Consider the following 111,992-nt stretch of genomic DNA (forward strand, 5'->3'; position numbering starts at 1 on the left):
ACGTGCTGACGGTGGTCGAGAACGAGCAGCGCGCTCGCGAAGTGGCCGAATATCGTCAGGAAAAGGCGACCGAGAAGCGCACCGCGCTTGCTCCGACCAGCTTCGATACGATGTTCAACAACCTTGCGGCCAATGTGATCGAGTTCCCCGTACTGGTGAAGGCCGACGTGCAGGGCAGCGTCGAGGCGATCACGACCGCGCTGCACAACCTCTCGAACGACGACATCAAGGTCCGCGTGTTGCATGCAGGCGTGGGCGCGATCACCGAGAGCGACGTAAGCCTGGCTTCGGCCTCGAATGCGCCGATCATCGGCTTCAACGTCCGCCCCAATGCCAAGGCACGCGAACTGGTGAAGCGCGACGGCGTGGAAATGAAATACTACGACGTCATCTATCACCTGACCGAGGAAATCGCGAAGGAAATGGCGGGCGAGCTGGGTCCGGAGCGGATCGAACACGTCGTCGGCCGTGCTGCCGTCAAGGAAGTGTTCCGCTCGGGCAAGAAGGACAAGGCCGCCGGCCTGCTGGTCGAGGAAGGCGCCATCCGCAAGGGGCTGCACGCACGCCTTACGCGCGAGGATGTCATCGTCTCGGCCACCACCATCGCCTCGCTGCGCCGGTTCAAGGACGACGTCGACGAAGTCCGCGCAGGCCTCGAATGCGGTGTGGTGCTTGCCGATACGAACGACATCAAGCCGGGCGACCAGCTCGAAGTCTTCGAAGTCGAGGAGCGTGAACGCACGCTGTGAGTGGGGACGTGACCAAGCACGCTCTCGGAGCCGCACATGCGGATCTCATGGGGGTGGAGTTCGATAATTTCGATGCGGAGCGTGAGGAAATCACGCTCCGCTTCACTGCACCCGACAGTTTCATCACCCCGCGCGGCAGCGTGCAGGGCGGACTTGTCGCGGGCTTTCTCGACGAGGTCATGGGCTGGGCGCATGTCTGGGCGACCGATCGTGCCGAAGCACCGCTCAACCTCGAAATCTCGATGAGCTTGCTCAAACCGGTGATGGCAGGGCCGCTGATCGGCAAGGGCCGCGTCGTGCGGCGCGGGCGCAAGGTGATCTTTCTCGAGGGCGAGCTGTTCGACGAGGCAGGCAAGCTGCTAGCCCGCGCGACCAGTACCGCCATTCCCACGCCGCGACCGACAGGAAACACGTGATGGCCAAGCACCAGCATTCCACGCCCGAACAGCAATCGGTTCGCGTACTCAAGGTGGGCGAACGCGTGCGGCATATCCTGTCCGAACTGCTCGCGCGCGGCGAGGCGCATGACGATGTGCTTTCAGCCAGCAATATCGCGGTCACCGAGGTCCGCATGACGCCCGACCTGCGCAATGCGAAAGCCTATGTGAAGCCTTTGTTGGGCGAGGACGAGACCGTGGTGCTCAAGGCGCTGCGGGGCAATACGGCCTTCTTCCAGAAAGAGGTCGCCCAGCGTCTCGGCCTCAAATTCGCGCCGCGGCTCAATTTCCAGCCCGACGAAAGCTTCGACGAAGCGGACCGGATCGAGAAGCTGCTGAGCGATCCCAAGGTCGTGCGCGACCTCGACGACGAGGACTGATCAGCCCGCTGATGCGGGCGGCGTCGCCGCGGTCGGCGCCTCCATGAACACCTCGGCACCCGGTCCTAGCGGCAGGTCGAGCACCACCCAGCCGATCGTCATGGCGAGACCCGCAAGCAGCAGGCCGACCGAATAAGGCAGCATGGTCGCGGCCAGACTGCCAAGCCCGAAGTCCTTCTGCCAGCGTTGGCAGAAGATCAGGATCAGCGGGAAATAGACCATCAGCGGGGTAATGATGTTGGTCGCCCCGTCGCCCACGCGATAGGCGGCGGTGGCCATTTCGGGCGTGATACCCAGCAGCATCAGCATCGGCACCAGCACGGGCGAAAGCAGCGCCCACTTGGCGCTGGCCGAGCCGACGAAGATGTTGAGCAGGGCCGAGACCACGATGATCGCGGCGAGCAGTGCCCAGGCGGGCAAACCGCTATTGCCAAGGAAATCGGCGCCGTTGACGGCCAGGATCAGGCCGAGATTCGACCAGGCGAACATGGCGACGAAATGCGCGGCCGCGAAGGCAAGGACGAGGTAGTAGGCGAGGTCTTCCATCGCCCCGGCCATCATCTTCACCAGCCCGCGGTGGTCTTCGATCGTGCCTGCCGCCTTGCCGTAGGCCCAGCCGGCGAGAAGGAACAGCAGGAAAAACCCGGCGACCAGGCTCTGATAAAACGGCGTCAGCCGGGCCTCGGGCGATGCTTCCTCGTCGATTAGCGGGGTGCCCGGGCCAAGCGTGAAGAACAGCCACAGCCCGACAACGAAAAGGGCGGCGAGACCGGCCCTGCGCAGCCCCTTGTGCTCGGCTTCGGTCAAAGCGCGGTCGCCATCGGCCACTTCGCCCTGTTGTTCGGGCGACACGGCATTGCCCGCCATTGCCGGGCTCCACTTACCCAGTCGCGGTTCGATGATCGTGTCGGTTACCCACCAGATGACCGGGAGGAAGACGAAGGTCATGGCGGCGATGAAATACCAATTGCCCGCGATATTGGCGGTGAAGTCGCCAAAGACGGTTTCGACCGCGGCTTCGGTAATCCCGAACAGCAGTGCATCGAGCTGGCCCGGCAGAAGGTTGGCCGAAAAGCCACCCGAGACGCCTGCGAAGGCTGCCGCGATGCCCGCAACCGGATGGCGGCCTGCGGCATGAAAAATGATGCCCGCCAGTGGGATCAGCACGACATAGGCAGCATCGGCCGCCAGATTGCCCATCATGCCGACCAGCGCAACGATCGGCGTCAGCAGGAATTTCGGCGCATTGCGCACGCCGGCGCGCATGGCGGTGCCGAACAGTCCGGCGCGCTCGGCCACACCGGCGCCCAGCATCACCACCAGCACGTATCCGAGCGGATGGAAATGGGTGAAGGTTGCAGGCATGTCGACCCACAGCCGCTGGATATTCTCCGCGCTCAGCAGGCTGACCGCGCTGATAATTGTCGCCGCGCCCGTATCGGGGTCGATCTCGGTGGGATGGGCTGCCGATAGTCCGGCAAGGCTGGCGAGCACGGAAATCACAACCAGGATCGCGATCAGCCAGAAGAACAGGAATACCGGGTCGGGCAGCTTGTTACCGCTTCGTTCGATCCAGCCGAGAATTCCGTTCTGTGCCCTACCAGCCGTTTCCGCCATCGTCATGTCCCTACTTGCTTTTTGGACGCAATCGCAGGCGCTACCATCGGTCGCCGCGTCTGTCGCCATGCTTAACGGTCCTTGTGGAGAAGTGCTGCCGGGCAGACTCGCCGGAGTGTGTGAAGAGCGCTAGCGACAGAGGCGATGGCGAAGCTCTATTTCTATTATGCGAGCATGAATGCGGGGAAGAGCAGTACCTTGCTGCAAGCCGCCTTCAATTACGGCGAGCGCGGTATGCGTGTCTCGCTGTGGACCGCCGCGCTCGATGATCGCCCGGGTTTCGGGGCGATCTCCAGCCGGATCGGGCTAGCAAGCGATGCGCATCGCTATGAAGGCGACACCGATATCGAAGCGCGCGTGCTGGCCGACCATGGGCAAGACCCGATCGCCTGCGTATTGGTGGATGAGGCACAGTTCCTGACGCCCGAGCAGGTGTGGCAATTGGCGCGTTTGGCCGACGATGCCGGGATTCCGGTGCTCTGCTATGGCTTGCGCACAGATTTCCAGGGTGAACTTTTTCCCGGCTCCGCCGTGTTGCTGGGCATTGCCGATGCGCTGGTGGAAATGAAGGCGGTGTGCGATTGCGGACGCAAGGCGACGATGAACTTGCGCGTCGATGCGAAGGGCAGGGCGGTAAGCGAAGGCGCGCAAACCGAAATCGGCGGAAACGACCGTTACGTCGCCATGTGTCGCAAGCATTTTCGCGAAGCGCTGGCGGGTTAGGCCCGCACTTCCTATCTAGCCCGCCATGACCGAAACGCTCCTGCTCGCGGTGATCCTGATCCCGTGCCTGATCATCGCCATCGTCTTCCACGAGGTCGCCCATGGCTGGACCGCGCTCGCATTGGGCGATCCGACGGCCAAGGAACAAAAGCGCCTCTCGCTCAATCCCATCCGCCATGTCGATCCCATCGGCACGCTGCTGGTGCCCGGCGCGCTCGCACTGTTCGGCGGGCCGATTTTCGGCTGGGCCAAGCCTGTGCCGGTACGCGGCGACCGGCTGCGCGACCCGCGCTTCGGCATGGTCGCGGTCGCGGCGGCTGGGCCGGGGACGAACCTGCTGCTCGCGTTTGTCGGCGCATTGCTTTTCGGCACGATTTCGGGGGCGATAATCGCATCGGGCGGTGTTCCGCCGGAATGGTTGCTGACGGCGGGCGGCATGTTCATTCTGATCAATGTCTTCCTCGCCCTGTTCAACCTGCTGCCGATACCGCCCTTTGATGGGTCGCATATCGTCGGCGGGCTGCTGCCAAGGCAATGGGCGAGCAACTGGCAGAAGCTGCAATCGCTCGGCATGTTGTTCTTCATCGTGTTGATCGCTGCGACCTGGGCGTTCCCGAATAGCGGGCTAATCGAGAATACGGTGCTGCCTCCCGTGCTGTGGTTGCAGGAACGCTATTTCGAGCTTGCCGAATGGGTCGCGCGCGGGATCGCGGGATGACCGGTGCGAAACCTGCTCCCCACGGTTGGTTGATTCTCGATAAGCCGCGCGGCCTTGGTTCGACGCAGGCCGTCTCCGCGGTCAAGCGCGTGCTGCGCCAGAGTGGCTATGCCAAAACCAAGGTTGGACATGGCGGCACGCTCGATCCACTGGCCGAAGGCGTATTGCCGATCGCTCTGGGCGAGGCGACCAAGCTGGCCGGGCGTATGCTCGACAGCGACAAGATTTACGCTTTCACTATTCAGTTCGGCGAGGAGACCGATACGCTCGACACCGAGGGCGAAACGATCGAGCGGAGCGATCACCGCCCTCCGATGGCGGCCATCGCGGCGGTGCTCGAACACTTCATCGGTGATATCGAGCAGGTCCCGCCCGCCTATTCGGCGGTAAAGATCGACGGGAAACGCGCCTATGACCGGGCGAGGGCGGGCGAAGAGGTCGCAATGAAGACCCGCTCGGTCACGATCCACTCGCTCAGCTTCGAGAGCGAGCGCGAGGACGCCGAATTGCGCTCCGCCTTTGCGACGACTGCGGGGCGGCCGGACCCTTACGATCCGCAGGCCCCGCTTGAGCTGGCCGACAGAGTCACACTGGTCGCGCATGTTTCCAAGGGGACGTATATCCGTTCGCTTGCACGGGATATCGCACGCGCGCTTGGAACGGTCGGCCACGTCACTTATCTAAGGCGCATCAAGGCTGGCCCGTTCCGCGAGGAACAGGCGATTTCACTGGACATGCTGGAGAAACAAGCTAAGGGCGCGGCCATCGAAAACCTTCTCCTGCCGCTAGAGGCGGGACTGGACGACATCCCGGTCCTTCCCCTCGATCCCGACAGCGCGCAGGCGGTCCGCCAGGGCCGGGTACTGTCGGAACTGCCCCACACCGACGGGCTCCACCTCGCCACGCTGCACGACGTGCCCGTGGCCCTGATGGAGCTCAGCGGAGGTACGGCCAAGGTCGTGCGGGGCTTCAATATCCCGGATGTCGCGGAGTAGAATACATGTCTGTTACCACCGAGCGTAAAGCTGAGATCATCAAGGACAATGCGCAGGCCAAGGGCGACACCGGTTCGCCGGAAGTTCAGGTCGCGATCCTGACCGAGCGCATTCGCAACCTGACCGAGCACTTCAAGTCCAACCACAAGGACAACCACTCGCGTCGCGGCCTCCTGATGATGGTCAACAAGCGCCGCAACCTGCTCGCCTATCTCAAGAAGACCGATGTCGAGCGGTACAATGCGCTGATCCAGAAGCTGGGTCTTCGCAAGTAAGAGTTTCTCGAAGGGGTGGCTCAGGCCGCCCCTTCGTTTATCCGGCCACTGCGCAATTCGGCGCGAGGTCGGCAAATGGAGGCAGAACAAGCCTCGAACCGGACCGGGACGGCATCCCGGCATTGTAGGCCCCGCACCGCAATAAGGCCGTGTGGGTTCATAAGGAAAATACATGTTCGACACGAAAACCGTATCGCTGGAGTGGGGCGGAAAGACCCTCACTCTGGAAACCGGCCGCATTGCCCGTCAGGCCGACGGCGCTGTTCTGGCCACCTATGGCGAAACCGTGGTGCTGTGCGCAGTCACCGCTGCCAAGAGTGTACGCGAAGGGCAGGACTTCTTCCCGCTCACCGTGCACTACCAGGAAAAATTCTCCGCTGCGGGCCGTATCCCGGGTGGCTTCTTCAAGCGCGAAGGCCGCGCGACGGAGAAGGAAACGCTGACCTCCCGCCTGATCGACCGCCCCGTGCGGCCGCTCTTCCCGGAAGGCTTCTACAACGAAATCAACGTCATTGCGCAGGTCCTGTCCTATGATGGCGAAACCGAACCCGATATCGTCGCGATGATTGCCGCTTCGGCCGCGCTGACCATTTCGGGCGTGCCCTTCATGGGGCCGATCGGCGCCGCGCGCGTTGGCTTCAAGAACGGCGAATACGTCCTCAACCCGAGCCTCGAAGACGCGCTCGGCGAAGACGGCCGTCTCGACCTCGTCGTCGCTGCCACGCAGGACGCGGTGATGATGGTCGAATCCGAAGCCAAGGAGCTGACCGAAGAGGAAATGCTCGGCGCCGTCATGTTCGCGCATGAGGAAAGCCGCAAGGTCATCGGTGCGATCATCGATCTGGCCGAGCAGGCTGCCAAGGATCCATGGGAAATCGACACTTCGGACGATACCAGCGCGATCAAGGAAAAACTGCGCGGCATCGTTGGCGACGACATCGCTGCCGCCTACAAGCTGACCGACAAGTCGGCCCGTTCGGACGCGCTCAACGCCGCACGCGAAAAGGCCAAGGAAGCTTTCGCCGAGGAAGAACCGCAGACGCAGATGGTTGCGGGCAAGGCGGTCAAGAAGCTGGAAGCGGAAATCGTTCGCGGCGCCATCCTCAAGGATGGCCAGCGGATCGACGGCCGCAAGCTCGACCAGGTTCGCCCGATCGAAGCGATGGTCGGCCTGCTTCCGCGCACGCACGGTTCGGCGCTGTTCACCCGCGGTGAAACGCAGGCGATCTGCACCACCACGCTGGGCACCAAGGATGCCGAGCAGATGATCGACGGGCTCGAAGGCCTGTCGTACAACAACTTCATGCTGCATTATAACTTCCCGCCCTATTCGGTCGGCGAAGTGGGTCGCTTCGGCTTCACCAGCCGCCGCGAAACCGGCCATGGCAAGCTCGCATGGCGCGCGCTGCACCCTGTGCTGCCCGATCATGAAGACTTCCCCTACACCATCCGCATCCTGTCGGACATCACCGAGTCCAACGGCTCGTCCTCGATGGCGACCGTCTGCGGTGGCTGTCTGTCGATGATGGACGCCGGCGTTCCGATCGAGCGCCCAGTGTCGGGTATCGCCATGGGCCTGATCCTCGAAGGCGACGAGTTCGCCGTCCTGTCGGACATCCTCGGTGACGAAGATCACCTTGGCGACATGGACTTCAAGGTCGCCGGTTCTGAAAACGGCATCACCTCGCTCCAGATGGACATCAAGGTTGCCGGCATCACGCAGGAAATCATGAAGACCGCGCTCGAACAGGCGAAGGCCGGCCGTGCGCACATCCTGGGTGAAATGTCGAAGGCCCTCACCGGTGCCCGCACCGAAGTGTCTAAGCATGCCCCGCGCATCGAGACCATGCAGATCGACAAGTCGAAGATCCGCGACGTCATCGGCACGGGCGGCAAGGTTATCCGCGAGATCGTGGCCGAAACCGGTGCCAAGGTCGACATCGACGACGAAGGCGTGATCAAGATCAGCTCTTCGAACGCCGACGAGATCGAAGCCGCGAAGAAGTGGATCGAAGGCATCGTCGAAGAGGCGGAAGTCGGCAAGATCTACAATGGCAAGGTCGTCAACATCGTCGATTTCGGCGCATTCGTGAACTTCATGGGCGGCAAGGACGGCCTCGTCCACGTCAGCGAGATGAAGAACGAGCGCGTCGAGAAGCCGACCGACGTTGTTTCCGAAGGCCAGGAAGTGAAGGTCAAGGTCCTCGAGATCGACCAGCGCGGCAAGGTCCGCCTGTCGATGCGCGTCGTCGACCAGGAAACCGGCGAAGAGCTGGAAGATACCCGCCCGCCGCGCGAACCGCGTGGTGACAAGGGTGGCCGTGGCCGTGGCGGCGATCGTCGCGGTGGCCGTGGCGGCCCGCGTCGCGATCGCGATGGCGGCGGCAAGAAGGACGGGGGCGGCGAAGCCCACGTACCCGACTTCCTGAAGGACTGATCCTTCGCTAGTCAGTAACGAAGGGGTCGCGGGTCCGCCTGCGGCCCCTTTGCTTTGGAGAATGCGTGATGTTGCCCCGCGAAACCCTGGCGACTGCCGACGTGCCCGATGGCGAGACGCTGACGCTCGTCAGCCACGGCCGCGATTTCATCATCATGCTCGGCCGCGACGAGCTGATGGGAACGCGCATGCAGTTTTCCGAAGAGCAGCTTGCGGTGCTGACGCTGGCAGAGCTGGACGCACCGAAACCCCGGGTGCTGATCGGCGGCTATGGCATGGGCTTCACCTTCCGCGCCGCGCTCGACAAGCTGCCCGAGGGCGGATCCGTCACCGTGGCGGAGATCGTGCCGGAGATCCTCGAATGGGCCGAGGGGCCGCTCGCCCACCTGACCGGCGAGAGCCTCTCCGACCCGCGCGGCAAGGTGGTCATCTGCGATGTCGCGGCGCTGATCGACGATGCCAATGACGGCACGACTGCAAAGTACGATGCGATCCTGCTCGATGTCGACAACGGTCCCGACGGGATCGTGCGCGATGCCAATTATCGCATCTACTCGAAGACCGGCCTGGCCAAGGCGCGCGATGCCTTGAGGCCGGGCGGTATCCTCGCGGTGTGGTCCGCCGCGCCCGACCACAAGTTCACTGTACGCCTCAAGGAAAGCGGCTTCGACGTGGAAGCGCGCGAAGTGCGCGCGCGACCCAACAATAAGGGGCCGCGCCACACGATCTGGTTCGCTCGCAAGCGTTAGGAAGCGTGGGTCAGGTCTTGATGCGGACCCGGCCCATGAAGTCCATCTTGCCGACCGGCACGCCCTTCATGCGAAGGATGTTGTAGGCGGTCGCACAGTGGAAATAGAAGTTTGGCTGGCTGAAGCTGAGGAGGAAATCCTCGGCGGTGAAGTCCATCCCGCGATCTTTGAATTCGAACCGCATCGGCTGGCCGATCCAGCCTTCCATCTCGTCTTCGCTGAGCGCCTTCATCACCTCGACCGCGCCGGCCAGCTTCGCGCGTAGCTCTTCGAAGGTCGACGGCGGCGGATTGAGGTCGGGCGAATAGACGCCCTTCCGCACGCCCTCGACCGAGCCTTGAGTATGCTCGGCGACACATTTCACCTGATAGGACCAGGGCAACATGTCCTCGAAAACGCGCGCGCCGATGAATTCGTCGTGTCCGCAATCATGTTCGCCGCACCACTTCTCGGCGGTATCGATCAGATGGTTCGCCGTGCCGAGCATTTGCAGGGCGCTGGGAACGTAAGCGGCGTGTAGCGACAGGGGCATGGTTCTCTCTTTCCCGTAGAAATGAAAAGGCCCGGCTGTCGTGTGACGGCCGGGCCTTTTTCGAATGTGTCAGCGAACGCGCGGACCGCCGAAGGGCAGCGGCGGAGGGGGGCGGCGCGCGCCGCGCGGGAGCTGCGCCTGATAGGCCCGTCCGCAATGCTCGACGCAATAGGGGAAGCCGGGGTTCACAGCTTCGCCGCAGAAATGGAAATCGGGTTCGCCTGGATGACCCATAGGCCAGCGGCAAACCTTGTCCGACAGGTCGAGCAGGCTGGTCTTGTCCGCGATCTCCGGGCTGGGCTTGGCCGGAACAAGGCGGCGCGGAGGGGCAGGGGGGATTGGTGCCTGCTGATCGCCCGGACCCTGACGCAGGAAGCCCCCGGGGCCGACCGAAACGATCTTCGGCAAGTCGCTTCCCTTGTTGGGCAGGGGCTGGGACGGAATCGCCGCATCTTGTTTCGGCGCCGGGGGCGTCGCAGGCTTGGCAGGCACTGCGGGAGCTGCCGGTTTCGCAGCAGGCTTCGCGGTTTTCTTGGCGGCTGGCTTGGGCGCCGACTTGGGCTTTGCGGGCGCCTTTTTCTTTTCATTCGCCTTTACCGGCGATGGCCGCGACTTGAGGCCGAGGCGGTGGGCCTTGCCGATCACCGCATTGCGGCTGACCCCGCCCAGTTCTTCGGCGATCTGGCTGGCGGTCGAGCCGCCCTCCCACATCTTCTTAAGCGTTGCGATCCGTTCGTCGGTCCAGCTCATTGCGCAGTCCTGTATCTCGTGTCTCGACGCCGCGGCTTGCATGCCGTGGCGCTTGGGCCTAGTCGCGCCTCCATGGTCGATCAAGCCCAGCCCGTATCGCCCGGGAGCGAAAACCCGGACGCCTCCTTCGTAGAGGGTAATGCCGGAGGGAAGGGCCGGTTTCCGCCGCGGGGACGCCCGGTGATCCGCGGGATCAACGGGATTGGCCTGTGGAGCCTCTATATGAAGGAGGTGCGGCGGTTTCTCAAGGTCCAGACGCAGACAATCTGGGCTCCGGCGATCACAACCCTGCTTTTTCTGGTCATCTTCTCGGTCGCGCTGGGGCGTGGCGGGCGGGAAGTGCTCGGCGTCAACTTCCCGACCTTCGTCGCGCCGGGGCTGATCGCTATGGCGATGATGCAGAACGCCTTCGCCAATTCGAGCTTCTCCCTGCTTTCCGGCAAGATCCAGGGGACGATCATCGATTTGTTGATGCCGCCCCTTTCGGAAGGCGAATTGATGGGGGGCATCATCGGCGCGGCGATGACGCGCGCGGTCGCGGTGGGCTTCGTCGTGGCGGGTGCGATGTTGCTTTATCCCGGTGTCAGCCTGGTGATGGCGCATCCCTGGGCGGTCATATGGTTCGGTCTCATGGGAGCGGTCATGCTCTCGCTGCTCGGCTTGTTCGCGTCGATATGGGCGGAAAAGTTCGATCATAACGCTGCGGTGACGAATTTTGTCATCGCGCCGCTGGCGATGCTGTCGGGCACCTTCTACATCATCGACCGTCTGGCTCCCGCATTCCAGACGGTGAGCCGCGCAAACCCGTTTTTCTATGTCATTTCGGGTTTTCGCTATGGCTTTCTGGGGCAGAGCGATATCGGCGATGGCCGGGCAGTTGCCATGGCTGCGCTGGGGTTGCTGGTGCTCAATACCTTGCTTGCGCTTGGGGCCTACAAGCTGTTGAAATCGGGCTGGAAGATCAAGAACTGAGCGCGCTGTTGCGCGATCAGTGGGTCATACTCCGCCGCATGCGGTAGCGGCCGTTTTCGAACTGTTCGAAATACTGGTGCACGTCCGGATGCGAAACGGGTCCCGAGACCGAGTCCGTCACGAGGTTCTGCTGGCTGACATAGGCAACGTAATCGCTTTCGTCGCTCTCCGCGAGCAGGTGATAGAAAGGCTGGTTGCGATCGGGCCGGATATCCTCCGGGATCGCCTCGTACCATTCGTCGCTATTGGCGAAGACCGGGTCGATATCGAAGATTACGCCGCGGAAATCGAATACGCGGTGTTTCACCACATCGCCAATGGCGAAGCGGCTTTTGACACGGCGCGGGGCAACGATGGTGCGACCGGCCTGAGCGGAAAAATATTGAGCGCGATCCATGAGAGGCAGGGATATGGGGTTCTTGCCGGTGCTTACAATGGGTTCGCGCAATCGATCCCCCGAATTCTGTAGAAAAGGGGCTTGGCAAGGCGGGGGCGCTCAGCTAATCGGCCCGCTCGCTTCGACCGGGGCCAAGTGCCCGCAAGCGCACCCGACAATGCGGAGAGGTGGCAGAGAGGTCGAATGCGCCGCACTCGAAATGCGGTATACGGGCAACCGTATCGTGGGTTCGAATCCCACCCTCTCCGCCATTGGATCGCAGCCCAGCCTATCGCTAAACGCGGACCTCGACGAGAGCGGCGGTTGCTTTCATCGCAGCGCCGTATCGCGCGCGCACACGACAGACAGCATGGATGATTTCACGAGACCGTGGTGGCGACGGCACCGCCTTGAGGCGTGGTTGGCGCGCCACAGTGGCTATTCGTCAGCCGCGCCCGCGATAGGATGAGACACCCTGATCCGGTAGCCACAGGCCGTCCGGAGGGGAGCCGCTTTGCCAGAAGACATCGATCGGGATCCCGCCACGCGGGTACCAATAGCCGCCGATGCGCAGCCAACGCGGCTGCATTTCGTCGAACAGGCGCTGGCCGATCCCGACCGTCACATCCTCGTGGAACCCGCAATGGTTGCGGAACGAGCCGAGAAACAGCTTGAGGCTCTTCGATTCCACGATCGTTTCGCCCGGCGCATAGTCGATCACCAGATGCGCGAAATCGGGCTGACCTGTCACCGGACAGAGCGAGGTGAACTCGGGCACGGCAAAGCGGACCATGTAGAGCTGGCCCGTGCGTGGATTGGGTACGTAATCGAGTTCCGCTTCGTCGGGCGAGGCGGGCAGCGCGGTATTGGCGCCGAGGAATTTGGGGGCAGGTGTGTCGCTCATGTCGCGCTCCTGCCGCGAACCGCCGCGCAGCGCAAGCCGGGGCTTGGAAGCCTGCCCTTCAGTACCTATTCAGCGCGGCTCTGCACTTTTGCGGCCCCTGATCCCACGAAACGACCTGCAATGGCCTTTCCCTTCCGTACCCTTCTTATCGCCGTGGCAGTGGTGCTGCCGGCTGCGGCACACGCGCAGTCGACCAACGAATTCTCGCTCGAACCGGCGCCCACACCTACCGCGACGCCGCAGGCGCAAGGCCCCGCCGATACGCGCAGCGGCGTGCAAATCGGGCCGCGGGTGGTCAACACGCCGACACCTGCGCCCTCGCCGACGCCGAGACCTACGCCCGAAGCTCCTCCGGTCGATGCCGCCGCGACGCGGGAGGTTCCAACCGCGCTGCCAGTGCCGCGCAATACCCCGCTACCCACGATCACACCGCGCGCGGTGGAAACCCGCGATGTGTCACCTCTTCCGGACCGCCCGGATGCGGCACCGGCAGCTCGCGAAGGAGCGGCTGCGACTCCGCTTGCGCGTCCCAGCGCGACACCGTCGACCGCGCCGGAACCCTTGCCGGAAGCCGAGGACACACACGCCGAAGAGAGATTGCCGTGGCGGCTGATTGCAGCGGCGGCGGCCTTGCTAGCGCTCCTTGGGGCCGGTTTCCTGTTCCACAAGCGCCGCAACGGAACAGTGGTGCACGATATCGAACGTCCGGTCGTTGCCCGCGCCAAGCCGACCGCCGCTGTTCCTCTGGCAGATGCGGTGCAGCTCCAGGTCGAAAGCGAAAAGCTGATTCGCAGCGCTGCCTTCGCCACGCTCAGATATCGCCTGACGCTGAGGAATCGAACCGATGCCCAACTGACCGATATCGCAGTCGGGATCGATCTGGTTTCGGCCCATGCCAATGCGGCGATGGAAGAGCAGGTCGCGATCGAGAGCACTGCGCTCGAGAAACGGCACGAGATTGCCCGTATCGCGCCTCGTCAGTTCGTCACGCTCGACGGCCAGGTACAGCTCCCGCTCGCCCAGGCGCATGTCATCCGGCAGGGTCGGCTTCCCCTGCTGGTGCCGCTGATGCGTGTGCGGGTGGACGGGTCGGGCGAGGGTGCCTTGCTGAAAACTTTCGTGGTCGGGCTCGGCTCGCCCGGTGGGGGGCGCCTGCAACCCATCCGGCTGGACGAAGGGCCGCGTACATACGGGCAAATTTCCCAGCGCGAGCTTGCCTAGCTCGACTTAGTCCCTTCCGGCGGCTAACCGGATGGTGATGGACAGTCTTGTTTCGACTCAATGGCTCGCTGACAATCTCGATACCGAAGATCTCGTCGTGGTGGATGCAACGATGCATTTGCCCGACAGTCCACGTAAGAGTTCGGTCGAATTCGTCGAAGGGCATGTGCCGGGCGCGCGTTTTCTCGATCTGGTGAGTTTTGTCGATACGGCCTCTTCAGTGCCCAAGGCCCTGCCGGACGCGCGGCAGTTCGCCGACCGGCTGAGCCAGATGGGAATAGAGCCCAGCAGCCGCGTGGTCCTGTATGATGACAGCCAGATCAGGACCGCCGCGCGAGCTTGGTTCATCTTGCGACTTTACGGCTTCGACCAGGTTGCGATTCTCGATGGTGGACTCGGAAAATGGAAAAGCGAAGGGCGCCCGCTCGAACAAGGCGCGGCATCGTCCGCGCAAAGCACTTATCCGGCGCCCCATGCGCTGCGTGCGGTTCGCTCCAAGACGGACATGCTCGCCAATTGCCGCTCGCGCGCCGAGCAGGTCGTGGATGCTCGCGATACCGCGCGTTTCGCGGGTGAGGATGGCAGCGGCTCAGAGGGTCATATTCCGGGGGCAGCGAACGTGCATTATCCCGCGCTTTTGGCTGCCGACGGAACCTATCGTTCCGCCGAGGAAATCCGATCGATCTTCGCTGCTGCGGGTATCGATCTCGACAGGCCGGTCGTCACCTCCTGCAATAGCGGGATGACCGCCTGCGTTCTTGCTTTCGGTCTGCATCTCGCGGGCAAGGACGACGTTTCCGTCTATGACGGTAGCTGGCTGGAATGGAGCGACGACCCAGATCTGCCCAAGGAAAAGGGGGCGGCGCGCTGATAATGGCGGATGAGGACGACAGCAGGTATCGCCCCGCGACACGCCTTGTCACAGGGGGGCGGTCGGGCAGCTTTTCCCGGGATGTGGTCAATCCGCCGATCTGGCGCGCAAGCACGCATCTTTACGCCGATTGCGCGGACCTCAGGGCTCGCAAGAGCAGCAATCAGGATGGTTCGTTCTTCTATGGCCGCCGCGGTGCGCCAACGCAGTGGGCCTTGTGCGAAGCGCTGACGGCGCTGGAGCCCGGAGCTGCGGGAACGGTGCTCTACCCCAGCGGTCTGGCTGCCCTCGCGGGGGCCCTCCTCGCGGTCCTGCGCAGTGGTGACGTTCTGCTGGTGGCCGATAATGCCTATGATCCCACGCGCAGTACCGCGATGGGGTTGCTCAAGACCTTCGGCGTCGAGCACCGCTTCTTCGACCCGCTCGATCTCGAAGCATATGAAGCGGCGTTCTGCGAACGGACCCGTGCGGTGATGCTGGAAGTGCCGGGCAGTCTGACGATGGAGGTCTGCGATATTCCCGCGCTGGCCCGTATCGCACGGGCCAAGGGGGCGGTGAGCCTGGTCGACAACACCTGGGCTACCGCGCTTGGTTTTGCCGCCCTTGGCCACGGTTGCGATATCGCAATTACCGCGCTGACCAAGCATGTGGGTGGGCATTCCGACGTGATGATGGGGGCGGCGAGTGCGGGTGAGCGCTGGTATCGCCGCTTGCGGCTCGGTGCGCAGCAGCTAGGCTTTGTCGTCTCGCCCGACGATGCGGCCTTGGTCCTGCGCGGATTGCGCACGATGGGCGTCAGGCTGGAGCGGCAAAGTGCCAGCGCGCTCGCCATTGCCGAATGGCTTGCGAGCCGGAAAGAGGTCGCGCATGTCCTTTCTCCGATGCTGTCCGGCACGCCGGGCCATGCCCTGTGGCAGCGCGATTTCACCGGAGGCTGCGGCCTGTTCAGTTTTGTCTTGAAAGGGCGCGACGATGCGGCGCGCTGCCGCCTTGTCGATCGGCTGGAGCTGTTCGGCATCGGCTATAGCTGGGGCGGGTTCGAAAGCTTGGCATTGCCGTTCGATGTCGAACCGGTGCGCAGCAAGATGCCGTGGCCGAAGCCGGGCTGGGGGGTTGAGGATCGTCATGCCATCCGTGTATCCATCGGGCTGGAAGATACCCATGATCTTATCGCCGATCTGGCCAATGGCTTTGCGGCACTGAACGAAGGATAGACGTGCAGGGCGAAACCCCACCGAGCGAGGACACCGCGGCGGAATTTGTTCCGGTCGAACAGGCGTGGAGCCTTGCCGAGCCGGCTCAGGAAGAAAGCGCGGTGGCCGCCGCCGAAGGCGCGAAAGAAGCGCTCAGTTCCAAAAGCGAAACGGTCGGTTCGGTCATCGATACGCTCGATGCGGTAGCCCTATCCTTCGGTACGTTCCGTATCTCGCTGTTCGACGTGCTGATCGTAAGCGCCGTTATCGCCGGTGTCCTTGTGTTTGCCTGGTTCGTCAGCAAGATGGCGCGCCGGATCGTGCGGCGGATGACCCGGCTGGACGAAACGCAGCAATTGCTGGTCGAAAAAATCGCCACGATCATCGTCTGGGCGGCAGCGTTCTTCCTCGGCATCGACCTGCTCGGGATAGACCTGACCGCGCTTGCAGTCTTTTCCGGGGCCTTCGGTCTTGCGATCGGTTTCGGCTTGCAGAAAACTTTCGGCAACCTGATCGCAGGGATCATTTTGCTGATGGATCGATCGATCAAGCCGGGTGACGTGATCGCCGTTACCGACATGGCGGGCAACGAAAGCTTCGGCCAAATCCGCAAGATCGGGATTCGCGCCGTATCGGTCACTACGCGCGACCAGAGAGAGTATCTGATCCCCAACGAAAACTTGATGATAAACCAGGTTGAAAACTGGTCCTATTCGTCGAAAAACGTGCGGATGCAGGTCCCCGTCGGCGTAAGCTACGATGCCGACATGAAGCTGGCCGAAGAGCTGATGCTCGAGGCGGCAAAGAGCTATGAGCGCGTACTCAAGGCGCCTCCGCCGACTGTGTGGATGACCGAATATGGCGACAGTTCGGTCAATTTTACGATTCACTGCTGGATCACCGATCCCGAAGATGGGGTGGGCAATGTACGCAGCGCCGTGCTGAAGAAGCTGTGGTGGCTGTTCAAGGAGCACGGAATAGAAATCCCCTTCCCGCAGCGCGATCTGCATATCCGGTCCAGCGATCAGTTCGACCGCCTGATCGAGATCATGGGGCAGCGCAGCGACACTCCCGAAGTTACGAAAGAATAGATTGCTGCGCGCACAGCGTCTGTTTCAAAATCTGGCCTTCCTTGTGGCACACGCATTCTGATTGGCGCCGGGCCGGGATACGCCGCATCTTGCGGGCATGGCAAAATCCGGAACCATTTATCTCGTTGGCGCGGGGCCGGGCGATCCCGACCTGCTGACGATCCGTGCTGCAAGGCTGATCGAGCGGGCACGTGTAATCGTCCATGACGGTCTCGTCGATCCCGCGATTCTGAATCTCGCCCGCGCGGATGCCGAACTGATTTCAGTGGCGAAGCGTCGGTCGCACCATACCCTCCCGCAGGAGGAGATCAGCGATTTGCTGGTGCGGATCGCGCGGTCGGGCGGGGATGTCGTCCGTTTGAAGGGCGGTGATCCATTCATTTTCGGGCGCGGCGGCGAGGAAGCCGAAGTCGCCCGTGCCGCTGGCGTTGCGGTCGAAGTCGTCCCCGGCATCAGCGCCGCCAATGGGGCGGCGGCGGCGGCGCAGATCGCGCTGACCCACCGTGATGCATCGAGCATCGTCAGCTTCGTGGCCGGCCAGTGCAAGGGCTTGAAGGACCAGGATTGGGCCGGGCTTGCCGGTAAGGGTCGCACGCTGGTGATCTATATGGGCGTGAAGACCGCCCCGCAGATTGCCGACAAGCTGATGGAAGACGGCCTGGCCCCCGATATGCCTGTGGCGGTGATCGAGAACGGCACCCGGCCCGAAATGCGGGTTCTGCGCGGGCTGCTGGCCGGTCTGCCCAACCTCGTCGAGCGTGAAGAGGTCGTCAGCCCGGCACTGATCGTGATCGGCGAAGTCACCGCACGCGACGATGCAACACTGGCCATGACCGCTCGGGAGGCCGCGCGATGAGGCTGCTGACCGGAAACGATCTCAAGACTGGCGCCGTCACATGGTGGACCGGCAGCGACTGGTCGATCCATATCGAGGACGCGGTCGATGTGACGGGGAGCGAAGACGAAATCGCCCGGAGCGAGGAGGCCGCGCGGCGGGTAAACGTGCCCTATGCGGTCGATGCCGAACTGCATGAGGGCAACCCCCGGCCTTCGCACATCAAGGAGCGCGTTCGCGCGCTCGGCCCCACCGTCCGCCCCGACCTGACCCTCAAGCCCGCCGATCCCGAAATCGGCAATTGGGTGATCTGATGTACGCATACGACCAATACGACCAGGCGATGGTCGACGCCCGCGTGGAAGAATTCCGTGATCAGGCGCGTCGCCGTCTCGAAGGGAAGCTGACCGAAGACCAGTTCAAGCCATTGCGGCTGATGAACGGCCTCTACCTGCAACTCCACGCCTATATGCTGCGTGTCGCCATCCCCTATGGCACGCTCGACAGCCGCCAGATGCATGCCCTGGCCGACATCGCCGATAAATACGATCGCGGTTACGGCCACTTCACGACGCGGCAGAATATCCAGTACAACTGGATCAAGCTGGAGGATGCGGCGGATATCCTGGCTGATCTGGCCAAGGTCGAGATGCATGCCATCCAGACCAGCGGCAACTGCATCCGCAATATCAGTTCGGACCATTTCGCCGGCGCTGCGGCCGACGAGATCGTCGATCCGCGACCCTATGCCGAACTGCTGCGCCAATGGTCCAGCTTCCACCCAGAATTCAGTTACCTGCCGCGCAAGTTCAAGATCGCTGTCATCGCCAGCGAGACCGATCGGGCAGCCATGCGGTTGCACGATATCGGCATCAACATCGTGAAAAACGATGCGGGCGAGCTGGGTGCGGCATTCTATGTCGGCGGCGGCATGGGCCGCACGCCGATGATCGCGCCCTGCATCAATCCCTTCGTGCCGCTCGACCAGCTCGTGACCTATGCCGAGGCGTGTCTGCGGGTCTACAACCGCTACGGTCGCCGCGACAACAAGTACAAGGCGCGGATCAAGATCCTCGTCCACGAACTGGGCGCGGAGGAATATACAAGGCAGGTGGAACAGGAGTTCGAACACCTTCTTGATCAGGGTGTGGAACCGCCGCTTGCCGAACTTGATCGGATCAGGACCTTCTTCGATGACCCGCTGTTCGACACTCGCGCTGCGTACGAAATCGATCGCAGCGATCCCGACTTCGCCCTGTGGGTCGATCGCAACACGGTTCCGCACAAGGCCGATGGCTATGTTTCGGCTGTGATCAGCTTGAAGCCAGTCGGCGGCATTCCCGGCGATGCCACCGCCGAACAGATGCGGCTGATGGCCGATCTGGCCAAGGATTACAGCTTCGACGAGCTGCGCGTCATGCACACGCAGAACATCGTCCTGCCGCATGTCCGCAAGGCCGACCTCCACGCGCTGTGGACCGCGCTAGAAGAGGCGGGTCTGGGCAGCCCCAATCTCGACACCGTCGAGGACATTATCGCCTGCCCCGGCCTCGACTATTGCAGCCTCGCCAATGCCCGCTCGATCCCGATCGCGCAGCGCATTTCAGAGCGTTTCGCCAAGACCGGCAAGACCGGTACTCTGGGCCAGCTGAAGCTCAAGATTTCGGGCTGCATCAATGCCTGCGGGCATCACCATGCTGGCCATATCGGTATCCTCGGCGTCGACCGGAAAGGCGTCGAGAATTATCAGCTCCTGCTTGGCGGGAGCGAGGCCGAGGATGTCAGCCTAGCCAAAATCACCGGCCCGGGTTTCGACGAACATGGCATCGTCGATGCGGTCGAAACCGTGACCACCGTCTACGAGAACGAGCGCCAGGACGGCGAACGTTTCGTGGACACTTACCGCCGCATCGGCATGAACCCCTTCAAGGAGGCGCTCTATGGCTGATACCCTGCGCTATCGCGACGATGAGCCCGTCGATCACCCGGCGGTTACCGTCGATTCCTTTCTGGACCAGTCGAATGCCACTGCCGTGAGGATCGAACCGGGCGACGATGCGCGCGCTCTGGTGCCGCATCTCGAAAGGCTGGCTCTCATCGAAGTGAACTTTCCCGCCTTCGGTGACGGGCGCGGATATTCCTCCGCCCGCATTCTGCGCGAAGCCGGATACGAGGGTGAGCTTCGCGCTGTCGGCGATGTTCTGGTCGACCAATTGGCCTATATGCGCCGGTGCGGTTTCGACGCCTTCGAACCGGACAAGCAATTCGATATGGACGATGTGGCAGCCGCGCTCGAAAGATGGCCCGGAGTTTACCAGCAGGCAGCGGACGATCGCACGCCGATCTGGTCCAAACGGCACGCATGAACGCAGTGCGCGCTATCGACCGCATCGATACCGGCCCCCGCTTCACCGAGCAGGATGCCATCCGCCTCAACCGGATGTTTCGCGGCACGGAGACGGAGGAATGGCTGCGCGCAGTGATCGAGGGCAGTCTGGTCGGCGATACGGCGGTGGTGTCGAGCTTCGGCGCGGAGAGCGCGGTGTTGCTGCATCTGATTGCGCAGGTCGATCCCACGGTGCCGGTGCTTTTCCTGGAGACGGGCAAGCATTTCCCCGAAACACTCGCCTATCGCGATGAGTTGACCGATCGTCTGGGCCTCAACCGGGTCGATCTATACCCCGAGATCGCGGATCTCGAGGCGCGCGACGAAAGCGGGCTGAGGTGGTCCTACGATCCCGATGGGTGCTGCGAATTGCGCAAGGTCAAGCCGTTGGAGACGGCTCTGGCGGGCTTCGATGCGAGCTTCACGGGGCGCAAAGCGTTCCAATCCGCCACCAGGGCCAACCTACCGCGCTTCGAAGTCGATTCGTCCGATGCGCAGGGTCGCCTGAAGATCAATCCGCTGATCGATTGGTCTTCAGAGGATATCGCTGCCTATTTCGAACGCCACGATCTGCCGCGCCATCCATTGGTCGAACGCGGCTTCCCCAGCATCGGCTGTTCACCCTGCACGCGCCAGGTTTCCGCAGGCGAAGACCCCCGCGCGGGCCGCTGGTCCGGCTGGGACAAGGTCGAATGCGGGATCCACAAGCCCGGCGAGGAACCGTTCCTGTAGGAGCGTGATGCGGGGAAGGTGGTGCCGGCTAGAGGAGTCGAACCCCTGACCTGATGATTACAAATCAACTGCTCTACCAACTGAGCTAAGCCGGCGACCGGGAACAGCGCCTTTCGGGCAATCCGGCGCGAATGTCCAGACCCTCAAAGCCATCCTTTTTTGCGATACCAATCGGCGGTCGATCGCAGCCCCTCTTCCCCTTCGATCCGGGGCGACCAGACCGCTTCGGGCACCTTCTTGGAAGACCGCGCAACCCAGTTGGGATGCGTCATGTAACCCACCCGGTCGGCTGTGAGGCGTGCCTTGTCGCCGCGCAGCATCCGGTCGAGCTTCGCGGCACTTTCCAATACCGATTGGGGCAGGTGGGGGGCAAAGATCGGTCGCCCGACTGCCTTGCCGATCGCCTTGGCCATTTCCTTGTGCGACCAACCACCTTCGCGCCCGTCGTCGGGCTCGAACATGCGGCGGCGGACGAGGGCGGGGGAGGCATCGACAAGATCGAGCAGCAGCCGGGCAAGATCCTCGACATGGATGATCGAACTCGCTCCGCCTGGAGGCAAGGGGACAAAGCCGAATTTCGCGCTGCGGAACATCTCGAAATAATCGATATCGTGCGGGCCATAGACGCCGGGTGGGCGCACGATGGTCCAGTCGAGCCCGCTTGCCTCGACCAGCTTCTCCGCCTTTGCCTTGGATGCGCCATAGGCGGACAGGTCCGGCTCGCGTGCAGAAAGCGAGGAAACGAAAATGAAGCGCTTTGCCTGCGCCTGTTTCGCAGCCGCGATCAGCCGTGCGGTGCCGCCGACATTGGCCACTTCGAATTGGCCGGGGTCGGGGGTGTTGGTGAGGCCGGCAACATGAATGACGGCGTCGGCCTGGTGACACAGGCTTGCGAGCGCGGCAGGATTCGAGAGGTCGCCCTCGATCCAGTCGACGTGGGGGCGCGGGCCTTGCGTGCGGCGGGTGAGTGCGCGCAGGGGGTCCTCGCGCCGGACCGCCTCGTCGAGCACGGCCTTGCCGACGAAACCGGTGGCACCGGTCAATGCGATGGTCATGCGTGCACCATGTGGTCGCGGTGTATCACGGCGGCGCGCGGTGCATAGCCGAGCTTTGCGGACTGCTGATCTTCGCGCAGACCCAGGATCTCGCTGCATTCGGTCGAGGTATATTCGACCAGCCCCTGGCCGAGCCGCTCGCCCTTTGGGCCATGAATTGCGACGAGATCGCCACGACCGAACGTGCCTTCGACCCCGGTGATGCCCGCGGCAAGCACGCTCGCGCCGTTTTCGAGCGCGGTCATACACCCCAGGTCGACCGTTACCACGCCCGAGGGTGCGAGCCGCCCGCCGAGCCACGCCTTGCGTGCGCTGGCATCGGCTTGCGCGGGGAACAGGGTGCCGGTGCCGCTGTCGAGCGCGCGGGAAATGGGCGAAGGGTGGGTGCCGTTCACGATGGCGAGTGTGATGCCCGCCCGTTCGGCAATGCGCGCGGCTTGCAGTTTTGCGAGCATTCCGCCCGAACCGAGACCCGAGGATGACGCGCTACTTGCCATGGCGATGATTTCGGGTGTGACGCCTTCGACGCGCTCGACGAGTTTTGCACCGGATTCCCGTGGGTCGCGGTCGTACAATCCATCGACATCGGACAGCAGCACCACCGCGTCGGCGCCCGCAGCCTGAGCTACACGCGCAGCAAGCCGGTCGTTATCGCCAAAGCGAATTTCTTCGGTCGCGACGCTATCATTCTCGTTCACCACCGGGACCGTACCGGCCTCGAGCAGGCGGCCAAGGGTGGCAGAGGCATTGAGGTAGCGACGCCGGTCTTCCAGATCGCCCAGCGTCACCAGCATCTGCGCTGCAGTAATACCGTGGGTTCCAAGTGCATCGGACCACAGCCGGGCCAGTGCAACCTGACCGACCGATGCCGCGGCCTGGGCATCGGCGAGACTTCCGCGACCGCCCTTGGCAAGCCCCAGCTTGGCTGCACCCAGCGCGATTGCCCCGGAGGAGACTACGATTACCTCGGCATTCCGCGTCAAGTCTGCAATTTCCGTCGCCAGCGTCGCCAGCCAATCGGCGCGCGCCTTTTTGCCCTCCACCAGCAGCGCCGAGCCCACCTTGATTACGAGGCGGCGTGCTTGGCGCAGGTCGGGGAGGGAGTTCAAAACTTTCATTGTCATTCCCGCGGAAGCGCAACTGACCGGAGGTGAAAGCGGGAATCCCGCTTTTCTTCAAGCCTAGAACCGAAGATTTAGCGGGACCCGCGCCTTCGCGGGTGTGACGAAATGTTGAGCCCTTGAAAGATCAGATCGGCGACCAGTCGGGCGAGTCGCTCTCATCCTCGACTTCCTCGGCATGGGTTTCGGTCGAAGTGCGGTCGGGCAGATAGGCCAGCACACCGTCCAATAGATCGGAAATTCCCGTGCCCGTCGCGCCCGAGATGGGAAAGACCTTTTCCGCGCCTGCTGCCAGCAGTTCCTCGGCAAACGCATTGCCCAGTTCCTCGTCGGCGAGGTCGAGCTTGTTGAGCGCGACGATCTGCGGCTTGTCGGCGAGACCGCCGCCGTAAGCCTCGAGCTCGGCATTGACGGTTTTGTAGGCTTCGGCCGGATCGTCGCCCGAAATGTCGATCAGGTGGATCAGCACGCGGCACCGCTCGATATGACCGAGGAAACGGTCGCCGATGCCGGCGCCTTCCGCCGCACCTTCGATCAGGCCGGGAATGTCGGCGATGACGAATTCGCGCCCCTTATGCGTGACCACACCCAGCTTGGGGACCAGCGTGGTGAAGGCATAATGCCCGACCTTCGCCTTAGCGTTCGACACCTGGTTGATAAACGTGCTCTTGCCTGCATTGGGCAGACCCAGAAGTCCGACATCAGCCAGCAGTTTGAGCCGCAGCCAAACCCACATTTCTTCACCCGGCTCGCCCGGCTGGTGCTGGCGGGGCGCGCGGTTGGTGCTGGTCTTGTAGCTGGCGTTGCCGCGACCGCCCATGCCGCCTTCGAGGAAGACGACCCGCTGCCCGACTTCGGTGAAATCGGCGAGCACCTCTTCTTTGTCCTCCGACAGGACCTGCGTGCCGACGGGCACTTCGATCACCAGATCGGGCGCGCCGGCGCCGGTGCGGTCCTTGCCTTGGCCGTGATTGCCGCGCTTGGCCTTGAAATGCTGGGCGTAACGGAAGTCGATCAGCGTGTTGAGGCCTTGCACGGCTTCGAACACGATATCGCCGCCCTTGCCGCCATTGCCGCCATCGGGGCCGCCATATTCGATATATTTTTCGCGCCGGAAACTGACGGCGCCGGGGCCGCCCGCGCCGGACTTCAGGTAGATTTTTGCTTGATCGAGGAAATGCATGGCGCGCCCTCTAGCCGCTTTCGGGCGGCGAGGCGAGGGCGCGCATGCTCAGGCGGTGTCAGTCGACGAAATCGGTCACGCGCTCGATGATGATCGCGGGGGCCATTCCGCCCGCTGCGCACATGGTGACGAGGCCATAGCGCTTATCCTGGCGTTCCAGCTCGTCAACCATCGTGCCGATCAGGATCGAGCCCGTGGCACCGATCGGGTGGCCCAGCGCGATCGAGCCGCCATTGACGTTCACCTTGTCCCAGTCGAGATCGAGATCGCGCACGAATTTGGCGGCGACCACCGCGAAAGCCTCATTGATCTCGTAAAGATCGATGTCATCCTTCGTCAGGCCTGCCTTCTCGAGGACCTTCCTGGCTGCCGGAACGGGCGCATTGAGCATCAGCGTGGGATCATCGCCCATGTTGGCGGTCGCAACGATGCGCGCGCGCGGCTTGAGGCCGTGCTTCTGCGCGTAATCCTTGCTGGCAACCAGCACGGCCGCCGCACCATCGACCACGCCCGAACTGTTGCCCGCGTGGTGGAAGTGCTTGATTTCGACGTCGGGATATTTGGCGTTGACCAGCCCGGCAAAGGTGGTGCCGTTCTTGTCGAGCGGCACGTTCGCGATCTTGGCAAAGGCCGGTTCGAGCTGACCCAGCGTTTCCATGGTCGTGCCGGGGCGCGGATATTCCTCCTTGTCGAGCACGACATTGCCATCGTCGTCCGTCACGGGCACGACCGACTTGTCGAAGCGCCCCTCCGCGATGGCCTTGGCGGCGCGCTGCTGGCTGCGGAAGCCGACTTCGTCCAGTTCCTCGCGCGTAAAGCCCTCGATCGTCGCGATGGCGTCGCCGCACACGCCCTGGTGGCTTTGCGGATGAGTGCGCATAAGGCGCTCGTTATAGCTGCCCATCATCGGCGGCTTGAGGCCGGCAGCCATCTTGTCCTTCGACATCTGCGCGGTGAGGCTCATCATCTCGGTGCCGCCCGCGACCACACAGTCTTCCATCCCGCTCATCACCTGCGCGGCAGCCAGCGCAACGCTGGTGATGCCGCCGCCGCAGAAACGGTCGAGCGTGGTGCCGGATGAGGTAATGTCGTAGCCCGCGTCGAGTGCAGCCATCCGCCCAAGATCGCCCGCCTGCATGCCGTCCTGCGTGCTGACCGACCAGATCACGTCGTCGACCGTCGCCGTATCGAGATCGTTGCGGTCCTTGATCGCCTTGAGGCAGGTCGCGGCAAGATGCTGAGGGTGCATGTGGGCAAGTGCGCCCTTGCCCTGCTTGCCAATCCCGCGCGGGGTACGGACAGCATCGATGATATAGGCTTCGGCCATGGTGTGAACTCCTCTCGACTTGTCGTTTTGTGCCGCAAATGCCGGTTGACGTTTGCGTAAACGTCGAGCAGCAAGGGCGCAAGACAAGTTTCGAATTGAAATGGGAGAGAGCAGCTATGTCCGAGGAAGTCCTCACCAGCGAAGAGGACGGCATTCTCGTCGTCACCATCAACCGGCCCGAAGCCAAGAACGCGATGACCAAGGCCGCCGCCGAGGGGATTGCCGCGGCGATGGACCGGCTCGACAGCGACGACAGCCTGCGTGTCGGCATTCTGACGGGCGCGGGCGGGACCTTCTGCTCCGGCATGGACCTGAAAGGCTTCCTGCGCGGCGAATCGCCGAGCATCGAAGGTCGCGGCTTTGGCGGTATCGTGCAGAAGCCGCCTGAAAAGCCGCTGATCGCAGCAGTCGAAGGCTATGCACTGGCTGGCGGTCTGGAATTGATGATCGCCTGCGATCTCGTGGTCGCCAATGCGGGCGCGAAATTCGGCATTCCGGAAGTGAAGCGTGGCCTCGTTGCCGCAGCGGGCGGCGTGATGATGCTGCCCGACCAGATCCCCGAGAGGATCGCGATGGAGCTGGCGCTGACCGGCGATTTCATCGACGCAGCCCGCGCCTATGAGCTCGGCCTGATTAACCGCGTGACCGAGGGCGACGCGCTATCGGGCGCGAAAGAACTCGCTGCCAGCATCGTTGCCAACGGTCCGCTTGCCGTGCGCGTCTCGAAGCAGGTCATCAAGCAATCGCGCGGCTGGCCGATGGAAGAGCGGTATACCCGCCAGACGCAGCTGATCGCGCCGGTCTTCATATCGGAAGACGCCCGCGAAGGCGCTGCCGCCTTCGCCGAAAAGCGTAAGCCCAACTGGAAGGGCAAGTAAGACCCTTCGGCACGCCATAAAGATATTGGAGAGGAACCCGAGAGATGCCCGTAATCGACGTACCCCAGCCTGAGTTCATGGAAGACGAGGAAATCGCGATCTTCGCCGACGCCGTGGGCAAGTTCTACCAACAACACGCCCCGGAAAAGCGGGTGGAGAAATGGCGCGAGGACGGCCAGGTAGAACGGGAATTCTGGAACGAGGCGGGGGCGGCAGGCCTACTCGGTGTGTCGGTGCCAGAGGAATATGGCGGCCATGGCGGCGACTTCCGTCATGACATGGTGGTCATCGATCAGCAGGCCAAGCATGGTGTCGATGGATTCGCCGCCAGCCTGCACAATACGATCATCCTCCCATATCTCGTGCGGCATGGCACCGAAGAGCAGAAGAAGAAGTACCTCCCCAAGCTCGTGACCGGCGAACTGGTCAGTGCCATTGCCATGACCGAGCCCGGCGTTGGGTCCGATCTGCAGTCGATCACCACCACCGCACTCAAGGATGGCAACGGTTACCGCATAAACGGGGCCAAAACCTATATCTCCAACGGCCAGACCGCGGATTTCATCGTGGTCGTTGCCAAGACCGATCCGAACGAGCGCGCCAAGGGCATCTCGCTCCTGCTGCTCGAGACCGAAGGGGCGGAAGGATTCGAGCGCGGCAAGAAGCTCGACAAGATCGGGCTCGATGCTGCGGACACGTCGGAGCTGTTCTTCGACAACGTCTTCGTCCCGGCCGAGAATATCCTTGGCGGGGTCGAAGGTAAGGGCTTCTACCAGCTGATGGGGGAGCTTGCGCAGGAACGGCTGGTCATCGCGATGGGCGCGGCGACGGGGATCGAGAAGGCGCTCGATGTCACGGTCGAATACGTCAAGAGCCGCAAGGCCTTCGGGCAGACGATCTGGGATTTCCAGAACACGCAGTTCGTGCTCGCGGACCTCAAGGCGCGCGGCACTGCGGCGCGCATTTTCGTCAATGACTGCATTGCCAAGCTGCTCAAGGGCGAGCTCGATGTCGCGACCGCCGCGATGGCCAAATACTGGGTCACCGAGCTCCAGAGCGAGGTGGTCGACAAGTGCCTCCAGCTTCACGGCGGCGCAGGCTACATCAATGAATATCCGATCGCCAAAATGTACCGTGACGCACGCATCACCCGCATCTTCGGCGGCTCGAACGAAGTCATGAAGATGCTCATCGCCCGCTCGATGTGATGAGCACCCAAATGGGTGGGCTTGGACCATGGCGGGCTATGGGCACCGGGGACATCGACCGGGTTCATGGCATATCCGAGGCAGTTCATCCCACCCTGCCGGAAAACCGCGCGGTCTTTGCCGACCGGCAGGCGCTCTATCCCGCCGGAGCCTTCGTGCTGGAGCGCGACGGCACGGTGGCGGGGTATTGTATCGGGCATCCCTGGCTCGAGGCGGAACCTCTGCCGCTCGATGCGCGGATCGAGCGGCTGCCCGTTCGTCCGGACACCTTCTACCTTCACGATCTGGCGCTCCTCCCCGGCGCGCGCGGCCTGGGGGCAGCCGGTATTATCGTGCCATATATAATCCGGCACGCATGCGAGACAGGTCTGGCCTCGGTCAGCCTGATCGCCGTAGGCGATTCCGCGCCGTTCTGGCGCCGGTTCGGCTTCCGCGATACGCAGGCGAGCGAAGGCAAGCTTGCCGGCTATGGCGCGGATGCCCGCTTTCTTACGCTGCGGTTCGACCCGGAAGCGCAGGGGCGGCACTAACGGCCACCACCTGCCTCCCCGAGTGTCAGGCGGCGACCACTTCCTGTTCGATCGCGCCGAAGATCGAATGCCCGTCGGCATCCTTCATTTCGACGCGGACGGTGTCGCCGGGTGCCATGAAGCGAGTCTTGGCTTCGCCATCGGCAATGGTTTCGATCATGCGGATCTCGGCGATGCAGCTATAGCCCAGACCGCCTTCACTAACGGGCTTGCCTGCGCCGCCATTCTCGTCCTGGTTGGACACCGTGCCCGAACCGATGATCGTGCCTGCGCCGAGGTTGCGGGTCTTCGCCGCATGGGCGACGAGATCGGCAAGGCTGAAGGTCGCATCGACCCCGGCATTGGCGCGGCCGAAGGGCTCGCCATTGTAATCGACCATCAGCGGCAGGTGGATGACACTGTCCCGCCAGGCATCGCCAAGCTCGTCGGGTGTGACGCATACGGGGCTGAAGGCGCTGGCGGGCTTGGACTGGAAGAAGCCGAAGCCCTTGGCCAGTTCGCCCGGAATCAGGCCGCGCAGCGACACATCGTTGACCAGCATGACCAGCTTGATGTGGCTCGCGGCCTCTTCGCTCGACACGCCCATGGGCACGTCGTCGGTGATGACCGCGATCTCGCCTTCCATGTCGCAGCCCCACTTGGTGTCTTTCAGCGGAATGTCGTCGCGCGGGGCGAGGAAGGTGTCACTGCCGCCCTGATACATTAGCGGGTCGTGATAGAAGCTCTCCGGCACCTCGGCGCCGCGTGCTTTGCGGACCAGCTCGACATGGTTGATATAGGCCGAGCCATCGGCCCACTGATAGGCACGGGGGAGCGGTGAATGCGCCTCGCGCTCGTGGAAACGCTCGCAGGGCACCGCCTGGTGTTCGACATCGGTATAGAGCGCCTCAAGCTTGGGCGCGATCTCGTCCCAATTGTCGAGCGCGGCCTGCAGCGTCGGCGCGATGTTGTCGGCGGCGCAATAGCGGGTGAGGTCCTTGGAGACGACGACGAGCTTGCCGTCGCGCGTGCCGTCTTTGAGTGTTGCGAGCTTCATGGGTGTCAGGTCCTCTCGGGATTGTCGGGTTGGTTATCCGGATGTGCGCGCTGGAATTCGGGCAATGCGAGGCAGGCGCTTTCGATCCGGGTGATATGCGGCTTGTCGCCGAAGTCGAAACCGAACCGCCGCGCGTTATAGACCTGCGGCAGCAGGCATACCTCGAAGAAGCCGGGCCTGTCGAACAGCAAATCGCCCGTGCCGAGCTGCGCCAGGCGCGCCTCGATCGGGTCGAGCGTGCGCGCGAGCCAGTGGCGATACCACACGCCGATTTCGTCCTGCGACTTGCCGTATTCGTTGGCCAGGTACTTGAGGACGGGCAGGTTCAGGGGCGCGTGCAATTCAGTCGCGATCGCGTAGGCGAGTTCACGCGCGACGTAGCGATCCTGAATGTCCGAAGGCAGTAGCGCGCGTTCGGCATAGGCTTCGTCGAGCCATTCGATTTGCGCCATCGACTGGACGTAGTTCTTGCCGTCGACTTCGAGCAGCGGGACCGTGCCGAAGGGATTGCGGTTGGTGAAATCCTTTCCCTTTTGTTCGGACTTGAGCAGGTTCACCGGGACGCATTCGTATTCCAGCCCCTTCAATTCCAGCGCGATGCGCAGGCGATAGCTGGTCGAGCTGCGATAATATCCATGGAGCCTGATCAAAACGCGGCGATCCCGGTGATCGCACGCCCCAGGATCAGTGCATGGACGTCGTGCGTGCCTTCATAAGTGTTGACCGTCTCCAGGTTCACCATGTGGCGGATCACCTGATATTCTTCCGAAATGCCATTGCCGCCGTGCATGTCGCGCGACTTGCGGGCGATATCCAATGCCTTGCCGACGTTGTTGCGCTTGACGATGGAGATCATCTCGGGGGCGAACTTGCCTTCATCCATCAGCCGGCCGACGCGCAAGGAGGATTGCAGGCCGAGCGAAATCTCGGTGATCATGTCGGCCAGCTTCAATTGGTAAAGCTGTTTCGACGCGAGCGGCACGCCGAACTGATGTCGGTCGAGGCCGTATTGCCGCGCGGCATACAGGCAGAATTCAGCGGCGCCCATCGCGCCCCAGCTAATGCCGTAACGCGCGCGGTTGAGGCAGCCGAACGGCCCTTTGAGACCCTGCACTTCGGGCAGCAGGGCATCTTCGCCGACTTCCACTTCGTCCATCACGATCATACCGGTGGTCGAGGCGCGCAAGGACAGCTTGCCTTCGATCTTGGGTGCCGACAGCCCCTTCATACCCTTTTCGAGCAGGAAGCCGCGAATGCCGCCGCCATGCGCATCGCTCTTCGCCCAGACCACGAAGACATCGGCAAAGGGCGCGTTCGAGATCCACGTCTTCGATCCGGAGATGACATAGCCGCCATCGACCTTCTTGGCAGTGGTCTTCATCCCGCCCGGATCGCTGCCCGCGTCGGGTTCGGTCAGGCCGAAACAGCCGATCAGTTGCCCACTGGCGAGGCCGGGGAGGTACTTCTTGCGCTGCTCTTCCGAACCATAGGCATGGATCGGATACATCACGAGGCTCGACTGCACGCTGGCCATCGAGCGATAGCCTGAGTCGACCCGTTCGATCTCGCGTGCAATCAGGCCGTAGGCGACATAGCCTGCGCCCGCGCCGCCATATTCCTCGGGCACGGTTGCGCCCAGCAGGCCAGCTTCGCCCATCATCGGGAACAGCTCGGGATCGTCGACTTCCTTGCTGAAATTTTCGATCACCCGCGGCTGCAACTCGCCCTGTGCAAAGGCGTGCGCGGCGTCGCGGATCATCCGCTCGTCCTCGGTCAGCTGATCATCGAGATTGAAGGGATCGTCCCAAGCGAAGGGCACCATACCGGCCATGTGGTCTCCTTTGTTACTATCCAGCCAGTGACAGGCTTGCGCGTCCTTCGCAAGAGGCTTGGACGCATCGTGAATCACGTCACCAGCGGCAAAGCCTTGCGGCAGTCCTCCGCGCATTCGCGACACATCTTCGCGCATAGCTGGCAGTGCGGATCGTCATGGCCTTCGCATTCTGCCGCACAAGTCTCGCAGGCCGTGATGCAGGTTTCGAGCTGGCTGCGCAGGACATCGATATTCTGCGCGGTGCGACGCACGGCCAGTCGCGCGGTGGCGGTGCAGACATCGGCGCAATCCAAGCAATTGCGGATGCATTGCGCCATGTCCATGTCTTCGGCCACGCAGGCATCGGCGCAGCTGGTGCAGAACAGCGAGCACAGCATGGCGTGCCGTGCGGCCAGGATCAATTCTTCGGTCTCGTCCTGTACCTGCGGGTGGGCAGCGACCATTTTCTGAAGTGACATAGAGCTTCCTTTCCTTGGGGTTCACCCAGGGAATGGATCGTGGCAATCCGATGTTCCGGCTGCGCCCCGGAAAGCGCGATCAACCGTGCGCGGCCGCCCGTTGGACCGATTCGATCACGGCTGCCGGAGGGCAGGGCTTGGACAGCGCCTGTGCCTGCGGGAAACGCTCGGCAACCTCGTCGGGAGTGAGCTGACCCGAATGGAAGATGACCGGGACGTCTTCGGCCATCATTTGTTCGGCCAGTGGATAGACGATACCATCGCCCAACTGCACATCGAGAATGGCGATATCGGGCTTGGCCTTTTGATAAGCGAGCATTGCCGAAGAAAGGTCGTCATACGGACCTTCTACCATATACCCGGCCTCGGCCACCGTGTCGCAAAGGTCGTATCCCACAATCAGCTCGTCTTCAGCAACGAGCACGCGCAAAGGCTGCCCCATCCTGGCTCTCCTCTTATGCCGACCCATCTAAGGGAAAACCGTAATCCGGGATCGGTTCCGCGAGTTATGACAATTTGCCGTAACGCTGGGCGAAACCGGCGTCGTCTCCTTGCGCGAGCAACTGCGCTTGGCCGACCCAGTCGTCTCGGCGAATGCGTCCCTGAAAGCGGCCGAGCTGGCTGTCGATCCGGTCGATCTCGGCTTCGTCCCAGGCAGCGATCTGCGCAAAGGTGGCGACGCCCAGATCGCGCAGGGTTGCTGCCAGCTTCGGCCCGAGGCCCTTGATTCGTGTCAGGTCATCGCCGCTTGCATCCGGCTGTATGGCGGCACCGACGGCGGGTTGCATCGGTGTCGCGGCCGGTGCGCTGTCGATCAGCGCCTTGTTGCGTTCTGCGGGAGCGGCGCCTTCGTCCAGCACATCGCGGCTCGTGCCTGTCACACGCGTCTTGCGCGAGGCGTTGAAGACATACCAGGCAATGGCCACGCCGAGAACCAGCGCGGCGACGATAAGCGGCCAATAGATCTGGAGCAGTTCGCTCATACGTTATTCCTTGTCTGTGTCGTGGCGGCCCCACAAGGCCCAGCCGATACCGATCCCCGCGATATAGGCGACAAGCATCAGCGCGGCGAGTTCGAACCATAGAGGCATGTCAGCGCGCCCCCGGCGTATCGACGGGTGTGGGGCGAAGCGGTTCGGTGCGGATGACCGAGAATTCGATGCGGCGGTTGGCCGGATCGGTAGGCGCGAGTCCTTCGACCGGCTGGCTCGAACCGACGCCGCTCGCGCGCAACCCGTCGCGCGGGATCCCCCGGCGCACCAGTGCTTCGCGTACGGCGCGCGCACGCTCCATGCTCAGTGCGAGGTTGCCGGGTTCCGGACCCGACTGATCTGTATGGCCGGTGATCGCGATGATCGAGCCGAGGCAGGGGCGCAGCGCATCGGCGACCTCATCCAGCAGCATACGGCTGGCAGGAAGTATCGCGCTGCTTGCCTCTTCGAACCGGATCGAACGGGTGCGTAGCAGGCCTTCGACGTCTTCCTGGCAATGCAGTGGCTGAAACGTCGGCTCGTCGCTTTCGGCACGAGCGGTTCCGTCACTCCAGACAATGCCGCCGACGCCCGGAACATTGTATACGGCCCGCGCGACCCGAGCGCGTGTCTTTTCGTCGAGCCGCTCGCCCCCGCTCAGCAACGGGTGGCGCGAAGGCCATCCTGCGGCGTTGGCAAAGCGCGCGGTAACCCCGCTGCCGCCCGCTTCGACGATCGCGTCGGCGGTATCCTGTTCCAGTCGCTCGATGAAACCGGGGGCCGCGGGCTCGGCCAGAAGATAGGCGCTGGCCACGGTCAAAGCGGCTCCGGCGAAAATGGCGAGCGAGGGGCGGATCGGCATGACACGGGCTTTAGCCGTGTGTCGACCCGCCTGCCAAGCGGGCTATTCGAGCCCGTCCGCAGTCTGCACCAGCTGGATGAACTCCTGCCGCCAGAAATTGCTCTGCTTTCCGGCCAGCGCGGCAATTTTCGGGTAGGAAAAATCCGCCAGCAAGGCATCGCCGCGCAGCTTCTGTCCGAAGGCGGCGACTGCACTGGCGAAGGCGAAATCGCCGGTCGGTGCGCGAGTGGTGCGCAGCGCCGATGCGGGCAGCGTGTAGGTCAGCAGCGTCGATTTGTCGCCACCAGGCAGTTTGTAGCGTAGTTTGACATAGGCCGCTTCGGCCGCCAGCTCGCTAGCGCGCGTATCGGGCTTGTCCTCGTACCGGCGCGTCGGGATCCAGCCCTTGGCGCCGACAGGAACGACCTCGTAGATCGCGGTGACCTGATGGCCCGCACCGATATCGCCCGCATCGACCGCGTCATTGTCGAAATCCTGTTCGCGCAGCACGCGGTTCTCGTAGCCGACCAGACGGTACTGGCTGACCACCGCCGGGTTGAACTCGACCTGGATCTTCACGTCCTTGGCGATGGTGAAGAGCGTTGCGCCCATTTCGTCGCCGAGCACCTTGCGCGCCTCCAGCGCGCTGTCGATGTAGGAGTAATTGCCGTTCCCGTTATTGGCGACCTGTTCCATCATCGCATCGTTCAGATTGCCGCGCCCGAAGCCGAGCACCGACAGGGTAACCCCGGTTTCGCGCTTTTTCTCGATTAGTTCGACCAGTGATTCCCGATCGGAAGTGCCGACATTGAAATCGCCATCGGTCGCCAGGATCACGCGGTTGACGCCGCCTTCGATCCGGCTGGCCTCGGCTACACGATAGGCAAGTTCGATCCCCGCACCGCCTGCGGTGGACCCGCCCGCGTTGAGCTGGTCGAGCGCATCCTTTATCTTGCGCTCGTCATTGGTCGGCTCGAGCACGAGGCCTGCCGCCCCAGCATAGACGACGATCGACACGCGGTCCTTTGCGGTTAGCTGGCCCGCGAGCTGCCGCATCGCGGTCTTCACCAGTGGCAGCTTGTCGCGACTCGACATCGACCCCGACACGTCTAGCAGGAAGACGAGGTTGGCCGGGGGGCGCTCCTGCGCGGGCATTTCGTATCCGGCAAGCCCGATGCGCACGAGCCGCGAGTTCGTATTCCACGGCGTCACCGCGACATCCGTATTCACTGTAAAGGGCTGCGATGCGCTGTCCGGCCGGTCGTAATCGTAGCGGAAGTAGTTGACGAATTCTTCGGTCCGCACGGCTCCCTTGGGCGGCAACTGGCCTTCGGAAATGAAGCGGCGCGCATTGGTGTAGGCGCCCGTGTCGACATCGACCGAGAAGGTCGAAACCGGTTCATTGGCGACGACCTTCACCGAAGAGACTTCCTCGCCGTCATACTGATCGCGGCTGGGCGGCGACGGCACGAAGACCGGTGGGAAATAGCGGTAGCTGCTGTCGGCGGTTTCACCCTGTCCGGGCGCTGCGGCAGCTTCCGCTCCCACGCGCGAGCCCGTTACGACCACGGGGGACGGAGTGGCGAGGCTGTAGGCTGGCGGAGGAGGAGGAGGAGGGGGTGGTGGAGGGACCCGCCCACTATCCGACGCGTCGGCCTTCGAGCCGGTCAGGACAATTTCCTCACCCCCTTGCTGCGAGGCACACCCGGCAAGCAATGCAGCAGCGGCACAAGTGACAGTAAATGTTGCGAAACGCATGGGCAGTCCTCCCCGATATTTCGATAATTTAGAATTACTTCACCGGGCGGTGAATGCCGACTGAACGCGCCGTACACGCGACGATCCGATCATTTCCGGGTCGGTTCGTCCTTGTCGAGATTACGCCGGAACAGCACCCGATCCTCCGGTCCGAAGCCGCGAGTCCAGATAATATAGCCATAGACGGCCAGGATCGCCGGAACACCCACGATCAGCTCGGCCCATTCGGGCAATCGGGTTGCCAGCCAGCCGACCAGCACTGCCGGAGGTGCCGCCCAGACCAGTGGCCAGCGGAAGGTGTTGATCGTGTGGCCGAGGAACTTCGAAAGCATGAGGGCTTTCACGAGACTGGCTGTGCCGAGCGCCAGCATCAGTGCGATTGCCGCCGCCGCCGCCTTGTAGGGTTCGCCGTAACCGCCGCGTACCATCGCTTCGATCAACACCACGGTCAGCACGGCCTGGAGCGCGATTGTGCCGATCGAGATCCACAAATTGCGGACCCGCGCAACATAGACGAGCACGGCTTCGGACACGACCGCCGTCGCCGCAACCACCTCTGCGATCAGCAGGAAGGCGAGCGCGCCGGTGCCGCCGACGAACTCCGGCCCGACAAGGCCCATGACCGCCTCGCCCGGCACGCCGAGCGCCAGCGCGATCCCCGCCTGCATCGCGACGATCCAGAAGCCGACCTGGCATATCTGCTTGGCGATCGCTTCGTAGTTCTTGGTTTTCAGATTCTTGGTGATGACCGGGCCGAGGATCGGCTCGAAACTGGTCTTGAGCTTTTGCGGCAGGCTCGCGACTTGCTGGGCGATGTAGTAGACACCCACAGCGGCCGGTGCGGCAAACAGGCCGAGGATGAAGATATCGACGCGCCGCGTGCCCCATTCGATCGCATCGGCCGTGGCCAGCGGCAAGGCGCGCACGGTCATCCTGCCCATGTAGACGGGGTGGGGGCGCCATGCCTTGGGCGGACCATAGCTGCGGAAGAAGGACCACAGCCCGGTCGCAAGGCCTGCATAGATCGAAGCGAGGTAGGCCATCGCGAGACCAGATTCGCTGACGGCGGGTACGAAGAAGAACACTCCGGCCATGATCGAGATGGTCCAGGGTTCCACTACCGCACGCGCGCGGACCGTCGTCGCAATGTCGTAGCGATAGGCCTGCGCGGCGAGGACGATCTCGGTCAGCGCGTAACCGGGGATTGCGAGGACCACGAAGCGGTCGAGCTCGGTGTATTCACCGCTCGGAAACAGCGGGGCGGGCACGAACCAGAAAAACGCGGCCGCAAGACCTGAGAACAGCAGCGCCAGCAGCATCCCGTCATAGACGAGATTGGCAGGATGGCTCTCTTCCCCCTCGGACAGACGTTGGGCGAGGCCGCGCTTTTCGCCCATCGCACAAACCAGTGCAACCAGTTCGACCACCACCAATGCAGACGCGAAACGCCCCAATGCGTCGGGTCCGTAAAGACGTCCCGCGATGAATAGGAACGGCAGGCGCGCGACGAGGCGCAGGATGAAGCCGAAGAAATTCTGCCGCCCGCCCTTGGCGAGGGCGGAAAGGTCTTCGTCGGGTTTTTCCGCTGTCACTCGGCGCTGCCTTGTTCGGCGCGCAGCGGGCGCGATAGGAGGCCGGATACGACCTCGCGCGGGGCATCGCCTTTGAGCAGGCCGTAAACCGCCGTAACGATCGGCATGGCGACAGCGTGGCGTGCGGCCAGTTCGACCAGTACGGGCGCTGTATGCGCGCCTTCGGCCACGGTGCGGCGGTCGGCCATGAGCTCTTCCGCCTTCTGGCCTTCGCCCAGCGCCTTGCCGAGCGAGAAATTGCGGCTCGAAGTCGAGGAACAGGTGAGCACGAGATCACCGAGACCGCACAGGCCTGCCAGCGTCTCCGCTCGCGCGCCCAGCGCCTCGCCGAAGCGCAGCATTTCCGCATAGCCGCGCGCGATCAGCGCTGCGCGCGCGTTCTGCCCGAGTCCAAGGCCGTCGACCACGCCGCAGGCGATGGCGAGCACGTTCTTGACCGATCCACCGATCTCCGCACCGATCACATCGTCCGAATAGTAGGGCCGGAAGGCCGGGCGGGCGATGACCGGCGCAAGGCGCTCCCATTGCGCCTCGCCATCCCCGCAAGCGAGTGTAACCGCAGTGGGCAGGCCTGCCGCTACCTCATGTGCGAAGGTCGGGCCGGAGAGCACCGCAATCGCGCTATCCGGTGCCGCGGATTTGGCGGCATGGTTCATCAGCCGCCCGGTGCCCGCCTCGATCCCTTTCGAACACAGGACCAGGTCGCGCGGATGCGCGGGCATATCGGCCAGGACGCTGCCCATGTGCTGCGCTGGAGTCACCACCAGCAGCGTGTCGAGTTGCGCCATATCGGCGAGGTTACCGGTCGCCCGTATCGTATCGACGAGCGCGGCAGAGGGCAGGAAGAGCGAATTGCTGTGCGCGGAATTGATCTCCTCGACCAGCTCCTTCTCACGCGCCCAGATCAGTACCTCGCGTCCGTCGCTGGCGAGCATTTGCGCCAACGCCGTGCCCCAGGCGCCAGCTCCCAGAACGCCGACCGTACTCATGCTTTCACTCCCGCGCCGCGCGCCGGTTCGGCGTCGGGATCGAGCGGCCAGCGCGGGCGTGCCGCAATGTCGAGCGGGTCGTTCTGGCCGAGCCGTTCGATCCCCGCCCAGGCAATCATCGCTGCATTGTCGGTACACAGTTTGGGCGGCGGCGCAGCGAAGCGCATCGCGTGGTCGGCCGCAAGCTGCTCGAGCGCGGCCCGCACCGTCTTGTTCGCCGCAACGCCACCTGCAACCACGAGCGTATCGATATCGTCCATGCCGCCTAACGCGATGCGCAACCGGTCGGTTACGCAATCGACCGCCGCCTGCTGGAAACTCGCCGCGATATCGGCGACCGCGTACTGGCCGCTCTCATGTGCGCGCAGGACCGCGCTCTTGAGCCCGGCGAAGGAGAAATGCGGTTCGCCGCTGCCGACCATCGGGCGGGGCAGGGGCACTGCAGCGGCGTTGCCTTCCAGCGCCTTGCGTTCGACTGCTGGGCCGCCGGGAAAGCCGAGGCCGAGGATCTTGGCGGTCTTGTCGAACGCCTCGCCCAGCGCATCGTCGATGGTGGTGGCCAGGCGGCGGTATTGGCCAACGCCGTCGATGCGCAGGATCTGGCAGTGCCCGCCCGAAACCAGCAGCAAGGCGTAGGGGAATTCGATCGTCTCGTCGGCGAGGCGCGGGCTCAGCGCATGGCCTTCGAGGTGGTTGATCGCGATCAGCGGTGCGTTGGTCGCCATCGCGAGCGCCTTTGCGCTCACGAGGCCGACCATGACCCCGCCGATCAGGCCCGGTCCGGCAGTTGCGGCAATCGCATCACAATCGGCCAGGGCGATCCCCGCATCGGCCAGCACACCCTCGATCATCGGAGCCAGCCGTGTGGCATGCGCACGGGCGGCAATCTCGGGCACGACGCCGCCAAAGGGCGCGTGTTCCGCATCTTGCGAGGCGATGCGCTGCGCGACGATGCGCCGCTGGCTGTCGACCAGTGCGACTGCGGTTTCGTCGCAGGAGCTTTCGATGCCGAGAACCAGTGCCATCCCGCTTCCCCTTAGCGAAGTGGGTCGCTAGGGCAAGCCGACCTATGCCAGACCAGCCCCTTATTCGCCTTGGAACCCGCCGCTCTCCCCTTGCCATGGCCCAGGCCCACGAAGCGCGTGCGCGCCTTTGCGCAGCGCATGATTGGGACGAATCGGCCGTGGAACTGGTCCCCGTCGTGGCCAGCGGCGACAAGGTGCTGGACCGGCCGCTCGCCGAGATCGGCGGCAAAGCGCTGTGGACGCGTGAACTCGACCACTGGCTGCTCGAAGGCCGGATCGATGCGGCGGTGCATTCGATGAAAGATGTCGAGACGATCCGGCCCGAAGCCATCACGATCGGTGCGATACTGCCGCGTGCGGACAAGGCCGACCGTCTGCTGGGTGCGGCGTCCATCGCCGACATTCCCGCAGGCGCGCGAGTGGGAACCAGTGCGCCGCGCCGCGCGGCACAGCTACTCTACTTGCGGCCCGACCTGACAGTGGTTGGCATTCGCGGGAATGTCGCAACCCGGATGGCGAAGCTCGAAGCCGGCGAGGCCGATGCGACCTTTCTTGCTTCGGCGGGCCTCGACCGGCTGGGTGAAGACGGGGTCGGCATTCGGCTCGACCCGGAGCAATGGCTGCCCGCGCCCGCGCAGGCCGCGATTGGTCTCGAATGTCGCAGCGACGATACCCGCGTGCGTGATCTGCTGGCCGCGGTCGATCATGCCGGGAGCCATGCCGAAATTCGTGCGGAACGTCGCTTGCTCGAAGGGCTGGGCGGATCGTGCAGCAGTCCGATCGCCGCTTTGTCGCGCCGCGATGGCAATCGAATTACCCTGAGCGCGGCCATCTTTAGCCCCGATGGCAAGGTGCGGATCGCCGACGACACTTGTTTCGAAATAGAGGATCGGACTGCCCCGCTCGATTTGGCGCGGTCGCTCCTTGATACCGCGCCGCCTGCGGTGGCCGTGCATTTCGGTGGGGCGGCATGAAGCCGCTATTCCTGTTCCGTCCCGAACCGGGCTGGTCGGTCAGCGCGCAAACGGCGCGCGATATGGGGCTCAATGTGCATGGCGCGCCGCTCTTCGCGATCGAGCCGATAGAATGGATCGTTCCGTCCCCGGATGATTTCGACGGCATTCTCGTCGGCAGCGCCAACGCCTTCCGGCATGGCGGCAAGCACCTGGAAAAACTGACCCGGCTGCCCGTCCATGCGGTTGGCGAAGCCACTGCCCATGCCGCGCGCATTGCCGGGTTCCTGGTCGGGCGAACGGGTCGGGGAGGGCTGCAGGGACTTGTCGACGAACTCGGCGATCGAAAGCTCAAGCTCTTGCGACTTGCGGGCAAGGACAGGGTGAAGCTGCGCCCGCCCGATGGCATCGAAGTCGAAACCCGGGTGCTCTATCGGGCGGTGGCCGAAGAGCTGTCGGACGAGAACGCCGAGCTGATGCGCGATGGCGGCGTGGCGGTATTGCATTCGGGCGCGGCCGCTGTGCGGCTGCGTGACGAATTCGATCGCCTTGGCCTGAACAGCGCGGTTTTCGATCTCGCCGTCATTGGCCCTCGCGTTGCCGAAATGGCGGGAGAGGGGTGGCGATCCATCCACATCGCCGATGCACCCGGAGACAGCGAGCTACTGGCCTTGGCGAGAGCTTTGTGCCAGACCGAGGACCAATGATAGGAAGGGGCCTTGAGAACTGGCCCACGGTGTCGCGGAACGGAATTCGATGGACGATTACATGAGCACCAGGCGCAAGGGGCCTTCGGCAAGGCCGGTTCTCGTCGCCGTGCTTGCCAGCTTCCTGCTCGGCGGTGCGATCGCCGGCTATGCGGTCTATTCGATGACCGACCGAGACGAGCGTGAAGCCGCCGTGCCCCCGCAGGAGCCGCAAACGCTCGCCAACCCCGCTGTCGCCCCCTCGCCGACTCCCAGCGCCACTGCAAGCCAGGCGGCGCAGGATGCGGTCGAGCGGGTCGAACAACAGCAGGGCGGAATAGACCAGCGTCTCGCCGCTGCCGAACAGCGTTTGGCCCGGCTCGACCTGCAGGCACAGGCGGCTGCGGGCAATGCCGCACGTGCCGAAGGCCTGTTAATTGCTTTTGCCACGCGGCGGGCATTCGAGAAGGGGGCAGAACTCGGCTATCTCGCCGATCAGTTGCGGCTGCGGTTCGGCGATGCGCTGCCCAATGCGGTAGACACGATCATCCGGACCAGTCGCGATCCGATCACGCTCGACCAGCTCATCGCCCGGCTCGAGGGCCTGTCTCCACGCCTCGCCCAACCGAACGATCAGCGCGGCTGGGCTAGGTTCGGCGAGGAGCTGTCACAGCTCTTCGTGATCCGTCGCGAAAGCGCGCCGTCGCCCCAGCCCGAGCGCAGGCTCGAACGCGCGCGCCTGTTTCTCGAAAGCGGGCGCACCCAATCGGCGATTGCCGAAGTTCGCAATCTTCCGGGAGCCGACGAGGCCGGAGGGTGGATCCGCGATGCGGAACGCTATGCCGCCGCCCAACGGGCGCTAGACCTGATCGAAACCGCAGCCGTTCTCGAACCGCGGCGCTTGCGCGACGGGGCGGGGAACCGGATCGAACAGCCGAGCCCTGCGGAAGAAAGTTAGGCTTTGAGCAATTCGGGCAGCTTGCCCGAGATGCCGCGCGCTTCGTCCATGAAGAAGCGCTTGAGCCAGCCACTGCGCTGAATGCCGGCCATGCCCAGTCGGCGCACCGCGCTGGCCGTCTTCCCCGGAATGCCGAAAATGCGGGTCAGGCTGTCGGTCGCGCCCATCACCATGAGCGAGTCGAGCGCGCGCCATTCTTCGTATTTCTTCAGTACCTGTGCATCGCCGAGGTCGAGACCGAGCCGGACCGCCTCGTCGAGTACCTCGACCAAGGCGCCGACATCGCGCAAGCCGAGATTGAGGCCCTGGCCCGCGATCGGGTGCATGCCATGCGCACTGTCGCCGACTAGCGCCAGGCGGTGTTCCACGATTTTCGCCGTGTGCTGGAAACTCAGCGGGTAGGACGAGCGCGCGCTGTTGATGGTGAGCTCGCCGAGTAGATCGCCCATGCGCTTGTAAACCTCGGCGAGGAAGGCACGGTCGGAGAGCTTCAGGACGCCTGACGCGTCCTTTTCGTCGACCGTCCAGACCAGCGCACTGCGATGCTGGCCGTCGGGGCCGTCGAGCATGGGCAGCAGCGCGAAAGGTCCGTCGGGATAGAAGATTTCCCAGGCTACGTGGTCGTGCGGTTTGCTGTGGTCGAGCCCGACGATCATCGCGCGGTGGCTGTAATCCCAGCTTGCCATCTTGAAGCCCGCTTCCTCGCGGCTGGGCGATCCGCGCCCTTCCGCGCCGACCATCAATGCGGCTTCGAGGACGCGGCCATCGGCGAGCGTTGCCGATACGCCGAATTCGCCGCGTTCGCGCGATACGACCTCGACGGGGGCGTGCCATTCGATCAGCGGCTCCTTCGCCGCCGCCTCGTGAAGAGCGAGGCGCAGCTGGCGGTTGGCGAACATGCGGCCAAGCGTGCCTTCATGCGGCTCGGGGCGGAAATCGAGCCGGCCCGCCTTCATCTGGTCGAGCACGGCAATCGCGGCGATATCGCACCCATATGGTTCCAGCGCGTCTTCGAGGCCGATATGGCGGAACAGGCGCCAGCTCGCGGTCGAGATCGCCGAGGCGCGGCCATCGAAGCCTTCCGCAGTCAGGCTGGCCGGATCGGCACGGTCGACGAGGTGGCTGGACAGCCCCTTTTTCGCCGCCGCCAGCGCCAGTGTCATGCCCACCAGGCCGCCGCCCAGGATCAGCAGGTCTCGCTTGTCTGTCATGGGGTGAGTCCCTAGAGCGGCGAGCGTGATCGACGCAAGGATATTGGAGCGGATCGCCGCGCTGGTGATGCTGTGTGCGCTGGCCTTGGCCCTTGCCCCGGCTGCCAACGCGCAGCAGCAGGCGCGCGGGCCGGGTAGCGAGCGGATGCCGGTGGAGATCGTGGCCGAAGGCGCGCCGCAGCCGGGCGAAACCTGGATGGTCGCGCTGCATTTCAGGCCCTCGAGCCCCGAATGGCACGGCTATTGGTCGAATCCCGGCGATGCGGGGCTCGGCATGCAGCTCGACTGGAGTTTGCCCGAGGAGTGGAGGGCTGGCGAACCGCTCTATCCGCTACCCAAGCGGCTGGTGATCGGCAATCTGATGAACCATGTCTATGAAGGCGACTATGCGGTTCTCGTGCCGATTGCCGTTCCGCAAAGCGCTGCGGTCGCCAATGTGGCGCCGATTGGCGTCACCGCGAATTATCTGGCCTGCACGGACAAGATCTGCGTGCCGCAGCAGGCGCGGCTGACGCTCGATCCCGCACGGGCTGGTGCCGATCCGCGTTTCGGTAGATGGCGCGCGGCAATCGTACCTCAGCTTGACAGCACGGCACAGTTCGAATTCACGCCGACACGCTTGCGGATCGGTATTCCGATCCCGGCCGAAACAGTGTTCGGCGATCTCCACCTATTTCTCGGCACGCCCGAACTGGGGGAAGGCGACAGACCGGATTACACCGGCGTGCAGACCTTTATCAGCGAAGGCAATCTGCTGGTGGCCGAAATGCCGATCGAGCGGATGGCGGTGGCGGACAATGTCGAGCTTGCGGCCGAGCCGCGCCCCCAGACGATCACCGGCATCCTCGATCTCGGCAGCGGCCGCGGCGTGCGCTTTACCGCCGTGCCGGGGGATGTGCCGCTCGAAGGGGTGGAGCCGATCCGTGGTGGTGGGGCAGAGCCGGTCCTGTGGCAGTTGCTCGTCGCCGCGCTGGCGGGTGGATTGCTGCTCAACATCATGCCCTGCGTCTTCCCGATCCTCAGCCTCAAGGCGCTGTCGCTGGCCAAGGCGGGGGGGGACGAGCGTGCGGCGCGGCGCGATGCGCTGGCCTACACTGCCGGGGTGGTGCTGGCCTGCGCTGCACTCGGCGCGACCATCCTGCTCCTGCGTTCGGCGGGCGAGCAGGTCGGGTGGGCCTTTCAGTTGCAGGAGCCCATCGTCGTGGTCGGCCTTTTTCTGCTGGCACTGGCGATCACGGTCAATTTCCTCGGGGTGTTCGAAGTGCCCGGCATGGCCATTTCGGGCGGCGCGCCCTCGCGAGGCGGTTCTTTCTCGACGGGCCTTCTCGCGGCCTTCGTGGCGACACCATGTACCGGCCCGTTCATGGCCATCGCGCTGGGGGCGGCGCTGGTCATCAGGCCGATCCACGGACTCCTCGTCTTCGTCGCCTTGGGTGTAGGCCTTGCGCTACCCTTCCTGCTGGTTGGCTTCGTCCCGGCGATCCGTCGGCACCTGCCCAAACCGGGCGCCTGGATGGATAGCTTCCGGCGCTGGATGGCGCTGCCGATGGGGCTGACCGCGCTGGCGCTTGCCTGGCTCCTCTGGCGCATCGGCGGATGGGACTATCTCGGTCCGGTGCTCATCCTGGCAGTGCTCGCGCTTGCGGGGCTTGCGCTTATCGGGCTGTTCCAGCGTCGGGCGCGATCTGGTGCGCTGGTGGTTTTCGCCAGCCTCGTTGCGGTGCTTGGGATCGGGGCCGCTCTGCTCCCCAAGCCCGAGGCGCAGGCCGCATCAAGCGAAAGCTTGCTGGATCCTGTGACCTATAGCGAAGCCGCGTTGGCCGAAGCGCGTATTTCAGGCCGCCCGGTCTTCATCTGGTTCACCGCTGACTGGTGCGTCACCTGCAAGGTCAACGAAAGTGTGGCGATCGAACGCGAGGCCACGCGCAAGGCTTTCGAGGAAGCGGGCGTCATCGCCATGCGCGGCGACTGGACGCAGCCCGATGAAGAAATCAGCCGCATGCTGACCCGTCAGGGCGCGGCGGGCGTCCCGCTCTATCTGTGGTACGAGCCCGGCGGCGAGGCCGAGCAATTGCCGCAGGTGCTTACGCCGGATCTGCTGGTGGAGAAGGCGCGGGATTCGGCTCGTCGCCGCTAGGCGGCTGCGCCAGCGCCCGGCACTCCTCGACCAGTTCGCCGGGCAGGGCGCTCGGATTGAGAATCACGCTGCCAGCGCCCGGCACCGTCGCCTCGACCTCGCGCGTACCGGTGAGCACGTCCCAGCGCGGATCGGTCACCGGCTCCGCACCTTCCCAGCGCCATACGTCGCCAATCTGCGTCGCGTCGATCGGCAGGCGCGTTACATGGCTGTTCCCGATGAGCGCCAGTACTGCCTTGGCATGAGGGTCCGCCTTGGCGAAACGAGTATAGGCGAGCATCGGCCCGGTCCCTTGTCCAACGCATTCGATGGCGAATAGCGGGCGTTCGCCCGGTGTGCCGTAAAGCAGGCGCCGGGCCTTGTCGGCAGGCGCCCAAACCGCGCCTTCGGTATCGGGAGAATCGATCGGTTCAGACGGACCTTGAACCTCGCCCCCGATACGTGTGCGCTCGACATAGTCATCGGCCGCAGGCGGCTTGCAGGCGGCGAGGACAAGGATCGGAAGCAAAGCCAGAGCGCGACGCATCAGCGCGCTATGGCACAGGCGCGCGCAGGTTCAAGCGGGCGGGGTGCGCTATCCTCAGCGATCGCGGATGAAGGCACGGACATCGCGCGCCAGTTTCACCCGGTCTTCGTCGCGGACATACATCATATGGCCCGAGCCATAGTAATGCAGTTCGACCCGCTCCTGCGGGATGCCGATCCGGTTGAGCGAATATTCTGCGCCGAAGAAAGGCGTGGCGAAATCGTAATAGCCCTGCGCGTTGAACACCCGCAGGCCGGCATTCTGGCGCATCGCCTTGCCGATCAGCGGAGCGACGTTGAGATAGGCGCTGCGGCCCGGTCCGCTCGACAGGCTCCAGTTCCAGTGCTGTCCCGGCTCGCGCCCGATCGACTGGTATTCGCGGTCCGTCTCGAAACCCAGCCCCTCGCGCAGCCAGGCATTGACCGCCGCGGTATAGCCCGCGTCGATGCCGTAGAAGCTGGGATCATTGTCGGGATATTCCCCGGCATTATCGTAATCCGTGCCGGTATAGCGTGCATCGAGACGGCCGACGGTGAGGCCCCTGTCACGCAGTAACTCTTTGTAGAAGCGCTGGCTGGTGACGCGCAGATTGGCTTGGTCGAGATAGGTTTCGGACAGGCCCGTCAGCCGTGAGAGTTCCGCGCGCACGGCAGCGCGTTCGGCATCGGGAAGATCCTGCCCCTTGAGCAACGCGCTGGCAAACGGACCAATGGCGAAGCGGCGCGCTTCCTCCGCGATAGCCTCGACCGAGGGCGCCTCGGCCTTGCCGTGGAACCAAGCGGCGGCGGCCATATTGGGCAGCGTCACGATATAGGCCATTTCGTTGCCCGGCGTGGGCTCGCGCGCGGCGAAATCGAGGATGGTCGAAACGAGGATGAGCCCGTTGAGCCCCACATCGTTGAATGTGCTTCCTTCCAGCTCGTCCACCACCATGGCCGTACGCGTGGTGCCATAGCTCTCTCCGCCGAGATATTTTGGACTGTTCCAGCGTCCGTTGTCGTTGATCCAGCGGCGAATCACCTCGGCCACGGCGCGCGCATCCTCGCGCAGGCCGTAATATTTCTTCGGATCGGTGCCGGGGGTGAGATAGCTGAAACCCGTACCCGGCGGGTCGATGAAGACGAGGTCGGCGACATCGAGCAAGCTCTCGGGATTGTCGACCAGCGGATAGGGCGGCGCCCCATCGTCGCGCGCATCTGACGGGATGGCGACCCGCTTCGGCCCCCAGGCGCCCATCTGCAACCAGACCGATCCCGAGCCTGGCCCGCCATTGTAGATGAAGAATACCGGCCGCGAGGTGTCGCGCGGGCTGCGCACATAGCTGGTGGTGACGATCACCGCTTCGGGCTTGCCCTCATCCGAAGTGAGCACGGTTTCTCCTACGGTCGCGCGGTAGGAAATGCGCTGCCCACCGAAGGTGCCGAAGAGGTCGCGCGTACGGACTTGGGGGACGACAAGCCCCTGTTTTTCAGCGGCCGGGCGATCTGTCTCCTGCCCTGCGGCGCCGGATGCGACGAGGAGAGGCGCACCGGCCAGCACGAGCGATGCAAGCAATTTACGGATGGGCATGTCGTCTCCTCGGGAAATGTCTCACCCATCCCTTGAAAGGGGATGCGTGCCGGGTCAATCGCCCAAGCGCCTAGCCCGGCCTGCCCCCATGCGCCTGCCAGTTGGCCATAAAGTCGCGCCGCGTCTTCGGGCCATAGGTGGCAAAACTGGGATTTCCGCGCTCCCGGTGGTCGAGCCGCCGCCTGTCGAGCCCATTGCGGCCCGCCATGCGCTCGCCATCGATACCGTAGACCTGCGCTGCATTGAGGCCGAAGATCTTGCGCTTGGCGGTCGGGGAGAGGGCTGGATAGCCGAAGCGGTCCTGATACTCTTCCCCGATCTCGAAGGCCCGGAAAGCCTGGATCTGGTCCTGCGGGCTGCCGAACCAGATGCTGTCCGTGCCCCACAGGATGCGCTCCTCGCCGAAATATTTGAGCAGTTTTCCCAGCAAATGCGCCGCCTCGTCCGGGCGGCTCATGAAGTGACGCCAGACCGAACCCAGCTCGGCATAGAGATTGCCCTGGTTGGGGACGAACCCCGCGTCCTGGTGCGCCTTGATCAGCCGGTCGACGCCCTCGGCCGCATCCGGCCTGTAAGGCCCTTCCGGCTTCCCGTGCTCCATGCCCGAATGATAGACGAGGAAGGTCAGGTCCGGGTTCGCCGCAGCGGCGCGGCCCATGTCTCTGGGCGAGGAATAGTCATACTCGAGACCGTAGAGCGGTATCCCCTTGTGCACCGCAATAGTGGTCACGCCGAGCCTGCGCGCTTCCTCGAAGGCGCGGGCCGCGTGATCGCTTTCGTCGAGGAAGAAACCGCGGCCTTCCGGCCCCCATTGCGGATACATCTTCCAGGCATCGACCCGGTGGACTTCCGCCTTCTCCTGCATCGCCTCGAGATCGCCCGGATCGTTCGGCAACAGTCCGCCATGGATCAGGCAGCGCGCGCCGTCGCCGCCAATCGCCTCGACGATCTCGCGGGCTTCGGCGGCATAATGGGTAGGCGTGGGATTGCTCTTCTGGCTGCCCCAGAGCGCGGAAACGACGGCCACGTCCGTGTCGCTGTCGAGATAGACCTCCTTGGCAAGCGTCTGGGCGGAATAGCACTCGTAACCACTGCCGCCGCATTTCGCATATTGGCCGAAGGCCTGCCGCAGGACCGCGTCCCAGATTTCCCCTTCACGCCCGACGCGCCAAGCGCCTGACGGATCGACGCAATGGGTCTGGACGTCGAGAATGAATTCGTCGCCCAGCAGGACGCTGTCCGCCGCCGCCGTGTCCAGTGCAGCCTCGGCGGGCAGGGCAAAACGGCCGCCCGCGGCGGGGTTGGCCGCGTTGCAGGCGACAAGCGTCGCTGCCGCTCCGGCGGTGCTTACGAGGAAGGCGCGGCGCCCGATCCCCAGCCGGCGGCTGTTTTCGGATGCCATATCATGGGCGATGGCATTCGCTATGTGCTGCTGCGGCGTGAGGTCGAGCGGCATGAACTCGCCATTGCTGGTTCCGTCGAAACGGATGGGCAGGCGGGTGCCATCGGGATCGCAGTCGATTTTGGCCATGTCTGTCCCTACTTTTTCTGCTCGGCCGTCGCTGTCGGTCTAGCTGCCGACCGCGGGCTTGACGAATTTCATCACGAAACGGTCGGTCTTGCCGCGGATGGCTGGATCGAAGACATTGACCGTGTGATCGTCTTCGGGGTTCGCGAGCATGTCGCTCTGTGCCTCCAGTACGAAGCCGGCCTTCTCGAAATCGGCCCTGACGACGGCAGGCTCGATCCGGTGGAAGCTCTCGACGGCCTCGCGGGTGTCGCCCGGATTGGCCACGTGGTCGATCACGCCAACGACACCGCCCGGCTTCATCGCCGCATAGAGCGTGGCGAGGTAGGCGGACGGTTCGGAGCGCGGGACGTCGTATTCTTCCGATTCCCAGTAAAGATCGTGGTAGACTAGGTTCATCACCGCGAAATCGAAGCGGTGGGGTTCGCTTTGGAAATCCTCGAAGCGATAGCGTTCCAGCGCGATGTCGGGCTGGGCTGCGGACAAGGCTGCCCAGCGCTCCTCGTCGTAGAATTGCTCGGGCTCGAGCGCGGTCACGCTGCCGTCCTCACCCACAGCTTCGGCGAGGATTTCGGCCCAATAGCCGCCGCCCGAAATGAGATCGACCGCATCGTCGCCCTGTTCGAGGCCGAGGAAGGCGAGCACTTCGGCAGGCATGCGGCTTTCATCAAGCGCGCGGGCGGCCTCGTGGCGGGCCTCGTTGGCAACCGCTGCGGCCAGCGTCTCGTCAGAAACGAGCTGCGCGACCGGGGTATCGACCTGCGCTTCAGGCGCCTCGCTGCATGCGGCAAGCGAGAGGGCCAGCGCGCTCGCAAGGGAAAGGGGCAATTTCATCGGTGTTCCTCCCACAACAGATGAGGAGGAGGATGAACCCACCTCGCGCGAGGTGGAAGAGATGCGCACGCCGCTGGTCGAGACAGCGACCACGCCGGTCGAAGGATCGTGCGATCTAAGGTTTTCCGCCCATTCGTTTGTAGCGCGTCTTGCCATACCGCGTCTTGCGCGTACCCGGCCGCCCGGCATCGCTCCGCCCGACGCGGGGTGCTTTCTTCTCTTCCTCGCCCAAGCCGAGTTCGTCGTTTTCCAATCGGCGGATCTCGTCGCGTAGCCTTCCTGCTTCCTCGAACTCGAGGTCGGCGGCGGCGGCACGCATGCGCTTTTCCAGATCCTCGATATAGGCGCGTAGATTGTGGCCGACGAGGTTGTTGCGCTCGTCGTCGCCCGTATCGACCGTCACCCCGTCCTGCGCGGCGGTGTGCGCGACGATATCGGCGATCTGGCGCTTGATCGTCTGCGGCGTGATGCCGTGTTCCTCGTTATAGGCGCGCTGTTTCTCGCGGCGGCGCTCGGTCTCCGCCATCGCGCGTTCCATGCTGCCGGTGACGCGGTCGGCATAGAGGATAACCCGGCCATCGACATTGCGCGCGGCGCGGCCGATGGTCTGGATGAGGCTGGTTTCGGAGCGCAGGAAGCCTTCCTTGTCGGCATCGAGGATGCAGACCAGCCCGCATTCGGGAATATCCAGCCCCTCGCGCAGCAGGTTGATACCCACCAGCACGTCATAAACGCCGAGGCGCAGGTCGCGGATCAGCTCGATACGCTCCAACGTCTCCACATCGGAGTGCATGTAACGGACCTTCACGCCCGCTTCGTGCATGAATTCGGTCAGATCTTCCGCCATCCGCTTGGTCAGCGTGGTGACGAGCGTGCGATAGCCCATCTGAGCGGTCTTCTTGCATTCCTCGATGCAGTCCTGGACCTGATCCTCGACCGGTTTTATCTCGACCGGCGGGTCGATGAGACCCGTGGGGCGGATGACCTGTTCGGCAAACACACCGCCGGTCTGCTCCATCTCCCACGTTCCGGGCGTGGCCGAGACCGCGAATGTTTGCGGGCGCATCGCGTCCCATTCGTTGAATCGGAGCGGGCGGTTGTCGATGCAAGAAGGCAGGCGAAAGCCGTGCTCGGCCAACGTGATCTTGCGGCGATGGTCGCCTTTCGACATCGCGCCGATTTGCGGCACTGTCTGGTGGCTTTCATCGACGAAGAGCAACGCATTTTCGGGCAGGTATTCGAACAGCGTGGGCGGAGGTTCGCCGGGGAGGCGGCCGGTGAGGAAGCGGCTGTAATTCTCGATTCCGGCGCAGGAGCCGGTGGCGGCGATCATTTCGAGGTCGAAATTGGTGCGCTGTTCGAGCCGCTGGGCTTCGAGCAGGCGACCTTCCTCGTGTAGTTCCTTAAGGCGTTCCTGCAGCTCGAACTTGATGGCTTCGGAAGCCTGTTTCATTGTCGGGCCGGGTGTGACGTAATGCGAGTTCGCATAGACGCGGACCTTGTCGAGGCTGGCGCCCTTCTTGCCGGTCAGCGGATCGAATTCACTGATTTCCTCGATTTCGTCGCCGAAGAAGCTGATCCGCCAGGCCATGTCCTCGTAGTGTGAGGGGAATATTTCGAGACTGTCGCCGCGCACGCGGAAATTGCCGCGCGCGAAGGCGGCATCGTTGCGCTTGTATTGCAGGGCCACGAGCTTGCGGATCAGCTCGCGCTGGTCGACCGTTTCATCCTTCTTGATGTCGAAGATCATCGCCGAATAGGTTTCGACCGAACCGATACCGTAGAGGCAGGAGACCGAGGCGACGATGATGACGTCGTCCCGTTCCAGCAGCGCGCGCGTGGCTGAGTGGCGCATCCGGTCGATCGCCTCGTTTACCGAGCTTTCCTTCTCGATGTAGGTGTCGGATCGCGGCACATAGGCTTCGGGCTGGTAATAGTCGTAATAGCTGACGAAATACTCGACTGCGTTTTCCGGGAAGAAGCTCTTGAACTCGCCATAGAGCTGCGCGGCGAGGATCTTGTTCGGCGCAAGGATCAACGCCGGGCGCTGCAATTCCTCGATCACCTTGGCCATGGTGAAGGTCTTTCCCGAGCCGGTGACGCCGAGCAGCACCTGGGTCTGGTCCCCTTCCTTCGCTGAACCAGTCAGTTCGGCGATCGCGGTGGGCTGGTCGCCGCTTGGCGTATAATCGCTGACGAGCTTGAATTTCTTGCCCGGCATCGATTTTTCGGGGCGCGCGGGCTTATGGGGGACGAACTCGTCGGTGGTGTCCGGCTCTTCCAGCCCTCTTCGAATAACGAGTTCGCTCATGCGCGCACATATGGGGAACATCGTGGCGGCGTGCAACGGTGCTTGCCTCGCGCCATCCGGCTGCTAGCTTCGGGAGACGACTTAGGAGACCTGATATGCATCGTATCGTGATTGTTGCCACCGCCAGCTTCGCTCTTGTCGCGTGTGGAGGCGGGAGCAGTGCCGATGCCGATGGAGACGGCGAGATCACGATGGCCGAGGCCGCAGCCAAGACCGAGGACATGGTCAGGCCGCAACCGGGCAAATATCGCGCCACGGTGGAGTTCGTCGATGTCGAAATGCCCGGCGCCCCGCAACAGGTGCAGGACATGATGCGCAGCATGTTCGATCGCGGTCCGCAGACTCACGAATATTGTCTGACTGCGGAGGAGGCCGAGCAGGGCTTCGAGGAAATGGCCCGGCAATCGCAAGAGTCCGGTTCGGATTGCACTTTCGAAAAGTTCGAAGCCGAGGGTGGCAGCATCGATGCGATCATGAATTGTAATGCGGAGGGCCAGGGCGCTGCCCGTATGACCCTGCAGGGCACCGGCGGAGAGACATCGTCCCAGATGACCATGACAATGGTTGGCGAAGGGCCGGACGGTCAGTCGATGGAGATGACCATGAAGAGCTCGCAGGAGCGCATCGGCGATTGCGACGCGTAAATGACCGGGTGAAATTCGGGAGCCATTAATCGGCTTCGCGTATTATGACGAGGTGATGGCAACATTACCGTTCAAAGACACTGCATGGGCCAATCGCGAGGAACTCGCGCGTCGATGGGCGCTCGCCGCAGAGCCGTGCCCGGACGATGCGCGGGGTCCGCATTGGCAATTATTGCTGCGCGAGTTCCTCTGGCCGTTTGAACCGGCGCGTCGGCTGATCGGCCCGCCGCTGGAGATTGCTGCGGCCCGCAATCCGAAAACGGTTATGCTGCTGCCCGGTTTCGGCGCGCACCCGATCCGTATGCGCTGGATGGCGCGCAAGCTCGAAAGGGCAGGGCACACGACCAAGAAATGGGGTTTGGGTTACAATCTGGGCGCGACCGAGGCCCGTTTCCGCAAGGTCGAAAACCGGCTGGTCGAATTGCACCGGGTGAAGGGACAACCGATCCACCTGGTGGGGTGGAGTCTGGGCGGAGTCATGGCGCGCGAATTGGCCAAGGCCCATCCCGACAAGGTGGCCAAGGTCGTCACCATGGGTTCGCCCTTCTCGGGGTCTCCGCGTGCCAATAATGGGTGGCGCGCCTATCAGGCTATTGCTGGACACCGGGTGGACGAACCCGAGATCGAGGCCGTGACGCACGAAAAACCACCGGTCGAAACCGTCGCCTTCTGGAGTCCGCGAGACGGCGTCGTCCACCCCCGGGCCGCTTGCGGCAGGCCGGGCGAGCGTGATCGCGCGGTGGCGCTGCGGTGTTCACACATGGGCTTCGTACTCACGCATGAGGCGGTCGCGGCGTTGCTGAGGGAACTGGACGCGGACTGAACCTTTAGTCTCCTGATGGAGGGTATCCTGCCCTCGCGCTGGCACGATGATCGTGCGGCGATTTTTTCCTGATCGGGGGACCATGACCGGCGACGGCGAATTTTTCGATGAGATGCGCGATCCCGGTGGTGCTGTCCGCGAGGCCTATGCAGGCTATTGCGACTGGTTCGACGATCAGGAAACCGCGCTGCTCCGGCGCAAGCATACCGAGGCCGAAAGCAATTTTCGCAAAACCGGCATCACCTTCAACGTTTATAGCGAAGAGGAAGCCGAAGAACGGCTGATCCCGTTCGATATGGTCCCGCGCGTTATTACCGCGGCGGAATGGCGCAAACTGACGCGCGGCATCGAACAACGTGTTTCGGCGCTCAACGCCTTCATGCACGATCTCTACCACCGGCAGGAAATTATCCGTGCCGGGCGTATCCCCGAACGGCTGTTTCGCAACAACGACGCTTGGTTGCCGCATATGGTGGGCTTCACTCCGCCCGGCGGCATCTACACCCATATCGTGGGCATCGATCTGGTGCGGACGGGGTCGGACGAGTTCTATGTGCTCGAAGACAATGCACGCACCCCGTCGGGTGTCAGCTACATGCTGGAAAATCGCGAAACAATGATGGCGATGTTCCCCGAACTGTTCATGCGGGTGCCGGTGGAAAGCGTATCCGATTACCCGCGGCGTCTGGCGAAGAGCCTGGCGGCCTGCGCGCCCGACTGCATCCGAGGCAAGCCCACCGTTGCTGTCTTGACACCGGGGATCTACAATTCTGCCTATTTCGAACACGCTTTCCTCGCCGACCAGATGGGTGCCGAACTGGTCGAAGGCAGTGATTTGCGCGTGATCGACGGTCGGGTCGCGATGCGGACGACATCCGGGTATAAACCTGTCGACGTTATCTATCGCCGCGTTGACGATGACTTCCTCGATCCGATGACTTTCAACGAGGATAGCGTGCTGGGCGTACCAGGCATTATGGATGTCTATCGCGCAGGCGGCGTGACCATCGCCAACGCACCGGGCACGGGGGTTGCCGACGATAAGGCGATTTATTCCTTCATGCCGGAAATCGTGGAATTCTACACTGGCGAGAAACCGCTGCTACCCAATGTCGAAACGCATCGCTGCGCTGACGAGGAATCGCGCAAATATGTGCTCGATAACCTCGCCGAACTGGTGGTGAAGGAAGTCCACGGTTCGGGAGGGTACGGCATGCTGATCGGGCCGACCGCGACAAAAAAGCAAATCGCGGAGTTTCGCAAGAAGATTGCCGACGAGCCGGAAAACTACATCGCCCAGCCGACCTTGGCCCTGTCGACCTGTCCGATTTTTACCAAGAAAGGCCTTGCGCCGCGCCATGTGGATTTGCGGCCTTTCGTGCTCGTCTCGCCAGACAAGATCGACATTACTCCTGGCGGCCTCACGCGGGTGGCCCTGGATGAGGGATCGTTGGTGGTCAATTCCAGCCAGGGCGGCGGGACCAAGGATACCTGGGTGCTCAAGGACTGATGCTGGGACGGACCGCCAACGGGCTTTTCTGGATGTTCCGCTATCTTGAACGGGCGGAAAATACTGCGCGCCTGCTCGATGCGGGACTGCGCATGGCGTTGACGCGTGATTTGGTGACGGCGGAAGAGGAGTGGCGATCGGTCATGTCCACTGCCGGGCAACGCGCAGGCTACGAGGCCAAACACGGCACTTATACAGGTATGCAGGCATGGAATTACATCCTGCGCGACAAGGACAATCCCTCCTCGGTTCTCGCCATGTTCGGGCAGGTTCGCCAGAACGCCCGTCTCGCTCGCAATGCCATCAGCGGTGAATTGTGGGAAGCGATCAACGAAAACTGGCTGGAAATTCAGGATCAGCTCGCCAAGCCTGTAGGGGAGAACCGCGTACTCGATACGGTCGCAACGATCCGCCGTGCCGGCACCATGGCGCATGGTGCGATGGAAGGCTCCATGCTGCGCAACGAAGCGTATCACTTCGGACAAGCGGGTACCTTCCTCGAGCGCGGCGATAGCATCGCGCGCATTCTGGACATCAAATACTACCTCTTATTGCCATCACTGTCTTACGTCGGCTCAAGCCTCGATACCGGGCAGTGGGACCAAGTGTTACGGTCGGTGTCGGGCGATCGCGCCTATCGCTGGCTCAATGCCGGGCAGATCGATGCACGGGGAATCTGCGAATTCCTGATCCTCGACGATTGTTTTCCGCGCAGCCTGGCCTTCTGCCATTCCGCCCTGCGCGCCAATCTCGCCGCGCTCGCCCGGTTGCATGGCTCGGAAGGGGAGAGCAACGCTCTCATGCGCGCCGCCGACACACGGATTGCCGATCTCACCATCGATGACGTTTTCGAACAGGGTCTGCACGAATTCCTGGTCGACTTTACGGCGTCCAACGCGGCGATCGGAGATGCGATCGCCAAAGATTACAGGTTCTTGTCCTGATGCGCCTCTCGATCCGTCATACCACCCGCTACCGTTTCGATGCCCCGGTCTTCCATGCGCTCCAGCGTCTGCGCCTGACGCCCAAGCAGACACAGGGGCAGGAAATCCTTGAATGGGAAATGGAATACGAGAACGCCCATCCCGAGATCACTTACGAAGACCAACATCACAATACGGTGACTCTCGTTTCGGTGGAGCAGGGTGCACAGGACGTCACAGTGACTTGTCGGGGCCGTGTCGACACGCATGATCACGCGGGTGTAATTGGGCGCCACGCAGGACACCTGCCGCTTTGGAGTTTCCTGAGCCAGACTGATATGACGCGCCCCGGCCCGGGAATGCGCAAGCTCGCCGCCAACATGCAGACGAGTGGCGAAGACCGGCTGGAAACGCTCCACCAGCTATCGGCAACGATACTCGATCGAGTCGAGTACAAGACTGGCACCACGCATTCGCGCACCAGTGCGGAAGAGGCGTTCGCCGCCGGTAACGGTGTCTGTCAGGACCACGCACATGTCTTCATCGGTATCGCCCGGACGTTGGGCATACCGGCGCGCTATGTCAGCGGCTACCTAATGATGAACGACCGTATCGATCAGGAGGCCGGGCATGCCTGGGCCGAAGCCCATGTCGCGGAACTGGGCTGGGTCGGGTTCGATATCTCCAACGGGATCAGCCCCGATGCGCGCTATGTCCGAGTAGCCACGGGGCGCGACTATCAGGATGCGGCACCGATTACTGGGATAAGCTTCGGCACTAGGTCGACCGTGCTCGAAGTCGATGTCGCTGTGGAACAGCAACAAGTGCAGCAGTGAAGCTGCCTAAAGGATAGAGCATGACGTATTGCGTGGGAATGATACTCGACCGGGGTCTGGTCCTGATGAGCGATACGCGTACCAATTCGGGCGTCGACAACATTTCCGTATTTCGCAAGATGTTTACCTGGAACGTGCCGGGTGAACGCATCATCACATTGATGACCGCGGGAAATCTTGCGAGCACGCAGGCCGTCATCAGCCAGCTTGGAGAGCGGATGAAGGCGCCCGACGAACGGGACAACATTCTCCTCAAGTCACCCACGATGTTTCAGGTTGCGACCGAGATTGGAAAGTTGCTGCGGACCATCATCGCCGAACGCCAGACCGCCAATGGGGACAGAGGAAAAGGCCGCTTTACCGCCTCGATCATCGTCGCCGGACAGATTGCCGGGATGGAGCCGCGCCTGTTCATGGTCTATCCCGAAGGCAATTTCATCGAGGCGAGCCACGATACTCCGTTTTTCCAGATCGGCGAGACCAAGTATGGCCGTCCGATCATCATCCGGGGGTACGATCGCACGATGAGCATGGAAGATGCCGTGAAGCTCCTGATGGTCAGCTTCGATTCCACACTCAAGGCCAATCTGTCGGTCGGTCTGCCCCTCGATCTCCAGGTCATTGAGCGCGATGTTTTCGAACCTGCGCACGAACATCGCGTCACTCACGACGATCCCTATTTTCGGTCGATTTCCTCGAGCTGGGGGGATGCTTTGAAAAGCGCGTTTCATTCTCTCCCCGATTACAGCATTGTCGGGGAATGACGCTGGAGTAATGAGAAGGCTCGGCCGTTCCGGCAATGCGCGAGCCGGCCGCAGTGAACGTAGCGGTTGTTTCGCGCCATTGAACCAATAACGAATCTCTGGCGAGAACGCGTCTCTTTGCTTAAGGTATTACGCATGAGCGATGACCCAATTCTCCATATCGTGGGCGGCTCGAGCCGTAGCAGGACGGAGCAGGCCCGCCTGGGTTTCGAACTGGGGTTCCACTGCGAAACCTACGCGCACATAGCGGAATTCATGGAACGTCCGCCGGAAGACGGTATCGTCCTCGCTCGGGACGATCCGGCCGATGGCGGCGCATCACGCATTCTGGAATTACTGGCGGAAGCGGGCCGATGGCTGCCGGTCATCGCAACCGCTCCCAGCCCGCGTCCGCTCAGCGTGGTCGAAGCGGTGAAAGCAGGCGTCTTGGATTATATAGCGCTGCCTTTGAAGCCCGAACGGCTGGCGCAATCGGTCAGCCGCATCTCTCGAGAGGCGGATGCCTATGCCCGTGCCCGGCGCCGGATCGTCGAGGCCCGCAATCGGATCGCCAGCCTCTCCCCACGCGAGCGGGAAGTTCTGGATTGGCTTGCGGAAGGTTGCAGCAGCAAGGCAATCGCGCGCAAACTCAACATAAGTCCGCGAACGGTAGAGAATCACCGCGCCAATTTGATGACCAAGCTCGAAACGGATCGCACCGCGCAGGCGGTCAAGCTCCAGCTCGAAGCGCATCTTGTGGACGACGCTTTGAAGGCGAGCGGATAGGCCGGTTCGACACTAGCGGCAATAGCTGCCGCCACCATGCTCCAGATGGAAGTGATCATGGTGTGCCTTGTTGTAGTCTGGGCCGAGCACGGTGCCGAAACGCTTGCAGGCACTGCGATGAATAACCCGGAGAAATTCGCGTTCGCTTTGCGAGGCATTCCAGCCGGATCGAACCGAAATTCGTCGCCCGTCCGCGAGCACGAACGCCGCGACATCGACTGCTTCGGCGCGCGAATGCGCGCTGCGCCGCGCGGTTCCGGCGACATTGCGGCAGGAATAGCTGCCCATCGTTTCGATCTGTTGCAGCGGACTACCGAGGATCTGGCGTGCAGCGCGATCGACCCCGAAACGCGCCCATGCAGCGAAACTGTTGGCGAGCGGGCAGGCCACGGCACCGAGATTGGTCACTGCGAACTGGTGGCGATCCCCGCCGACGCCTTCGAGGCTCACGCTATTCGTGGTCGAACATCCGGCACCATAGTATTTGTCGGGCAGAGGGGCGAAGCGCGAACCCGTCTGCCCCAGTTCGGCGTGGCATTGCCGGGCCTCCGGCCGGGTGACACTGATCGGTGCCGAACCGGCCGTCCGCGCGCCCCGTTCGGCGGGCTTGGTTTGGGGAACCGCGCCGCATCCCGCCAGAGCAAGGGAAATGAGGAGAGAAAAGGCGGGATGCGGTCGCATGGAACGCATTATCTCGCAGCCATGGTTAACTTCCCGCTAACGCCCTCGGGGCAAGCGCGATCGGGCGAATTCCTGGCCTAGTCCGGTGCCTGAAGTTGTTCCCACAATTCGATCTTTACCCCGTCGGGATCGAGTATCCAGGCGAACTTCCCGTAACCTTCGTCGACATGACCGAGTATTTCGACGCCCTTATCCTTTAGCTGTGCGACCATTGAATCGCAGTCGTCCACGCGCAGATTGATCATGAATCCGCCGATACCGGGCTTGATGTATTCCCCGTCCGGGAAATGGCTGATCAGCGAATAGGGCCGGTCCCCCGTTTCCTCCGACCAGTTGAGCTGCGGTCCGTATTCGCCATCGATACCCAGCGTGTCGCGGTACCATGCGCGCGTCGCCGCGGGGTCCTTCACTATGTAAAAGACCCCGCCCAAACCGGTCACCTTCGCCACATTGCTCTCCCTCAATAGCCGCTCGCCTGCCCGTCCTTGCGCATCTCCGTCGCCCCGGTAAGCACGCCGGTTTCCGGATCTCGGGCGATTGCTTGATATCCGCCGAACATGATGCCGTTATCGACCACTTCCACCTTGTGGCCCATGGCGCGAAGCGCAGCGATCGTTTCGGCCGGAATACCCGGTTCGACGTGGAGTGTGCCGAGCGGATCGGCCGAAGACCCCGTCAACGGCTCGGTCGGCTGGCGACCGCCATCATGGTTGAAACGCGCTGCATCGCCCGCTTCCTGCAAATTCATGTCGTAATCGACGATATTGACGAGGATCTGGACGTGGCCCTGCGGCTGCATCCCGCCACCCATCAGGCCCAGCGTCATGTAGGGCTTGCCATCCTTCTTCACGAAGGCCGGGATGATCGTGTGAAAGGGGCGCTTGCCGGGCTCATAGGCATTGGGATGGGCTGGATCGAGGCTGAACAGTTCGCCGCGATCCTGAAACATGAAGCCCGTACCCGGCGCTACCAGCCCGCCGCCCATGCCGCGATAGTTCGACTGGATGAGGCTGACCATCAGCCCGTCGCCATCGACTACGGTGAGGTAGGTCGTGTCGCCTTCGCCCTCGAGCTTGGGTTCGCCAGGTCCGAATTCGGGCGTGGCCCTGGCGGGATCGATCAGCGCAAAGCGTTGACGGCCGTACTCCTCGCTCAGCAGCTCTTGAGGGAAGGGCGCGAAATCGGTGTCGGCATAAAAGCGCGCGACATCGGCATAAGCGAGCCGCTTGGCCTCGACCATGTAGTGCAGCGCTTCGGGGCTGCCGCGCTCCCACTGGGATAGGTCCACATTCTTGAGAATGTTGACCATCTGGAGCGCGGCGAAGCCCTGCCCATTGGGTGGAAGTTCGCACAGTTCGTAGCCGTCCTTGTATTCCGCGCAGGCGGGCTCGACCCAGTCGCTGGTGTGGCTGGCGAAATCCTCCCGCGTGAAGGCGCTGCCCTGATCCTGCAAATAGCCGACCATCACCTCGGTCAAGGCGCCGTCGTAGAAGGCATCGCGTCCCTCGCGCCCGATAGTCTCGAGCGTTGTGGCAAGGTCTGGGTTCTTGAACACCTCGCCCGCTTCGGGCGCGGCGCCGTCGGCGAACCAGACCTTGCGGGCATTATCGAATTCGAAGGGATGGATCTCTTGACGGGCAGTGTAGGCTCGCAGAGCGCGGTTGAGATACATACCTATCACCGGCGCGATCGGGTGGCCTTCGCGGGCATAGCGCACGGTGGGTGCGAGATTCTCGGCCATTGACAGCTTGCCGAACTTTTCGTGCATGGCGAACCACGCATCGACCGTGCCGGGGATCGTGACCGGCAGGGGGCCAACCGGGGGCAGGGCGTCCGCCCCGTCGAGCTTTTCGAGCAACTGGCCGAGCGTCTGGCCCTTGGGGCTGCGGCCCGACCCGTTGATGCCGTGCAGCTTGCCGCTCTTCGGATCGTAAATGATCGCGAAGAGATCACCGCCGATGCCGTTGCCGGTCGGTTCCATCAGGCCGAGCGCTGCGTTGGCGGCAATCGCCGCATCGACCGCAGTGCCGCCCGCCTTGAGGATATCGAGCGCGATCTGCGTCGCCAGCGGATGCGCGGTCGCCGCCATGCCGTGTTGGGCAATGACCGGGCTGCGTGCCCAGTTCGCACCCACGGGCCGTCCGCCACCGCCGATCTGCTCTTCGACCGTGGGTGTATCGGCAGCCTCCTGCGCGTTTGCCGGAGTGGCCGTGAGGGCAAGGGCCGCTACGCCCACCAGTATCGCTCGCATATCCGTCTCCTCCTATCGGGAGACGGTGTGGCGAAGCCGGGTCAGGCTGGCAAGGGGCGCTCGCTTGCGGCAGTCGCCTTGCTGACCAGCCAGATGGCGAGCCAGGCGGCGATGAAGCCCGGAACGATTTCGTAAAGCCCGGCATCCATGCCCGGAAGCGCGGCGTTCCAGCCGAGAACGATCCAGGCGATGACCACCGCCGCGCCGGTTACAAGACCTGCCACTGCGCCTGCGCCTGTCATCCGGTCCCATGTCAGCGAAAGGATGATCAGCGGGCCGAATGCCGCACCGAAACCGGCCCAGGCATTGGCGACGAGCCCCAGCACCTGGCTGTCGGGATCGCTTGCGATGGCGATAGCCGCGAAGGCGACCAGGGCGACGCAAATGCGGCCGACATTGACGCTTTCACGTTCCGATGCGTTGCGGCGGAAGAACAGTTTGTAGAAGTCTTCGGTCAGCGAACTCGAGGCAACCAGTAGCTGCGAGCTGATGGTCGACATGATCGCCGCCAGCAAGGCCGCCAGCAGGAAGCCGGTGATCAGCGGATGGAACAGCAGGTTGGCGAGCACGATGAAGATCGTTTCCGGATCGTCCACCACCAGTCCGTTGCGCTCGACAAAGGCGCGGCCGGCAATGCCGATGCCGATCGACCCGAGCAGCGCCACACCCATCCAGGTCATGCCGATATTGCGCGCCGGGCGGACTTTCTCGACCGTATCGATCGCCATGAAGCGCACGATGATGTGCGGCTGACCGAAATATCCGAGGCCCCAGGTCACTGCGCTGATAAAACCCAGCAAGGTGAGCCCGTGGGTCAGGCTGAGAAACCCTTCGACCGGGACATCGGTGAGCGAGCCGCCCGCGCTGCCGCCATCGCCGAACATCACCACCAGCGGCATCACCACCAGGGCGACGACCATGATCAGACCCTGGACGAAATCGGTCAGGCTGACCGCCAGAAAGCCACCGACCATGGTATAGGCGAGCACTACCAGGGCGGTAATCCAGATACCGAGCATGTAGTCGCTCATCCCGACATCACCAAAAGCGCTGGCAAAGCTCGCTTCGAACAGCTTGCCACCCCCCACCAGGCCTGCGGCGGTATAGACTGCGAAGAAGACCACCACGATCAACGCAGAGATAACCCGCAGCGCCACTGCTTTGTCAGGGAAGCGGTTGGCGAGGAATTCGGGAATGGTCAGTGCATTGCCATAGCTTTCGGTCTGCGCGCGCAGGCGCGGGGCGACCACGAACCAGTTGGCCAGCGCTCCGATGAACAGGCCGATACCGATCCACGCCTCGACCAGGCCGCTGGCATAAAGTGCGCCGGGCAAGCCGAGCAGCAGCCAACCGCTCATATCCGATGCGCCTGCGGACAGTGCCGCGACCGAAGGAGAAAGATTGCGTCCAGCGAGCAGATAGCCCTCGCTCGTGTCGGTAGAACGCTTCCAGGCCCAGAGACCGATCGCGAGCATGAGAATAAAATATAAGGCGAGTGAAATATATGTTCCCGTCTGCATGGTGCGGCACCTAACAGACTGAACCTGCGCTGACCACCGCAGCCTAGAATACCACATTGTGGGTCATTCTTTGCGCAGCGCAGCCATGTCTGTGGCAATTTTGCGACGGTTCCATTTGGTTTGCAAAAGTCTTTGGAACGCCTTTCCTTGTCGCACGTCTCTTCGACAAACAGGGTCCACATAAACTACAGGTATTCCAATGAAAAAATCGACAATTCTGGCCACCGCAATCTTTGCGGGCACTATCGCTCAGCCAGCAATCGCCCAAGATACCGATCCCGACTTCTTCGACGGCTTCTATGTCGGTGGCAGCTTTGGGCTCGATGCGATCGATGACGGGGCGGACGATGGCATCGTTTTCGACACCAATGGAGATGGCGAATATGGCGATGTCGTTCGCACCACCACCGGCGCGAACGCCTTTGGCCCGGGCTTCTGCAACGGGATCGCCAACGGGTCGCGTACCATCGATGGTTGCGGCGATGACAAATCGCGCTTCGGCTATGGCGTACGCCTTGGCTTCGACAAGCGTGTGGGCGATGGTCCGTTCGTAGCCGGCCTTCTCGTCGAAGGGGCGATGTCGGATTCGAAAGAGTATTCGAGCGGGTTCAGCACCACTCCGGCAAGTTACACCTTCGTGCGCGAGCTCGACAAATCGGTCGCGCTGCGTGGACGCCTCGGGATCTCGCCGGGCAGTGGCCGTGGTCTGCTGTATGTGACGGGCGGTCTCGCTTATGCCGACATCGACCATGATTTCGTCACCACCAATGGCGCCAATTCCTTCACCATGACGGACGATGGCGACTGGCAACTGGGCGGTCAGATCGGTGCGGGCGGCGAACTTTACTTGACCAATAACATCTCGCTGGGGCTCGAATATCTCTATTCGCGTTATGACGATGACGACGCCTATGTGCTGGTCGGTCCCGGTACGGCCCCCGCGACGAACCCGTTCCTGCTCGATTCGGGCCAGACGGGTCTGCGCCCGTCGGATTCCGACTTGGCGATCCACTCGTTCCGCACCACGCTGAATTTCCGCTTTTGAGTGTAGGTGACGACTGAAAAAGAAAGGGCCACCCTTGCGGTGGCCCTTTTTCGTTCGGCTTGACGTTGCGCGGCTATGCCTGCGCGGCGCGCTTTGCCCGCTTGCGCTCGTGCGGATCGAGAATCGCCTTGCGCAGTCGGATGCTTTCCGGCGTTACCTCGACCATCTCGTCGTCATCGATGTAGGCAATCGCCTGCTCCAGCGTCATCACGCGCGGCGGAGTCAGGCGGATGGCGTCGTCCTTGCCGGTCGAACGGAAGTTCGTGAGCTGCTTCGACTTCATCGGATTGACTTCGAGATCGTCGGGCTTGGCGTTCTCGCCGATAATCATGCCCTCGTAGATCTTTGCCTGCGGGCGGATGAACAGCTCGCCGCGGTCTTCCAGCGCGTTGAGCGCATAGCCCACTGCCTCGCCGGGGACCATCGAGATGAGGACGCCGTTCTGACGGCCTTCGATAGGCCCGCGATAGGTGTCGTACTTCTCGAACAGGCGGTTCATGATGCCCGTACCGCGCGTGTCGGACAGGAATTCGCCGTGATAGCCGATCAGGCCGCGGCTGGGGGCGGAGAAGGTGATGCGGGTCTTGCCCTGGCCCGAGGGGCGCATCTCGGTCAGCTCGGCTTTGCGGCGCTGCATTTTCTCCACGACCGTGCCCGAGTGTTCGTCATCGACGTCGATGACGACGGTCTCGAACGGCTCCATCTTCTGGCCGTTTTCCTCGCGGAACAGCACGCGCGGGCGGCTGATGCCGAGCTCGAAGCCCTCGCGGCGCATCGTCTCGATGAGCACGCCGAGCTGCAATTCACCGCGTCCGGCCACTTCGAAACTGTCCTTGTCGGCGCTTTCGGTGATGCGGATGGCGACATTGGTTTCCGCTTCGCGATAGAGGCGGTCGCGGATCATGCGGCTGGTCACCTTGCTGCCCTCGCGACCCGCAAGCGGGCTGTCATTGACCGAGAATTGCATGGCGAGCGTTGGCGGATCGATCGGCTGCGCTTCGATCGGTTCCTTCACCGCCGGATCGGCGATGGTGTTCGACACCGTCGCCTTTTCGAGGCCCGCAAGCGCGATGATATCGCCGGCTTCCGCATGCTCGACCGGCACGCGATCGAGACCGTCGAAGGAAAGCAGCTTCGTCGCGCGGCCGACTTCGATGACATTGCCGTCTGCGTCGAGCGCGTGGATCGGATCGTTGACGTCGATCTTGCCCGACTGGACGCGGCCCGTGAGCACGCGGCCCATGAAGTTGTCGCGATCGAGCAGTGTGGCGAGGAAACTGAACGGCGCATGGGTATCGAGGCCCGGAGCGGGCACGTGGTCGACGATCAGTTTGAACAGCGGCTCGAGATTGCCCTCGCGGGCGTGCTCGTCGTCGCTGGCATAGCCATCGCGGCCCGAGGCCCACAGCGAAGGAAAGTCGAGCTGGTCGTCGTTAGCATCGAGCGAGGCGAACAGGTCGAAGACCTCATCCAGCACCGCCTGCGGGCGCGCATCGCCGCGGTCGATTTTGTTGACGACGACGATCGGGCGCAGGCCGAGAGCGAGCGCCTTGCCGGTAACGAATTTGGTCTGCGGCATCGGGCCTTCGGCGCTGTCGACCAGCAGGATGACGCCATCGACCATGCTCAGGATGCGCTCGACCTCCGCGCCGAAATCGGCGTGGCCCGGCGTATCTACGATGTTGATGCGCGTTCCGTTCCACTCGACGCTGGTGCACTTGGCGAGAATGGTAATCCCGCGTTCCTTCTCCAGATCGTTCGAATCCATCGCGCGTTCTTCCACGCGCTGGTTTTCGCGGAATGTGCCCGACTGGCGAAAAAGTTGGTCGACGAGAGTGGTCTTGCCGTGGTCGACGTGGGCGATGATCGCCACGTTGCGCAGATCGCGGGACATGGATACTTGCTTTCTAATCAGGGTACCGTAGCGTCAGTGCACAGAGCATGCGACGCGTTCCGGGCGCGCCCCTAGCCGAGTTGCTGCATTGCGGCAAGGTGCCGCAGTGTAACGCGAAAGGCACAGTCGTCGGACGAGCTATGACACTCGTCGGCTAAATACTTGAGAGGCCATGCTGGTCTGGTAACTCGCCTCTGCTTGCGTATTTTTGGGGACTGCGCAGCAGACCATAATACGTATTGAGAGAAGAGGACCTTTCATGAAATTCATTACTTTCGGCCGCGCCGCGACCGTTCGTACCGCTTTGCTTGCCAGTGCTGCCGGGTTGGTTGTACCCGCCACCGCACAGGCGCAGGACGCCGGTGCAGACGAGGCAGAAGTCGAGGCACCCGCCAGTAACAATGTCATCGTCGTCACCGCGACCAAGCGCGAACAGACGTTGCAGGAAACCCCGGTCGCCGTGAGCGTGACCAGTTCCGAAACCATCGAGCGCGCGCAGATCCGCGATGTCGCCGATCTCGCCACCGTGGTTCCCTCGCTGCGCGTCAGCCAGAACCAGAGCTCGTTCGCGACCAGCTATTCGGTTCGCGGTTTCGGCACCGACGGCAACAATATCGGTCTCGAACCGTCGGTCGCGATGTTCGTCGATGGCGTCTATCGCAGCCGTGCTGTATCGCAGATTTCCGACCTTCCCGACATCCAGCGGGTCGAGGTTCTGCGCGGTCCGCAGTCGACCCTGTTCGGCAAGAACGCCAGCGCCGGCGTGATCTCGATCGTGACCAAGGAACCGCAGTTCGATTTCGGCGGCATGGTCGAGGCCAGCTATGGCAATTTCGACGCCATCGTGGCCAAGGGCTACGTGACCGGCCCGATCGCCGACTCTCTTGCCGTCAGCTTCGGCGGCGGTGTCAACAAGCGCGATGGCTTCCTCACCAATGGCGTCGACGGTCAGGACATCAATGACCGGAACCGCTGGTTCACCCGCGGCCAGCTGCTGTTCGACAATGGCGGCCCGCTGCGTGTTCGCGTCATCGGCGACTACGATAAGATCGAAGAGCGTTGCTGCGGCGTGATCAATGTCGCGCCTTCGGCTGAGATCGGTGCGATCCAGTTGCTCGGCGGACAAGTCAACGATTTCCGCAACAATCCGGATGGCGATGTGGTCTTCACTGATGTGGACCCGGTCAACGAAGTCGAGAATTACGGTATTTCGGGCCAGATCGACTACGAACTCGGCGCATTGACGCTGACCTCGATCACCGCCTATCGCAAGACCGGCCTGATGGCGGATCAGGATGTTGACTTCACCAGCCTCAATGCGGTTAGCGGTGCGAATATCGGCGATGCCGACATCGACACCTTCACGCAGGAACTCCGGATCGCCTCGGACTTCGATGGTCCGCTCAACTTCCTGATCGGCGGCTATTACTTCGACGAGCGCGTCGATACGTCGGACCAGATCGTCTATGGTGACGGCTTCCGCCCCTACGCCAATCTGCTGCTGCAGGGGGCGACCGGCGGTACGCAGACTGTCGACTCGCTCGAAGCCACGCTGTCGGCGCTCAACGGCACCGACTACACTGGCCAGTTCTTCGCCAGTGGGCAGGGCTTCTTCAACAATATCGTGCAGGACAATGAAGCCTTCTCGATCTTCGGCAATGTCGATTTCGAGATCACCGATCGGCTGGTGCTGACCCTTGGTGCGAACTACACCAAGGACAAGAAGCAGATCGTGACCAACTCGACGAGCACCGATGCGTTTTCGAACGTCGATCTGGTGGCATCGGGCAACCGCGCGATTTTCGCTCAGGGTCTTGCAACCCAGGTCGGTACGCTGCTCGGCCTCGGTCGCCCGGCAACGCAAGCCGAGATCGGTGCCTTTGCCGGCGGCAATCCGGCTGCCTTCGCACAGGTCTCGGCGGGTGTGCAGGCCTTCGCCGATGCGAACGACACCAATCCCGCCGTCAACTCGTTGCTGGCGCTCACCCCGTTCCAGTTCCTGCCGCCACTGCAGAACTGCCCGAACGCGGTGGAAGATTGCTCGACCAATGACGACGACTGGAGCTGGAACGTCCGCCTTGCCTATGAAGTGACCCCGACGCTCAACGTCTATGCGAGCTGGGCGACTGGCTACAAGGCGCCGAGCTTCAACCTGTCGCGCGACAGCCGTCCGCTTCCGGCCGATTTCGCCGCGCTTCGGGCACAGGGCCTTGCGGTCACCAATCTGCGGCCGGGAACCCGCTTTGCCAATGCCGAGAATTCGGAAGTGTACGAAGTCGGGATCAAGGGCAATTGGAGCCGTGCCGCAGCAAACCTGACGGTGTTCCAGCAGTCGATCAAGGACTTCCAGGCGAACACATTCACCGGAACCTCCTTCATCCTGTCGAATGCGGGCAAGCAGGAAACCTTCGGTGTCGAGTTCGATGGCCAGTTCTATGCCAGTGACGAACTCACGCTGAACGTCGCGCTTACCTATCTCGACGCGCAATATGACAGCTTCGTCGCTTCGCCGGTCGGCGATCTGTCGGGCGAGCCGGTTGCCGGTGTGCCCGAACTCTCGGCAGTCTTCGGCGCGCAGTACGACAAGGAAGTCAATTCCAATGGCGACCGGATCATCCTGCGCGGCGATTTCTCCTATCAGTCGCCGGTGCAGGTGGTTGACGGGCTGACGAACTTCATCGTGGTCGACCCGGTGACGGGCGCGCGCGACTTTGGTCCCGCACGCGCAGCGGCAGCCGCTTTCAAGCGGGAGGTCAACAGCCTCAACGCCTCGCTCACCTATGCTTTCGACATGGGGCTGGAACTGACCGTTTGGGGGCGCAACCTGCTGGACGATCGCTATATCAGCACGGTTTTCCCGGCAGTGGCCCAGGGCCAGGCGATTTCGGGTTATCCGAACCAGCCGCGCACCTATGGCGTGGCGGCGCGGTTCCGCTTTTGATCGAGCGAACAATTGGATAAGGGGAGGGGGCTTTCGAGCCCCCTTTTCTTTGTCTAACGCGCGTGATGCGGCAAAGGTCATGGCATGCCTGTCGCCATTCGCCCCCTGACCGAGGAGGAGCTGGAAGAAGCCAGTGCGGTGTGCCTGCGCTCCAAGGCGTACTGGGGCTACGATGCCACTGTCATGAAAGCTTGCCGGGACGAACTGACCCTGAGCGCAGCCGATCTGGAAGGCGGTTTATCAGTCGGCATGCGGGAGGGCGGTACGCTTTTGGGTGTCGCTCAAGTGATCTGCGAGAGCGACAACTGGGAACTGGAGAAGCTGTTCGTCGATCCGCCTGCCATGGGTAGGGGCGTCGGCAGCCAGCTATTCGCCTGGGCTGTGGCAGCGGTCGGGGCTCGCGGCGGGCATACCATGAGTATTGCCGCCGATCCGGAGGCTGCCGATTTCTATCGTAAAATGGGTGCGGTCGATGCCGGACACGTGGCTTCGGCATCGATCCAAGGGCGGTGCCTGCCGCTCCTGCGCTACCGGATCTTGGGCGGAAGCTAGAGCGCCCGCAGCGCTTGCGCCGGTTTGGCCCGCAACAGCGGCAGCGAGGCGCCGATGGCGAAGGACAGAACTATGGCGATCCCGAGGCCAAGGACCGCGATCACCATGCCCCAATCTGGCAGCCAGTCGAATTCGAACAACTGGGTGACCACCAGCCAGGCAGCGAAACTGCCGATGCCGAGCGCCACAAGCGCCAGCGCGCCTGCCAGAACGACGTATTCGATCAGCTGCATGACCAGCACTTGCCTTCTGTCGGCGCCGAGGACGCGCAGGACCACGGTATCGTAAGTGCGTGCAGCGCGCGCTGCGGCGATCGCCCCCAACAGAACGGCGAGGCCCGCCAGCACGGCCACGCTTGCCGCGGCCAGCGTGGCAAGCCCTACCTGTTCCAGGATCGTGCGCGCCTGTTCGAGCACGCCGCCGACCTCGATCACCGAAGTGGAGGGAAGTGCCGCGACCAACGCCTGGAGCAGCGGGCCCGTCGGTGTGCCCGGACTGAGTTCGATCGTCGCCGCGAGGTTGTGTGGCGCGTCCTGAATTGCATTGGGGCTCAACACGAAGACATAGTTGAAGCCCATGCTCTCCCAGTCGATCCGCCGGGTGTTCGCGATCCGCGCTGTGCGCTCGATACCCAGCACGCCGAAGGTCAGCATGTCACCCACTTCCAGGTCGGCGGCTGCGGCGAATTCCTCGTCGACCGAGACCAGCGGTTCGCCGTCATAGGCAGGCCCCCACCATTGTCCCTGGGTCAGCTCGTTGCCCTCGGGAAGCGTATCCGCATAGGTTAGGCCGCGTTCGCCGCGCAGCGCCCAGGCTCCGTCGGGGATTTCCTCGAGGTCGAGCGTGCGGGTCATGGCGCCTTCTGGCCCGAAGGCGAGGACCGAGCCGCGCAGCGCCGGGACGGTCCGCCAACTCGCATCGGGATCGGCTTCGCGAACCAGTGTCTCGAACTCGGTGATTTGGTCGCGCGGAATGTCGAGCACGAAATAGTCGGGCGCACGGTCGGGTACGCGCTTGGCAATGTTCCCGTCGATCGCGCTCTGGACGGCGGCGAGCAATACGAAAGCGGCAAGGCCGAAGCCGAGCGCCGTGACCAATGCGCCGGTGGACGAACCGGGCCGATGCAGATTGGCGAGCGCATTGCGGGCGATGGGGCTCTTGGGGCGGGGCATGGCGCCGGCGAGCTTGCGAATACCCAGACCAAGCAAAGCGAGGAGGGCGAGCACCGCAGCGGCCCCGGCGAGAAACCCGCCGGACAGCATCGGATTCTCGGCCGTCAGCAATGCGAGCGCGACGATGGCGGCGAGGCCACTGCCGACCACCAGCAAGGCTTGAGGATCGCGTGCCAGTGGGGCGACACGTGCGCGCATCAGAGCCATCGCGGGAAAATGGCGTGCGCGCAGCAAGGGCGGGGCCGCGAATACCAGCGCTACCAGCATCCCATAAGCCAGCGCCAGCAGGATCGCGCCAGGATCGAGGATGAGGCCGCTGGAAACCGGTAGCAGTCCGTCTAGCGCGGTTGCCAGATGGGGCACGAGAGCCACGCCAACGGCAATCCCGGCGATACTGCCAATCAGCGACGCGGCCACAATCTGCAAGGCGTAAATGCGCGCGATATCGCTGCTGGAAGCGCCGAGAATCTTGAGCGTGGCGATGCCTTGCCGACGGGCATCGAGATAGGATGTCACGCCGCCGCCGATTCCGATCCCCGCGATCACCAGTGCGGCAAGGCCGACCAGCGTCAGGAATTCGCCCATGCGGTCGACGAAACGGTCGGTGCCCGGTGCCGCGCGCTCGGCCGTGTCGATATCGAAGCCCTGCGAGGGAAACCGTTCCTCGAGCGCCTCGCGCGTATCACCAATGTCCTGATTGCCCGAGAAGCGGACCCGGGTCTTGGTCTGGTACATCGAACCCGGTGCGATCAACCCGCCGCGTATGGGCATGTCTTCCGCCACGATGACCGTGGGGCCGAGCTGGAAACCTTCGCTCAACCGATCGGGTTCATTGGACACGATACCGCCAACGGTCAGCGTTTCGGTGCCGATGGCGATGGTGTCGCCCGGCGCCGCGCCGAGGCGGTCTGCCGCACCCTGCGACAACCACGCCTCGTCCGGGCGGGGCGGGCCGACCGAGCGGCCGTCTTCCAGCGTCAGTTCGCCATAGAGCGGGTAGGCGGCATCGACTGCCTTCAATTCGATCGGGGCGGCCTGCTCGCCAAAGCGCGCCATTGCCTGCATGCGGATGCCAGCGGAAACATCGCCGAGGTCCTCGAGTGCAGCGCGCTCCTCCTCGTCGAGACCGCGTTGCCAGAGTTCGACCTGCAGATCGCCGCCGAGATATTCGCGGCCATTGGATTCGATCTCGCGCTCGATCGCTGCGGTGAGTGATCCGATCGCGGCAAGCGCACCGGTGCCCAGAAACAGGCAAACCAGCAGCAGGCGCAAGCCGCGGAAACGCGCATTGAGATCGCGCCGCGCGATACGCCAAGCGGTGGTCCAGCTCATGCGGCGCTCTTGGCCGACTGCGTATCACTGACGATACGCCCGTCGGCGAGCTGGAGTACGCGCTGGCAATGTTCGGCCAGCTCCGGATCGTGCGTGATGACCAGCAGTGTCGCGCCGGTTTCCGCGCGGCGGGCGAAGAGCAGTTCGACGATTTCGTGGCCGGTCGCGGCATCGAGATTGCCGGTGGGTTCGTCGGCAAAAATAAGGGCGGGGCGCGGCGCGATGGCACGGGCGATGGCAACGCGCTGTTGCTCGCCCCCTGAAAGTTGTTGCGGGTAATGGTCCAGCCGGTGGCCGAGGCCCACCGCTTCGAGTTCCGCCCTCGCGCGGTCCTGAGCATCGTTCTCACCAGCCAGTTCCATCGGTGTGGCCACATTTTCCAGTGCAGTCATGGTCGGCAGCAGGTGGAAAGCCTGGAGCACGATCCCGATCCGGCCGCGCCGGGCGTGGGCCAGTGCATCCTCGTCCATCGTGGCGAAATCCTCGCCCGCGACCGTCAGCGTGCCGCCACTCGCGCGTTCGAGGCCCGAAAGCACGGCCATAAGCGAACTCTTGCCCGACCCGGAGGGGCCGAGCAGCGCCACGGTCGAGCCGAGCGCGATGTCGAGATCGATCCCGCGCAGAATATCGACCGGCGCTTCCTTGCTGCCGAGCGTGAGAGTGAGGTTACGGGCGGAAATCGCGGCTTGAGAGTTCGTCACGAGACTGCGATGGCATGGGGTCCAGGCTGGCACAAGGAAACTCGCCGATGCGGCTAAGGCATTTGTCGATTACACTTATCGTTTTCTCACTGACTGCCTGCGGCAGCGTCGAGGATGTTGCGGAAGCGCCCGAGGCAATGAGTGACGATGTGGCAGCGGCTCCCGACATCGTGGTCGACGGCCCCGAGCGCCGTATCCTGGCCTTCGGCGACAGCCTGTTTGCGGGTTACGGCCTGGAGGAGCAGCAGGGCTATCCCGAGCAGCTCGAAGACGCGATGCGCGGGCGGGGTATCAATGCGCGCGTCATCGATGCAGGTGTATCGGGCGATACGAGTGCAGCCGGTCGTCAGCGGCTTGCCTTCACGCTCGACGCGCAAAGGGTAAAGCCCGACCTCGTGATCCTCGAACTGGGCGGAAACGACATGCTGCGCGGCATCCAGCCGGAGCAGACGCGCGCCAATTTCGAGGCCATGCTGGAAGAGCTGCGGGGCCGCGAAATCCCCGTCCTGCTTATGGGCATGCGCTCGCCGCCCAATTATGGCGAGGAGTATCAGCAGCAGTTCGATAGCCTTTATGGAGAACTCGCGCGCGAATACGATGTGGCACTGGTGCCCTTTTGGCTCGAGAGCATTTACGAGGACCAGAGCCTGTTTCTCGACGATCGTATCCATCCCACCGCCGAAGGTATCACCGAGCTGGTCGAGGATACGGTGGACGATGTCGAAGCGGCGCTGCCGCCGGCCGGTTAGACGCGCTCCACGGCTCCGCCGTTCACCCGCCAGATCGCTGCTTCTTCCGCAATCGAGCTGAAAGGTGCCGGTTCGGTGCCCGTCATCCAGACCTGCGCTCCGCTGCTGCGCAATTGCTCGAACAGCGCCGCCCGGCGGAGGGGGTCGAGATGGGCTGCCACTTCGTCGAGCAGCAGCAGGCCCGCGCGTCCCTGCGCTGCGAGCCCTGCATGCGCCAGCGTCATGGCTACCAGCATCGCCTTCTGTTCGCCGGTTGAACTTTGCGCTGCAGAAACACGCTTGGCCGCGTGGATCACGTCCAGCTCGTCACGATGCGGACCTTCGAGAGTACGCTGCGCGGCCCGGTCGCGCCTGCGATTGTCGTAGAGCGCCTGGCTGAGCCCGTCGGCATGATCGGGCGCACCCGGATTATAGGTGAGAGCCGGGCGGGCAAAGGGCTCGGCCGGCATTTCCGCCAGGCGCACGGCGAGCGTTTCGACCAGTCGCGCGCGGCCCTGCATCAGCGCGGAACCATGCTGGACCATTTGCGCCTCGATGGCATCGAGCCACGCGCTTTCGAGTTCGCGCGTGTCGGATAGCAGGCGGTTGCGTTCGCGCAGCGCGGCATCGTAGCGGGCGGCATGGGTTGCATGGGCGGGATCGAGGGCGAGCGCGAGGCGGTCCATATAGCGTCGCCTGTCGCTCGCCGGCCCGGTGAACAGACCGTCCATTGCGGGAGTCAGCCAGGTGACGGCGAGCCATTCGCCGAGACTGGTCGCGGTGGTCTCCGCCCCGTTTACCCGCACGCGGCGTCGCCCCGGATTGGCGCTCTCCGCATAGGTGCCGAGACGGACAGTTTCGTCACCCTGCACGAGACTTGCCCCCACTCCGAAGCCGGTTTCGCTATCGCTGCGCACCATATCTGCCAGCGCGGCGCGGCGCAGCCCGCGCCCCGGCGCGAGTAGCGAAAGTGCCTCGAGAATGTTGGTCTTTCCCGCACCGTTCTCGCCCACCAGCAGGTTGAACTGGCCGGTCTCGCCCAGCTCGGTCGCGGCATGGTTGCGGAAGTCGGTAAGGGAGATGCGGTCGAGCGCCATAGAGTGCCACGCGCGATAGCGCGCGCTGCCTCATACCGCCACTCGAAAGGCGCCATTCCAACAATTGGTAAAATTTCCCAACCTTTCGGATTGATGAACGAGTGTGCGCGGACGAGTTCAGGTGGGAATGGCTGTTTTCCGCGGTTTCTCGATTTTGGCACGCCGGTTGCAATGTATTGGGCATCCCGGATGGTCCGGAGAAAACAAGCCAAGGTTCAAGGAGTTACCAATGTCTATCTTCGATTATGCCAGCAACCGCGCCGTCGCCGCCGTCTTCGCTCTCAGCGTTTCCGCGATGTTCATGGCCGCAGCCATCATCCCCGCCAGCCCAGCCGGCCTCGTCGCCTGATCGGTTCGCTGACCGCCCAACCTTGACCCCGAAGGAAAGGAATTATGTTCTCTCACGAAAATAGCAGCAGGCTTTTCGCAGCTGCCTTCTCACTGGCCCTGTCGGCGGCCTTCTTCGCCACGGCCATTCTCCCCGCCTCGCCCAATGGACTGATCGCATGAACGACCTGAAATTCCGCGAAACCGACCACGCCGTTCGTCCCGCCAAGAGCTTCGCGCTCGATCGCACCGGCGGCAAACTGATGGGGGTCTGCTCCGGCATCGCCCGCTATTTCGGCATCGATGCCACCTGGGTCCGCCTGGGCTTCGTTGCAGGAACGCTGCTCGGCTTCGGCAGCTTCATCCTGATCTACCTGGCAATCGCCCTGATTGCCGACTGAGCACGGCCACTCGCCAGACCGACCCGGTTTTCATGGGGCGGCCGTGCCCACCAGAACTTGAGAAAACCGGGAGGGGCCATCTGGCCCCTCTTGTGATTCCGGCCTCCAACTTCCTACATCGCGGAAATGCCGCCATCGAGTTTCAGCTCGGCGCCAGTCATGAAGCGGCTCTCGTCGCTCGCCAGATAGACCACCGCATTGGCGATATCATTGGGCTCGCCGACGAATTTGAGCGGTATCTGCCGCGCTAGCTTGTCCAGCAGCACTCCCTTGTCGAGATTGTGATGCTTGGCCGTCCCGTCGAGGATCGGCGTGTCGACGAAGGTCGGGTGTACCGAGTTACAACGGATCTGCATGTTGTTCTTGGCGCAGTGCAGCGCGATCGATTTGGACAGCATCCACACCGACGCCTTGCTGGCGTTGTAAGCAGGCATGGTATCGCTGGCGATCAGTCCGGCGATGCTCGAAATGTTCACGATCGAACCAGGCGCGTGTTCGCGCATGAGGGGCAACGCCTTTTGGCAGCCGTGAAAGATCGAATCGACATTGATCGCGAAACAGCGCTTCCAATCATCGAAATCGCAGGTCTCGATATTCCCCGCGACGCCGATCCCGGCATTGTTCACCAGCACGTTGAGTCCGCCGAGTTGTTCGCGTGCGGCATTGATTGCTGCTTCCCAGGCGTGTGGATCGGTGACGTCATGCGCGATTGAAAACGCCGTGCCATCGCCCAGCGCCTCGTTGATCAGCGCTGCGCTCTCCGCCGCGCCTTTGCCGTTGATGTCGGTGCACAGCACCCGGGCGCCTTCTTCGGCAAGCCGCGTCGCATGCGCGCGCCCGAGGCCTTGGGCCGCCCCCGTCACCAGGGCGAGTTTGCCCGCACACCGTCCAGTCATTGTCACTCTCCTGTCAGAATCCCTTGTCCGAGCAACAGGAGCATGCGCACGTCGATCCCGCAACCTTGGTTTCGTTTAGCAACGATAAAACTGGGCAGATCGGCCAGCGCTACGCGATGGACGGTGATGTTCTCGCCTTCGGTCCCGCCGCCTTCGGAGATCTTGGTCAGATCGTGCGCGCGGACCATGGTAAAACTCTCTCCGAGGAGGCCGGGCGAGGAGTAGAATTCGCCACAATCCTCCAGCCGCGCCGCGCGATAGCCGGTCTCTTCCTCCAGCTCGCGGGCCGCGGCGGCGAGCGGGGCTTCGCCTTCGGTCTCGTCGCCGATCAGGCCGGCGGGCAGTTCGAGGCAGCTTCTGCCCATCGGCACGCGGTACTGTTCGACCAGCAGGACATGGCCGTTCTCGACCGCGAGGATGACAGCAGCGCGTACGCCACGCGGACGGGTCACATATTCCCAGCGGCCGCGCTTGCAAGTAGTCAGGAACTTGCCCTGCCAGACGATCTCCTCGTCCGCGTCATGATCGGGCACCGTCAGACTGGGCGACAAAGGCGACACCGTGTCACCCATGGTATTATCCTTTCAACATTTTGAATTTGAACATTTTCCATGCCGTATCGCCCGGGTGACACTTCGACGGAGGCCCCCCCCCCGGAGACGCGTCAGGGGCCTCGCCATCCTCGTGGCAAATCGCAGCGCAGTAGGAAAGGCAAATGGTCCCTCGCCCGGGCTGGGCGATCAGACTTCGATCAGCCGGTCGGGCAATTCGTTCTGGTCGTCCTCGGCGCGCGGGAAATGTTCGGACAGGACCTTGCCCACATCGCGCACACCGGCTGCGAGACCTTCCGCAATGCGGCCCTCTTTGATCTCCGCCAGCATGTCCGCCATCGCTTCGCCCCAGACCTCTGCCGGGACCTTTTCGGCGATCGGCTGGTCGGCGACAATCTCGGCGCGGTGCTCGCGCATCGAGAGATAGAGGAGCACGCCGGTACGGCCGTGGGTGCGCCGTTCGGCGCCGACCTTGAAATGCTTGATCGCCCGCGCACGTACCCGCGCGGTCTTTACCGGACTGGGGGTAAGGGCGAAACGCAACGGGTCCCAGCTCAGCAGCAGCCAGCCAAGTGCGAAGGCCAGCAGCCCTAGCGAAATGGTCATCGTAGCCAGCTCGCCCGTGGTCCACACATGCGTCCATCCGCCGACCAGTGCGTCCCATAAATCCATGAAGGGTTGCGGGACCATCGCAAACAGGCTCATCGCCGTAAAGGATAGGGCGACTGCCCAGACGAGCACCACGTCGCTATAGTCGTCGCTGCGGTCGGCCAGCACGGTGACGATCTCGCCGCTCGTGGTCAGTTCGGCCTCGGCCACGGCGTCGGATACGATTGTGTGATCGGCTCGCGATAAATAGCCCATTACCACCCCCCCGAGGCGCCGCCGCCCCCGAAACTGCCACCCCCGCCGGAGAAGCCGCCAAAGCCGCCGCCTCCGCCGCCGAAGCCGCCACCGCCGCCGCCCCAGTCGTCGTCGGAGAGGCCGCGGGCGATCGCCTTTCCGGCTTCCCACAGGATGATGTCGCCCACCGCGCCGCCGATTCCGCTGCGGCGATAGCGCCGTCGGCGCCCACGGCCGAACATCGGCAGAATGAAGAAGAAAAAGATGAAGCCGAGCCAGATCAGCGCGCCAATGGGAAAACCGCCGTCGCTCTCGCGCGCCTCGCTGCGTTCCTGCGCGATACGTGCAGCCTCTTCGGGCGGCAGTTCGAGCTGGGTGATAATCTGGTCCGCGCCCCAGGCGATACCGCCCGAATAATCGCCATCGCGGAAGAAGGGCTTCATGCCCTCGACATATTCGAAGGCGAGCCCGTCTGGAATAACCCCTTCGAGCCCATAACCGACCTCGATACGCATTTTCCGCTCGTTAGGCGCGACGATAAGCAATATGCCGTCATCGTTTTCGCTATCGCCGAGCGCCCATTCACGGCCCAGGCGATAGCCGTAATCGGAAATCTCGTATCCCTCGAGATCGGGGATCGTGGCGATCACGAACTGCCGCTGGCTACGCTCCTCGAACGCGTCCAGCTTTTCCGTCAGCATCGCCTCGGTGGCATCATCGATGATGTTCGCCGCGTCGACGACCGGCGCGCTGCCGCGTTCGGGAAAGGTCTGCGCGGCAGCGGGCAGGGCAAAGCCCCAGAGGAGGCCAAGCCCCGCCACCACCGGCAGGATTAAACGTGCAATCATGCGCATCGTCGCGCCGTTCAGTTCGCGGCGTCGCTATCCGAACGCATGTTGAGTTCGGGGGCGACTTCCGCGCCCTGCGCCACCGCTTCGTAGGGAACCATCGGTTCCGCGCCGTGGATGATGTTCGCGCCGATCGTGTCGGGGAAGGTGCGGATCGTGGTGTTATACTGGCGCACCGCTTCGTTGTAATCGCGAATGGCCACACGGATGCGGTTCTCCTGCCCTTCGATCTGCGTCATGAAGCGGCCGAAGTTCTCCTGGCTACGCAGTTCGGGATAGGCTTCGACATTGGCCATCAGGCGCGAGAGCGCGCCGCCGAATGTGTTCTGCGCTTCCTGATACTGCGCCATTTTCTCCGCATCGCCGAGATCGTCGCCATCGAGCTGGATTTCGGGGCGCGTGGCCGACGCGCGGGCCTGAATTACAGATTGGAGCGTCTCACGTTCCTGCTCGGCCGAACTCATTACGATTTGTTCGAGATTGGGGACGAGATTGGCCCGTTCCTGGAACGCGGCTTCGACGTCTGCCCATTTGGCTTTGGCGGCTTCCTCGGCAGCGGGGACCGAATTGATCCCGCAGGCTGACAGCGCAAGTGCCGCGGCAGCGACGATGGAGGTGCGAAATGCAGCCAGGCGGTTCATGAACGTTCCTTCTAATTGGTCAATGTGTCTTGCTTAGATAGCACACCTTGGCGGGCAATCAAGATTAACGCGTTCTTGTGACGGGAATGCGGCCATGGCAGGAATGAGGCCGATCACAAAGGTTAGGGGACCGTCCACGTGTTTAAAGAATTCAAGAAATTTATTGCCAAGGGCAATGTGATGGATCTCGCGGTCGCGGTGATTATCGGCGCGGCCTTCGGAGCGATCGTCAAGTCGTTGACCGACGAGATCATCATGCCGATCGTCGGAGCCATCTTCGGAGGAGCGGATTTCAGCCGGTATTTCATCCTCCTGAGCGTCCCTGAAGGTTATGAAGGGGCGATGGATGATTACGCCGCTTTGCAGGAAGCCGGCGCTGCGATGATCGGCTATGGGAGCTTCATCACCGCAGCCATCAACTTCCTTATCCTGGCGTTCATCGTCTTCCTGCTGGTGCGTTATGCCAAGAAGGTAATGGCCGAGTTCGAGGAAGAGAAGGTAGCTGCACCCTCCGGCCCAACCGAACTCGATCTGCTCAAGGAAATCCGCGACGAATTGCGCGCCGCCCGGCCCGATTACGCTCCGGAAAAAGGCCCTATGGGATAGAGTGGGGCTCGGTCTGTGCGGGCCAGTGCAGCGCCGTTTCGCGACCACGGACCATCTACGCGAGCCCGCTCACTTCACATTAAGCCTCGAATCGCTATATGGGATCTGCCGGTTTCGACCGGATATGGCGATAAATGGCGCTGTGTAATAGGTACAACGGACCCGGGGGCAGTACCCGGCGGCTCCACCATAACCCGCTGTTAATGGGCGGTTTTTGATGGGGCCGAACTAGGATCGACGTGTGCTGAAAGACAGTGTTTTCGCCCGGGCTGAGTACCCCGTAAAACTGTTCACAACACACAAGTGCCAATGACAATGAAGCACTCGCTCTTGCTGCGTAATCTGATGGTCTAACGGCCTGATCTTACAAAGCTAAAGCGCGGTCGGACCCACCGGGCAACAGAAGCGGATTCCGGGGCTCCGGGGGTAGCTAGCAACAGAAACCCCCACCGCATTCCGCACAGTCAAGTAACCCCGCGTGCGTTCACGCCAAATGCCGCCATGAACCTCATGGGCGCCCTCGCGGCCGTGCATATCCCGGGCGTGCGATCTGGAGTGTGGCAGCGGCGTCCTTCCCCCTTTCCGACCGCCGCCGATGCGCCCGAAACAGCCGTCTTCCAGCGGGTGACCCGGACCGCGGCATGGAGTGTGTTTTCCCTCGATCGGTACCCAGGAAGTTCGCCTTCCCGATCCGAAAATGGGAGTATCGGTATTGCCGCGTCAGTCGATATCGGCGTTTTGCCGCTCCATCGCCTGGGCTTCGCGCTCGTATCTGAGCGCATCGAGGATCTTCGCGCCGCCGAGGAAGACCGCGCCCGCCGTGGCTGCGAACAGCAGGTAACCGCCGACGCCGGGATATTCGACCGTGTAATGCGCGCCGCGCGTCATCGCGCCCAGGGCGAGTGCGAATATGATCAGATACGCCTCGAAACGCGTCTTGATCACGAATAGCCGTTTCACCCTGGTAAGCACGTGCGCGTCGATCTCCTGGTTAACGACCATACCAGCAAAGCCCGTGCCAGTGCAGGGCTTCCGCGCGATTTGGTGGTTAATACAAGCGCCAGTGTAAGAATGCCCGACAAGCCGGTCCAGCGTGTTAACTCTTGAGATTCTGGGTTAAGCGAGTTCGCCCAGCGATAGGACGGCGAGCAGGGCTTCGCGCGCCTCGATCACTGTTTTCGCCAAGCTTTCTGAACCGATGTCGGACGGCTCGATTCGGTCGGGCCACATTTGGGAGATGACCGATTCGATCCGATCCGCCTTGGTATCGTCGAGCAGGAATCGCGCATCGACGGTCGCCGGATCGGCAACCACGCGCAGGCGCAAGCAGGCGGGGCCACCGCCATTGGCCATGGACTGTTTGACGTCGACCGGGATCACCTTTCGGATCGGGCCATTACCGGCGAGCATGCTTTCGCAATAGGCCCAGACCGCCGCGCTTTCCTGGCATTCGCTCGGCACCACCAGCGCCATCTCGCCGCTCGGTAGCGTGAGGAGCTGGGCGTTGAAGAGATAGGTGCTGATGGCTTCTTCGAGGCTGACCGCGCTTTCCGGCACTTCGACCACCTCCAGCGCGGGGAAAGCCTCGCGGATCGCTTCATACGCGCCCTTCTGGTCGGCAAAGGCGCGTTCGTGGGTGAAGAGCACACGCTCGTTCGCCACGGAGACCACGTCATTGTGAAACGCGCCGACTTCGATGGCTTCGGGGTTCTGTTCGATGAACACGCTTTTCGCCGGATCGAGGCCATGGAGGCGCGCGATGGCGCGGCTGGCCTGTTCGTGCTGTCGCGCGGGGAACTTGCCGCCCTGTCGGCCCCACACGAAGACTTCTACGCCTGCCGAGCCGTGCCCTTCGCAAAAGCGCATATGGTTGGCCGCGCCTTCATCGCCAAAAGCGGGCAGGACAGCATCGTGAATGGTGAAATGTTCTTCGTCGCCAAAGGCAACCGCAAGCTGCGCCTGCGTGTCCTGCCATTCCTGCGCGCGGTGCGGCATGGTGACGAGATTGGCAGGGGTCAGGTGGCAGCGCCCGTCCGCCGTATCGGGCGCGGGGCTGACTGTCGCGGCATTTGCAGTCCACATGCTCGAAGCAGACCATGCTGCGGCCTGAAGCTGTCGCGGTGCTGTCTCGTCAATCGCAAGGCCGCGGATCAAATCGCCATTGGGACGAGGCAATGGCAGAAGAAACCCCTGCGCCAGACCCAGCGCCATATTGCCGCGCATCTTGGCAATACCCTGAAGCGCCGCGGCGCGCGGGTAGGACGCATCGCCTTTGTGGCTCGCACTGGCGATATTGCCGAGGCTGAGACCCGCGTAATTGTGGCTTGGACCGACGATCCCGTCGAAATTGATTTCGACCAGTCCGCTCATCGTGCAACGCTCCACACTTCGTCGCCTTCGCTCACTTCGAGCAGTTCGGCACAGGCCGCATCAATGACGACCGAACCGTCATCCGCGATCTCGCGCATTCCGTAGGCACTTCGGAAAGTGCCCAGCGTGCCGGCGGCGATCAGTGCGCGCTCGCCGCTATCCAAATTGGTCGCAGAAACACGGTTCGGCGTCGATGCGACAATGCTCTTCACGTTGTCGGTACGCGCCGTCATCGTCGGGCCGCCATCGAAAATGTCGACATAGCCTTCGGCGGCGAAGCCCTCGTTCTCGAGCATACGCATGGCAGCGCGACCGGAGGGGTGGGGCACGCCGATCACCTTTTTCGCCTCTTCGTCCAGCATGGCGACATAGACTGGATGCTTGGGCATCAGGTCGGCAATGAACTGGTTCCCGTTGATGGCGTTGAAATAGTCGGCTTCTTGAAAAGTCATGCCGAAAAACCGGCCTGCCACACCATCCCAGAAGGGGGATCCGCCACGATCGTCGATCACCCCGCGCAGTTCCGCCAAAATCCGGTCAGCAAAGCGGTGGCGGTGCATCGCGATAAAGAGATAGCGGCTGCGTGCCAGCAGCAGGCCTAGCCCGCCGGCCCGCTCGCCCGGATGCAAGAACAACCCGCCGACTTCGGAGGAGCCTTCCAGATCGGTGACGAGGCTCAGCAATTCGGCGCGTACCGTGCGGTCGAGTTCCTGGCTGTGCTGGGTCAGAGTGGTAAGGCGATAGCTGTAGAATGGCCATTGCTGGCCGACCTGGCTGAATAATTGACAGGTTCCGCGCACCTGACCCGTGTCGGTGTTTTCCAGAACGAGAGTGAAAATGTCGTCGCCGAGCACGTTTTCGGTGCGCGAGAACGCCTCGTCCGCCCGCTCGAGCTTCTTGGTCAGCGCCGCCCGGTCTGCAGGTAGATTGGTGAAGCCGCCGCCCGTCAGCTTGGCCATTTCATACAAGTGCTCAAGGTCGCTGATATGCGCAGCGCGCAGGCGGAAGGTCACAAATGGTCTCCGGTGGAAAGCTTGGCGAGCACCAACGCAGACAGCGCAGCGCGCTCGCGAAGGCTCGGTACAATCATGAATTCGTCGGGCGAGTGGATCGCCCCGCCGCGCACACCCATTGTGTCGACCACGGGCACGCCGGTCGCCGCGATATTGTTGCCGTCGCACACGCCGCCCGTGCTCTTCCAGCCGATCTGCTGGCCCAGTTCGGCGCCGCATGCCTTTACCAGATCGAACAGGCGCTGGGCCTTCTCATCGACCGGCTTGGGCGGGCGGGTGACACCGCCATGACGGTGGATGCCGACCTGGTGCTCCGCTTCGATCAAGCGCAGGATCGAGGCCAGTTCGCCATCGAAGCGAGCCATTGCGTCGGTCGATTTAGGGCGAATGTTGAACCGCAAGATGGCCAGATCGGGCACGACATTATTCGCGCTGCCGCCTTCGATCTTCGCCGGGTTCACGGTGATGTCCTCCGCCTCGAGCGCCTTGATCCGCAGCACCAGGTCGCTGGCAGCGACGATAGCGTTGCGCCCGTCATGCGGATTGCGGCCCGCATGGGCGGATTTGCCGGTGAAGGTGATCGAATAATTGCCCGTCCCGCCGCGCGCATGCGCAAGCGTGCCATCGGGAAGGGCGCTGGGCTCGTAGGTCAGAGCGGCATACTTCCCGCGCGCCAGTTCCTCGATCAGTCCGCGGCTCGCGAGGCTGCCGGTTTCCTCGTCCGAATTGATCATCACGTCGTAACCGACGCGCTCTGCCCCCTCGATTGTTTCGAAAGTCATGAGCGCGTGCAGGATGACGTTGAGGCCGCCCTTCATATCGGCGGTGCCGGGGCCGTTGATCGTGTCATCGTCGAGCCAGGTGGTTTCCTGAAACGGATGATCGATCGGGAAGACGGTGTCCATGTGGCCGGTCAGCACGAAGCGGCGTTCGGCCTCCGGTCGTACACGCAGGACCATGTGCCTGCCATGCGGCTTTTCGAATTCGTGGCCTTCGCTCGAGATCGCGGTGACCGTGGCCGGGTCGACCAGTTCGACATAGCCCGGCAACGTGCTGAAGGCATCGGCGAGCACGCCCGCCATCCGGTCGAGTCCTTCGATGTTGGCGGTCCCGGTATTGATCGCTGCCCATTCCTGAACCTGACGCAGCATGGCATCGGCGTCGATGGCATCGAGGAGGGCCTGTGGGGCAGTACCTGGTTTCATGTGTAACGTCCTTAATCGTGTGCGAAGCCAAGTCCACCCCGCACCTTGCATTGATCAACCGGTGGCGGCATAGACCGTGCCGCTCCTCCCCGGGTTCGACATTGCCAGCCTAACATCTGCCTGAGGAGTTCCATGACCCAATACGTTACGCGCGCCGGGATCGAAGCAGACCCGCAGCTTGCCGAGTTCATCGAAACCGAAGTGCTTGGCCCGCTTGGCCGCGATGTCGATGAATTCTGGCAGGGTTTTGCGCAATTGCTCGGCAGTTTCGCCCCGCGCAATCGCGACCTGCTGGACAAGCGGGAAGACCTCCAGGCAAAGATCGATGCCTGGCATACAGCGCGCGCGGGCCAGCCGCACGATGCGGACGACTATCGCGCTTTCTTGAACGATATCGGCTATCTCGTCCCCGAGCCGGGCGATTTCACCATCGGGACCGAGAATGTCGATCCGGAAATCGCCACCATGGCCGGGCCGCAGCTCGTGGTGCCGATCCTCAACGCACGCTTCTTGCTCAACGCCGCCAATGCGCGCTGGGGCAGCCTCTACGATGCACTGTACGGAACCGACGCGCTCGACGCTCCGCCCGCGCGCCCTGGCGGCTATGACGAGGATCGCGGCGCGGCGGTAATTGCCGAAGGGCGCAAGCTACTCGATGAAATCGTGCCGCTGGCATCGGGAAGCTGGAGCGAGCTCGACAGTCTGGAAAATGCGATACTGGCGCACCCTTCGCAACAGGTCGGCACGACCGACAAGGGACCGCTTTTCAAGCATAACGGCCTGCATATCGAACTCGTCGTCGATCCCGATAGCCAGGTCGGCAAGACCGATCGGCTGGGCCTGGCCGATATCAACTTCGAAGCCGCGCTGACGACCATTGCCGATTGCGAGGATTCGGTGGCGGCAGTCGATGCCGAGGACAAGCTGCTCGCTTACACCAACTGGTTGGGCGTTATCCGCGGCGATCTGGAAGAAAGCTTCGACAAGGGCGGCAAAACGCTGACGCGCAAGCTTGCGGGCGACAAGAGCTACACCGATGCCGATGGCGCGCAGCACACGCTGCCCGGCCGCAGTCTGATGTTCGTGCGCAATGTCGGCCATTTGATGACCAATCCGGCGATGCGCTGGGACGGCATGGAGATTCCCGAGGGCATTCTCGACGCTGTCGTGACCAGTGCCATTTCCGCGCAGGATGTCGCCGGGCTCGGCAAATACGGCAACAGCCGCGAGGGCAGCATCTATATCGTGAAGCCCAAGATGCACGGGCCGGAAGAATGCGCCTTCACCAACGATCTGTTCGACGCGGTCGAGGACCTCCTCGGCCTGCCGCGCCACACGATCAAGGTTGGCGTGATGGACGAAGAACGCCGCACTTCGGCCAACCTCGCCGCCTGTATCCATGCGGTGAAGGACCGGATTGTCTTCATCAACACCGGCTTCCTCGACCGCACGGGTGACGAGATTCACACCTCGATGCGCGCCGGTCCGATGATGCGCAAGGGCGAGATGAAGAACTCCGCCTGGCTCAAGGCTTACGAGGCGCGCAATGTCGGCATTGGCCTCGCGCATGGCCTTTCGGGCCGGGCGCAGATCGGCAAGGGCATGTGGGCCGCGCCCGACCTGATGAGCCAGATGATGATCGAGAAGATCGGCCACCTGCGCGCCGGCGCCAATACGGCCTGGGTTCCCAGCCCGACCGCTGCCACTCTCCATGCGATCCATTATCACCGCGAGGATGTGTTCGAGATCCAGAAGGGCCTGCCCGATGCGGCGAAGCTCGACGAACTTCTCGCCATTCCGCTGGCCGATGGAGTGAATTGGTCCGAAGAGGAAATCCGCGAGGAGCTGGACAATAATTGCCAGGGCCTGCTCGGCTATGTCGTGCGCTGGATCAACCAGGGGGTCGGCTGTTCTAAAGTGCCCGACATCAACGATGTCGGCCTGATGGAAGACCGCGCGACACTGCGTATTTCCAGCCAGCATATCGCCAACTGGCTGCTGCATGGTGTGATCTCGCAAGATCAGGTGATGGACAGCCTGCGCCGCATGGCGGCCAAGGTGGATCAGCAGAATGCCGCCGACCCGTCCTATGAACCGCTGCTCGAAAACGAAGACGGCGCGGCGTTCAGCGCGGCGAAGGACCTCATCTTCAAGGGCGTCGAACAGCCGAGCGGCTATACCGAGCCGCTGCTGCACGCCTGGAGGCTCAGAAAGAAGGCGAGCGCTTGATGCACTGGGCGGCCTGATGCAGACTACCTCCCGGAAGTGGGAAGGGAGGAACGGTATCATGCAGGCCGCCAACAATGTCGCAGCATCCGTGGAACAGATCGCGAATGATCTCACCATCGGGGATCTTGGCCGTGCGCTCAAAGCGGGGCTGGCGGATTTCCTCGCCAGGCCGCTATTCGGTTTGTTTTTTGCGTCGATCTATGTGGCCGCTGGTCTGTTCCTGTTCGTGGCCTTGATGCGCTGGGGCGAGCCGATGTGGTTCGTCCCGGCGGTGGCCGGATTTCCGCTGATCGCACCGTTTACCGCAGTCGGATTATACGAGGTCAGTCGGCGCCGCGAGGCGGGTTTGCCGATCGGCTGGGGCGCCGTGCTCGGAGCCCTGCGCGGAAGGGGTGACGAACAACTTATTATGATGGGCGGTATCGTGTTCGTGGCGTTCAGTTTCTGGATGATCATCGCGCATGGTATTTTTGCGATTTTCCTCGCCGAATCCGGTGTTGGATCGGAATCGCTGGCGGCTTTCGCCACGCTCGAGGGCATGGCAATGCTGGCGGTTGGTACGCTGGTCGGCGCAATCCTGGCTCTGGCCTTCTATGCGGTGACGGTTGTCAGCCTGCCGATGCTGGTGGATCGTGAAGTCGATTTCCTCACTGCCATCATTGCAAGCCTTGCGGCCTTCAGGGCGAATATGGTCATGCTATGTATCTGGGCAGCGGTGATCGCTGCGTCTTTGCTGGTCGCGATGCTGCCCGCTTTTCTGGGTCTTCTCATCGTTCTGCCCGTTTTCGGCCACGCGACCTGGCACCTCTACCGGCGCATCGTCGGCCAAGTCGGCTAAACTGAGAGGATCCGCGCCAGCGCAACGAATTCCGTCACCGAAACAGTCTCGGCGCGCCTTTGCGGGTCGATCCCGACCTCTGCCAGCGCCTCGACCGCGCCGGAAACGCCTTTCAGGCTCTGACGCAACATTTTCCGGCGCTGGCCGAAAGCGGCTTCGGTCAGGCGTTCCAGAACCCTGGCCGACACGCCTTCGGGCATTGCACCGGGTTCGACATGGACAATCGCGCTCATGACTTTGGGCGGCGGGGTGAAGGCACTGCGATGGACTTTCATCGCCAGTTTCGCGTTACTGCGCCATTGCGCCAATACCGCCAGCCGACCGTAGATCGAGCCGCCGGGCCGGGCGACAATCCGCTGGGCAACCTCCTGCTGAAACATCAGCGTGAGGCTGGTCCAGAGGGGCGGCCAACGCTCTCCACCGAGCCAGCGGACGAACAGCGCCGTTCCGACATTGTAGGGCAGGTTGGACAGCACGGCGAAGGGCTCGCCGCCCATCAGCTCGGCATGGTCGAGCCTGAGCGCATCGCCTTCGATCACGCGTAGCTGTCCCGGAAACGCCTCGCCCAATTCGGCCAGAGCCGGGAGGCAGCGCTTGTCCATCTCGATCGCGGTAACCTTCGCACCGCTGCGCAGCAGGGCGCGGGTCAGGCCTCCGGGACCAGGACCGACTTCGAGCACCTGCTTGCCCGAAAGATCGCCCGGAATGGCGGCGATCCGGTCCAGCAATTGTTCGTCGAACAGGAAGTTCTGGCCCAGCGCCTTGGACGCGCTGAGCCCGTGACGGGCAATCACTTCGCGCAAGGGGGGAAGATCAGCCATGGCTGGCACGCCGCGTCGCCATGTCGCCTGCTAGTTTCAGCGCGGCGATCATGGCACCGGGGTGAGCAAGCGACTTGCCCGCGATGTCGAAGGCCGTGCCGTGGTCGGGGCTGGTTCGCACGATGGGCAGGCCGAGCGTAACGTTCACGCCCTCGTCGAAATCGAGAGCTTTCAGGGGTACCAGCGCCTGATCGTGGTACATCGCCAGTGCCACATCGTAAGTCTGGCGGGCACGCGGTGTGAAAAGGGCGTCTGCCGGATGTGGGCCGCTTATGCGCAACCCCTCGGCGGATAGCGCCTCGATCGCCGGTTCGATGATGCGCGCTTCCTCGTCACCGAAACGCCCCCCTTCTCCCGCATGAGGATTCAGTCCGCAAACGGCCAGACGCGGGGAGGCAATCCCCAAATCGCGTGCCAATGCCTGGGACACGATGCGCGCCCGATGCTCGATCAGGCTCTGCGTCAACCGCGTGGGCACGTCGGCAAGCGCGCAGTGGACTGTCAGCGGTACGGCGCGCAAGCTTGGTCCCGCGAGCATCATGACTGCGTCCTCGCGCTCCAACCCGCATACATCCGCAAGGAATTCGGTCTGGCCGGGATATTCGAAACCGACGCGAGCCAAATGCGCTTTGGATATCGGTGCAGTCACGACAGCCGAGGCTGTCCCCAATAAAGCATGCCGGGTCGCCTCCGCGAGCGAATGCATCGCCAGCGCGGCGCCTTGATCGTCCGGGGTGCCGGGTATCGCATCGCAATCTTCCGGCCCCAGGACAGGCAGGGCGGTTTCGAAGATCCGTGCCGCTTGCGAAGGGGTCTCGACGCGTTCGATTTCGACGGCGAGCCCGCGCACCTTTGCCGCTTTGGCAAGAACACCCGCCCCCCCCACCACGAAGAAGGGCGCAAGCGCCATGTCGTGGCGCCGCGTCCAGCTTTCGACGATGATCTCCGGTCCGATCCCCGCCGGATCGCCAAGCGAGACGGCGAGAATAACCATGACCTTCGTCAATTATACTCGATGTAAGCGTCGTTGCGCAGATCGCGCAGATACCGCTGAGCGCGCTTTTCGACACGCTCGTTCTCGAGCTGACCCATCAGCTGGTCGAAGTCCGGACCGTCCGCGACCTGAGGATCGTCGCGGCCGCACAGCAGCAGGACCCTCACGCCTTCTTCGAAGGAACCGAAAGGCGGAGTGGACTGGCCGACCTGAAGCTGCAGGAGGATGTTCTGCAATTGATCGGGCAGGGAACGCACGCGGATCTGATCGTTGGTGACCACGGTAGCCCCCAGGGCCGCAGCGGCATTTTCGGCATCGCCACAGCCACGGATCGCACGCACGCCTTCGGTAAAGCGGGCCACTCGCTGCTGCGCGGCCGCCTCAGAAGTGCCGGGGTCGAAGGTGATCTGAATCTGTTTCAGGCTGAGTACGGCATCGCGCGGATCTGCCATCAGCACCTGCCGCTTGTCGATCAGATAAAGAATGGAAAAGCCACCGGGAATGCGAATAGGCCCGACCAACTGACCCGGGTTCATTTCGCGGGCGACGGCTTCCAGTTCGGCATTTTTGAGCTGAGCAAGCTGGATCCAGCCCAGATCGCCACCGACGGCTGCGGTCGAAGCTTCCGAAAATTGGCGCGCATAGGCAACGAAGCTGCCGCCCTGGCGCAACTGCTCGACGATCTTATTGGCGTTAGCCTCGACCGCCGCTTGCGTTTCCGGGGTGGCCGAAAGGTAGATTTCGCCGAGTCGATATTCTTCGGTGCCGCGCGAAGCTTCGAGCCGTTCGATAAGCTCGTTAACTTCCTCGGCCGAGACGTTGATGAAGGGCGAGACGTTCCGGCGCAGAAGCTTGTTCCATGCCATTTCGCCTTTGATCTGACGTTTCAGCGTTTCGGGCGAGGAGCCGATCGAACGAAGATATTCGTCCATCGCTTGCGGGTTCTGCTCGAAGTTCTGCGCCGCGACGCGGCTGTAGGTCTGCTGGATTTCGGCGTCGGAAAGCTCCAGCTCCTGTGCTTCGGCTGCCTGGATCTGCAGGGTCTCGTCGATGAGGTTGCGCAGCACCTGCATACGGATGCGGGTCATCTCCTCATCGCTTACCGGGCGCTGGTTCGCCGCCAGGAGTAGGGCGACGCGGTGGTTCACGTCGGTTTCCGTAATGACGAAACCGTTGACCAAGGCCGTGGCTACGCGGCGATTGGGGTCAGTCTCACCCAGCATGCGGAGATCGCTCGGAAGACCGAGTAAATCGCCCTGAGCCATGGCTTGCTGGGCCTGGCCTGCGATGGGTGCAGCGGCAAGGCCAGCGGCTGCAGCGACGGAGAGCAGTCGAGAAAACATCATTGCAGTCACGTGTCGAACCTGTTTTGCGGCATCGCCTCGATGCCCGAATATGCCGCCAGCCTTGCAGCGGCGCGGCTTAACCAAAGCTGATAGTTGCGCGCCGGATAGCGTGTTTGGCGCAAGGTGCCAATAAGCGTGGGCTAGCGAAATCCCAGATTTCTCAAGCTGAAATAGAACTGGAAGGTGTCTCCGCGCTGGGCATCGCCCGAGGTGATATAGTCACGGCGCCAGGTTGCGCCCAGCTCAAGGCAGTCATCGCGATAGGCAATGCCCAGACGAGTACGGATGGGGTCGAATCCGTCCGAAGACAGCATCGGGTCTTCTTCGCGGTCGGTCAGGTTGAACACCCCCGAGCCGAAGACCGACCAGTAATTGGCGAAAGCTATGCGTACGGCACCGCGCAATTCCTCACGGTCCTGCAGGTCCTCTACCTGCGTGATATTCCGGTTGAGGCGGACATAGCCCAGTTCGGCGTAGGTCTTGCTGGAGCCGACCGCCGCGTCGATTTCGTTGCGGCGGATGGCCAGGCTGTCCTTGTCCAGCCTGAAGCGGTGGGTAAATTTGAGAAAGTCGCGATACCGGACTTCGGTACGGCCGACGAAATCGGAGAATCTTTCCGAAAGGCCGGTTCCGACGGGCAGGATGTCGCGGTCGCTGTCGAGCCGGTAGGATTGCCCGACCGTCGTCTTGAGTTCCCAGTCGGGGATACGCAGCGACCAATCCAGGCCATAGGTAATCCGCGCCCCGTCTTCCACCCGATCGTAGCCGGGGAAGCGATTGAGCGCGAACAGGTTCGAATCTTCCAGATCGATCGCGCGGGCATCTTCGTTGGGAATGGCGAGGTTCTTGATCGGCGGGGTGGCCACCAACTGGACGCGCGGCGTGAATACCTGCGTGCCGCCGAAAGCCTCTCCGACGAAGGGCCATTGCACATCGAGAGCACCCAAGGCGACGCCGCGATATTCCCAGCCCGGATTGCCACGATAGCTGGCTGTCGTGGTCAGAAAGTTCTCATCCGAATGGTACAGGTCGCCGCGCAGCATGCCGGTCAGCGTAACCACTTGTCCCAGCCCGGTTATGCGGCGCAAATCCCACTGCGCGCGGGCAAAAGCGCGCTGAGTATCCTGCCCGATATCCCGAGAAATCGAGAGCGTATTGAGCTGAAGCTCGAGCTGCCCGCCGACTAGCGGAATGTCGGGCCGCCAGCGGGCGTCGAGCACGGGAAGGGCGATCGGCACTTCGCCCTGGGGTTGGTTGAGGCGCAGTGTCTGCGTCGCCCAGCCGGCTAGGGAAAAATAGGTGTTGCTGCCGATCCTCTCGAGCTCAAGGGTGGAGCGCAGCCGATCGTCGCGGCTGATATCATAGCGGCGCAGGAATGTGCGATCCGTCGTTCGCCGGATCGATCCGGTTAAGCTCCAGTCCGGGGAAAGCTGAAACTTGCCGTTGGCAAAGATGTAGCCGCGAAACTCTTCCTCGCTGTTGGGCGCGCCCGTGAAGGTGGAAATGCGCTGCGAATGGGTGGCATAGCCGGTGATTTGATAGGCGCCCCTTTCCGTCAGGTGCCGCCATTGCGCGGCGACCATGGGCGCGGCCTGGGTATAGACATGGGTGGTCAGCGTAAGATCGCGGTTATCCGCGAAGCGCAGGAAGTAGCTGCCCGACACCTCCACCCCGTTGCTTTTAGAAAACCGCAGGTCGGGAACGAGTAGCCCCGACACGGCGCCGCCATCGGTCCGCACCGCCAGGCCGGGAAGGGGGAGGATTCGCGCGCCGAACAATTCCAGAAACGCGCCGGTAAACTTAATTCTCTGGCTTTCCGGATCGTAAACCACCCGTTCTGCCGTGATCCGCCAGCTCGGATCTTTCGGGCAGCCTTGCGGCGTCACCACGGAACAGCCGCTATAGGCGGCTTCCTGCAACGCTATCGTGCCGTCGCTCTCCCGCATACCTCGGATAGCCGCGAGGCGCCCGCCCTGCCGCAGCGCCAGCAGGAGGTCCTCCATCGCGCCGGCTTCGAATTCGTCGGTCAGCTCTACCCGCTCGGAAAAGAGCTGGTTGCCATTCTCGTCGACGAAGCGCACCCGGCCGGATGCCACGATCACGCCGGTTTGCTGGTTCCAGCTCACCGTATCGGCCCGCAGCGAACGATCGCCGCTGCGCAGGACCACATTGCCGCTGGCGGTCACATTGTCGCTGTCAGCACTGTATTCGAGGATATCCGCCTCGAAATCGATTTCGCGATTGCCATCTGCGTCGATCCCTTCCTCGCCGGTCGCAACGGGGGGCGGGTCGAGGCCGGCATTGGGATCGGGGACGGTCAGGAGATCGTCCACGTCACCCTGGGGATCGAGGGGCGGTTGGTCGGGTTGTGGATCCCCCGGTTCACCTTGCGGATCGACCACCGTCCCGACGTCGTCGGCGGCGGACTGCGCGGCCAGTGGCGCAGCCAGGGCGAGAGCGACCCCGCTGGCGATCCAGGTCAGGGGCCTGACGGCCTCCCGGCTGGCTGGCAATGCTATCTCTGCAGGCGGGAGCATGGCTTGCCTATCGCACCGGCCACGCCTAATCGCAATCGCCATCCTCGATGGGCGGCCGTGGACCCCGCCGCCCCGACCAGATATTGTTTCCGGAGATTCCATGAAGATTCAGTTCAGCCAGTCCCGTCCGCAGGTTGCGCGCCTTGTTGCTCAAGTCACGGACAAGGGCAAGATCCCCGCCGGTCTCGACAAAGCCATGTCCGAAGGCATGGAAGCCGCGCGTTTCAAAGGCAATGCCGGACAGATTTTCGACGGGTTCGTCGAGCGCGACGGGCAGGTTTTGCGTCTGGCCATCGCCGGAGCGGGTGACAAGAGCGACGAAGCGCGCCTGGCCAACCTCGAAAAGGCCGGGGCCGCGCTCGCCGCCAAGTACCAGTCGAGCGGGAATGACGAGCTTGTACTCGACCTGTCGGACAGCGGATTGTCGGGCGAGGAGGCCGCGTGTGTGCTGCTCGGTCTGCGTCTGCGCAACTGGCGTTATGACGTCTACCGTACGAAGATGAAGGACGATGAGAAGGTCACGCTGGCCTCGGTTCACGTTGTCGGCGCGTCCGAAGGTGCCGAAGCGGCGTGGGACGACATGGCCCATGTCGCGACGGGCGTGGAATTCACGCGCCAGCTCATTACGGAGCCCGCCAATATTCTCTATCCCGAAAGCTTCGTGGAACGCTGCCAGGATCGGTTCGAAGGGACCGGCGCGGAACTGATCGTGCTCGACGAAGCGGACATGGAAAAGCTTGGCATGGGATCGCTGCTCGGCGTGGGCCTTGGTTCGGAACGGGAATCGCGGATCCTGGCGATCCGCTGGAACGGCGGAAAGCCTGGCGATGCACCGACCGCGCTCGTCGGCAAGGGTGTCACTTTCGATACCGGCGGCATTTCGATCAAGCCCGGGCCGGGCATGGAAGATATGAAGTGGGACATGGGGGGCGCAGGCGCGGTCGCCGGGGCCATGCTGACACTGGTTTCGCGCAAGGCCCAGGCCAATGTCGTCGGCGTGATGGGACTGGTCGAAAACATGCCCGATGGCAAGGCGCAGCGCCCGGGCGACGTGGTCACGTCGATGAGCGGCCAGACCATCGAGGTGCTCAACACCGATGCCGAGGGCCGTCTGGTGCTGGCCGATGCGCTGCACTGGACGCAGAAAGAGTTCCAGCCTGCGCGCATTGTTGATTTCGCAACGCTCACCGGGGCGATGATCATTGCGCTCGGCAACGAGTTTGCGGGTGTCTTCTCAAACGATGACAAGCTGGCCAGGGACCTGCATGAAGCGGGCGAGATCACCGGCGACCGCAATTGGCGGATGCCGATCGGACCGGCCTACGACAAGCTGATCAACTCGCCCATCGCCGACATGAAGAACATTGGCGGCAAAGCAGCCGGGTCGATCACGGCGGCGCAGTTCCTGCAGCGTTTCATCGAAGGCGACACGCCTTGGGCGCATGTCGATGTGGCGGGCATGGTCTGGTCGGACAAGCCCGGCCGTACCTGGGGCAAGGGTGCGACGGGCTATGGCGTGCGCCTCGTCGACCGTTTCGTTCGCGACACGCTGGAGGGCTGACGACGGGCGGTGGCAAAGGGCACTGACAAGAGGCGCAGGAAGGGCGATCTGCCCTCGAAGGCCTGTCTTGCCTGCGGCCTCGAGTTCACCTGGCGCAAGAAATGGGAACGCGACTGGGACGAGGTGAAATACTGCTCCGAGCGGTGCCGGAGGAATAGGCCTTCCCCGATTAACGGAGCGGTAGCATGAGCGCGTGTCCTCAAGCAGCAAGGGGGTAGGGCAACAAGAATGACCACTCGCGTCGATTTCTACCAGCTCAGCCGCGATCCGGTCGATGTCACAGTCGCCAAGCTTGCGCGTAAAGTGTTGCAGGCGGGCGAGCGACTGGTGGTGGTCAGCGCGGACGAAGCGCAGCGGCAGCACCTTTCCAGGGTTCTTTGGCAGCAAGGCGGCGCGAATTTTCTTGCCAACGGCATGGCAGGCGGTCCGCACGATGCGCGCCAGCCGATCTTGCTCTCTGAACGCTGCACCGCGCCCAACGATGCGCGTATGCTCCTGATTGCCGATGGCGTCTGGCGCGATGAGGCCATCGGCTTCGAGCGAGTCCTGCTGTTGTTCGATGCGGACCGGCGCGATGCGGCTGTCGAGCTCTGGCGCAGCTTCGCGAAGGATGACGCCATCGACAACCGCATCAACAAGCAGGATCAGAACGGCGCCTGGCGCGAAGGGGCCTGACGGAACCACTCCGCGTCTCGTGGGTCGATGGAACATGAAACGTTCTGTCTGCACCACGTGCTTTGCTACCTATGCAATTGCGGCCCTTTCGCTCGCCGGGTGCGGGACTGAGAATGGTGGCGGTGTAACCCCCACCGATGCCGAGGAGGAGACTGCCGCGCGCGGTTCCTACGATATCGACGCCGCAACCGGGGAAACCCGCGTTCGCTACACCGACGATGACGGCACGACCACCACCATGCGTTCGGGCGAGAGTGTGCCGGTCGCGCTGCCCGCCGGCTTTGCGGTTTATCCTGGTGCAAGGATCGTCAACAACACGCGCGTCGAGCAGGCCGGCGGGCTGCTGGTTCTGCTCGACCTGGAAAGCGAAGCTCCACTCGAGGATATTGTCTCTTATTACCGCAAGCAGGCAGAAGCCGCAGCGGTCGAAGTCGCCATCTCGATCCAGAGCGGCCCGATGACCATGATCGGGGGCGAGGCGAGCGATGGCACCAGCTTTTCCTTCACCGCGACCCGCGAAGGCGAGGTTACCACAGCGCAGCTTTCGATAGGTCGTGGTCTAGAATGATTCTTGCCCGCGCGCGCGGGCGGCGCTAGGGGCGCGCGCGAGAACCCTCTCCCCCGTACAGAACGCAAGGAATTCACCATGGCGGTTACCCGCACCTTTTCGATCATCAAGCCCGATGCCACCCGCCGTAACCTGACCGGTGCGGTTACCAAGATGCTCGAAGACGCTGGCCTGCGCGTTGTCGCGTCGAAGCGCATCCAGATGACCCGCGAACAGGCCGAAGGCTTCTACGCTGTCCACAAGGAACGCCCCTTCTTCGGTGAACTGGTCGATTTCATGATCTCCGGCCCGGTCGTGGTGCAGGTGCTCGAAGGCGAAGACGCCGTGAAGCGCAACCGTGATGTGATGGGCGCAACCAACCCGGCCGATGCCGATGAAGGCACCATTCGCAAGACCTATGCCGAATCGATCGAGGCCAACTCGGTCCACGGTTCGGACAGCGAGGAAAACGCCAAGATCGAAATCGACTTCTTCTTCAACGAAGACGAAATCGTCGGCTAGGCTACTCGCGGCCCGCCGTTGCGGGCATCGCAATAGACCATATGCTGCGGGGACGATCTGGGTTAGGATCGTCCCCGTTGTGTTGAAGAGAATCGTTCCCGTCATGCGCCGCAAGCGCCAGCGAATTGCGACCACCCGTGCTTTCATTGACGCCATGAATGCACGCAACCATGCCGATGCGCTGCCCTTGATGGCGGACCACATGGCTTTCATCGACACCAGCGGGAAGACGATCAAAGGACGAGACGAGGTACTCGCTGTCGATCGTGCGTTTCGCGATGCCAATGACAATGCTCAGGTACGCATCCGGACCATTGATGCGCATGACCATGCCGTGCTGGTTCGGGGATATCTCGAAAGCGACATGGCCGAAGTCGCCGGGGACACCATGTGGCGTGTCGATTTCGATGGCCCCGTTATCTCGGCCATCACCGTCACGCGTGCCGATAACGCAATGACCCTGCCCAAATTTGCCGCGATGATGCAGGCTTAGACCTTCGCGCGGTTCCGGCTTAACCCAAACCGGGCAATATCGGTTCGGTGGCGATGATGATGGCCTGCCGCGGCGATATGCTGTTCGCGGACCATGGCGAGCAGCGCCTCGCGGGACAATTCGATCCCCCATTCCTTGTAGATGCGGGTAATTTCGGCCTGCCAGTCATGGCCCAATGCATCGAAATCGACATGAACCACGCCATCCGTTTCCGCGGTGAGCTGGGCCTGAAGGCGTTCATCGCGCAACACCAGCTTGCGGCGCCATTCGCGCCGGATCTCGGATAGATCGGCGTGGTCGCTTTGAAAGGCCATCTGGCTTGAGACGAGCGAGACCGAACTGTCGAGAATGTCTTCGTGGTCGCGGTGCGTGACGACGAATTTCGCATTCGAAAATTGCGCTCTCAGGCTCGGCAGGTCCTCGGAAAACTGCGGACATTTGAGGACGCGCGGTTGGTGCGCATTGCCCATAGTCGCCGCATCGGTGCGAAGGATTCGCGAAAATTCGGCGTAGACCGGTCGCGCATCGCGCGCCTCGTTCCAGGCGATGAAAGACGGGATCCGCCATTGCGTCTCGAATGTGGCGGGGGAGAGCGCGCCTGCCAGCCAGCCGATTTCCTCGTCGATCCGTGTCGCACCGAAGGGGTGAATGGTTTCCAGCCACGGATTGATGCGCCGGGCAAGCATCAGGGCGGCGCGTGCCTTGAGCGGGCGCAGGTCGGGTGTCGCGGGCACCGGATCGTGGCTGTTGCAAAAGCGCGTGCCCGCATGCCGTGGATCGGCGGCCAAAAGCCGATGCAGGCGAGTGGTGCCCGCGCGCATCTGACCGATCACGATGATCGGAGCGGCGATGTCGCCCTGCGCGAGGCCGGGGTCGTCGCGCCATAACCGCCCCAGCGCGTGCCGTTTGCGGATGGCCGAGGTCAGTTGACCATAAGCCATGGTGTGGCCGAGCGCGTTAAGCCGTGCCTCGTCACGCAGGCTCGCGCACAACCGCTCGAGCCGTTCGCGGAAATCCGCCACCTCGGCTTCGCTTCTGATCGAGCGCTCATCCTCGGTATCGAATCCCCGGCTGCCGACCTGCCATAGATAATCGGGGTCCAGCGGCGGTTTTGGGGTCACGCCCCTGTCCCACAGCGTCTGTACCGCACGATCCGCCCATTGGGCCGCTTTCGCGCGTGCCAGGGGATGGGAGCGGGGCGGGGCGACCATGGCCGTCTAGAACGTGTCCGCTGCGTCGAGCAGTTTGGTCACGCTTTTTGGTGCCGTCATGCGCCAGCTCCGCTCGAGCCATTCGGCCACATGGTCCCAGTCGACATAGGGGCGGTTGAGGATCACGCCGATCCAGCCGCTCGCGCCATAATAGGCAGGCCGGTGATAGGTTTGCGGCTGGGTTTCGACGAGGTTTTCGAGTTCGTCCTGGCTCGAGCATTTCACCAGCAGACAGATATGCGGCGTACCGTGATGCCGGTCGGAGAAATGGGCAAAGAACTTGCCCGATTTCTCGGTTCCCACACGGAAACCCGGCGCGCCGTGGCTCTCACGCTCATATGTCCGGGGCAGGGCGAGCGCGCATTCGCGCACGCGTTCCAGCAGCCAGTCCGGGTCGTTCCCGCGCGAGACGTAGTCCGAAAGCACTCGCGAATAAAGCTGATGTTCGGCCACCCGGACACGGTTGGCGAGCTTCTCGGCCGTGTCGTTCGGCCAGATTGCGACCTCGACCTGGCCCAAGGGCTCGCCCGCATCGAGTTCCTCGGTGACCAGGTGGACGGTCGCACCTGCATGACTGTCGCCTGCCTGGATCGCGCGAGCATGGGTGTCGAGACCGGGATATTTGGGCAGGAGAGAGGGATGGATGTTGAGCATCCGTCCTTCCCAGCGCTTGACGAATTCCGGCGTTAGGATGCGCATGTAACCGGCCAGCACGATATATTGGGCTTCGGCATCGAGCACGGCGCTCTCCATAGCCGCATCATGCTCTGCGCGGGCAACGCCCCTGTGCGAGAGGGAAAAGGTCGCGACACCTTCTGCCTCGGCCAGCGTCAGGGCTTCCGCTTCGGGGTCATTGGCGGCGACAAGCACGATTTCGTAGGCGGAGCCGGGCAGGCGGCTGGCGTAGAGCAGGGCTGCCATATTCGTCCCCTTGCCGGATACGAAGATGGCGACCTTGGCCTTGTCGGGGCCTGGATCAGGCAATGTGGGTCGCCGACCAGCCCTCGCGCGCGGCCCAGGTTCCGGCAGACCCGCGTACGGTGCAGCCCTTTTCTCCGTCCGCGATCCGGCCGATTGCCAGCACCGTTTCGCCTGCCTCCTCAAGGCGGCTGCGCACGATCTCGGCATTCGCCGGATCGACCGCGAGCACCATGCCGACGCCGCAATTGAACGTGCGGGCCATTTCGGCGGGCTCGATGTTACCCTGGGCCTGCAGGAAGGCCATCAGACCGGGTTGTTCCCACCCGTCGGCATCGACTTCGGCATGCGCGCCTTGGGGCAGAACGCGCGGGATATTTTCCAGCAGACCGCCGCCGGTGATATGCGCCAGCGCATCGATCAGTCCGTCGCGCACGACCGGCAGCAGGCTTTTCACATAGATTCGGGTAGGCTCGATCAGCGCATCGATCAGCAGCCGATCACGATCGAACAGGGCCGGACGGTCGAGCTTCCAGACCTTGTCCGCCGCCAGCTTGCGGACCAGCGAATAGCCGTTCGAATGGACCCCCGAACTGGCAAGGCCGAGGAGAATATGGCCCGGTGCGACACGCTCGCCGGTCAATTGCTCGCCGCGTTCGACCGCGCCGACGCAAAAGCCGGCGAGGTCGTAGTCCCCTTCGGCGTACATGCCGGGCATTTCCGCGGTCTCGCCGCCGATCAGCGCGCATCCTGCCCGGGTGCAGCCTTCGGCGATGCCCGCTATCACGCGCTCGGCAACGCCGTTTTCAAGCTTGCCGGTGGCGAAATAGTCGAGGAAGAACAACGGTTCGGCGCCCTGGACGATCAGATCGTTGACGCACATGGCGACGAGATCGATCCCGACAGTATCATGTTTGTCGCTGTCGATGGCGAGCTTGAGCTTGGTGCCGACACCATCATTGCCTGCGACCAGTAGCGGGTCTTTGTAACCTGCGGCCTTGGGATCGAAAAAGCCGCCGAAACCGCCGATTTCGCCGTCAGCACCGGGGCGCATCGTCGCTTTCACCAGAGGGCCGATCGCCTTGACGAGCGCATTGCCCGCCTCGATCGAGACACCGGCCTGCTCATAGGTGTAGGATGGCGTATTGCTGCTCGGTTGGTCGCTCATCCTTTCCGCCTTACGCATTCGCGCTTGGATTTCCAGTTGCCTTTCGGCAAAAGGCGGCCTGTTTTCCCCATGAGCCATGCTATTTCCATCCATCCAGCCTTTCGCCGCCCCGCCGTTCTGGCGCTGATACTCGCGCTGCTCGCGATGCTGGGCATGGCTGTCCTGGCCCAGGTCGGGGGAGAGCGCGGTATCGCGCCGGTTGCCTCCACCAGCGATATACAGGTTTTGGGCATAGAGGTGGACGTGCGCGCGGATAGCGGGAGCGAGGCGCGCGCGCAGGCATGGGAAGAGGCGCAGCGCAAAGCCTGGGAAAAACTTGATGGACCACAACTGAGCGATTCGCAGATTGAAGGTCTTGTTTCCGCCATCGTGATCGAGCGCGAACGGCTTGGGCCGAAGCGCTATATCGCCACGCTCGGGGTCGTGTTCGATCGCCAGCGCACCTCGCGCTATCTCGGTTCGGAAGGCGAAGCCCGGCGGTCGGCGCCGATGCTTCTGCTTCCGGTCACGGTCTCGGCCGGCACCCAGATGGTCTATGAACGGCGCAACCCCTGGCAGCGTGCCTGGGCCGAATATCAGGCGGGGCAAAGCCGGATCGATTACGTAAGGCCAACGGGAGCTGGGGGCGATTCGCTTCTTCTCACCTACGGCCAGACCGGGCGCCGCAGCCGGACCTGGTGGCGCAATGCGCTCGACCAGTTCGGTGCAGCGGATGTGCTCATACCTATCGCCAAATTGCGCTACACCTATCCCGGCGGCCCGATCGAAGGGACGTTCACTGCGCGCTACGGCCCCGACAATAGATTTCTCGACGGATTCGATATGACCGCCGCGTCGCCTGCCGAACTGCCGGTCATGCTCGAACGTGCGGTCGTCCGGTTCGATCGCATTTTCGAACTCGCCCTCGCGGATGGCAAACTTCGACCCGACCCCACGCTCAACATCGGCACGCCCGAGCTCGACCCGGCGCTTCAGCGACTGCTCGAGCTGGGCCGCGCGCTGCGTGCGCAGGAACAGGCTGCCGCCGCCGCTTCGGAACCGACCGCCGAAAGCGGGGATGCCATTACTGCCGCGCCGGTCCGCACGCCGCCGCCCGAGGGTTCGGTCGCACTCTATACCGTTCAGGTTGCTACGCCCGATGCCGCTGCCTTCGATGGCGCGGTGAGCGCGGTGAGGGGGACGCCCGGCGTTCGCAGCACCGGCATCCGGAGCACGGCGATCGGCGGAACTTCGGTGATGACGGTGAGCTATTCGGGGTCGATCGGGCAATTGGCCGAAGCCCTGCGCGCGCGCGGTTTCACCGTCACCCAGGGCAGCAACGCGCTCGCCATCAGCCGCTGAGACGCGAAAGCGGTGGCCTCGCAAATCGCTCTCCCGTTGAGTCCCGCCGGTTCGGGGGAGCCCGCAAGTATAGTCATCGGATCGAGCAACCGCGCGGTTGCCGAAGCGCTCGGCGCGCCGGAGAACTGGCCATTTCGCACCGCGATTCTCCACGGCCCTCCGCGGTCGGGCAAATCGCTGTTCGCACGTTGGTTCGCCGGACATCATCCCGACGCCGTGATCGACGGCATTGCCGACCTCGACGAGACCGAGATATTCCATCGCTGGAATCGCGCGCAGGAGAGCGGGCTCCCGCTGCTGCTGGTGGTCGACAGGGAACGGTGGGACATTGCGCTTCCCGATCTGCGCAGCCGGATGGGCGCGGCCCTGCAACTCCGGATCGGCCCACCCGACGACGCATTGGCTGCGGATCTGATGCTCTCTCATGCTGCCCAGAGGGGCCTCGCATTGGGCGAGGGCGCACCCGCCTATCTCGTCCCGCGGATGGAGCGCAGCTACGCCGCGATAGAGAAAATCGTCGCCGAAATCGACCGGCTCAGCCTTGAACGGCAGGTTCCGGCCACCCTATCTATCTGGCGGGACGCGCTGGAGGCGGTCCAGGGGCCGGATCAGGGCCGCTTGCTTTAATCGCCCCCAAATGGGAGAATAGCCCGATGTTCGAACGGCTTGTCGCCTATCTCGACAGCGTGAAGGCACGCGATCCGGCCCCTCGCAGCCGCTGGGAGGTATTGACCTATCCCGGCGTGTGGGCGGTCTTCTATCATCGTATCGCGCATTGGCTGTTCGAGGCCGAACTGTTTTTTCTGGCGCGGCTGGTCAATCACTGGAGCCGCTGGCTGACCGCGATCGACATTCATCCCGGCGCCAAGATCGGCAAGAACCTGTTCATCGATCACGGCTTTTCGGTCATCGGCGAAACCGCCGAAATCGGCGACAATGTAACCATCTATCAATGCGTGACATTGGGCGGCACCAACCCCACGAACGGCAAGGGCGGCAAACGCCATCCGACTATCTCGGACGAGGTCATCATCGGTTCGGGTGCACAGGTCATCGGGCCGATCACCATCGGCCGCCGCGCACGCATCGGGGCCAATGCCGTCGTCACCGACGAAGTGCCCGAAGGGGCGACGATGATAGGCCTCAAGGCCCGCAGCACACTGGTTCCGGCGGAAGAATGGGTGAAGGAGTTCATCCCCTATGGCACGCCTTGCGACGATCCGTGTGAGCCGAGCCGCGATTGTATCGAGAAGCTGGAAGGAGAGCTGAAATCGCTCCGCAGCGAAATCGAAGCATTGCGTGCCGAACGCGAACCGGCGCGGCGCAGCGGGACCGAGGATTGATGAGCTTCCTCGGCGAGACGGTCGTCGCATTCCCGGGTCGCAAACCGCAGCAGATCGGCTTCAGCCGTGAAGAACTTACGCGTATTCTCGATCTCTACGGGCGCATGGTCGCTGCCGGTCAGTGGCGTGACTATGCGATGGATTTCACCCGGGATTTCGCCGTGTTCGCTGCTTTTCGGCGCGCCGCCGAACGTCCGCAGGCGCGGATCGAGAAACGCCCGGCCTTGCGCAACAGACAGGGCATGTGGACACTGTTCGGCGAACATGGCCAGGTGCTCAAGCGCGGCCACGAACTGCCCGGCGTGATCGCCCCGGTCGAACGCCGCCTGCTCAAGGCGATCGATCAGTAGCTGCACAAAAAAGGCCCGTGCCGCAGCACGAGCCCCTTTTTGCAAAGCGTATCCGGCAGTTTAGCCGCGCGCGCTGCCCGGCCCGGTGCCGGTGACCTTCTGCATCGCGGTCAGGATCGCGCCCGACTGCTCGCTGCCCGATTGCGGGGCCTTGAGGTTCGAGAATTCGCTGATCTTGTCCCAATTGGCGGCGAAACCTTCGACAGTGCGGTCTTCGTCCTTGAGCCACACGGCGTCGTTCATGACGGTCCAGGCGCTGTGGAAGCCGCCTGCGCCCGCGCCAACAATGGCGTTGGTCGGCGCGTCTTCGCTGACGAGGAAGAGCGCGGCCGGGACCACATTCACCGGATCGAACAGCTTGAAGGCTTCTTCGGGGAACAGGTCTTCGGTCATGCGCGTGCCGGCGACCGGCGAAATCGTGTTCACCTTGATATTGTATTTCGCGCCCTCGAGCTGGAGCGTCTTGGTGAGGCCTGCGAGGCCGAGCTTGGCGGCGCCGTAATTGGCCTGGCCGAAATTGCCGAACAGGCCGGTCGACGATGCGGTCATGAGGATGCGGCCATAGGCCTGCTCGCGCATGGTTTCCCAGGCGGCCTTGGCGACATTGGCCGAACCGTTGAGGTGGACGTCGACGACGAATTCGAAATCGTCCATCGTCATCTTGGCGAAGGTTTTGTCGCGCAGCACGCCCGCATTGTTGATGACGATGTGCACGCCGCCCCACTTCTGCTTGGCGTCGGCGACCATCTTTTCCATCTGCTCGAACTCGGTGACCGAGCCGCCATTCGATACGGCTTCGCCGCCGGCCTTCTCGATTTCCTCAACCACCTGCAGCGCCATGTCCGAATGGCCGGTGCCGTCGCGCGCACCCCCGAGGTCGTTGACCACGACCTTCGCGCCGCGCCGGGCGAGTTCGAGCGCGTATTCGCGGCCCAGACCGCCGCCGGCGCCGGTGACGATAGCTACCTTGTCCTTGAAATCGATGCTCATGGGGCTGCTCCTGCTTTATCGTTTACGTAAAGGTCAATTGGCGCGTGAGGTGGCACGTTCCCTTCGCACTTGCAACACCGGGTATGGTGGGCCGCGATTCCGTAGCGGCGGGTTGCTTACCCCAAACGGGCAAGGGCTGGAATCAGCTCGGCGAGCGAATCGATCTCGGCATCCGCGCCCAGTTCCCCACGCGGCTTGTCGCAATAGCCGTACCGCGCGCCGATCACCGGGACAGCGGCGGCGCGGGCCGCCCTGACGTCGTAGGAGCTGTCGCCGACGAAGGCGAGGCTACCGCCGCCGCCGCGCCTGATCGCTTCGAAGATCGGGTCCGGCGCGGGTTTGGCGCGTCCCTTGCCCATCGTATCGCCGCCGATAATCGCGACGAAATGCTGCGCAAGGCCCAGCGTATCGAGAATCTGACGGGCGAAGCTCTCGAACTTGTTGGTCACCACCGCCATCGCGATCTTGCGCCCGGCAAGCTCGGCCAGCACCTCGTGCGCATGCGGATAGGGCTGTGTGTGGATCGCGTTGTTTTCGGAGTAATAGGCGAGCATCTGCTTGTAGAGCTTGCGGAATTTGTCGTCCGGCAACCCGCCCTGCTGATCGACCGCCTGTTTGAGCATGATCTTGGCCCCGCCGCCGATCAGGTCGCTTGCATGGTCGGCGGGGACAGGTTCGAAACCGCCCAGTTCGAGCGCATGGTTGACGGCCGCACCGAGATCGCGATGCGTTTCGAGCAGGGTTCCGTCGAGGTCGAAGCCGATGATGGCGAATGGCAGGTCGGTCATTGGCGCAAGCGGTGAAGGATGGTCCTTCAAACTGCAAGCGATTGGTGGCAAGGCGCTTCCTCATGAACACGAACCGCGATTTCGCCGCCATCATCCTTGCCGCGGGCAAGGGCACTCGCATGAAAAGCGACCTGCACAAGGTGCTCCACCCGATTGCGGGGCATCCGATGCTGCTGCACTTGCTCGACAGTTTCGCCGAGCTCGATCTCAAGCGCACCGTGGTCGTGGTCGGCGACAAACGCGAACAGTTGGACGCGGCGCTGGCCGACCGGGGCGTGACAACCGCACTTCAGGAACCGCAATTGGGCACGGCGCATGCGGCCCTGCAGGCACGTGCGGCGCTCGAAGGATTTTCGGGTCATATCCTGGTCTGCTTCGGCGATTGCCCCATGGTCCGCGCGGACACGGTGCGGCGGCTCATCGCGGCGCTCGACGAAGGGGCCAAGGTCGCGGTTCTCGGTTTCCGTCCCGCCGATCCGCTCGCCTATGGCCGCATCATCGCCGATGCGGACGGCACAGTCGCCAAGATGGTCGAATACAAGGACGCGAATGCCGAGGAACGCGCCTGCGACCTGTGCAATTCGGGCCTGATCGTGGCCCATTCAGACGACATGTGGCCGCTGCTCGACGCGGTCGACAATGACAATGCGCAGGGTGAATATTATCTGCCCGACGTTGCCACAGGGGCGATTGCGCGGGGCGACACGGTCAAGGTGATCGAGACCGACGCCGATGAGGTTGCGGGAATCAACTCGCGCGCCGAGCTGGCTGTGGCCGAGGCACAATGGCAGGCGCTCAGGCGCGAGGAAGCGATGGCCGGCGGCGCGTCGCTAAAGGCGCCCGAGACGGTGTTCTTCAGTTGGGACACCGAACTGGGCCGCGATGTGACGGTCGAGCCAAACGTCGTCTTCGGTCCCGGTGTCAGCGTGGCGAATGGCGCAACCATCCGCGCCTTCAGCCATCTCGAAGGCGCACGTGTGGGTGAAGGCTGCTCGGTTGGACCCTACGCCCGCCTGCGGCCCGGCGCGGTGATGGAGAAAGACAGCAAGGTCGGCAATTTCGTCGAGATGAAGAAGACCACGCTGGGCGAAGGCGCCAAGGCGAACCACCTGACCTATCTCGGCGATACCGAGGTGGGGGCGGGCGCCAATATCGGCGCGGGTACGATCACCTGCAATTACGATGGCTATTTCAAATACAAGACCGTGATCGGCGAGCGAGCCTTCATCGGCTCGAACAGCGCGCTGATCGCCCCGGTACGGATCGGGGCGGATGCGATCGTCGCCGCGGGCAGCGCGGTCAGCCGCGATGTCGGCGATGGCGACCTGCGCGTGGTGCGCGGCGACCAGGTGGTGAAACCCGGCTGGGCCGACCGCTTTCACGATGCGATGAAAAAGAAGAAAGCGGCGGAGAAGAAGTGAGGGGGCTGGTCGCCTCGTTCCTGATGCTCGCCGGTTGCACCGGCTGGGGCGAGGATGGGGGTGGATCGCAGGATAGCAATGTTGCCGAGCCGGCTCCCGCGCTGCCGGTACGGATCCCTGCCGTGCCAGTCGATCCCGCACCCACGCAAATCGACTGCACGGCGCAGGAGGAGGCGGTCTTTTCCTGCGCCATGCCCGGTGACAAGCGCCTGGCGGTCTGCGCGCCGTCCGAGGGTCCGGCGCAGTATCGCTTCGGCGGGAAAACCCCCGAACTGGTCCTGCGCGGCGGGAAATGGGCCACTGCCATGTATTCGGGCGGGGGAGAGGCGCAGATCGCGTTTGCCAATGGCGACACACGCTACATCGTGTTCAGCCGCATGGTCCGGACCAATTTCGCAGCAGGCGAGCCGAACTACCCGGCCATCACCGACGGTGTGATGATCACACGCGATGGCGAATTCGTCGCGCTGCGGCTGTGCCAAGGCGGGCAGGCCGACCTGCCGGTGCAATACGATGCCGCCGAGCGCGCCTTCGCGCAGGAGGACGAGTTGTTCACCGAAGAGACCATCCAGGCGGATCCCGATTGGACGAATCGATAGATCCCGCCTGCTGGTTGTGCGAACGCCGGTTGGGACGCGAGGTCCAGCATCATCACCCGGTGCCGAAGGCAAAGAAGGGGCGTGTGACGGTGCCGGTACATCCGATCTGCCACCGCGCGATCCACGCCAATTTCAGCAATGCCGAACTGGCGCGGATAGGCGATGACCGGGAGGCTTTGCTAACTCATCCGGCGGTCGCGAAATTCGTGCGATGGGTGGCCGACAAGCCGCCCGATTTCCATGCACCGACCCGGAGGCCGCGCTGAGCCGGATCGTCAGTCGAGGAACTGGCCGCCCGCTTCCTCTAGCGACGCCCAGCGAATGACCACTCCGTGTTCCTCACCCCCGTAGCTGAGACGATAACCGCCGCCGCAGGGTACGCCGCGCGGGACCGTCAGCCGAAAGCCATCGCTCGAAACATCGACGATCGTGCAGGCGATGTCTTCTATACGCTCGCCTCGCAGAATGGCGGCCTCGCTAACGGCAATCCGGGGTTTATGGACTAGGCTGGTCATTGTAGTTCGCATCTCCATGCGTGATATCGTTGGATGCGACCCCTTCTCGCGCGGCCATAGGCTGCGTCGATTGCCGAAGCGTTAAATTGGAACAGGGGGAGGGCGCCGATCCGGCCCCCTCCGCGACGCCTGTCAGTCCGCCAGCCGCTGGAGCAGATAGATCATCTGCAGTGCCTGGATCTTGGCGCGCTGTTCATTGTCGACGCCGCCCGAATGGCCACCGGTCATGTCCTCGAAGTAGAAATAGTCCTGCCCGAGTTCCTTGACGCGCGCCGCGCCCTTGCGGGCATGGGCGGGATGCGTCCTGTCGTCGGCGGTCGAGGCCCAGAAAAACGGGGCGGGATAATCCTTGCCTTCGAGCAGCTTCTGATAGGGTGAGTAGGGCTCGATCCAGGCGCGCTGTTCGTCCACGCGCGGATCGCCATATTCGCCGGTCCACGAAGCGCCGCGTCCGATCAGGTGATAGCGCAGCATGTCGAATAGCGGGATCTGCACGATCGCCGCATTGAACAGCTCGGGCCGCTGGGTGAAGGCCGTGCCGACCAGCAGGCCGCCCTGACTGCCGCCCTGAATGCCCAGATGCTCGGCCGAGGTGATGCCGCGTGCGATCGCGTCTTCCGCGATGGCAATGAAGTCGTCCCAGGTGCGCTGCTTGTTCTCGCGAATCGCGCTCTGGTGCCAGCCGGGGCCGAATTCGCCACCGCCGCGCATATTGCCGAGGATGTAGGCCCCGCCGCGCTCAAGCCAGATCTTGCCGATCGAACCGAGATAGGAAGGCAGGCGCGGGACCTGGAAGCCGCCATAGCCGGTCAGCAGCGTGGGATTGGTCCCGTCCATCACCATGCCCTTCGGCTTGACGAGGAAATAGGGAATTTTCGTCCCGTCGGCGCTGGTCGCCTCGAACTGTTCGACTTCCATGCCCTGCGCATCGAAATAGCTGGGCGAAGTCTTGATGATGTCGGGCGCGCCGCTGCCATCCGAATAATACAGCGTCGAGGGCGTCAGGAAATCCGTGACCGAATACATGATCTCGTCCGAGCCGTCGGACGCGGCAGCCACCCCCACGGTCGAATTGTCGGGCAGGTCGATTTCACTCGATACCCACTGTCCGTCGACATGATCGAATTTGAGCACGCGCCCGCGGACATTGTCCAGCAGGCTGACGTAAAGGCTTTCGCTGGTGTTCGCCGCCCCTTGTTTGGTCTGCTTGTCCTTGGGCGCCCAGACCAGCGTCTTGGCCGCGCCGTTGGGATCGGCCTTGAATTCCTCCAGATCGACCGAGACGAGCGCGTCGGCAGGGAAGGTCTCCCCCTGCGTTTCCCAGTCCACATCGGTCGAGAACAAGAGCTGCCCATCGATCAGACCATAGGGAGAGGCCTTGAGCGGAATGTCCAGCCGCAGCCATTCCCCATCATGCTGCCAGTAATACTCGGTCTCGTGGAAACTGACCGCGCGAAAGGCGTAATAGCCATGGGCAGTGCCCGTGTGATCGCGCAGCAGCGTGGCGCCCGACCATACGTCGGTCTCCTCACCGCGCCAGATTTCCTGCGCATCAGCGATCGATGTGCCGCGCTTCCAGATGCGCGTGGTGCGTGGATACTGGCTTTCGGTCAGGGTACCTTCGCCGAAATCGCGGCTGACGAGCAGCGTGTCCTTGTCCACCCACTGGACATCGCCCTGGCTCTTTTCATCGAGCACGAAACCATTCTCGACGAAGCTCCCGGTCGCCATGTCGAATTCGCGCAGCACGGTGGCATCCTCGCCTCCGTCGGACAGGGCGACCATGCACAGGCGTTCTTCGGGCGGCAGGCATTCATAGCCCTTGTAAACCCATTCGCGCCCTTCCGCCTCGGCCAGCGCGTCCACATCGAGCACGGTTTCCCATGCCGGATTGTCGCTGCGGTAGCTTTCCAGCGTGGTACGGCGCACCAGACCGCGCGGGTTCTGCTTGTCCTGCCAGAAATTATACAAGCCGTCCGGCCGAATCGAGACATAGGGAATGCGATCCTCGCTGTCATAGATCGCCAGCGCTTCAGCCTTGACTGCTTCGAAGCGTGGGTCGCCCGCGAGCATGCCCATCGTCCGCTCATTCTCGGTGCGGACCCAATCCAGCGCCCGATCGCTGCGGGCCTCCTCGAGCCAGATGTAGCTGTCTTCCTCGGGGCCGGGAATGCCATCCTGTGCGGCGGCGGGCGTGTTGGTTGCAAGCGTCATGACAGCCGCCATGGCCAGCGCGGATGCGAGTTTCAAGGTCGTGTCTCCCGATTTTTCGAGAGACTATGTGCCGTTTGTTCAGGTGGGCGGCAACCCCTTGTCGATCAACGGCTACTGCCCATCAGATCGCGTCGCAACCAGACCTTGAGGCCACGATCATGGATACGCTGTTCGGCGATGACGACATAGCCGCGCGGCAGAGCGGTTCGGACATGGGCGAGAACCTGTTCGTTTTGGACCGTGAAGGGCCGGTCGGCCGTTACGATCACCGGCGGGCGGGTGCCGAGGATGCGGCGGACCTCGTCGATCTGTAGCAGGCCGAGCGAACCATGTTCGAGCGCATTGTTGAGGTGGTCGGGATAGATCAGCCTAGTCGGCAGGCAGCTCTCCGTGGTCGTGTAGAGCGCCGTTGGGCCATCGAAGACCCATAGACAGGCGCTGTTGCTGTCGACATGGGGGCGGATGGCCGCGACGAGTTCGTCCATCGCGGCGCGGTGATCCTGCGAAGCCTCGAACCGTTGGGGAAGGTAAAGAAGACCGACGCAGGCGATCATCGCAGCGAGCAGCGGAGCCATCCCCACCGGGCCGCGCCTGTCGAGAAAGGGGAGCGCAACCAGCAACACTGCGGGTACCAGCGCAGCGAAGTAATAGGCATAGACGGTCGATGGCAGGAAGACCGTTGCAAGCGCTGCCCCCAGCATGCCCCAGAAGAACGTGTAGGTGAGTCCATCCTCGGGCACCGTCATCCGGAAACGACCGTAAAGGCCCGCTATGGTCAGGACCATGAGCGGAAGCAGGAAGATCGCGTAATCGTCGGCGAAGCGCCCCATCGGGGCAGGCGCACGCAAGAAGAAGCTGACGAAATTGGCGAACCAGAATTCTTCCCACCCACCGACGGCAAGGTAGAACAGGCCGACCCCTATTGTAGGAAGCAGGCCGAGCGCTGCGAAACCGGCGGCGATCGCTAGTAACTGAGATAGCGTGCGTCCCGCGCGATATTGGCCCCAAAGCGCCCACAGGCCGAAGAAAACGCATTGCGGGAAGACCGTGTATTTTATCTGCAGGGCCAGCCCGCCGATCAGCATGGCGAGCCAGGCGCGCCTCAGCGCATTGGGATGCCGGGTATCGCGCACCAGCAGCGCCATGGCGAGCATGGCAGGCACGTGGAACGCTTCTGTCTGGGCTGAATGCGACCCGTAGATCGTCATCAGAACGATATAGAGAAGAGCCACCACCGTCGCGGTGCCCCTATCGACAAGGAGCAGCGCCAGGCGGCGCAGCAGCAGGGCGCCGATCACGATGAAACCCGTCGCCATGAGCTGATAGGACCAGGGGGCGGGCAGGCCGCTCGCATCGGCCAGTCCGAACAGCAGGAACAGGCCGAAGGGCTTGCGGTCCCACAGATCGACGAATGGCAATTGGCCCTGCAGCATCTGGCTGCCGATCAGCGCATATAGCTGTTCGTCGATATCGGCGTTGTGATCGCCCAGGAAGGGAAGGCGCACCACAAGCGCGCCCAAGGTCAACAGAGCAACGAGCCACAACGCGTCACGCGACGCTACGGACTTGGGCGTGGAATCCGCCCTATCAAGGCTCATCGCCGTCATCTGTCCGACCGTACCCCCAACGTGACTGCGGGCGATCCCTCGCATCTCGTGGTTAATTATCGGTTGCCGGACCGGCCGATGGTGTCAGTAAAACGACGAAGGGCGACCCTGCGCAGGGCCGCCCTTCACCTGTCTTCTATGTCAGAGAAGCCTCAGCTCTCGACGTGCTCGGCAAGGACCGTCAGCCCGTTCTCGCCGACTTCGGCGAAGCCGCCGCGGACCTCGATGGTCTCAGGCGCGCCGCCGTCGGTCTTGTAGACCTGCACCGCACCGTCGCGGATCGTCGACATGAAGGGCGCGTGGCCCTCGAGCACGCCGAATTCGCCTTCCGCACCGGGAACGACGACCATGTGGACGTCTTCGGAGCGGACCAGCTTGGCCGGCGTGACGAGTTCGAAGTGCAGGGCCATGTCCTTACGAGTCCTCGGCCAGGCGCTTGGCCTTCTCGACCGCCTGGTCGATGCCGCCGACCATGTAGAAGGCCGCTTCCGGCAGGTGGTCGTATTCGCCTTCGACGACAGCCTTGAACGACTTGATCGTGTCTTCGAGCTGGACGAACACGCCCGGGATGTTGGTGAAGACTTCCGCAACGTGGAACGGCTGCGAGAGGAAGCGCTGGATCTTGCGGGCACGGGCCACGGTCAGCTTATCTTCTTCCGACAGTTCGTCCATGCCGAGAATGGCAATGATGTCCTGCAGGCTCTTGTACTTCTGCAGCGTTTCCTGGACCTTACGAGCGGTCTCGTAGTGTTCCTGGCCGACGACGCGCGGCTCGAGCACGCGGCTGGTCGAGTCGAGCGGGTCGACGGCCGGGTAAATGCCCAGCTCCGAGATCGCGCGGCTCAGCGTGGTCGTTGCGTCCAAGTGGGCAAACGAGGTTGCAGGCGCCGGGTCGGTAAGGTCGTCGGCGGGAACGTAGATGGCCTGGACCGAGGTGATCGAGCCCTTGGTGGTCGAGGTGATGCGTTCCTGCAAATTGCCCATGTCGGTCGACAGGGTCGGCTGGTAGCCCACGGCCGAAGGAATACGGCCGAGCAGTGCCGACACTTCCGAACCCGCCTGGGTAAAGCGGAAGATGTTGTCGACGAAGAACAGAACGTCCTGGCCTTCCTGGTCGCGGAAGTATTCCGCCATGGTCAGACCCGAGAGAGCAACGCGGGCACGTGCCCCCGGAGGCTCGTTCATCTGGCCGAAGACGAGGGCAACCTTCGAACCGTCCGAAGTGGCGTTTCCGTCGGCGTCCTTGGCGATGACGCCTGCGTCGAGGAATTCGTGGTAGAGGTCGTTACCTTCACGGGTACGCTCACCGACACCGGCGAAGACGGACACGCCGCCGTGACCCTTGGCGATGTTGTTGATGAGTTCCTGGATCAGCACGGTCTTGCCGACGCCGGCGCCGCCGAACAGGCCGATCTTACCGCCCTTTGCGTAAGGTGCGAGAAGGTCGATGACCTTGATGCCGGTGACGAGAATGGCCGCTTCGGTCGACTGGTCGACGAAGAGCGGCGCTTCCGCGTGGATCGGGCTGGTGCTTTCGGCACCGATCGGGCCGCGCTCGTCGATCGGTTCACCGACGACGTTCATGATGCGGCCGAGCGTCTTCGGACCGACGGGGACCGAGA

Annotated in this window: 113 protein-coding genes, 2 tRNA genes and 1 other RNA gene (2 of these 116 running past the window's edge); 58 read left to right on the top strand and 58 right to left on the bottom strand. The window is 63.1% G+C overall.

The window, feature by feature from the left end; all coding sequences use genetic code 11:
- The 3 genes in view from infB to rbfA are tightly spaced (at most 8 nt apart) and all read left to right on the top strand, a layout consistent with a single transcriptional unit that may run on beyond the window.
- A protein-coding gene (gene infB / locus MUY37_RS04935; RefSeq protein ID WP_499194274.1) for a translation initiation factor IF-2 crosses the window boundary here: on the top strand, positions 1-749 show its final stretch. Its footprint begins 1,786 nt before the window's first position; only the last 749 of its 2,535 coding nucleotides appear in the window; the start codon falls outside the window, past its left edge; it ends in the stop codon at positions 747-749.
- Positions 750-757: 8 nt separating this feature from the next.
- The gene (locus MUY37_RS04940) at positions 758-1,165 is read left to right on the top strand and encodes a PaaI family thioesterase (protein WP_368735717.1); all 408 of its coding nucleotides are present in this window, start codon (positions 758-760) and stop codon (positions 1,163-1,165) included.
- On the top strand, positions 1,165-1,566 hold the full coding sequence (gene rbfA / locus MUY37_RS04945) for a 30S ribosome-binding factor RbfA (protein WP_499194275.1): 402 nt from the start codon (positions 1,165-1,167) through the stop codon (positions 1,564-1,566). Before MUY37_RS04940 ends, rbfA begins: the two co-directional genes overlap by 1 nt.
- Here rbfA and MUY37_RS04950 read toward each other — a convergent pair whose 3' ends face one another.
- Positions 1,567-3,189, bottom strand: a complete 1,623-nt coding sequence (locus MUY37_RS04950; protein WP_499194276.1) for an AbgT family transporter — start codon at positions 3,187-3,189, stop codon at positions 1,567-1,569. It abuts the gene before it with no gap.
- Positions 3,190-3,327: 138 nt separating this feature from the next.
- Here MUY37_RS04950 and MUY37_RS04955 point away from each other — a divergent pair, with 138 nt between their 5' ends.
- The 6 genes from MUY37_RS04955 (at position 3,328) to MUY37_RS04980 (ending at position 9,080) form a co-directional block, all read left to right on the top strand.
- A complete protein-coding gene (locus tag MUY37_RS04955) occupies positions 3,328-3,906 on the top strand; it encodes a thymidine kinase (RefSeq protein WP_499194277.1) in 579 nt (192 codons plus the stop codon).
- Positions 3,907-3,931: 25 nt separating this feature from the next.
- A complete protein-coding gene (locus MUY37_RS04960; protein WP_499194278.1) occupies positions 3,932-4,624 on the top strand; it encodes a site-2 protease family protein in 693 nt (230 codons plus the stop codon).
- Positions 4,621-5,619 carry a tRNA pseudouridine(55) synthase TruB gene (gene truB / locus MUY37_RS04965; protein ID WP_499194279.1) on the top strand — a complete coding sequence of 333 codons (999 nt, stop codon included), beginning with the start codon at positions 4,621-4,623 and terminating at the stop codon, positions 5,617-5,619. Before MUY37_RS04960 ends, truB begins: the two co-directional genes overlap by 4 nt.
- A 5-nt stretch (positions 5,620-5,624) precedes the next feature.
- Positions 5,625-5,894 (top strand): 30S ribosomal protein S15, encoded by a 270-nt coding sequence (gene rpsO / locus MUY37_RS04970; protein ID WP_499194280.1) that lies wholly within the window; start codon positions 5,625-5,627, stop codon positions 5,892-5,894.
- A 172-nt stretch (positions 5,895-6,066) separates the two neighbouring features.
- Positions 6,067-8,331, top strand: a complete 2,265-nt coding sequence (gene pnp, locus MUY37_RS04975) for a polyribonucleotide nucleotidyltransferase (RefSeq protein WP_499194281.1) — start codon at positions 6,067-6,069, stop codon at positions 8,329-8,331.
- Positions 8,332-8,399: 68 nt separating this feature from the next.
- A complete protein-coding gene (locus MUY37_RS04980) occupies positions 8,400-9,080 on the top strand; it encodes a spermine/spermidine synthase domain-containing protein (protein ID WP_499194282.1) in 681 nt (226 codons plus the stop codon).
- A gap of 10 nt (positions 9,081-9,090) precedes the next feature.
- Here the strand turns inward: MUY37_RS04980 and MUY37_RS04985 are convergent, their stop codons facing one another.
- On the bottom strand, positions 9,091-9,612 hold the full coding sequence (locus MUY37_RS04985; RefSeq protein WP_499194283.1) for a DUF1993 domain-containing protein: 522 nt from the start codon (positions 9,610-9,612) through the stop codon (positions 9,091-9,093).
- A 69-nt stretch (positions 9,613-9,681) separates the two neighbouring features.
- Entirely contained in the window at positions 9,682-10,362 is a 681-nt protein-coding gene (locus MUY37_RS04990; RefSeq protein ID WP_499194284.1) for a GcrA family cell cycle regulator, read from the bottom strand.
- Between the two features lie 72 nt (positions 10,363-10,434).
- On the opposite strand from MUY37_RS04990, the gene MUY37_RS04995 reads away from it, so the two are divergent.
- Complete coding sequence (locus MUY37_RS04995) at positions 10,435-11,334, top strand: ABC transporter permease (RefSeq protein ID WP_499194285.1); 900 nt, start codon at positions 10,435-10,437, stop codon at positions 11,332-11,334.
- A gap of 16 nt (positions 11,335-11,350) precedes the next feature.
- On the opposite strand, the gene hspQ is transcribed toward MUY37_RS04995, so the two are convergent.
- Entirely contained in the window at positions 11,351-11,731 is a 381-nt protein-coding gene (gene hspQ / locus MUY37_RS05000; protein WP_115417364.1) for a heat shock protein HspQ, read from the bottom strand.
- Positions 11,732-11,892: 161 nt separating this feature from the next.
- Between hspQ and MUY37_RS05005 the strand changes: the two genes are divergently transcribed.
- Positions 11,893-11,982 (top strand) — tRNA-Ser (locus MUY37_RS05005).
- A 173-nt stretch (positions 11,983-12,155) separates the two neighbouring features.
- Here MUY37_RS05005 and queF read toward each other — a convergent pair.
- Positions 12,156-12,614: a preQ(1) synthase gene (gene queF / locus MUY37_RS05010; RefSeq protein WP_499194286.1), complete on the bottom strand. Its 459-nt coding sequence runs from the start codon at positions 12,612-12,614 to the stop codon at positions 12,156-12,158.
- Between the two features lie 120 nt (positions 12,615-12,734).
- Here queF and MUY37_RS05015 point away from each other — a divergent pair, with 120 nt between their 5' ends.
- The 9 genes from MUY37_RS05015 to MUY37_RS05055 all read left to right on the top strand — a co-directional run bounded on the left by MUY37_RS05015 (position 12,735) and on the right by MUY37_RS05055 (position 20,943).
- Complete coding sequence (locus MUY37_RS05015) at positions 12,735-13,835, top strand: hypothetical protein (RefSeq protein ID WP_499194287.1); 1,101 nt, start codon at positions 12,735-12,737, stop codon at positions 13,833-13,835.
- A 37-nt stretch (positions 13,836-13,872) separates the two neighbouring features.
- On the top strand, positions 13,873-14,706 hold the full coding sequence (locus MUY37_RS05020) for a sulfurtransferase (RefSeq protein WP_499194288.1): 834 nt from the start codon (positions 13,873-13,875) through the stop codon (positions 14,704-14,706).
- Between the two features lie 2 nt (positions 14,707-14,708).
- A complete protein-coding gene (metC, locus tag MUY37_RS05025) occupies positions 14,709-15,920 on the top strand; it encodes a cystathionine beta-lyase (protein WP_499194289.1) in 1,212 nt (403 codons plus the stop codon).
- 2 nt (positions 15,921-15,922) lie between these two features.
- Positions 15,923-16,990, top strand: a complete 1,068-nt coding sequence (locus tag MUY37_RS05030; RefSeq protein ID WP_499194290.1) for a mechanosensitive ion channel family protein — start codon at positions 15,923-15,925, stop codon at positions 16,988-16,990.
- A gap of 97 nt (positions 16,991-17,087) precedes the next feature.
- Positions 17,088-17,846: a uroporphyrinogen-III C-methyltransferase gene (gene cobA / locus MUY37_RS05035; RefSeq protein ID WP_499194291.1), complete on the top strand. Its 759-nt coding sequence runs from the start codon at positions 17,088-17,090 to the stop codon at positions 17,844-17,846.
- Complete coding sequence (locus MUY37_RS05040) at positions 17,843-18,139, top strand: DUF2849 domain-containing protein (RefSeq protein ID WP_499194292.1); 297 nt, start codon at positions 17,843-17,845, stop codon at positions 18,137-18,139. The genes cobA and MUY37_RS05040 overlap by 4 nt, the downstream gene beginning before the upstream one ends.
- Positions 18,139-19,773, top strand: coding sequence for a nitrite/sulfite reductase (locus MUY37_RS05045; RefSeq protein ID WP_499194293.1), 1,635 nt, complete (start codon positions 18,139-18,141; stop codon positions 19,771-19,773). The genes MUY37_RS05040 and MUY37_RS05045 overlap by 1 nt, the downstream gene beginning before the upstream one ends.
- The gene (locus tag MUY37_RS05050) at positions 19,766-20,191 is read left to right on the top strand and encodes a DUF934 domain-containing protein (protein ID WP_499194294.1); all 426 of its coding nucleotides are present in this window, start codon (positions 19,766-19,768) and stop codon (positions 20,189-20,191) included. Before MUY37_RS05045 ends, MUY37_RS05050 begins: the two co-directional genes overlap by 8 nt.
- Complete coding sequence (locus tag MUY37_RS05055; RefSeq protein ID WP_499194295.1) at positions 20,188-20,943, top strand: phosphoadenylyl-sulfate reductase; 756 nt, start codon at positions 20,188-20,190, stop codon at positions 20,941-20,943. Before MUY37_RS05050 ends, MUY37_RS05055 begins: the two co-directional genes overlap by 4 nt.
- 19 nt (positions 20,944-20,962) lie before the next feature.
- Here MUY37_RS05055 and MUY37_RS05060 read toward each other — a convergent pair.
- From MUY37_RS05060 to MUY37_RS05080, 5 genes are all read right to left on the bottom strand, one after another.
- Positions 20,963-21,038 (bottom strand) — tRNA-Thr (locus MUY37_RS05060).
- A 48-nt stretch (positions 21,039-21,086) separates the two neighbouring features.
- Complete coding sequence (locus MUY37_RS05065) at positions 21,087-21,998, bottom strand: NAD-dependent epimerase/dehydratase family protein (RefSeq protein WP_499194296.1); 912 nt, start codon at positions 21,996-21,998, stop codon at positions 21,087-21,089.
- Positions 21,995-23,122 carry a glutamate 5-kinase gene (gene proB / locus MUY37_RS05070; protein WP_499194297.1) on the bottom strand — a complete coding sequence of 376 codons (1,128 nt, stop codon included), beginning with the start codon at positions 23,120-23,122 and terminating at the stop codon, positions 21,995-21,997. The genes MUY37_RS05065 and proB overlap by 4 nt, the downstream gene beginning before the upstream one ends.
- A 124-nt stretch (positions 23,123-23,246) precedes the next feature.
- Entirely contained in the window at positions 23,247-24,302 is a 1,056-nt protein-coding gene (gene obgE / locus MUY37_RS05075; RefSeq protein ID WP_499194298.1) for a GTPase ObgE, read from the bottom strand.
- A 58-nt stretch (positions 24,303-24,360) separates the two neighbouring features.
- The gene (locus MUY37_RS05080; RefSeq protein ID WP_499194299.1) at positions 24,361-25,629 is read right to left on the bottom strand and encodes an acetyl-CoA C-acetyltransferase; all 1,269 of its coding nucleotides are present in this window, start codon (positions 25,627-25,629) and stop codon (positions 24,361-24,363) included.
- A 116-nt stretch (positions 25,630-25,745) separates the two neighbouring features.
- On the opposite strand from MUY37_RS05080, the gene MUY37_RS05085 reads away from it, so the two are divergent.
- The 3 genes from MUY37_RS05085 to MUY37_RS05095 are packed head-to-tail and all read left to right on the top strand — an operon-like array spanning position 25,746 to position 28,245.
- Positions 25,746-26,507: a crotonase/enoyl-CoA hydratase family protein gene (locus MUY37_RS05085; protein WP_499194300.1), complete on the top strand. Its 762-nt coding sequence runs from the start codon at positions 25,746-25,748 to the stop codon at positions 26,505-26,507.
- A 44-nt stretch (positions 26,508-26,551) separates the two neighbouring features.
- Positions 26,552-27,715 (top strand): acyl-CoA dehydrogenase family protein, encoded by a 1,164-nt coding sequence (locus MUY37_RS05090; protein WP_499194301.1) that lies wholly within the window; start codon positions 26,552-26,554, stop codon positions 27,713-27,715.
- The gene (locus tag MUY37_RS05095) at positions 27,715-28,245 is read left to right on the top strand and encodes a GNAT family N-acetyltransferase (RefSeq protein WP_499195115.1); all 531 of its coding nucleotides are present in this window, start codon (positions 27,715-27,717) and stop codon (positions 28,243-28,245) included. Before MUY37_RS05090 ends, MUY37_RS05095 begins: the two co-directional genes overlap by 1 nt.
- 25 nt (positions 28,246-28,270) lie before the next feature.
- On the opposite strand, the gene MUY37_RS05100 is transcribed toward MUY37_RS05095, so the two are convergent.
- The 11 genes from MUY37_RS05100 to tsaD all read right to left on the bottom strand — a co-directional run bounded on the left by MUY37_RS05100 (position 28,271) and on the right by tsaD (position 38,749).
- Positions 28,271-29,281: a fumarylacetoacetate hydrolase family protein gene (locus MUY37_RS05100; RefSeq protein ID WP_499194302.1), complete on the bottom strand. Its 1,011-nt coding sequence runs from the start codon at positions 29,279-29,281 to the stop codon at positions 28,271-28,273.
- A gap of 5 nt (positions 29,282-29,286) precedes the next feature.
- Positions 29,287-29,928 carry a maleylacetoacetate isomerase gene (gene maiA, locus MUY37_RS05105; RefSeq protein WP_499195116.1) on the bottom strand — a complete coding sequence of 214 codons (642 nt, stop codon included), beginning with the start codon at positions 29,926-29,928 and terminating at the stop codon, positions 29,287-29,289.
- Entirely contained in the window at positions 29,928-31,103 is a 1,176-nt protein-coding gene (locus MUY37_RS05110; RefSeq protein ID WP_499195117.1) for an acyl-CoA dehydrogenase, read from the bottom strand. Before MUY37_RS05110 ends, maiA begins: the two co-directional genes overlap by 1 nt.
- 83 nt (positions 31,104-31,186) lie before the next feature.
- Positions 31,187-31,573: a four-helix bundle copper-binding protein gene (locus MUY37_RS05115; RefSeq protein ID WP_499194303.1), complete on the bottom strand. Its 387-nt coding sequence runs from the start codon at positions 31,571-31,573 to the stop codon at positions 31,187-31,189.
- Positions 31,574-31,652: 79 nt separating this feature from the next.
- On the bottom strand, positions 31,653-32,015 hold the full coding sequence (locus tag MUY37_RS05120) for a response regulator (protein ID WP_499194304.1): 363 nt from the start codon (positions 32,013-32,015) through the stop codon (positions 31,653-31,655).
- Between the two features lie 64 nt (positions 32,016-32,079).
- Positions 32,080-32,556, bottom strand: coding sequence for a helix-hairpin-helix domain-containing protein (locus MUY37_RS05125; protein ID WP_499194305.1), 477 nt, complete (start codon positions 32,554-32,556; stop codon positions 32,080-32,082).
- A gap of 109 nt (positions 32,557-32,665) precedes the next feature.
- Positions 32,666-33,406 (bottom strand): OmpA family protein, encoded by a 741-nt coding sequence (locus MUY37_RS05130; RefSeq protein ID WP_499194306.1) that lies wholly within the window; start codon positions 33,404-33,406, stop codon positions 32,666-32,668.
- Between the two features lie 42 nt (positions 33,407-33,448).
- Positions 33,449-35,143, bottom strand: coding sequence for a vWA domain-containing protein (locus tag MUY37_RS05135; RefSeq protein ID WP_499194307.1), 1,695 nt, complete (start codon positions 35,141-35,143; stop codon positions 33,449-33,451).
- Between the two features lie 89 nt (positions 35,144-35,232).
- Positions 35,233-36,735 carry a lipopolysaccharide biosynthesis protein gene (locus MUY37_RS05140; RefSeq protein WP_499194308.1) on the bottom strand — a complete coding sequence of 501 codons (1,503 nt, stop codon included), beginning with the start codon at positions 36,733-36,735 and terminating at the stop codon, positions 35,233-35,235.
- A complete protein-coding gene (locus MUY37_RS05145) occupies positions 36,732-37,724 on the bottom strand; it encodes an NAD(P)H-dependent glycerol-3-phosphate dehydrogenase (RefSeq protein WP_499194309.1) in 993 nt (330 codons plus the stop codon). Before MUY37_RS05145 ends, MUY37_RS05140 begins: the two co-directional genes overlap by 4 nt.
- Positions 37,721-38,749, bottom strand: coding sequence for a tRNA (adenosine(37)-N6)-threonylcarbamoyltransferase complex transferase subunit TsaD (gene tsaD, locus MUY37_RS05150; RefSeq protein ID WP_499194310.1), 1,029 nt, complete (start codon positions 38,747-38,749; stop codon positions 37,721-37,723). The genes MUY37_RS05145 and tsaD overlap by 4 nt, the downstream gene beginning before the upstream one ends.
- Positions 38,750-38,793: 44 nt before the next feature.
- Here tsaD and hemC point away from each other — a divergent pair, with 44 nt between their 5' ends.
- From hemC to MUY37_RS05165, 3 genes are read left to right on the top strand one after another with little or no spacing between them, the layout of a single operon-like run.
- Positions 38,794-39,723, top strand: a complete 930-nt coding sequence (gene hemC / locus MUY37_RS05155) for a hydroxymethylbilane synthase (RefSeq protein ID WP_499194311.1) — start codon at positions 38,794-38,796, stop codon at positions 39,721-39,723.
- Positions 39,720-40,409 carry a uroporphyrinogen-III synthase gene (locus MUY37_RS05160; RefSeq protein ID WP_499194312.1) on the top strand — a complete coding sequence of 230 codons (690 nt, stop codon included), beginning with the start codon at positions 39,720-39,722 and terminating at the stop codon, positions 40,407-40,409. The genes hemC and MUY37_RS05160 overlap by 4 nt, the downstream gene beginning before the upstream one ends.
- Positions 40,410-40,458: 49 nt before the next feature.
- On the top strand, positions 40,459-41,346 hold the full coding sequence (locus MUY37_RS05165; protein WP_499194313.1) for a hypothetical protein: 888 nt from the start codon (positions 40,459-40,461) through the stop codon (positions 41,344-41,346).
- Here MUY37_RS05165 and MUY37_RS05170 read toward each other — a convergent pair.
- Positions 41,343-42,557 carry an FAD-dependent monooxygenase gene (locus tag MUY37_RS05170; RefSeq protein ID WP_499194314.1) on the bottom strand — a complete coding sequence of 405 codons (1,215 nt, stop codon included), beginning with the start codon at positions 42,555-42,557 and terminating at the stop codon, positions 41,343-41,345. The genes MUY37_RS05165 and MUY37_RS05170 overlap by 4 nt on opposite strands.
- A 25-nt stretch (positions 42,558-42,582) precedes the next feature.
- Between MUY37_RS05170 and MUY37_RS05175 the strand changes: the two genes are divergently transcribed.
- The gene (locus MUY37_RS05175) at positions 42,583-44,694 is read left to right on the top strand and encodes a protein-disulfide reductase DsbD family protein (RefSeq protein ID WP_499194315.1); all 2,112 of its coding nucleotides are present in this window, start codon (positions 42,583-42,585) and stop codon (positions 44,692-44,694) included.
- Here the strand turns inward: MUY37_RS05175 and MUY37_RS05180 are convergent.
- From MUY37_RS05180 to uvrB, 5 genes are all read right to left on the bottom strand, one after another.
- Positions 44,642-45,220, bottom strand: coding sequence for a hypothetical protein (locus MUY37_RS05180; protein ID WP_499194316.1), 579 nt, complete (start codon positions 45,218-45,220; stop codon positions 44,642-44,644). The two genes, MUY37_RS05175 and MUY37_RS05180, sit on opposite strands and share 53 nt — an antisense overlap.
- 54 nt (positions 45,221-45,274) lie before the next feature.
- Entirely contained in the window at positions 45,275-46,789 is a 1,515-nt protein-coding gene (locus MUY37_RS05185) for a S10 family peptidase (protein ID WP_499194317.1), read from the bottom strand.
- Positions 46,790-46,859: 70 nt separating this feature from the next.
- Positions 46,860-48,320 (bottom strand): amidohydrolase family protein, encoded by a 1,461-nt coding sequence (locus MUY37_RS05190; RefSeq protein ID WP_499194318.1) that lies wholly within the window; start codon positions 48,318-48,320, stop codon positions 46,860-46,862.
- Between the two features lie 39 nt (positions 48,321-48,359).
- Complete coding sequence (locus tag MUY37_RS05195; RefSeq protein WP_499194319.1) at positions 48,360-49,151, bottom strand: class I SAM-dependent methyltransferase; 792 nt, start codon at positions 49,149-49,151, stop codon at positions 48,360-48,362.
- 115 nt (positions 49,152-49,266) lie between these two features.
- Positions 49,267-51,462 (bottom strand): excinuclease ABC subunit UvrB, encoded by a 2,196-nt coding sequence (gene uvrB, locus MUY37_RS05200; RefSeq protein WP_499194320.1) that lies wholly within the window; start codon positions 51,460-51,462, stop codon positions 49,267-49,269.
- A gap of 95 nt (positions 51,463-51,557) precedes the next feature.
- Between uvrB and MUY37_RS05205 the strand changes: the two genes are divergently transcribed.
- The 7 genes from MUY37_RS05205 to MUY37_RS05235 all read left to right on the top strand — a co-directional run bounded on the left by MUY37_RS05205 (position 51,558) and on the right by MUY37_RS05235 (position 57,727).
- Positions 51,558-52,106, top strand: a complete 549-nt coding sequence (locus MUY37_RS05205) for a DUF3617 domain-containing protein (RefSeq protein WP_499194321.1) — start codon at positions 51,558-51,560, stop codon at positions 52,104-52,106.
- Positions 52,107-52,161: 55 nt separating this feature from the next.
- Entirely contained in the window at positions 52,162-52,929 is a 768-nt protein-coding gene (locus MUY37_RS05210) for a lipase family alpha/beta hydrolase (protein ID WP_499194322.1), read from the top strand.
- Positions 52,930-53,011: 82 nt separating this feature from the next.
- Positions 53,012-54,439 (top strand): circularly permuted type 2 ATP-grasp protein, encoded by a 1,428-nt coding sequence (locus MUY37_RS05215; protein ID WP_499194323.1) that lies wholly within the window; start codon positions 53,012-53,014, stop codon positions 54,437-54,439.
- Complete coding sequence (locus tag MUY37_RS05220) at positions 54,439-55,383, top strand: alpha-E domain-containing protein (protein WP_499194324.1); 945 nt, start codon at positions 54,439-54,441, stop codon at positions 55,381-55,383. The genes MUY37_RS05215 and MUY37_RS05220 overlap by 1 nt, the downstream gene beginning before the upstream one ends.
- Positions 55,383-56,198: a transglutaminase family protein gene (locus MUY37_RS05225; protein ID WP_499194325.1), complete on the top strand. Its 816-nt coding sequence runs from the start codon at positions 55,383-55,385 to the stop codon at positions 56,196-56,198. The genes MUY37_RS05220 and MUY37_RS05225 overlap by 1 nt, the downstream gene beginning before the upstream one ends.
- Before the next feature lie 20 nt (positions 56,199-56,218).
- On the top strand, positions 56,219-56,962 hold the full coding sequence (locus MUY37_RS05230; protein ID WP_499194326.1) for a proteasome-type protease: 744 nt from the start codon (positions 56,219-56,221) through the stop codon (positions 56,960-56,962).
- A gap of 135 nt (positions 56,963-57,097) precedes the next feature.
- Positions 57,098-57,727, top strand: a complete 630-nt coding sequence (locus MUY37_RS05235) for a response regulator transcription factor (protein ID WP_499194327.1) — start codon at positions 57,098-57,100, stop codon at positions 57,725-57,727.
- Positions 57,728-57,739: 12 nt separating this feature from the next.
- Here the strand turns inward: MUY37_RS05235 and MUY37_RS05240 are convergent, their stop codons facing one another.
- From MUY37_RS05240 to putP, 4 genes are all read right to left on the bottom strand, one after another.
- Entirely contained in the window at positions 57,740-58,408 is a 669-nt protein-coding gene (locus tag MUY37_RS05240) for an extensin family protein (RefSeq protein ID WP_499194328.1), read from the bottom strand.
- Positions 58,409-58,485: 77 nt separating this feature from the next.
- Positions 58,486-58,857, bottom strand: a complete 372-nt coding sequence (locus tag MUY37_RS05245) for a VOC family protein (protein ID WP_499194329.1) — start codon at positions 58,855-58,857, stop codon at positions 58,486-58,488.
- Between the two features lie 11 nt (positions 58,858-58,868).
- Positions 58,869-60,659, bottom strand: a complete 1,791-nt coding sequence (gene ggt, locus MUY37_RS05250) for a gamma-glutamyltransferase (RefSeq protein WP_499194330.1) — start codon at positions 60,657-60,659, stop codon at positions 58,869-58,871.
- Positions 60,660-60,700: 41 nt separating this feature from the next.
- The gene (putP, locus tag MUY37_RS05255) at positions 60,701-62,179 is read right to left on the bottom strand and encodes a sodium/proline symporter PutP (protein ID WP_499194331.1); all 1,479 of its coding nucleotides are present in this window, start codon (positions 62,177-62,179) and stop codon (positions 60,701-60,703) included.
- A gap of 199 nt (positions 62,180-62,378) precedes the next feature.
- Between putP and MUY37_RS05260 the strand changes: the two genes are divergently transcribed.
- Entirely contained in the window at positions 62,379-63,224 is an 846-nt protein-coding gene (locus MUY37_RS05260; protein WP_499194332.1) for an outer membrane protein, read from the top strand.
- Positions 63,225-63,297: 73 nt separating this feature from the next.
- On the opposite strand, the gene typA is transcribed toward MUY37_RS05260, so the two are convergent.
- Positions 63,298-65,118 carry a translational GTPase TypA gene (gene typA / locus MUY37_RS05265; protein ID WP_499194333.1) on the bottom strand — a complete coding sequence of 607 codons (1,821 nt, stop codon included), beginning with the start codon at positions 65,116-65,118 and terminating at the stop codon, positions 63,298-63,300.
- Positions 65,119-65,377: 259 nt separating this feature from the next.
- Between typA and MUY37_RS05270 the strand changes: the two genes are divergently transcribed.
- Positions 65,378-68,059, top strand: a complete 2,682-nt coding sequence (locus tag MUY37_RS05270) for a TonB-dependent receptor (RefSeq protein ID WP_499194334.1) — start codon at positions 65,378-65,380, stop codon at positions 68,057-68,059.
- Between the two features lie 84 nt (positions 68,060-68,143).
- Positions 68,144-68,611 (top strand): GNAT family N-acetyltransferase, encoded by a 468-nt coding sequence (locus tag MUY37_RS05275; protein WP_499194335.1) that lies wholly within the window; start codon positions 68,144-68,146, stop codon positions 68,609-68,611.
- Here the strand turns inward: MUY37_RS05275 and MUY37_RS05280 are convergent.
- Together MUY37_RS05280 and MUY37_RS05285 are read right to left on the bottom strand one after the other, a co-directional pair.
- Positions 68,608-71,115 carry an ABC transporter permease gene (locus MUY37_RS05280; RefSeq protein WP_499194336.1) on the bottom strand — a complete coding sequence of 836 codons (2,508 nt, stop codon included), beginning with the start codon at positions 71,113-71,115 and terminating at the stop codon, positions 68,608-68,610. The genes MUY37_RS05275 and MUY37_RS05280 overlap by 4 nt on opposite strands.
- The gene (locus MUY37_RS05285) at positions 71,112-71,816 is read right to left on the bottom strand and encodes an ABC transporter ATP-binding protein (RefSeq protein ID WP_499194337.1); all 705 of its coding nucleotides are present in this window, start codon (positions 71,814-71,816) and stop codon (positions 71,112-71,114) included. The genes MUY37_RS05280 and MUY37_RS05285 overlap by 4 nt, the downstream gene beginning before the upstream one ends.
- A 62-nt stretch (positions 71,817-71,878) precedes the next feature.
- Here MUY37_RS05285 and MUY37_RS05290 point away from each other — a divergent pair, with 62 nt between their 5' ends.
- Positions 71,879-72,565: an arylesterase gene (locus tag MUY37_RS05290; RefSeq protein ID WP_499194338.1), complete on the top strand. Its 687-nt coding sequence runs from the start codon at positions 71,879-71,881 to the stop codon at positions 72,563-72,565.
- Here MUY37_RS05290 and recF read toward each other — a convergent pair.
- Complete coding sequence (gene recF, locus MUY37_RS05295) at positions 72,562-73,641, bottom strand: DNA replication/repair protein RecF (protein ID WP_499194339.1); 1,080 nt, start codon at positions 73,639-73,641, stop codon at positions 72,562-72,564. The genes MUY37_RS05290 and recF overlap by 4 nt on opposite strands.
- A 229-nt stretch (positions 73,642-73,870) precedes the next feature.
- Between recF and MUY37_RS05300 the strand changes: the two genes are divergently transcribed.
- From MUY37_RS05300 to MUY37_RS05310, 3 genes are read left to right on the top strand one after another with little or no spacing between them, the layout of a single operon-like run.
- On the top strand, positions 73,871-73,990 hold the full coding sequence (locus MUY37_RS05300) for a recombination protein F (protein ID WP_115417264.1): 120 nt from the start codon (positions 73,871-73,873) through the stop codon (positions 73,988-73,990).
- A 44-nt stretch (positions 73,991-74,034) separates the two neighbouring features.
- A complete protein-coding gene (locus MUY37_RS05305) occupies positions 74,035-74,151 on the top strand; it encodes a recombination protein F (protein WP_499194340.1) in 117 nt (38 codons plus the stop codon).
- Positions 74,148-74,369, top strand: a complete 222-nt coding sequence (locus MUY37_RS05310; RefSeq protein ID WP_499194341.1) for a PspC domain-containing protein — start codon at positions 74,148-74,150, stop codon at positions 74,367-74,369. The genes MUY37_RS05305 and MUY37_RS05310 overlap by 4 nt, the downstream gene beginning before the upstream one ends.
- A 113-nt stretch (positions 74,370-74,482) precedes the next feature.
- Here MUY37_RS05310 and MUY37_RS05315 read toward each other — a convergent pair whose 3' ends face one another.
- From MUY37_RS05315 to MUY37_RS05335, 5 genes are all read right to left on the bottom strand, one after another.
- A complete protein-coding gene (locus MUY37_RS05315) occupies positions 74,483-75,265 on the bottom strand; it encodes an SDR family oxidoreductase (protein ID WP_499194342.1) in 783 nt (260 codons plus the stop codon).
- A gap of 2 nt (positions 75,266-75,267) precedes the next feature.
- Positions 75,268-75,837, bottom strand: a complete 570-nt coding sequence (locus MUY37_RS05320; RefSeq protein WP_499194343.1) for an NUDIX hydrolase — start codon at positions 75,835-75,837, stop codon at positions 75,268-75,270.
- A 168-nt stretch (positions 75,838-76,005) separates the two neighbouring features.
- The gene (locus MUY37_RS05325; RefSeq protein WP_499194344.1) at positions 76,006-76,680 is read right to left on the bottom strand and encodes a TPM domain-containing protein; all 675 of its coding nucleotides are present in this window, start codon (positions 76,678-76,680) and stop codon (positions 76,006-76,008) included.
- Positions 76,680-77,513, bottom strand: coding sequence for a TPM domain-containing protein (locus MUY37_RS05330; protein ID WP_499194345.1), 834 nt, complete (start codon positions 77,511-77,513; stop codon positions 76,680-76,682). Before MUY37_RS05330 ends, MUY37_RS05325 begins: the two co-directional genes overlap by 1 nt.
- Before the next feature lie 11 nt (positions 77,514-77,524).
- On the bottom strand, positions 77,525-78,148 hold the full coding sequence (locus tag MUY37_RS05335; RefSeq protein ID WP_499194346.1) for a LemA family protein: 624 nt from the start codon (positions 78,146-78,148) through the stop codon (positions 77,525-77,527).
- Positions 78,149-78,286: 138 nt separating this feature from the next.
- Here MUY37_RS05335 and mscL point away from each other — a divergent pair, with 138 nt between their 5' ends.
- Both mscL and ssrA read left to right on the top strand, forming a co-directional pair.
- Positions 78,287-78,754 (top strand): large conductance mechanosensitive channel protein MscL, encoded by a 468-nt coding sequence (gene mscL / locus MUY37_RS05340; RefSeq protein ID WP_499194347.1) that lies wholly within the window; start codon positions 78,287-78,289, stop codon positions 78,752-78,754.
- A gap of 69 nt (positions 78,755-78,823) precedes the next feature.
- Positions 78,824-79,168, top strand: a transfer-messenger RNA (tmRNA) gene (ssrA, locus tag MUY37_RS05345).
- A gap of 306 nt (positions 79,169-79,474) precedes the next feature.
- On the opposite strand, the gene MUY37_RS05350 is transcribed toward ssrA, so the two are convergent.
- The 4 genes from MUY37_RS05350 to MUY37_RS05365 form a co-directional block, all read right to left on the bottom strand.
- Positions 79,475-79,756, bottom strand: coding sequence for a hypothetical protein (locus MUY37_RS05350; RefSeq protein ID WP_499194348.1), 282 nt, complete (start codon positions 79,754-79,756; stop codon positions 79,475-79,477).
- A 114-nt stretch (positions 79,757-79,870) separates the two neighbouring features.
- On the bottom strand, positions 79,871-81,124 hold the full coding sequence (locus tag MUY37_RS05355; RefSeq protein ID WP_499194349.1) for an N-succinylarginine dihydrolase: 1,254 nt from the start codon (positions 81,122-81,124) through the stop codon (positions 79,871-79,873).
- Positions 81,121-82,137, bottom strand: a complete 1,017-nt coding sequence (locus MUY37_RS05360; protein ID WP_499194350.1) for an arginine N-succinyltransferase — start codon at positions 82,135-82,137, stop codon at positions 81,121-81,123. The genes MUY37_RS05355 and MUY37_RS05360 overlap by 4 nt, the downstream gene beginning before the upstream one ends.
- The gene (locus tag MUY37_RS05365) at positions 82,134-83,342 is read right to left on the bottom strand and encodes a hydrolase (protein ID WP_499194351.1); all 1,209 of its coding nucleotides are present in this window, start codon (positions 83,340-83,342) and stop codon (positions 82,134-82,136) included. The genes MUY37_RS05360 and MUY37_RS05365 overlap by 4 nt, the downstream gene beginning before the upstream one ends.
- Positions 83,343-83,474: 132 nt before the next feature.
- Here MUY37_RS05365 and MUY37_RS05370 point away from each other — a divergent pair, with 132 nt between their 5' ends.
- Both MUY37_RS05370 and MUY37_RS05375 read left to right on the top strand, forming a co-directional pair.
- Positions 83,475-85,571, top strand: coding sequence for a malate synthase G (locus tag MUY37_RS05370; RefSeq protein WP_499194352.1), 2,097 nt, complete (start codon positions 83,475-83,477; stop codon positions 85,569-85,571).
- Between the two features lie 58 nt (positions 85,572-85,629).
- On the top strand, positions 85,630-86,409 hold the full coding sequence (locus tag MUY37_RS05375; RefSeq protein ID WP_499194353.1) for a DUF2189 domain-containing protein: 780 nt from the start codon (positions 85,630-85,632) through the stop codon (positions 86,407-86,409).
- On the opposite strand, the gene rsmA is transcribed toward MUY37_RS05375, so the two are convergent.
- The 4 genes from rsmA to MUY37_RS05395 all read right to left on the bottom strand — a co-directional run bounded on the left by rsmA (position 86,406) and on the right by MUY37_RS05395 (position 92,107).
- Positions 86,406-87,230 carry a 16S rRNA (adenine(1518)-N(6)/adenine(1519)-N(6))-dimethyltransferase RsmA gene (gene rsmA / locus MUY37_RS05380; protein WP_499194354.1) on the bottom strand — a complete coding sequence of 275 codons (825 nt, stop codon included), beginning with the start codon at positions 87,228-87,230 and terminating at the stop codon, positions 86,406-86,408. The two genes, MUY37_RS05375 and rsmA, sit on opposite strands and share 4 nt — an antisense overlap.
- Positions 87,223-88,224: a 4-hydroxythreonine-4-phosphate dehydrogenase PdxA gene (pdxA, locus tag MUY37_RS05385; protein WP_499194355.1), complete on the bottom strand. Its 1,002-nt coding sequence runs from the start codon at positions 88,222-88,224 to the stop codon at positions 87,223-87,225. The genes rsmA and pdxA overlap by 8 nt, the downstream gene beginning before the upstream one ends.
- Before the next feature lie 8 nt (positions 88,225-88,232).
- On the bottom strand, positions 88,233-89,570 hold the full coding sequence (locus MUY37_RS05390; RefSeq protein ID WP_499194356.1) for a peptidylprolyl isomerase: 1,338 nt from the start codon (positions 89,568-89,570) through the stop codon (positions 88,233-88,235).
- Positions 89,571-89,710: 140 nt separating this feature from the next.
- The gene (locus MUY37_RS05395; protein WP_499194357.1) at positions 89,711-92,107 is read right to left on the bottom strand and encodes an LPS-assembly protein LptD; all 2,397 of its coding nucleotides are present in this window, start codon (positions 92,105-92,107) and stop codon (positions 89,711-89,713) included.
- 100 nt (positions 92,108-92,207) lie between these two features.
- On the opposite strand from MUY37_RS05395, the gene MUY37_RS05400 reads away from it, so the two are divergent.
- The 6 genes from MUY37_RS05400 (at position 92,208) to MUY37_RS05425 (ending at position 95,905) form a co-directional block, all read left to right on the top strand.
- Positions 92,208-93,668 carry a leucyl aminopeptidase gene (locus MUY37_RS05400; protein ID WP_499194358.1) on the top strand — a complete coding sequence of 487 codons (1,461 nt, stop codon included), beginning with the start codon at positions 92,208-92,210 and terminating at the stop codon, positions 93,666-93,668.
- A 9-nt stretch (positions 93,669-93,677) separates the two neighbouring features.
- Positions 93,678-93,857, top strand: a complete 180-nt coding sequence (locus MUY37_RS05405; protein WP_499194359.1) for a DUF2256 domain-containing protein — start codon at positions 93,678-93,680, stop codon at positions 93,855-93,857.
- A gap of 39 nt (positions 93,858-93,896) precedes the next feature.
- Positions 93,897-94,343, top strand: a complete 447-nt coding sequence (locus tag MUY37_RS05410) for a DNA polymerase III subunit chi (RefSeq protein WP_499194360.1) — start codon at positions 93,897-93,899, stop codon at positions 94,341-94,343.
- A gap of 34 nt (positions 94,344-94,377) precedes the next feature.
- Positions 94,378-94,911, top strand: coding sequence for a hypothetical protein (locus MUY37_RS05415; protein WP_499194361.1), 534 nt, complete (start codon positions 94,378-94,380; stop codon positions 94,909-94,911).
- Between the two features lie 78 nt (positions 94,912-94,989).
- On the top strand, positions 94,990-95,412 hold the full coding sequence (gene ndk / locus MUY37_RS05420; RefSeq protein WP_115417232.1) for a nucleoside-diphosphate kinase: 423 nt from the start codon (positions 94,990-94,992) through the stop codon (positions 95,410-95,412).
- Positions 95,413-95,515: 103 nt separating this feature from the next.
- Positions 95,516-95,905, top strand: a complete 390-nt coding sequence (locus tag MUY37_RS05425; RefSeq protein ID WP_499194362.1) for a nuclear transport factor 2 family protein — start codon at positions 95,516-95,518, stop codon at positions 95,903-95,905.
- Here MUY37_RS05425 and MUY37_RS05430 read toward each other — a convergent pair.
- From MUY37_RS05430 to purM, 3 genes are all read right to left on the bottom strand, one after another.
- Positions 95,902-97,026 (bottom strand): sulfotransferase, encoded by a 1,125-nt coding sequence (locus tag MUY37_RS05430; RefSeq protein ID WP_499194363.1) that lies wholly within the window; start codon positions 97,024-97,026, stop codon positions 95,902-95,904. The genes MUY37_RS05425 and MUY37_RS05430 overlap by 4 nt on opposite strands.
- Positions 97,027-97,122: 96 nt before the next feature.
- The gene (purN, locus tag MUY37_RS05435; protein WP_499194364.1) at positions 97,123-98,100 is read right to left on the bottom strand and encodes a phosphoribosylglycinamide formyltransferase; all 978 of its coding nucleotides are present in this window, start codon (positions 98,098-98,100) and stop codon (positions 97,123-97,125) included.
- Positions 98,093-99,202, bottom strand: a complete 1,110-nt coding sequence (gene purM / locus MUY37_RS05440; protein ID WP_499194365.1) for a phosphoribosylformylglycinamidine cyclo-ligase — start codon at positions 99,200-99,202, stop codon at positions 98,093-98,095. Before purM ends, purN begins: the two co-directional genes overlap by 8 nt.
- 69 nt (positions 99,203-99,271) lie before the next feature.
- Between purM and MUY37_RS05445 the strand changes: the two genes are divergently transcribed.
- Genes MUY37_RS05445 through MUY37_RS05460 form a run of 4 tightly spaced genes read left to right on the top strand, consistent with a single transcriptional unit; the run spans position 99,272 to position 102,236 of the window.
- Positions 99,272-100,543 carry a heavy-metal-associated domain-containing protein gene (locus MUY37_RS05445; protein WP_499194366.1) on the top strand — a complete coding sequence of 424 codons (1,272 nt, stop codon included), beginning with the start codon at positions 99,272-99,274 and terminating at the stop codon, positions 100,541-100,543.
- 12 nt (positions 100,544-100,555) lie between these two features.
- Positions 100,556-101,170: an HdaA/DnaA family protein gene (locus MUY37_RS05450; protein WP_499194367.1), complete on the top strand. Its 615-nt coding sequence runs from the start codon at positions 100,556-100,558 to the stop codon at positions 101,168-101,170.
- A 26-nt stretch (positions 101,171-101,196) separates the two neighbouring features.
- Positions 101,197-101,886: a serine O-acetyltransferase EpsC gene (gene epsC, locus MUY37_RS05455; RefSeq protein ID WP_115417225.1), complete on the top strand. Its 690-nt coding sequence runs from the start codon at positions 101,197-101,199 to the stop codon at positions 101,884-101,886.
- Positions 101,886-102,236 carry a DUF2794 domain-containing protein gene (locus MUY37_RS05460; RefSeq protein ID WP_499194368.1) on the top strand — a complete coding sequence of 117 codons (351 nt, stop codon included), beginning with the start codon at positions 101,886-101,888 and terminating at the stop codon, positions 102,234-102,236. Before epsC ends, MUY37_RS05460 begins: the two co-directional genes overlap by 1 nt.
- Positions 102,237-102,296: 60 nt before the next feature.
- On the opposite strand, the gene MUY37_RS05465 is transcribed toward MUY37_RS05460, so the two are convergent.
- Positions 102,297-103,226, bottom strand: a complete 930-nt coding sequence (locus MUY37_RS05465) for an SDR family NAD(P)-dependent oxidoreductase (RefSeq protein ID WP_499194369.1) — start codon at positions 103,224-103,226, stop codon at positions 102,297-102,299.
- A gap of 116 nt (positions 103,227-103,342) precedes the next feature.
- The gene (locus MUY37_RS05470) at positions 103,343-104,014 is read right to left on the bottom strand and encodes an HAD-IA family hydrolase (RefSeq protein WP_499194370.1); all 672 of its coding nucleotides are present in this window, start codon (positions 104,012-104,014) and stop codon (positions 103,343-103,345) included.
- Positions 104,015-104,076: 62 nt separating this feature from the next.
- Between MUY37_RS05470 and glmU the strand changes: the two genes are divergently transcribed.
- The 3 genes from glmU to MUY37_RS05485 are packed head-to-tail and all read left to right on the top strand — an operon-like array spanning position 104,077 to position 106,300.
- Positions 104,077-105,435: a bifunctional UDP-N-acetylglucosamine diphosphorylase/glucosamine-1-phosphate N-acetyltransferase GlmU gene (gene glmU, locus MUY37_RS05475; protein WP_499194371.1), complete on the top strand. Its 1,359-nt coding sequence runs from the start codon at positions 104,077-104,079 to the stop codon at positions 105,433-105,435.
- Positions 105,432-106,034, top strand: coding sequence for a hypothetical protein (locus MUY37_RS05480; protein WP_499194372.1), 603 nt, complete (start codon positions 105,432-105,434; stop codon positions 106,032-106,034). The genes glmU and MUY37_RS05480 overlap by 4 nt, the downstream gene beginning before the upstream one ends.
- Positions 106,019-106,300: an HNH endonuclease gene (locus tag MUY37_RS05485; protein WP_499194373.1), complete on the top strand. Its 282-nt coding sequence runs from the start codon at positions 106,019-106,021 to the stop codon at positions 106,298-106,300. Before MUY37_RS05480 ends, MUY37_RS05485 begins: the two co-directional genes overlap by 16 nt.
- A gap of 9 nt (positions 106,301-106,309) precedes the next feature.
- On the opposite strand, the gene MUY37_RS05490 is transcribed toward MUY37_RS05485, so the two are convergent.
- The 5 genes from MUY37_RS05490 to atpD all read right to left on the bottom strand — a co-directional run.
- Positions 106,310-106,549, bottom strand: coding sequence for a hypothetical protein (locus MUY37_RS05490; RefSeq protein WP_499194374.1), 240 nt, complete (start codon positions 106,547-106,549; stop codon positions 106,310-106,312).
- 132 nt (positions 106,550-106,681) lie between these two features.
- Complete coding sequence (locus tag MUY37_RS05495; protein ID WP_499194375.1) at positions 106,682-108,799, bottom strand: prolyl oligopeptidase family serine peptidase; 2,118 nt, start codon at positions 108,797-108,799, stop codon at positions 106,682-106,684.
- 68 nt (positions 108,800-108,867) lie between these two features.
- Positions 108,868-110,361 (bottom strand): ArnT family glycosyltransferase, encoded by a 1,494-nt coding sequence (locus tag MUY37_RS05500; protein WP_499194376.1) that lies wholly within the window; start codon positions 110,359-110,361, stop codon positions 108,868-108,870.
- A gap of 161 nt (positions 110,362-110,522) precedes the next feature.
- Positions 110,523-110,780, bottom strand: coding sequence for an ATP synthase F1 subunit epsilon (locus MUY37_RS05505; protein WP_499194377.1), 258 nt, complete (start codon positions 110,778-110,780; stop codon positions 110,523-110,525).
- Positions 110,781-110,784: 4 nt separating this feature from the next.
- On the bottom strand, positions 110,785-111,992 hold the 3' portion of the coding sequence (gene atpD, locus MUY37_RS05510; RefSeq protein ID WP_499194378.1) for a F0F1 ATP synthase subunit beta. Its footprint extends 250 nt past the window's final position; only the last 1,208 of its 1,458 coding nucleotides appear in the window; the start codon falls outside the window, past its right edge; it ends in the stop codon at positions 110,785-110,787.

The sequence above is a fragment of the Qipengyuania sp. ABI-127-1 genome, assembly GCA_022953095.1.
Classification (GTDB): Bacteria; Pseudomonadota; Alphaproteobacteria; order Sphingomonadales; family Sphingomonadaceae; genus Qipengyuania.

Bases quoted from the DNA above. Each gene is read 5' to 3' on its own strand.
- MUY37_RS05110 (WP_499195117.1), bottom strand. From the start codon at position 31,103: ATGGTGCCCTTCGCTTGGGACGATCCCTTCAATCTCGATGATCAGCTG.
- MUY37_RS05100 (WP_499194302.1), bottom strand. From the start codon at position 29,281: ATGAAGCTCGCAACACTCAAAGACGGCACGCGCGACGGCAAGCTCGTC.
- MUY37_RS05460 (WP_499194368.1), top strand. From the start codon at position 101,886: ATGAGCTTCCTCGGCGAGACGGTCGTCGCATTCCCGGGTCGCAAACCG.
- MUY37_RS05505 (WP_499194377.1), bottom strand. From the start codon at position 110,780: ATGGCCCTGCACTTCGAACTCGTCACGCCGGCCAAGCTGGTCCGCTCC.
- MUY37_RS05015 (WP_499194287.1), top strand. From the start codon at position 12,735: ATGGCCTTTCCCTTCCGTACCCTTCTTATCGCCGTGGCAGTGGTGCTG.
- MUY37_RS04960 (WP_499194278.1), top strand. From the start codon at position 3,932: ATGACCGAAACGCTCCTGCTCGCGGTGATCCTGATCCCGTGCCTGATC.
- MUY37_RS04985 (WP_499194283.1), bottom strand. From the start codon at position 9,612: ATGCCCCTGTCGCTACACGCCGCTTACGTTCCCAGCGCCCTGCAAATG.
- MUY37_RS05055 (WP_499194295.1), top strand. From the start codon at position 20,188: ATGAACGCAGTGCGCGCTATCGACCGCATCGATACCGGCCCCCGCTTC.
- MUY37_RS05330 (WP_499194345.1), bottom strand. From the start codon at position 77,513: ATGCGCATGATTGCACGTTTAATCCTGCCGGTGGTGGCGGGGCTTGGC.
- glmU (WP_499194371.1), top strand. From the start codon at position 104,077: ATGAACACGAACCGCGATTTCGCCGCCATCATCCTTGCCGCGGGCAAG.
- ggt (WP_499194330.1), bottom strand. From the start codon at position 60,659: ATGCGAGCGATACTGGTGGGCGTAGCGGCCCTTGCCCTCACGGCCACT.
- hspQ (WP_115417364.1), bottom strand. From the start codon at position 11,731: ATGGATCGCGCTCAATATTTTTCCGCTCAGGCCGGTCGCACCATCGTT.
- metC (WP_499194289.1), top strand. From the start codon at position 14,709: ATGGCGGATGAGGACGACAGCAGGTATCGCCCCGCGACACGCCTTGTC.
- MUY37_RS05125 (WP_499194305.1), bottom strand. From the start codon at position 32,556: ATGAGCGAACTGCTCCAGATCTATTGGCCGCTTATCGTCGCCGCGCTG.
- MUY37_RS05310 (WP_499194341.1), top strand. From the start codon at position 74,148: ATGAACGACCTGAAATTCCGCGAAACCGACCACGCCGTTCGTCCCGCC.
- MUY37_RS05425 (WP_499194362.1), top strand. From the start codon at position 95,516: ATGCGCCGCAAGCGCCAGCGAATTGCGACCACCCGTGCTTTCATTGAC.
- MUY37_RS05335 (WP_499194346.1), bottom strand. From the start codon at position 78,148: ATGAACCGCCTGGCTGCATTTCGCACCTCCATCGTCGCTGCCGCGGCA.
- MUY37_RS04955 (WP_499194277.1), top strand. From the start codon at position 3,328: ATGGCGAAGCTCTATTTCTATTATGCGAGCATGAATGCGGGGAAGAGC.
- MUY37_RS05320 (WP_499194343.1), bottom strand. From the start codon at position 75,837: ATGGGTGACACGGTGTCGCCTTTGTCGCCCAGTCTGACGGTGCCCGAT.
- MUY37_RS05120 (WP_499194304.1), bottom strand. From the start codon at position 32,015: ATGGGGCAGCCTTTGCGCGTGCTCGTTGCTGAAGACGAGCTGATTGTG.
- ndk (WP_115417232.1), top strand. From the start codon at position 94,990: ATGGCGGTTACCCGCACCTTTTCGATCATCAAGCCCGATGCCACCCGC.
- MUY37_RS05235 (WP_499194327.1), top strand. From the start codon at position 57,098: ATGAGCGATGACCCAATTCTCCATATCGTGGGCGGCTCGAGCCGTAGC.
- MUY37_RS05365 (WP_499194351.1), bottom strand. From the start codon at position 83,342: ATGAAACCAGGTACTGCCCCACAGGCCCTCCTCGATGCCATCGACGCC.
- queF (WP_499194286.1), bottom strand. From the start codon at position 12,614: ATGAGCGACACACCTGCCCCCAAATTCCTCGGCGCCAATACCGCGCTG.
- MUY37_RS05225 (WP_499194325.1), top strand. From the start codon at position 55,383: ATGCGCCTCTCGATCCGTCATACCACCCGCTACCGTTTCGATGCCCCG.
- truB (WP_499194279.1), top strand. From the start codon at position 4,621: ATGACCGGTGCGAAACCTGCTCCCCACGGTTGGTTGATTCTCGATAAG.
- MUY37_RS05145 (WP_499194309.1), bottom strand. From the start codon at position 37,724: ATGAGTACGGTCGGCGTTCTGGGAGCTGGCGCCTGGGGCACGGCGTTG.
- recF (WP_499194339.1), bottom strand. From the start codon at position 73,641: ATGGCGCTCGACCGCATCTCCCTTACCGACTTCCGCAACCATGCCGCG.
- tsaD (WP_499194310.1), bottom strand. From the start codon at position 38,749: ATGGCACTGGTTCTCGGCATCGAAAGCTCCTGCGACGAAACCGCAGTC.
- purM (WP_499194365.1), bottom strand. From the start codon at position 99,202: ATGAGCGACCAACCGAGCAGCAATACGCCATCCTACACCTATGAGCAG.
- uvrB (WP_499194320.1), bottom strand. From the start codon at position 51,462: ATGAGCGAACTCGTTATTCGAAGAGGGCTGGAAGAGCCGGACACCACC.
- MUY37_RS05260 (WP_499194332.1), top strand. From the start codon at position 62,379: ATGAAAAAATCGACAATTCTGGCCACCGCAATCTTTGCGGGCACTATC.
- rsmA (WP_499194354.1), bottom strand. From the start codon at position 87,230: ATGGCTGATCTTCCCCCCTTGCGCGAAGTGATTGCCCGTCACGGGCTC.
- MUY37_RS05095 (WP_499195115.1), top strand. From the start codon at position 27,715: ATGAGCACCCAAATGGGTGGGCTTGGACCATGGCGGGCTATGGGCACC.
- MUY37_RS05270 (WP_499194334.1), top strand. From the start codon at position 65,378: ATGAAATTCATTACTTTCGGCCGCGCCGCGACCGTTCGTACCGCTTTG.
- MUY37_RS04995 (WP_499194285.1), top strand. From the start codon at position 10,435: ATGGTCGATCAAGCCCAGCCCGTATCGCCCGGGAGCGAAAACCCGGAC.
- MUY37_RS05065 (WP_499194296.1), bottom strand. From the start codon at position 21,998: ATGACCATCGCATTGACCGGTGCCACCGGTTTCGTCGGCAAGGCCGTG.
- MUY37_RS05170 (WP_499194314.1), bottom strand. From the start codon at position 42,557: ATGACAGACAAGCGAGACCTGCTGATCCTGGGCGGCGGCCTGGTGGGC.
- MUY37_RS05050 (WP_499194294.1), top strand. From the start codon at position 19,766: ATGGCTGATACCCTGCGCTATCGCGACGATGAGCCCGTCGATCACCCG.
- MUY37_RS05090 (WP_499194301.1), top strand. From the start codon at position 26,552: ATGCCCGTAATCGACGTACCCCAGCCTGAGTTCATGGAAGACGAGGAA.
- pnp (WP_499194281.1), top strand. From the start codon at position 6,067: ATGTTCGACACGAAAACCGTATCGCTGGAGTGGGGCGGAAAGACCCTC.
- MUY37_RS05210 (WP_499194322.1), top strand. From the start codon at position 52,162: ATGGCAACATTACCGTTCAAAGACACTGCATGGGCCAATCGCGAGGAA.
- MUY37_RS05165 (WP_499194313.1), top strand. From the start codon at position 40,459: ATGGACGATTACATGAGCACCAGGCGCAAGGGGCCTTCGGCAAGGCCG.
- MUY37_RS05215 (WP_499194323.1), top strand. From the start codon at position 53,012: ATGACCGGCGACGGCGAATTTTTCGATGAGATGCGCGATCCCGGTGGT.
- MUY37_RS05415 (WP_499194361.1), top strand. From the start codon at position 94,378: ATGAAACGTTCTGTCTGCACCACGTGCTTTGCTACCTATGCAATTGCG.
- obgE (WP_499194298.1), bottom strand. From the start codon at position 24,302: ATGCATTTCCTCGATCAAGCAAAAATCTACCTGAAGTCCGGCGCGGGC.
- MUY37_RS05350 (WP_499194348.1), bottom strand. From the start codon at position 79,756: ATGGTCGTTAACCAGGAGATCGACGCGCACGTGCTTACCAGGGTGAAA.
- MUY37_RS05410 (WP_499194360.1), top strand. From the start codon at position 93,897: ATGACCACTCGCGTCGATTTCTACCAGCTCAGCCGCGATCCGGTCGAT.
- hemC (WP_499194311.1), top strand. From the start codon at position 38,794: ATGCCAGACCAGCCCCTTATTCGCCTTGGAACCCGCCGCTCTCCCCTT.
- MUY37_RS05180 (WP_499194316.1), bottom strand. From the start codon at position 45,220: ATGCGTCGCGCTCTGGCTTTGCTTCCGATCCTTGTCCTCGCCGCCTGC.
- putP (WP_499194331.1), bottom strand. From the start codon at position 62,179: ATGCAGACGGGAACATATATTTCACTCGCCTTATATTTTATTCTCATG.
- typA (WP_499194333.1), bottom strand. From the start codon at position 65,118: ATGTCCCGCGATCTGCGCAACGTGGCGATCATCGCCCACGTCGACCAC.
- MUY37_RS05040 (WP_499194292.1), top strand. From the start codon at position 17,843: ATGAGGCTGCTGACCGGAAACGATCTCAAGACTGGCGCCGTCACATGG.
- MUY37_RS05085 (WP_499194300.1), top strand. From the start codon at position 25,746: ATGTCCGAGGAAGTCCTCACCAGCGAAGAGGACGGCATTCTCGTCGTC.
- MUY37_RS05130 (WP_499194306.1), bottom strand. From the start codon at position 33,406: ATGCCGATCCGCCCCTCGCTCGCCATTTTCGCCGGAGCCGCTTTGACC.
- MUY37_RS05220 (WP_499194324.1), top strand. From the start codon at position 54,439: ATGCTGGGACGGACCGCCAACGGGCTTTTCTGGATGTTCCGCTATCTT.
- MUY37_RS05355 (WP_499194349.1), bottom strand. From the start codon at position 81,124: ATGAGCGGACTGGTCGAAATCAATTTCGACGGGATCGTCGGTCCAAGC.
- MUY37_RS05465 (WP_499194369.1), bottom strand. From the start codon at position 103,226: ATGAGCATCGATTTCAAGGACAAGGTAGCTATCGTCACCGGCGCCGGC.
- epsC (WP_115417225.1), top strand. From the start codon at position 101,197: ATGTTCGAACGGCTTGTCGCCTATCTCGACAGCGTGAAGGCACGCGAT.
- MUY37_RS05080 (WP_499194299.1), bottom strand. From the start codon at position 25,629: ATGGCCGAAGCCTATATCATCGATGCTGTCCGTACCCCGCGCGGGATT.
- MUY37_RS05195 (WP_499194319.1), bottom strand. From the start codon at position 49,151: ATGAAATTGCCCCTTTCCCTTGCGAGCGCGCTGGCCCTCTCGCTTGCC.
- MUY37_RS05490 (WP_499194374.1), bottom strand. From the start codon at position 106,549: ATGACCAGCCTAGTCCATAAACCCCGGATTGCCGTTAGCGAGGCCGCC.
- MUY37_RS05275 (WP_499194335.1), top strand. From the start codon at position 68,144: ATGCCTGTCGCCATTCGCCCCCTGACCGAGGAGGAGCTGGAAGAAGCC.
- MUY37_RS05020 (WP_499194288.1), top strand. From the start codon at position 13,873: ATGGACAGTCTTGTTTCGACTCAATGGCTCGCTGACAATCTCGATACC.
- MUY37_RS05160 (WP_499194312.1), top strand. From the start codon at position 39,720: ATGAAGCCGCTATTCCTGTTCCGTCCCGAACCGGGCTGGTCGGTCAGC.
- MUY37_RS05190 (WP_499194318.1), bottom strand. From the start codon at position 48,320: ATGGCCAAAATCGACTGCGATCCCGATGGCACCCGCCTGCCCATCCGT.
- MUY37_RS05300 (WP_115417264.1), top strand. From the start codon at position 73,871: ATGTCTATCTTCGATTATGCCAGCAACCGCGCCGTCGCCGCCGTCTTC.
- MUY37_RS05325 (WP_499194344.1), bottom strand. From the start codon at position 76,680: ATGGGCTATTTATCGCGAGCCGATCACACAATCGTATCCGACGCCGTG.
- MUY37_RS05135 (WP_499194307.1), bottom strand. From the start codon at position 35,143: ATGCGTTTCGCAACATTTACTGTCACTTGTGCCGCTGCTGCATTGCTT.
- MUY37_RS05280 (WP_499194336.1), bottom strand. From the start codon at position 71,115: ATGAGCTGGACCACCGCTTGGCGTATCGCGCGGCGCGATCTCAATGCG.
- MUY37_RS05375 (WP_499194353.1), top strand. From the start codon at position 85,630: ATGCAGGCCGCCAACAATGTCGCAGCATCCGTGGAACAGATCGCGAAT.
- MUY37_RS05390 (WP_499194356.1), bottom strand. From the start codon at position 89,570: ATGATGTTTTCTCGACTGCTCTCCGTCGCTGCAGCCGCTGGCCTTGCC.
- MUY37_RS04950 (WP_499194276.1), bottom strand. From the start codon at position 3,189: ATGACGATGGCGGAAACGGCTGGTAGGGCACAGAACGGAATTCTCGGC.
- MUY37_RS05470 (WP_499194370.1), bottom strand. From the start codon at position 104,014: ATGACCGACCTGCCATTCGCCATCATCGGCTTCGACCTCGACGGAACC.
- MUY37_RS05205 (WP_499194321.1), top strand. From the start codon at position 51,558: ATGCATCGTATCGTGATTGTTGCCACCGCCAGCTTCGCTCTTGTCGCG.
- MUY37_RS04980 (WP_499194282.1), top strand. From the start codon at position 8,400: ATGTTGCCCCGCGAAACCCTGGCGACTGCCGACGTGCCCGATGGCGAG.
- MUY37_RS05370 (WP_499194352.1), top strand. From the start codon at position 83,475: ATGACCCAATACGTTACGCGCGCCGGGATCGAAGCAGACCCGCAGCTT.
- MUY37_RS05500 (WP_499194376.1), bottom strand. From the start codon at position 110,361: ATGAGCCTTGATAGGGCGGATTCCACGCCCAAGTCCGTAGCGTCGCGT.
- rbfA (WP_499194275.1), top strand. From the start codon at position 1,165: ATGGCCAAGCACCAGCATTCCACGCCCGAACAGCAATCGGTTCGCGTA.
- MUY37_RS05400 (WP_499194358.1), top strand. From the start codon at position 92,208: ATGAAGATTCAGTTCAGCCAGTCCCGTCCGCAGGTTGCGCGCCTTGTT.
- MUY37_RS05185 (WP_499194317.1), bottom strand. From the start codon at position 46,789: ATGCCCATCCGTAAATTGCTTGCATCGCTCGTGCTGGCCGGTGCGCCT.
- MUY37_RS05395 (WP_499194357.1), bottom strand. From the start codon at position 92,107: ATGCTCCCGCCTGCAGAGATAGCATTGCCAGCCAGCCGGGAGGCCGTC.
- MUY37_RS05230 (WP_499194326.1), top strand. From the start codon at position 56,219: ATGACGTATTGCGTGGGAATGATACTCGACCGGGGTCTGGTCCTGATG.
- rpsO (WP_499194280.1), top strand. From the start codon at position 5,625: ATGTCTGTTACCACCGAGCGTAAAGCTGAGATCATCAAGGACAATGCG.
- MUY37_RS05305 (WP_499194340.1), top strand. From the start codon at position 74,035: ATGTTCTCTCACGAAAATAGCAGCAGGCTTTTCGCAGCTGCCTTCTCA.
- MUY37_RS05045 (WP_499194293.1), top strand. From the start codon at position 18,139: ATGTACGCATACGACCAATACGACCAGGCGATGGTCGACGCCCGCGTG.
- cobA (WP_499194291.1), top strand. From the start codon at position 17,088: ATGGCAAAATCCGGAACCATTTATCTCGTTGGCGCGGGGCCGGGCGAT.
- MUY37_RS04990 (WP_499194284.1), bottom strand. From the start codon at position 10,362: ATGAGCTGGACCGACGAACGGATCGCAACGCTTAAGAAGATGTGGGAG.
- MUY37_RS05445 (WP_499194366.1), top strand. From the start codon at position 99,272: ATGAGCCATGCTATTTCCATCCATCCAGCCTTTCGCCGCCCCGCCGTT.
- pdxA (WP_499194355.1), bottom strand. From the start codon at position 88,224: ATGGTTATTCTCGCCGTCTCGCTTGGCGATCCGGCGGGGATCGGACCG.
- proB (WP_499194297.1), bottom strand. From the start codon at position 23,122: ATGACAATGAAAGTTTTGAACTCCCTCCCCGACCTGCGCCAAGCACGC.
- MUY37_RS05315 (WP_499194342.1), bottom strand. From the start codon at position 75,265: ATGACTGGACGGTGTGCGGGCAAACTCGCCCTGGTGACGGGGGCGGCC.
- MUY37_RS05240 (WP_499194328.1), bottom strand. From the start codon at position 58,408: ATGCGACCGCATCCCGCCTTTTCTCTCCTCATTTCCCTTGCTCTGGCG.
- MUY37_RS05115 (WP_499194303.1), bottom strand. From the start codon at position 31,573: ATGTCACTTCAGAAAATGGTCGCTGCCCACCCGCAGGTACAGGACGAG.